The organism is Nitrosomonas oligotropha (assembly GCF_009833085.1).
Classification (GTDB): Bacteria; Pseudomonadota; Gammaproteobacteria; order Burkholderiales; family Nitrosomonadaceae; genus Nitrosomonas; species Nitrosomonas oligotropha.
Genome location: NZ_QRBZ01000024.1, coordinates 1 through 94934, shown reverse-complemented (window position 1 = coordinate 94934; position 94934 = coordinate 1). Strand labels below are relative to the sequence as shown.

The following is a 94934-nucleotide window of genomic DNA, read 5'->3' as shown; positions in this document are numbered from 1 at the left end:
CGTCAGCCGTCCAACGATTTATGACGTGCTGAAACGTGCCAGACTACAGGAATTTACTCCACGCGACAGCACTAACCAGCGGTTTAAAACATTGCAGTACGGCCTCAAGCGCCTGGCCAAGGTCGAACAAACCATCCAGGAACGGCTCAAGCGAGAAGCCACATAAGAGTTTGAATAATGCTACTCCTTATGAAATACTCAACGCTTATTTCTATCAACCTCTCTGTAAACAACACTGAGATTTCTTACAGAGGGAGTCACGCCTTGACGTGATTGCCCGGAAAATTCTAAGGAAACCGATAATGACCAGCCCCTATCGCCAGCATCGCCGAATACTAGTCGCAAGTCTGGTAGGAACGGCGGTGGAGTTTTACGATTTCTACATTTACGCGACGGCGGCGGCATTGGTGTTCGGGCCATTATTTTTTCCTGCCAGTTCTGCATCCGCGCAGTTGATGCTGTCATTTCTAAGTTTTGGTCTCGCGTTCATCGCGCGCCCTTTCGGGGCGATTGTATTCGGCCATTTCGGTGACCGGGTCGGGCGGAAATCGACGCTGGTTGCATCATTGATGCTGATGGGCGTGTCGACCTTGCTGATTGCGTTCCTGCCAACCTATGCGATGGTTGGATGGGTTGCGCCTCTGTTACTGTGTATTCTGCGCTTCGGGCAAGGGCTTGGTCTGGGCGGAGAATGGGGCGGCGCGGCGCTGCTGGCCGTTGAAAATGCTCCCGAGGGGTGGCGGGCGCGGTTCGGCATGATTCCGCAACTGGGCGCGCCGATTGGATTCATCGCCGCCAATGGGTTGTTCCTGTTGATCGGCATGGAGCTGAGCGAAGCGGAATTTGCCGAATGGGGATGGCGTATACCGTTTCTGGCCAGTGCAATTCTGGTCGGTCTCGGTCTGTGGGTGCGATTAAAAATCAACGAAACGCCCGAATTCGCGCAAGCGCTGGCAAAGGATCCCCCGGTTCCGGTGCCCATCGGCGAATTGATCCGCAATCATGCGCTTGTCACCTTCGCCGGGACTTTCGCGGTGGTCGCTTGTTTTGCGATTTTCTACCTTTCGACCGCTTTTGCGCTCGCGCACGGAACGGTTGCCTTGGGATACAGCCGTGAAGTTTTCCTGACTACCCAGCTTTCTGCCATTCTGTTCCTTGCGCTCGGCATCATCGTCTCGGGTATATGGGCCGATGCAACCAGCGCGGCACGGGTGTTGACATGGGGATGCGCCGCAACCATCGGTATGGGATTACTATTCGGGCCGTTGCTCGGTTCCGGGTCGCTATGGCTGGTATGGATAGCACTATCGCTCGCGCTATTCGTCATGGGCTTTGTCTACGGCCCGCTCGGCGCCTGGCTGCCATCGCTGTTTCCTCCACGGGTGCGTTATACAGGCGCTTCATTGGCTTTCAATGCGGGCGGCATTCTGGGCGGGGCAGTCGCTCCAATCGCCGCCCAGGCGCTCAGCGACTTTGGCGGTACGTCACTCGTCGGTCTTTACTTGACCATTGCAGGACTGTTCAGTTTGGCAGGTCTGAAACTGGCGCGACGGTTTTAAATAGAATAAATTCCCCTTTCCGGGAAGCCAATCAATACAAATCGGAGCATTCCGCGCACGTTTGCTTTTGCGTTTCCTTGGTCACAACGTACAGCAAACGGGAATCCCATATCTTGCGCCACCAGCATGCCCGCTGACACAGTTTGCATTCACAGTATGATATTCTTCCCGGTCATTTTTTAACAAAATTGGAGATCATGCAATGAGAAACACCTTGAAAAATTTTGCCATGGGCGCCTGTGCAATCCTTCTGTCCGGGAACTTCCATCTAGCGTCAGCCGATACAAGCAGCGATACCGAGATACTGCTGAATTGGGCTGAAAATACCTACCCTTCGTATTTTCCAACTCATCAAGTCACGCAGAATATCGATCCCTGGATATTCCGGCATTATCCGGATACCGGGATTTATGCCGGGATCAACAAAAACGACGGTAATGTGTATGTCATGGGCGGACCGTGGGGCGATAATCCGGCAATCATTTCGCCATTAACGGATTTAATCGCTCAGATCAATAATTCCGGCGGCAACGGCGGCATCTCTGCGTGTAATACCGCCAGCGCGCCAGCCGGCATGACCTATACCCAAAGCGGCAATGTCGTCAACGTGACCACCAACGGCCGCTGTATTCCACTGCCAACCAGCAATGGCTTTTGCCAAATACCGCAACAATCTTCCGCTTCAGGCATTTCCATTCTGACGACATCGAATATCACTTCTTCCGCGATTAACGGCATCACGATTACCATTCCCGGAATTCCCAATCCCTTTCAATCACTGGTCAATAATTTCGCCAGCGGCAAGCATTGCACCGTCAACGCACCTGCCGAATCGACCAACCTGATTGTTAACTCCGATATTTGCTTCGACATCACCAACGCACTGGGCAGCTTACCGGAAAGCATACCGGGCATATTAACCATCACTCCGCCGATAACCTTCGCGCTTAAAGATACCGTCACAAGCCAAACCGTCGCCGACTGTTTCGCAACCGATGCGGAAACGATCTACAACGCTTTCACCAATGAAGTATGGATCAAAAAAGACGGCAGTTTTGAAAAAGTGAACTAAAGGATTACACTGAAGCAATCTATCGCCCACCCGGCAAGCTCACCGGCTTCAGACGAACGATAATCCATCGATTAGGTTCGTGGTGAGCTCCGGGTTCTGCGGCTTCTATCTTTTAGAATAGCTAGCTCAATCAGTTGCCCGATTTGGTAAAGCAAATCTCGCTTAGAATATTGCCAACCTGAGTATCTCCGGATTTGTAACCCAGAAATGAATATCCCAGCCGAATATTGGCTGCATCACACCATCTTCTATGCACTGCTGTTTTTAATCCATTATGTGTGTGGATTACTCGTCATTCATCGAAATTTTAAAGTCAATTACACAAGAAAGATCAATCATTTCGCTTTTTTCTTCCTGCCGACTTTGCTGTCGTTAGTGATTGAATATCCCTATAGCGCAGCGACATTTTTCATCGATTTAGTCTGCGCCATTATTTTTCTGACATTTTTTATAGCGCCCTTGCGCAATCGGATCAAGCTGCTGTCCATGATGTTCCGCTCGTTTGACCGGCCGGAAGACAGGCCATTGACGCTGACTTGGCTTTATACCCAGTTTATCGCCAGCTACTTGGTACTCATTCCCTTGCTGGCCTACTTTGAGAGTCATGCGCTGCTGCCGGTGATTATGATCATCATTATTGCCAATGGCATCGGCGACGGTCTTGCCGAGCCGGTGGGAATAAAATTCGGAAAAAGAAAATATACGACTTATGCGCTGTTTACCCAGGAAAAATACGTTCGTAGTTATGCCGGTAGCGCATGCGTATTCATCACAACTTTTATTGCCATTCTGGCTTTCCACTCCTATTTCAGCACAATCCAATTCATCGCCGCTGTGCTCACGGTGCCGGTTTTGATTACCCTGGCTGAAGCTTTTTCTCCGCATACCTGGGATAGCCCGCTCATCTATGCGGTTGGCGGTGCATCGCTGATCGGTATTTTGCATTTTTTGTAATGCGCTGATATCGATTGTTAGCCGTGCATTGGCGGTAACTGCATCGATAAATTGTGGTCCATTCCAAAAAATTTCAAATATACTGTGACTCAGCTTCATGATGGGAGCGATCCGGGATACTCTATTACGCACCGCCCCGATTAGCCCACGCAACCTGTTAAGTATTGAACTATCATCGATCCACACGTTTAATCAACTTAAAACCAAGGAGTTATCCATGTCATTGCGCATTAATGATCAAGCACCCAATTTTCAGGTAGAAACCACGCACGGAAAAATCGATTTCCACGAATGGATTGGAGACAAATGGGCGGTACTCTTCTCGCACCCTAAGGATTTCACCCCTGTCTGCACAACGGAATTAGGTTATATGGCCAGTATCCAATCCGAGTTTGATAAACGGAATACTAAAATCATCGGGCTGAGCATCGATCCGCTTACTGATCATGAGAAATGGCTGAAAGACGTTGAAGAGGTCGGCGGATCGCCGATTCGCTATCCGGTGATCGCGGATACCAATTTGCACGTCGCCAAACTGTACAATATGTTTCCCGCGGATGAAACCGGTTCGGCGGAAGGACGGACTGCGCTGACGAATGCGACTGTGCGCTCGATATTCATCATCGGTCCCGATAAAAACATCAAACTGATGATGACCTACCCCATGACGACCGGCCGTAATTTCAATGAGATTCTGCGGGTGCTCGATTCCATGCAGTTAACCGCGAAACACAAGGTGGCGACACCGGTGAATTGGCAGCAAGGCGACGATGTGATCATCGTACCTTCGGTCAGTAACGAAGAAGCTCAGAAGATTTATCCCGATGGCTGGAAAACACTGAAACCCTACCTGCGTAAAGTAAAACAACCCTGATGCGCTGATCACCTTCACGCTACCCTGTTGAACAACATCGATTTATCTCAACCGAGTTAATCCGACGTATTATCAGGATAGCGTGATCAATCGAATGTACTCATTGCGTGGCAAATTGATGCATCTGCTCCAGCGCATCGGTAATATGCTCTCCGGCGATATCGGTATGCCCCTGTTTGGCGTGGCTGATCGCCTCGACCAAATGCCGGATGGATTCCGTGATGGGTCTCCTTCCCTTGTCGTTTCCGCCTGCTATCGCTTCCGCCTCAGCTTTCTTGGCGTACTCCAGGCTCTTCTCCGCATGCTCAATAATATGCTCGGCATGCGCTTTATGCGTTCTCGCTTTTTCCGCATGTTTGATGGCCTGGATCATCGAATCAACCCCTTCTCCCCCGGATTCCGTTTTGTTTGCATAGCCTGAGGCATTGATTCCACTACTGAATAAAAGCACCCCGATTGCCATTGCTAAGATCGATAAAATATTCTTCATGATATAAGTACCCCACGGATTGTTGATCAAGGTAAAACATACACTACCACTTCTTGCCGGTTAAATACGTTTTTCACCGGAATAAACACCGCGTTCGATATGTTCCGGAATAGCGGATGTGATTAAAATGAATCGGTTAGCGGTGAATTTCCGAATCCGCGATTGTATGAATGCGACAGATCTGTCATGCTGAAAATAATAAGAGTGCCAAGTTAGCTATCCGTTCTGACCACCTACTCGTGAAGGAGAATAAAACATGTGTTTCACATTTTCAAAGATCTCACGGTCACACAACTGGAATTGGGACGGAGAGCGGATCGTCCACGAATCCATCGTTCCTTCATCGCGCCCCCCGGTAGGACACAGCAAAGGCAATTACGATATCGATGTGCGGGAATTCCTGGTAAGCGAGCGCAATGTGGTGATGCGCCGCACCTTGGAAAATGAGATTAGAAAATTCATTGCCAAACTACCGCACGCCAGCTGGGAATTTTTCCGCTCCAGAGATCCAGGATCGTTCGATTTCCGCGCCAATATCATTGCCGAGTTTGTGGCCAAGGAAATCGAATACCTGCCCACCAACGGTCTCGATCCGTGGCAATTTCCGGAGGAAACGCTTGCGCTTAAATCGGGCGATTGCGAGGATCGCGCACTCCTGATCGCATCGTTATTGCTGGCGAGCGGCATCAGTTCATTCAATGTCAGGGTCGCGCTGGGAAAATTCAGAACATGGACTCAAGGAAAACGACACGACTTCGATCATGTCTGGGTCATGTACAAGGATGAAGCCGGTTACTGGCAAGCGATCGAACCGGCTCACGCGAAAAAAATACAAAAACGGACTGAAGTAAAAAAAGATCTGCCGGATAAAGCCGAGTATGTGCCTTATTATCTATTCAATGATGTGCATCTATGGCAAACGCAGCAACCCTCGGTCTATAAAAAGAAAATTTCGGAAGATTTGAAACGAGATTGGTCCAGCCTGCATCCGGAATTCGCCGGGTGGGTTCATAAAAGCGTACTGAATGAAGCGCTTTCAGCCGATGTTTGCCCGCCTTGGGTTTTAAATTCGCTCAACCGGCATTTCACCAGTGTTTTATGGCAGAAAAATCTGACCATCGATGATGTCGACTTACCCGGATCCTATGATCCCAGGGATCACTTCGATAACGGTTACATAGCGGATGGCTGGGATTTAGTCAAAGACCGGCTGGCACAGTTCGAGCAAGCGAGTTTGAAAAACCTTAACGCATTTCATCTCGCCGCGCATGCGATAGCCGATTTTTACGCGCATACCAGTTATGGCCATTTCGGCTTGGTGAGCAATGGAGATTTGCAATTATTCGATCCCGATCAACCGGATGCCGGCCTGCCGCAAAAACCGGAGTATAGTTCAGGAACATCCTTCGATTTTCAGAAATTCTCCCGGAATGCCCTTCTGAATAAAGGCACAGCTGCCGATGCCGCCCAGTATTGGCAAGGAAAAATCATTTCCGGCCGCTATGCGCAAAAAGGCGATACTCACGGCGTCGCCGAATCGATTACGTTCATTCCACCCGATCTGTTGAAAAAGAAAGACTTTCCCGGCCGGGGATTACTGCCGCATCATAATGAGATCGCCGTGGATGAAGACACGCGCGGCAAGGCGCATATTTTATATAGCGACAACAAAATCTATGCCGAACAGTACCGGTTGCGCTACGATGCCGCCGTGCGACATATCCGGGACGCTTTCGTGAAACACTGGAAACCGTAGATTGCCGTTACCCGCCCGTTCAGCGCCATGAAAGCCGATAGCAATTGCCGGGAATGGCGACAATATGCGAGAGTTGCGGCATGAGCCGCCGCCGCACGAACCGAAGCTATCCCGGAATGTCGAAAATTCATTCATTTTGCATTAGAGATAGACTATGAAAGCGATTATTGCGGCAACAATCAGTTTAATCATTGTAATGACAGCATTTGCGATGGAGAAAACCATGACATCCCGTTCCACAGAATCAAACCGGCAAATCAATTCAAATACAGATTACATCGTCTTGGGCATGGGGTGTTTCTGGGGCGCGGAGAAGCGCATGGGAGAAATTCCGGGGGTGCTTGATGTGGAAAGCGGTTACGCAGGCGGCGATCTTCCCGGTGTAGGGTATCAGCAGATTCTGGATCACGAGCGGATGTTACGCTCGGGCCGGGTAACGGCGCGTAACCATGCGGAAGTTATCAAGGTCACTTTCGATCCGGAGAAAGTCACGCTGGAAACCGTGCTGGCAAAATTCTGGGAAAACCATAACCCGACACAAGGCGACCGCCAAGGCAACGACATCGGCAGCAATTATCGCAGCGCCATTTATTATCACGACGAAACCCAGAAAGATCTGGCGCTGAATACCCAAAAAACTTACCAGCAAGCGCTGAACACCGCCGGATACGGAAAAATCACCACTGAAATCCTGCCCTTGAAAAATTACATCACCGCCGAGGAATATCATCAGAACTATTTGCAGAAGAATCCCGACGGTTACTGCGGTCTCGGCGGCACGGGGGTAAAGTATCCGCTCACGAGTCAGAAAAATGCGCAAAACGACGCAGCAATCGCCGATCGCATGAAGCCATTGGACGGTAAGGATTTAAACTTTGCGCAACAATTGGTTATCTTCGAAGCCGAGCATTGCGAGTTCTGCAAACAATTTGACCAGGATATTCTCAGCCGCTGGCAATCGGAAGTACCGGTCGTTGCGACCATGAACGCCAATCCACCAGTCGGCTGGACGCTGGAAAAACCGCTGTTCGCCGCCCCCACCATCGTGCTGTTCCGGAACGGCAAGGAAGTCACCCGCTACACGGGATATAACGGGGAGCAAGCCAATTTCTGGAAATGGCTGGGATTTCAGCTGCTGTCACCGGAACAGCAGAAGGTAGCGTTTGAGCAGGGCACAGAACCGCCGTTCACCGCTACTAACCTGGACGAAAAACGCCCCGGAAAATTTGTCGACCCGATCAGCGGCGCCACGCTTTTTCTCAGCCAGACAAAATTCAACAGCGGCACCGGCTGGCCCAGCTTTTTCGATCCCGTCGAAGGCTCGGTGACACTGCACGACGACAATTCGCACGGTATGCACCGCATCGAAGTCCGCAGCGCCAGCTCCGGCATCCACCTCGGTCATGTCTTCAACGACGGCCCGCCACCGAGCTATAAGCGCTACTGCATCAATGGTAATGTGCTGAAATTTATTCCGGATTGATTTGGTGACTCCGCTGAGTCAACAAATCTCTCGCCTCTGGAGGCGTTTGAAAGGAAAAAACTCAATATCCAGCAGTTTATGTAATCACCCGTATTACTTGAACGAGAAAAAACAAAATATCAGCAGAAGTCTGTATTTTGATAAATTAACTATTCTCATGTAGCCGGTTCTGTCAATAAACATACCCAAATAACCAAGCATACTTTCAAGATTATTTGTTTAGTGGCCGCCTCAGTGGCCACTTACATAACAGTCTTAATCAAATGGTGTTACTGTCGCCGATCTTTATTTAATTTTCTCGTCTCTTACTTCAGCTTGATAATCAGTAAGCATACCAACCACGATAATAATAATACCCATCGCAATATAAAAATTCCTTGCTGCTTCTTCAGTTGAAAAATTAAGGATAAAGGGTGTGGTTATCAATAAGGGGCCAACCATACGTTCAATCCAGCCATGAACGGTAAATGGAATTAGCTTTACTACCCCAAAAGGAAAATCGGAAGCCAAGGTAACAATCAAATGCACTGCAGCAAGGGCATAAGCAAGCATTGCTGATAGCTGGCCTAATCCTAAAAGTGTAGGAGCCAGTAAAAAAATAAAGACTGTCAAAAAATCAAAATAACCGTGCATGCGCGGCGAGATTACTTTCATGTGAATGCTCCTCTATTATTTTTTGGTCACTCCAATAGTGACCGCCATTAATAAATTAATACAGGGCAGTCATCGTGTCTGTTATCTAAACAACAAATCCACAAATTCCTCACTAAATTCTAAGTTGTTAGGGTTGCTGAAATCTGTAAGAATCGACAAGAGCAGCATCATTAATACAAATTTGATCGCGCGTATAATCAAGCATTCCGCGATTCCTGAAATCATTCAAAATTGTGCTCACAACTGAGCGGTTTGCCCCCACCAGATCCGCTACTTCCTGCTGGGTCAAATGGATTTCCAAGGTATACCCATGAGTACATCTGATTCCAAACATCTCAGCCAATTCCAATAATGTCGTTATAACCCGTATCTCAACAGGTTGAGTCAAAATAGTTCTTAACTTTCGTTCTACCCTCTGCTTCCGGACATACATTTCTTCAATGACATACCAAGCCAACCCTGCTTGATGAGACATCATTACTTTAAAATCGCTATAGGCTATTCGATAGTAATTAACTTCGCTCAATGCTTGCGCAGTCTCCTCTATTTCCTGACTGGCAAAATTATTTTGAAAACAACCAATGACATCCCCTTTTTTAACCAGGTCAATAGTAATTTCCCCCCCTTGCTCGGTTAAATGAGAGAGTTTAACAATGCCACTTTTTACCCAGAATAAATTGGAACAACGATCACCTTGACGATAAAGAAAAGTTTTCTTCGGAACATTAATTTCCAGAATGGAGGGGTAATCCTTCTGCAATTGATTCGTATCACATTCAAAAAATTCATTAATCAACCTAGATTTAGCATCGTACGTTATAGATTGCATTTTCAATTCCATTGACATCTAACTGTATTTAATTATGCAATAATTTAGCTGCTTAACGAGCTTAGAAATCGGCATAAAATATGATGTGACAAATCTGACGATTACCTCAAAATCCTTTGCTCACAACGGCATGATATCGAGCGCTACCAGAAGCAGCATTAAACAGGTTGACCGCACTGAGCCAGTCCTCGGACATTCCGGTGTTCGTCAGTTTACTGCTGCGGCAGAATGTTTTCTCACTGCACCGGTCTGCGCGTTTCTCTGAACCAAGTCTGGTATTGCGTCATTTTCGCGCGTTGTTCCGCCGGTGCATGGCGGCGGCAGGTGATGTATTCTTCCGTATCCGGTTGAGCGCCCCAGCGGATTTCGGCGCAGTCGTTGGGGTTGTAGGCCATTTCAAAAGCCGGTTTGCGTGCCAGCACATCCGCTACCGATAGCTCCCACGTGCTGCCGTCGCTGCGCGTGTAGCGGATACTGTCTTCCAGAATGCGTTGCGCGTGATGCTGTTCGATTTGGGCTTTGGCTTGCGCGGGACTTTGGCTGCCGAGGATAAACAATTCCGGGTGACGCAGGATTTTTTCCGGCAAGCCGGTTAACACACTGATCGCAATGATCAGGCGCATATCGCGCGAAGGTGTGGAGTAATCCTCCCACGGGCCGATGGTCTGAAAAATCGCCGCGCCGCTGGGCATCGGAATGACGCTGCGCGGATTCTTGCGGAAATACGCTTCGCCATTGTTGACCGATGTGACGCGCGTTTCGATCTGTTCCACCAGCGCGGCCAATGTCGCTTCGTAAGCTTGTATGGGATCGAAACCGGCCGGATTGATCAGTTTGGCGAGCTTGGCGTAGAAATCATCCGGGGTGAGTTGATCTTGTTCCAATGAGAAAGCCGTAAATTCAGGATGATCGGTCAATTCGTCATTGGCCAGCACCCGCCATTTGCCCGCAGCTGTTTGAATCAACGGACGGAATACCTTGAAACCCGGCCCGGCGTTAGCGGTATTGGCAAACAGCAGAGTGCCTTCCCACACGCGTTTACGTGTGACCGAATTGTCCGGTTGCGCATCGACCGCCAGCAGCATGCCGGGCCGATCTTCGGTTTGCGGCACCCATTCGGCCACGACCAGAATATGGCCGTAAGGATCGGCGTAGACCGTTCCCGGCCAGAGTGTTTCGCGATTCAGCGCCACGGGATATAAATCCGTCACTTCATCGTCGAGCCCGGTGCGCGCCGAACCGGAGTGGACGGCATTGACCAGCTGCCTGCTGAATTTCGTAAAACTGCTCTGCGAGCTGATACCACGGGTAAATTCCGTCATGATGGTGGGTACGCCACAGCGCGGCGGCGTCTTGGCCGAACCGCGCCCGCAGGCACGGAAAGCGACCGGCAAACCAACCTTCCAGGCGAAATAAGCGCGTAAAGTGTACGGTAAATCGGCGCAATCGGGTGTCAGCGGCAATTTATTGTCTTCGCTCAGACCAAGATAATTGTGCAAGAAATTACGCCCAGCGTTGCGCAACACCGGTTCCAGCGATGTGAAACTGAGATTTTCTTCGGGCGGCGCACCGAACAATGCTTCAATCCAGGCGGAATAGAAAGCTTCGGTGGCAAGATTCCATTCTTTGGCCCGTCCCTGCGGATTTGATTCGCTCGCAGTAAACTGATGACACGCGGAAAGCTTACCATCGCGGCTGGCTTCGATACGGTATTGCCCTTCACCGGCTTCCTCCAGCTCACTCAGGAGACTCCAAGGCGGTCCGCCACGGCGATGCGATTGCAGTGCAGTGCGCCGGCCTTGGTTATCGACCAGCGCCAATGCCGTAACCGGCCCATCCGTCGAAACGGCCATGATCTTGACCGGCTCGCCGGTTTTGGGATTCAGCGGCGAGATCCAGATATGCGTCGCGCCGGTTTGTTCACAGGCGGCATCCTCAGCCAGTGCGTACGCAATGCTCGCCCAAGCCAGACAGCAAGCAAGAAAACAATTCATGAAAAAGACCGGCAAGCTTCTCATCCGCATTCTCCAGTAATTCACAAGCGCGCTTCTAAACCCTCCGTTAGGGAAGCTCTGAAAAAGGTAGCGAGCAATGATCAGGCAAGGCGAAATCAGGTGAAAAAGCGCAATTTACATCGAGTAAATGAGCATTTTGAGCTTGATTTCAACACAGCTTGAACGAGCACAGTCATTTTTCAGAGCTTCCTTAGCTTAGCGGTAGACTATTCCTTCTTAATCAGCGCGATTTCATCCACAATGTCATTTTCGTCATAACGCACTTGAAATGCCATGTCATCGCCACTGAAGGTGATTTCCGCAGGTGTGCCAACCAGCTCCCACAATCCCAGCGTAACGACATCAGCCGCGCCATGCAGAAATGCCCTGCCCGCCTTCGCGCCGGTGCTATATCCTTGAGTAAACTTAAAGATTTCAAACCGTTTGCCATCCCGGTATTCACTGACCAGCGGAGCGCCAAACTCGGATATCAGCATGGCCCTGGATGTCCCTTCTTTCAATAAACTGACATCCTTTTTCTCGGGCTGCTTGGCCGCCATAAAAACAGAGCAGCCGGAAATGGACACTAGCAATATCAGCAGCACCGTAAAAAACATAAACCTTCTTAAATTATTCATATCTAGCCAATTTAATTCACGATAGCCCAATCGATCCGGGCGTAAATGAGAAAAATGCCGGTCATTGCCGATCCGGATTTTCCTCTTTTTAGTGCTGCATTTTACTGCAATCGTTTCATCGGTGTGACGCTACAACGATGAATCGCTCATTTCGTTGTTAATCCGGCTGATCCAGTGTACATCTACTCAGCAATCCTGCACCCAAAAATCAATTTTTAGTGCAATTGCTTTTACCGTCAGACAGTTAGCAGTGGCGTATTGTCTTGCTATAGTGCGCCATAATGATTTTTTCTTATATAGAAATTAGAAAATATTATTTCTATTTATATAAAAAAGTTGCTATCTTTCGCTTCCATCAATTTTTACTACTGTGCTGAGCAATATCAATGACCACCGATTCCAGTTTGGAACACAAAATTGTTGCAAACAACGATCCAATCAAGAAGATTCCCGTGGAGGTCGCGCAGGAAATTTTGCGCGCGGTTGCAAACATCGAATACGGTTCGATTGAAATCACCATCCACGGCAGCAGAGTAGTTCAAATTGAGTGCCGGGAGAAAATTCGTGTCAACCAGAGCGGGCCAAACCGGAAAACACTAAAATCGTAACTACTTAAACGATTTAAGCTTCAAGTTCAAGCAATGCAGCAAAACCAATCCATCCCTTAACAACGTCAGCCGGAAGTACTGGCGGCATTAAACGAATTGAGCAGCTCGACGGAATTTCCGGAAAGCTTACTCAGGAGAATATAGTGAAATTTCTTTGGTACATATCGCGAATTATGACATTGAGCGCACTGACTATCAGCGCTACTCAAGCATCTTCCGATCAAAAAACAACGCTTGATTTTCAAGCAACGCAACAAAAAATCCTGCAGGTTGTGCAGCAAATGCCGGATGAAACGGCTAAGCCATCAGCCGGTAAAGCATCGGCGCAGGGCAAACCGTCCGAAGCTGGAAAAGGCTTGCCCGCCATTGTGCCGGAGACAAAAACCGCCGAGGTAAAAAAGCCAGCCAGCTATCATCAGCGCTCCAACAGCTACGCCACCAATCCGGACTCCGATCCGCCGCGTTATGTGCGCCGCTTGAGCGATATCGGTGTCGAGGCATTCAAAGATATCACTTGGCTGGAAATCGGTCTGGAATCCCGCATGCGCTACGAACATCGCCATAACGATGTCCGCCGTATCGAAGGCGGCAACGACGATCCTTTTTTCTTGCGTCAACGCGCATGGATAGGGATCAAAGAAATTCTCGATCCATTCCGCTTTGCGGTCGAATTTCAGGACTCCCGGGTTTATAACAACCGGTTTGTATCGACCGATCAGGAAAGAAACGAGTACGACCTGCTGAATGCATACGGTGAGCTGTATTTCAAAAAAGCACTCGGCGCCGATGATCGCGGCAATGATCGCCCGATCCGTTTCCGGGTGGGCAGGTTCGCGTATGAAACAACCGACCGGCGTTTTATCGCTCGTAACGAATGGCGCAACACCACCAATACCTTTGAAGGTTTCCGCCTGAATTTTGGCCGCGAAGCCAACGATTGGGAACTGGATTTATTCGGTATGCAGCCGGTCCGCCGTTTGCAAACCAAATTCGACGAGGCTAACGATCATTTGTGGACTTTCGGCGCCATCGGCACTTGGCGCAAATGGTCCGACATCATCACCATACAACCGTATTACATGGGTCAGAAACAAACGGCCGACCCTAATGGTTTCACCGCCACCAACCGGCTGGACCGCGAAATCCATATGCCGGGATTCCGCGCTTACGGCAAGGTCAGCAATTTGTTCGATTTCGATGTCAGCTATAACCGTCAGCTTGGCTATACCGGACCCAATCGCATCGAAGCACAGGGTTACACTATCGAAGTTGGAAAAACCTTCGAGTATGCCTGGAAACCAAGGATTGGTCTGTTTTACGGTTATGCCAGCGGTGACAAGAATCCCACTGACAATGTCGACAACCGTTTTGACCGTTTCTTCGGATTTGCGCGCCCTTGGTCGGCGGATCACTATGTGATTTACGAAAACTTGAAAGCACCGAAAATCCGCTTTGAATTCAGCCCGACGCAGAAACTGGGATTTGAGCTGGGTTACGGCGGGTACTGGCTGGCCAGCAACACCGATCGCATGTTCGATATTCTCGATGGCAACATCAGCAATACCATCAAGGATCCCGGATTCAATCGCGACCGCACCGGCAAAAGCGGTGATTTCGGCGGCCATGCCTTTGAAGGACGCATCCGTTATCAACCGACACCGCGCATTAACACCATTCTCGGTTACACCCACTTCACTGCGGGCGAATTCGTCAAAAACCGTATCGCAGCAACCTCTTGCGCAACCTTGCACAAGCACCCCTGCACCGACCAACGTTCGGGAGATACGGATTTCTTATACTTTGAAGTGCTTATCAGTCTTTTATAAAACCTTTTAAATCTCTAGTGGAGCAAACCTCATGAACATTAAAACATGCCTAGCAGCAGGCCTCTTAACAGCCGGTTTGATTGCCGGTAGTAACGCATTGGCGGAAAAAACCTTGCTCAATGTATCCTACGATCCAACCCGCGAGCTTTATCAAGAATTTAACGCGGCTTTCGCCAAATACTGGCAAGCAAAAAACAACGAAAAAGTTACGATCCGGCAATCGCACGGTGGATCCGGCAAGCAGGCGCGTTCCGTCATCGATGGCCTCGAAGCCGATGTGGTGACACTGGCATTGGCCAACGATATCAACGCCATCTCCGAGAAAGCCAAATTGCTGCCGGAGAATTGGCAATCACGGCTGGCGCTGAACAGCACACCATACACCTCGACTATCATCTTTCTAGTGCGCAAAGGCAATCCCAAAGGCATCAAGGATTGGGATGATCTGGCCCGCCCTGGCGTAGCCGTGATTACGCCGAACCCAAAAACATCCGGCGGCGCGCAATGGAATTATCTGGCGGCATGGCAATACGGCAAACGCAAGTTCGGCGACGAAAGCAAAGTTAAGGAATTCGTCAGCAGCATCTATAAAAATGTACCCGTCTTGGATTCCGGCGCGCGTGGATCGACCACCACCTTTGTCGAGCGCGGTGTCGGGGATGTGTTCATTTCCTGGGAAAACGAAGCCTTTCTGGCGCTGAAGGAATATGGCGCGGAAAAATTCGAAATTGTCATTCCATCGCTGAGTATTCTGGCGGAACCCCCGGTCGCGGTAGTCGATAAAGTGGTCGACAAACGCGGCACACGCCAAGTTGCCGAAGCGTACCTGGAGTACCTCTATTCCGAAGCGGGCCAGGAAATTGCCGCCAAGCATTTTTACCGTCCTACGCACGCTGGAGTAGCTGAAAAGTATGCCGCCAAATTCCCCAAGATTGAATTATTCAAAATCGACGAGGCTTTCGGCGGGTGGAAGAATGCACACAAAATCCACTTCTCGGATGGCGGCACGTTCGATCAGATTTATCTGAAGTAATGACAACATAGCGCGCTGCGGCGCGCTAACAAAAAAAGAGGATTCAACATGACTGTTCTTATTGTTGGTGGAGATTACGTGGCATCGTTCAAGCATCTTATTGCCACGCAACACAATGCACGCATCGAACATTGGAGCGGCCGCGCAAAAGGCTTTAATAAGCGGCAGCTTCCACATGAAACACAGTTGATCATCGTTATTTGCGACTTCATTAATCACAACTTTGCCAACTCGATCAAAGAGCAAGCGAATCGTAATGGTATTCCGCTCGTTTATTGCCATCGTTCGGTAAACGAGCTGAAACGCAAATTAAAGGATATCTACCCAACCGATAAGGACAGTTGTTGTAAAGGTTTCAGTGAAAAAAACAATCAAGCACGTAGATATCACTAACAAGTTCAATTGCAGCCCATAGAAATATCAAGCCTGTACCAGAACCATCGTTTTTTCTGTCTATGCGTAGCAGCGTTCATTTCTATGGGGATAATTCCATGAATACATCAGCACAAAAAACTTTTACAGTCCTCGAAGAACTCGAGCGGATCAATTCCGCCACCGGCTACGCCTTAAAACGCGCTGACAACGGCTGGATCAGCGGACAATTTCATCAATACGAATTAACCAGCGTTTTTCAACCCATTTTCAGCCTCCGCAATTATGGTAGAACCATGGGACACGCCGCTTATATGCGTTCCAAATCGGCTGCGGGAAATGCGCTTTGGCCATGGCAAGTCTTTGCCATGTCATCGAAGGACGATCAATTGATTGCATTGGACCGCCTATGCCAGGCAATCCATGCGCTGAATTATCATTTCAATCACACGTCCCGGTCGGACAATTTGTTTGTCGAGGTTCATCCGCGTTTGCTGGAGAGCGTCAAGGACGATCACGGCCGCGCATTTGAGCATTTTCTCGATCTGATCGGTGTAAGAACCTCGCGCGTCGTCATCGAAATTCCGGCTATCGTCAACCGCAACTGGAAATTGCTGCAGCATGTCATCGGTAATTACCGTTCACGCGGTTACCGGATCGCCGCCAATTACTCCGGCGCCAGCAGCGATTGGATGGCGGAACTGGGCAGCTTGTATCCGGATGTGGTGCGAATCTCGGCCAGCGATCTGATGCGCCATGAAACCATTGCCGAACTGGCGGATACCGTCCATAGCTTCGGCGCAAGCTTGCTGGTGCGGGACATCGAAACAGCGGAACAGCTAGTGACCGCGAAACGCACCGAAGTCGATTATCTGCAAGGCAATCTGCCCGGCAAACCGGTTTCCGCAATCGAAACAACCGCGTTGCCGCCCGTTTCAGAATTACTATATACTTATCCTGCTGATAAAGATGGTTGTTGTAACCGCTTGCTTGAAAATAGAAATCATCCCCAACGATTTCACTAGTAATAAAAATATAAGCTCGACATAAAACAACCGGCTTTTCTCTGTCTGCGCATTGCAGCTAATTTCTATGGAGATAATTCCATGAATACATCAGCACAAAAAACATTTACCGCTCTCGAGGAATTTGAGCTTATCAATTCCGCCACCGACTACGCCTTAAAACGCGCTGACAACGGCTGGATCAGCGGATATTTTTATCAATGCGAATTAACCAGCGTTTTTCAACCCATTTTCAGCATCGATCAGGGTAAAACCATCGCACATGCCGCGTATGTGCGCTCCAAATCCAACGAAGAAATCGCACTCTGGCCATGGCAAGTATTCGCCATGGCGTCCAAAGACGATCAATTAATCGAATTGGATCGCTTATGCCGGGCGATTCATTCATTGAATTATTATTTCAACCACACGTCCCGGTCGGACCATTTATTTGTCGAAGTTCATCCGCGTTTGCTGGAAAGCGTCAAAGACGATCACGGCCGCGCATTTGAGAATTTTCTCGACCTGATCGGTGTAAAAACCTCGCGCGTCGTCATCGAAATCCCGGCTATCGTCAACCGCAACTGGAAATTGCTGCAGCATGTCATCGGTAATTACCGTTCGCGCGGCTACCGGATCGCTGCCAATTACTCCGGCACCAGCAGCGATTGGATGGCGGAACTGGGCAGTTTGTATCCGGATGTGGTGCGAATCTCGGCCAGCGATCTGATGCGTCATAAAACCATTTCTGAACTGGCGGATACCGTCCATAGCTTCGGCGCAGGCTTGCTGGTGCGGGACATCGAAACAGCGGAACAGTTAGCGGTCGCCAAACGCATCGAAGTCGATTATCTGCAAGGCAATCTACTCGGCAAACCGGTATCCGTGATCAAAACAACCGAGCTGACACCTGCTTCAAGATCGGTTAATTAAAACAAAAGGAGAACATCCATACGCCATCTTTTCAACTCGTTTCACAAGCCTGAAGCAGTACACGTTACACGTTGCAACTTTATTGACATAATCCAAGGAGAATTACAATGACCGATATTCATCAAGGCCATACCGCATTAGGTGATGTAGCCGCTCGCACGCTTGCCAATGCTACAAAAACTGTCCCGATGATGGGAACCATCACGCCACGCTGGCTCACCCACTTGCTGCACTGGGTGCCGGTCGAGGCGGGTATTTATCGCGTGAATAAAGTAAAGGATCCCGATCAGGTGGAAGTCGATTGCTCCGCCAAGGACGAACGTGAATTACCCGCGACATTCGTGGATTATGAAGAATGGGGACGGGAATATGTCCTGAGTGCGGTCAACACCGTGCTGGATGTGCATACCCGTGTTTCCGATCTGTATAGCAGCCCGCACAATCAAATCCGCGAACAGTTGCGCCTTACGATCGAAACAGCGAAAGAACGCCAGGAAAGCGAGCTGATCAATAATAAGGAATACGGCTTGCTCAATAACGCCGCAAAATCGATGAGGGTGAAAACACGTACAGGCGCACCCACCCCCGATGATCTGGATGAGCTGATTGCACGTGTCTGGAAAGAACCCGGCTTTTTCCTCGCGCACCCGCAAGCGATTGCAGCATTCGGCCGTGAATGTACCCGCCGTGGCGTTCCACCTCCGACTGTTTCATTGTTTGGCTCACAATTCCTGACTTGGCGCGGCATTCCATTGATTCCAAGTAACAAATTCAACATCACTGGCGGAAAAACCAGCATCATTCTGCTGCGCACCGGTGAAAGCCGCCAAGGTGTGGTCGGACTCTATCAACCGGATTTACCGGGCCAGCAAGGCATGGGATTATCGGTGCGTTTCATGGGTATCAATCACAAAGCGATTGCCTCTTATCTGGTTTCCCTCTATTGCTCGCTGGCGGTATTGACCGAGGATGCGCTCGGCGTGCTCGAAAATGTCGAAGTGGGTAAATATCATGAGTACAAGTAATCTCGATCATCCCTCAGGCGAAAGTTTGGACGCGGCATCCACCTATCTGCCGGATGTCGAGTTACTGACACGCATGGCCAACGAAATGTTTTCCGCTTTGCCCAATGCGACGCCTGCCGCAGGCGTACCCTCCTCCGCGGCAGCGGCGTCCACGGTCACATCGGCGCCTGCGCTGGAAGTTCCGTCATTCCCTGCGGATCATCCGCGCGCGGGAAGTTCTGTGTACGCTTCAGCCATTCCATTACCATTCGAGGATGAACTCAACACCTTGTTTTCATCGGCAAAAGAAAGTTATTCCGCTGTGTCCGGCATAGCGCAGACTGGCGCCCCCTCTGCGGGAGCACTAGCGGCTGCGCCGCTGCCAGCGCCGGAGATTTCCGCATTGAGCGCGGATCATTTCAATCTGGCCACTTCCCCTATTCCATCGGCCATCCCGCTACCGTTTGAGGAAGAATTGCGCGCGCTCTTCACACCGGCGCAAAAAGCCACGCTCGCACATGCCGCCATCCCAGCCAATTCAGGCCAGGCATCGTCATTCTATTTTCTCGACAGCATCGCATCGCCAACGGCGAGCACACCGCTACCGGCCTATGCGGCTGCGCATCCGCCGTTCGACGTTAATGCCATCCGGCGGGATTTCCCGATATTGAAAGAACTGGTGCACGGCCGTCCGCTGATTTGGCTGGACAACGCCGCGACGACACAGAAACCGCAATCAGTCATCGACCGCCTCAGCTACTTCTATCAACACGAGAACTCCAACATCCACCGTGCCGCACATGAGTTGGCGGCGCGTGCAACCGATGCCTACGAAGATGCGCGCAAAAAAGTCCGTCATTTCCTGAACGCGCCATCCGTCGATGAAATCGTCTTTGTCCGCGGCACCACCGAAGGTATCAATCTTGTCGCGCAAAGCTGGGGACGCCAACATATCAATGAAGGCGACGAAATCGTCATTTCCTGGCTGGAACATCACGCCAATATCGTGCCGTGGCAGCAGCTGTGCACCGAGAAAGGCGCCAAGTTGCGCATTGCGCCCGTGGACGATCACGGCCAGATAGTGCTGGATGAATATCAAAAACTGCTGAACTCACGCACCAAGCTGGTGGCATTTTCGCAAGTCTCGAATGCGCTGGGCACGATCACACCGGCGCAGCAAATGATCGCGATGGCACACCGCGTTGGCGCGCGCGTGCTGTTGGATGGCGCGCAATCGGTTTCGCACATGCGCGTCGACGTGCAACAACTCGATTGCGACTGGTTCGTTTTTTCCGGTCATAAAGTATTCGCTCCAACCGGGATCGGCGCACTGTTCGGCAAATTAGAATTGCTCAACTCCATGCCGCCTTGGCAGGGCGGAGGCAATATGATTCAGGATGTCACCTTTGAAAAAACCATTTATCATGCAGCACCCGCCCGTTTTGAAGCCGGTACCGGCAATATCGCCGATGCCGTCGGATTGGGCGCTGCGATTGATTACGTTCAGCGCATCGGTCTTGAAAACATCAGCCGCTATGAGCATCAGCTGCTGGTTTATGCGACACGCGGCCTCAGTACGATTCCGGGTTTACGTCTGATCGGCACGGCCGCGGAAAAAGCGGGTGTGCTGTCTTTTGTGCTGAAGGGATTCAGCTCCGAAGAAGTTGGCGCAGCGTTGAACCGTGAAGGTATCGCCGTGCGTTCCGGCCATCACTGCGCACAGCCGATTTTGCGCCGCTTTGGTCTGGAAACCACGGTTCGTCCTTCATTGGCGCTGTACAATACCTGTGCGGATGTCGATTTTCTGGTCGCCGCACTGCGCCGTATCCAAAGCGGGCGTACGAGCTTTTGATGATGGGTGAATCTAAATCAACACGAGGAATTCTTAATTGAGCAGTTTCAAACAATACAGTATTTTGCCAGGGTTCAATCTGGCATTGGGATTCACACTGTTGTATCTCAGTCTGATCGTTTTGATTCCGTTGTCGGCCGCGTTCATTCGCACCGCCGAATTGACGTGGCCGGAATTCTGGTCAATTGCCACCACCCCGCGCGTGCTGGCTTCTTACCGGCTGACATTCGGCGCGTCGTTCGCCGCCGCCACTGTCAATGCCTTTTTCGGTTTGTTAGTCGCGTGGGTGCTAGTGCGCTATCATTTTCCCGGCAAGAAAATAGTCGATGCCTTAGTGGATCTCCCCTTCGCCCTGCCGACCGCGGTGGCGGGCATCGCACTGACAGCGCTGTATGCCGGCAATGGCTGGATCGGTCAGTTTCTTGAGCCACTCGGCATCAAAGTGGCTTTTACGCCGCTGGGGATTTTCGTAGCGTTGACTTTTATCGGCCTGCCGTTTGTGGTGCGCACCGTGCAACCGGTGCTCGAAGATATCGAAACCGAGCTGGAGGAAGCGGCTGCGACACTCGGCGCCAACCGCTGGCAAACCTTCACGCGCGTGATTTTCCCGGCACTCTATCCCGCCTTGATGACCGGTTTTGCGCTGGCCTTCGCACGCGCGATCGGCGAGTACGGCTCGGTGATTTTTATCGCCGGTAATATGCCGATGATCTCCGAAATCACACCGCTGCTGATTATCACTAAACTGGAACAGTATGACTATGCCGGGGCCACGGCCTTGTCGGTCGTGATGCTGGTGATTTCTTTCACTCTGTTATTGATTATTAATTTGTTGCAATGGTGGAGCCGGCGCCGCAGCATGCAAGCTTGAGAACCATAATGACCACAACGATTACATTCCCCTTAGCCGGTAAAACCTTCCGGCAGCGCGCCACACAGGAACCTGTCTGGGTACGCCGGTCCTTGATCGGCTTGGCGCTGGTATTTTTAACACTCTTTCTGTTTGTACCTCTGATCTCGGTCTTCTACGAAGCTTTGAAAAAGGGCATGGAAGTTTACGTCGCGGCAATCACCGATCCCGATGCGGTTTCCGCCATCAAACTGACACTGCTCGTAGCGGCTATTGCGGTGCCTTTGAATCTGATATTCGGTATCGCGGCGGCCTGGGCCATCGCCAAATTTGAATTTCGCGGCAAGAATCTGCTGATCACATTGATCGACCTGCCTTTTTCAGTCTCGCCGGTGGTTTCCGGGTTGATTTACGTGCTCGTGTTTGGCTTGCAAGGGTGGCTGGGACCATGGCTGGCGGAGCACGATCTCAAAATTATCTTTGCCGTTCCCGGTATCGTGTTAGCGACCGTGTTTGTAACGGTACCGTTTATCGCACGTGAATTGATCCCACTGATGCAAGCGCAGGGCACAGAGGAAGAAGAAGCGGCTGTGGTGCTGGGCGCAAGCGGCTGGCAGACTTTTTATCATGTCACGCTGCCGAACATCAAATGGGGTTTGCTGTATGGCGCTATTTTGTGTAACGCCCGCGCGATGGGTGAATTCGGCGCGGTATCGGTGGTATCCGGTCATATCCGCGGCAGCACCAATACCATGCCATTGCACGTCGAAATTCTTTACAACGAATACAACTTCGCCGCCGCGTTTGCTGTGGCTTCACTGCTGGCCTTGCTGGCATTGGTGACGCTAGCGCTGAAAACACTGATCGAATTCCGGAACAAACAACATCAAAAACAACGAGGTCTCGAATGAGCATTGAAGTAATCAGTCTCTCCAAACAATTCGGCACGTTTACCGCACTGCATGATGTCAGTTTACAAGTGCACTCCGGTGAATTGCTGGCACTACTGGGGCCTTCGGGTTCCGGCAAAACCACGCTGCTGCGCGTGATCGCCGGACTGGAAACCGCCGATAGCGGGCAGGTGCTATTTCACGGTGAAGATGCAACCGATCAGCATGTGCGCGACCGTCAAGTCGGGTTTGTTTTTCAGCATTACGCCTTGTTTCGCAACATGACGATTTTCCAGAATGTCGCTTTCGGTTTGAATGTACGCCCGAAGAAATTCCGCCCTTCCAAAGAGGAAATCCATGACCGCGTGATGAAACTATTGCATTTGGTGCAGTTGGATTGGCTGGCGGACCGCTATCCGCACCAGCTTTCCGGCGGCCAGCGCCAGCGTATTGCCTTGGCGCGGGCACTGGCGGTGGAACCGAAAGTGTTATTGCTCGATGAGCCTTTCGGCGCATTGGACGCTAAGGTGCGCAAGGAGCTGCGCTCCTGGCTCCGCAGGTTGCACGACGACATGCACATTACCAGTGTATTTGTCACGCACGATCAGGAAGAAGCGCTGGAAGTCGCCGACCGGGTGGTCGTCATGAACGAAGGCCGGATCGAACAAGTCGGCACACCGGATGAAGTTTACGATCAACCCGCCAATCCGTTCGTGTACGAATTCCTCGGCAACGTGAATTTATTTCATAGCCGCTTACATCGCGGCCGTGCCTGGATCGGCGATCTGGAAGTCGATGTGCCGGAACATGCGGAAGCGGAAGAATTGGTTGCCATTGCTTATGTCCGCCCGCATGAAATCGAAGTCGAGCGTACCCAGAATGGTGAAGCGGCGCTGGCAGCGCAGATTGTTCATATTCTATCGGTAGGCCCGATTGTCAGGCTGGAGCTGGTACGCGAAAACGACAAAGAAAGACACCCGGTGCACGCTGAAATCAGTAAGGAGCGGTTTCGCGAATTGCAGCTCACCAAGGGAGAGAAAGTCTTTATCAAACCCAGGCGGCTTGATTTGTTCCCCAACTATCCGCAGAGCCAGTTGAAACATTGAGGCATGGCATTGAAAAGCAGATTGTACGAAATGGATTGAAGACATGACCACCGAACTCAAAACACAGGACACAGCTGAATCAGAAGTCAATCGCCTGGAAATCGATCATATAGTTTCCCAATTACGCGCATTACGCGTGGCCTCCCTGGAGCACCGGCAACGGCTTAACAAGCCCCCCAAGCTGCCTTCACGGAAAGTTCTGGCATCTATCATTGAGCGGTTAAGCGCGGCGTTGTTTCCGAATCGTCTGGGCACACCGAGCATTTCCGATGAAGGCATCGATTATTACGTAGGACATACCCTGGATGTTACATTACGCGACCTGATCGATCAGATTCACCACGAATTGTTCTTTGTCTCGGGGCAGGAAACTGCCGGTCCGTCGATTCGTGAGCATGCTGCGAGCATTGCCAATACGTTCGCCAAGCAGTTACCCAAAATCCGCAGCTTACTGGAAAACGACATCCGTGCCGCCTATGAAGGCGATCCGGCAGCGCGCAGCATTGACGATGTATTGGTATGCTACCCGGGGATTACTGCGATCATTCACCACCGCATCGCGCATGAACTGAATCAGCTGGGCGTGCCGCTGATCGCGCGCATGATGTCGGAAATCGCTCATTCGCTCACAGGCATCGAAATCCATCCGGGCGCGCAGATCGGCGATAGCTTCTTTATTGATCATGGAACCGGCGTCGTGATCGGTGAGACTACGGTCATTGGCCGCAATGTGCGGTTGTATCAGGCTGTCACCCTCGGCGCCAAGCGCTTTCCCGTCGATGAGCACGGCATTTTGGTGAAAGGCAATCTGCGCCATCCCATCGTTGAAGATGATGTGGTGATCTATGCCGGCGCTACTATTCTCGGGCGTATCACCATCGGTCACGGTTCAACGGTCGGAGGCAATGTCTGGCTGACACATAGTATTCCGCCGGGAAGCCACGTCTCACAAGCGCAAATTCGCACGGATGTAATCGCCGCAGGCACCGGAATTTAGTATTTTTGTATTTGAATCCCGCCGCAGGCGAAACGCATGATTTTTCAATGTACTCAATGGGATGTAAACAATAACTGATCAGAGAATTCACCTGCGGCTATTTTTTCCAGCAAGTGCCTCGCTTTCTCACTGACCCCCGCCCCATGTTGCAGATAAGATTGCGCCGCCAGCGCGGGTGAATAATCACTGACCGTATATCCCTGCGCGTTGATTTCTTGCAGCGATATCGTTGTCACTGTCAGTTTTCCTTTTCCCAGCTTAATCACAAGCAGCTTCTTTCCACTCGCCCCCGCGATGATTGCAGTATGTCGATGTTGATTGATAATCACGGTTGGTTGCATTGTTGTCGGTCTCAAACGGTCAATAGCGTATACGCATACGATACCACCGTTCATCACTCGGAATCTTCATCACGATTAAGTAAAAATGTTTTATTCATTCTCGGTCTGCATTTTCTTGACCAAAACGTACAGCATCTCTATAATCCACCCTTCGTTTCTGAAGTGATTCCGGTCACACAGCAACTTCTTATTGCGGGAATAGCTCAGTGGTAGAGCACAACCTTGCCAAGGTTGGGGTCGCGAGTTCGAGCCTCGTTTCCCGCTCCATTCTTTCTGTGGAATGGCTCTTTGAAATTTTAATTTGCTGGAAATCGAATAACTACTCCTTACCGGCTTTTTTCCGTAGGATTAGCAAGACTTAGAAGTTATGCAATAATGGCGGGGGGGCAGAGTGGTCATGCAGCGGCCTGCAAAGCCGTCTACGCCGGTTCGATTCCGACCCCCGCCTCCACCGATCTGATATTTCCATCGCCCGGGTGGTGAAATTGGTAGACACAAGGGACTTAAAATCCCTCGGGCCTAAAACGCCCGTGCCGGTTCGATTCCGGCTCCGGGCACCAATAAACAATAAGCTAGCCAATCCCTTTGGGGCTTAAAAGCACTCCGTACCATTCCGCAAAAAATATATTCCATTCTGCAATTTTGTTTTAACCCTACAACGACGGCAAACCCGCTGATTAATGGCCACATCGACAGAGATCGATCCAATCAATTCCATGCTTTTCAACACCCCCAAAGACAGGACAAATCAATAATAGAAACCGGTCGCTATTTGGGATAGCATTTTGAACTTAAAAATGAGTTACTTTATTTTTAAGCGTAAGCTCCCCCGTTAAATAGACAGTATCCGATAGAGATTCGGAACCCGGGTTAGCCGAGGCATAAACTGTACCGGCGGAATGTTACCCAACGCTTCATGCGGTCGGTATTCGTTGTAATCAACCAGCCACTGGTTAGTGATGGTTTGAACCTGTTCAAGATTGGTAAAAAGATACGCATCAAGTACCTCAGTCCGGTAAGTCCGATTAAAGCGCTCGATCAAGCCATTCTGGTTTAGCCTACCTAGCTGGATATATCGTATGATGATACTTCTGGCCGCTGCCCAGCCGGAGATACACTTTCACTTTCATTTGCCTTCACAAAAAGCGCCGGACAATCTTTTGGATCTTTGGATGGCATAAACGTCGATATCTCATTTACCAGCGCAGTTCCTGAGCCAGAGACTTACGCTATGCTATTAGCCGGTCTGGGATTACTTGGACTAGCGATACGCAGAAGAAATCAAACCGTCTAAAAAATAACTGCCCGATTTTATCGGGCAGTTTTCATCTAACTGCTTGTCCCCGCCATTACTCAAGCCGTAACAAGCAAGTCTACTGTAACATCTCATACTGAATAACTTCTCGCTGCACGTTTGCAACAAGCTCCCAAAGAACTGATTCACTCTCGCTGGGAAACCGGGTTTTGTCAGCTTCGTTTTATCAGAAAAAATAGTATGCTGGCTTGATTAATTTATAAAAAGAAAATGTGGAGTGAGAAACAGAAAACTTTAAGAAAAGATAAATTCTGTTTCGGTCACTCTATGATTGACCATATATCAAACCTATTGGCTAAATGATATTGATGTTTAATGCGACTGACAGCTGCCTCAATCTAGAAGCAAGCAGTTTTCATTTTCGTTGAATATGGTTACATGCCTGCGCTTCCAAGATTTTTAAATACTGCTCACTTATGCCATGTACACGGCATCCCGTATGGATAGTCATGCCTTAACTTGTTTAAGAATAGTCGTGATCTGACTATCACTGCATTTTGATTGTTTCATTGCATAACCTCTTGTGTAACAATTACTAGAAAATCCTGACTTTATCATCAAACTTTGAATCCTGGGATTACCTCAATAGCACCACATAATGAATCAGCAACCTAAGGAAAACTCGAGATAGATTAATGATTAGAAATCAACACCTAGAAATAGCGCTGAATTTGACTACACATCAGGTTTTATGTATATTTTCATAACAAGTATTTATTTTTTCTACACATCTTATCTCACCGTAAAAATCGCAAAATGACGTTATAAATATAATTAGTCACTCAGCGAATTATCAAAATACAGGATAAAGTTGATCTATGGTCAAGTATCTGGCAGCGGCAGTAATGTTAAAAATGTTTTCGTTGAACAAGTTTACACGTTCTAGTTACCGCTACTTGGGCAATAAATTTGGCCAAAAAAAGCGTCAACAGCAAAACATCGACATGTACGTTAATCGTGGCGACTTATTAGTCCAATTAATTAAAAAGTATAGTGTATTTAAAGATGGTGGAGCGGCTGTTGAGCTTGGTACCGGCTGGATACACTGGTTTGGTTTATATTTGGCGCTACATAATGATAAAAAAATCAGCCTAGATCTATTTGATGTTTGGGACAATCGTCAATTAGATGCATTGAAGGGAGCTTTTAACAAATTGTCATGCCAGTGGGAGCATGACACCAGTAAAAACACAACACAACGTAATCGACTATCTTCTATTCTGTCAGTCAATTCTTTTGACGAACTCTATCGGATATTTGATGCAAAATATACCATCGATAATGAAGGTTCACTTGCGGGTTACCCAAGCACAAACTATGACCTGATTTTCAGCTTCCACGTCATGGAACATATTAACAGAGACTCTATCGAAGAATCTATTGAGCATATGTTCCGCATGCTGAAACCGGGAGGTTTCTGCATCCACCAAATTGGTATTGATGATCATCTGGCGCACTATGACAGCAAAGCTTCACAAAAGAATTACCTTCAATTCTCATTGACCAAGCGTAAATATCTATTCGAGAATATAGTGCAATATCATAATGTCTTGCAAGGCGATGACTATCAAAATCTATTCCGCAAGAAGGGTTTTGAAATTATCGAAATTGATCGTGAGCGTTGCGATATTTCAAGGCTCACTATTCATGATGATTGGAGTAACTACTCTCGCGAAGATCTGGAAACGACTATTTTTACTATCGTCTGCCATAAACCAGCAAACGTAAATGGTTAGTATTTATGAATGCGATCCATCTATATCGTATTGCACATTATCTGCACTGCAAACATATACCAGTACTTCCTGGCCTGCTGCGCTTACTTATGTTCCTGCTCTATAATAGTGTAATCCCGCCAAAATGCAGAATTGGAAAAGGATCCTGGTTTGCACATGGAGGAATTGGGGTAGTTTTACATCCCGATTGCCTCATCGGTGAGCGAGTACTGATTGGTCAGGGCGTCACAATAGGAGGCAGCTTTGGGTGCGGAGTACCAAAAATAGGAAACGATGTTTGGATCGGCCCGGGTGCTAGAATACTAGGGGCCATTACAATTGGATGCAACACTATTATTGGCGCTAATGCCGTGGTCATTACGGATGTGGCAGAAAATAGCGTAATTGGTGGAGTGCCTGGCAAATTAATCAAATCAATCAGCCCAGGATCGCTTAATGTCACGGAGGGAAAACTAAACGATTAGATAAATCTGTGTTTCTAAGAATTAAAATATAGACCTCAGCTGCAGAATTTATCATAGCGACATTAGATCCAGTCTAACAGATGAATGTCCGGATCGAAGTGCGTAATTTAATCCCAGAAACAGAAGTGTATGTCCGCAAAACATCACTACATCACCTCTTCCTTTACTATGGCAACAAGTAATTTGTGATCCATAGCGCATCATAACAAAACCATGCTCATATCATGTGATCAGCTTTAGATTTATGCCATGTCGTTGCAAAAGAATCTCAGGCTCATTTGATTAGGCGTATCACCCGGCTGCTTACCTCCGATGGGCAAGCTTTCCGCGCAGAATTAAAGAATTAGCCAAATAAATCTCCCTATCTACCTGTAAATTCCCCTCCAAGCTAAGTGAGGCAAGCACTACCTCCCCTCCTCCACACTATAAACTTTTTGCATATGTTACCGATAATTACAAAAAGCTTACTTAAGATCAATCACCTGATCTCATTCAATAAAATTCTATAGTTATAACTACACATTAAAATATTACAAATCATCACTATGCCAAAATTACGACTCAAAATTATCAAACAGAAAGTGGAAAAACAGTCATCTCAGTCGCGTAATCTTCTCAAAAATATCAATTGTTTCGTGTCAGAAAAAATCAACAAGTTGCTCGACAATGATGTATTGCCTTTGATCATTGCGCCATCTATTTTCCTGATATTCGCAGGCCTGGAGTGGTGGCGCTGGTATCTGGAAATACCGACACCTATTCCGCTCCTTTTAACTATCATCGCACTGGGCTTAGGCGTATATTGCTCTTATAAACTATTGGGGCATAAAAGAAATGAGAGCAAACAAAAAGACTTGCGCGCAGGCATCAATCAGCATCCGGAATTACACTAAGGACGCAACAGACTGATTCTCAGTCGATTCTCAAATAGAAACAAACGCCGGAATGCCCGTTAAAGTGTATTACAACAGCGCTTGCCCTGTTTGCAATGCAGGCATAAAAGATCAACGCCAGCGCATGGAACAGTGCGGAATTAAAGACATAGACTGGGTAGATGTACATAACAGCCCGGGCACTGTGTCAGAAACGGGCAATCCGTTGGAACAGGTGCGCGAGCGATTACACGTCAAAGACGATAGCGGCCGGTTGCGTATCGGTATCGATGCATTTATCTATCTTTGGCAACGGACTCCGAATCAACGTTGGCTGGCAAGCTTGTTGCAATTGCCGGTCATCGGATCATTGGCACGACTCGCCTATAATGGCTTTGCCCGGTTGCTTTACCGCTGGAACCGGGCATTAAAACACTGGTAATTCCCCGGCCTCGTCATTTAAGTAAGCATTTCTCCGGCATTACACCAGTTTCCAATTCAAGGGGGTACCCGCATAGAGCGGTATCAATTGTTCGCCAGAATAATCAAACCGCTCCGGGATAATCCAGCTTTCTTTCTTCAGCGTAATCGAACTTGTATTGCGCGGTAATTGGTAAAAATCCGCGCCGTGAAAACTGGCAAACGCCTCGAGTTTATTCAGTGCCCCGGCCTGTTCAAAAGCTGCCGCATAGAACTCGATAGCGGCATGCGCTGTAAAAATTCCTGCGCAGCCGCAGGCGTTTTCTTTGCTCATTTGTGCATGCGGTGCGCTATCGGTGCCAAGAAAAAATTTGGAATTACCGCTGGTCGCCGCTTCCAGCAAAGCCTGCCGGTGCATTTCACGCTTCAACACCGGTAAGCAGTAATGATGCGGACGAATACCGCCTTGAAAAATCGCATTGCGATTCAGCAGCAAATGATGCGCCGTAATTGTCGCGGCAATCCGCTCGGATACTTCGGTTACAAACTGCACGGCATCGCGTGTGGTGACATGCTCAAATACGATGCGCAAACCGGGGAAATGCCGTATCAGTGGTATCAATATCCGGTCGATAAAAACTTTCTCACGGTCAAACACATCAACATCGGTGTCTGTCACTTCGCCATGCACCAGCAACGGCAAATTATTCCGTTCCATCGCCGCAAGTGTGTTATAGCATTTGGCAATATCGGTCACACCGGCATCGGAATTGGTCGTTGCGCCCGCCGGGTACAATTTCACGCCGTGTATCACAGCGCTTTCCTTAGCCCGGATGATCTCCGAGGACGGTGTATTGTCCGTTAAATACAACGTCATCAACGGTTCAAAATGATCCTGCAACGCCACCGGCAAAGCCGCCAGGATCCGAGCACGATACGCCAGCGCCATCTCGGTTGTCACCACCGGCGGTTTCAGGTTGGGCATGATGATGGCGCGTGCGAATTGCTTGGCGGTATGTGGCAACACGGCGCGCAACTGTTCGCCATCGCGCAAATGCAAATGCCAATCGTCAGGCCGGGTAATGGTAATGCTGGTCAAGATTTATCCGCAAATAGGTTAAATAGCCGCATTATAGCGCAAGCATCCCTGCTATCCGGAATCTCCCCCGGCCTTTAAATCCAGCGCCAATTGATACAGCGTGTTTTTGTTTGCGCCGGTAATCGCCGTGGCCAGTTTAACCGCTTGTTTCAACGGCAACTCAGCCAGCAAACAGGTTAAGGTATGCCGGGCTTCGCGGCTGATCTCGGACTTATCCATAATTTCCGCCCCGGATAACAGTAAAACAAACTCGCCTTTCTGCTGGTTCGTATCGGCCTGTAACCAAGGCAACATGTCGGCCAGTGTTCCGCTATGAATGGTCTCGAATAATTTGGTTAATTCGCGCGCCAGGGTAATTCCGCGTTGCGCTCCGAAAATATCGATCATGTCCGCGATGCATTCCAGAATCCGATGCGGCGCTTCATAAAATATCACTGTATAGGGATGCGATTTTAATGCCGTCAACTCGCGCTTACGCAACCCGCTTTTTGTGGGCAGGAAGCCATAGAACAAAAAATGCGGATTCACGATGCCGGCTGCCGATAAGGCGCAAATGGCCGCATTCGCACCGGGAACCGGAACAACCCGGGAACCGCCTTCGCGCACGCGTTGCACAACAATCGCACCGGGATCGGAAATGCCGGGCGTACCTGCATCGGTTATCAAGGCAACGCTTTTTCCGGAATCCAGCAAAGTGACTATTTTGCCCGCGACTGCGGCCTCGTTATGTTGATGCAACGCGATCAATTTCGCCGTAATGCCATGCGCCGCCAACAAATGCTTGGAATTCTGCACATGCTCGGCGGCGATCACATCGGCTTTTGCCAATACGTCCAGCGCGCGCAAGCTAATGTCGCTTAAATTTCCTATTGGGGTAGCAACCACATATAATGCACTTTTTTCCAGCATAATCCTCACTATGCCACGTTTATTGACAATTCTCGCGGTATTACTCCTGGCACTATACGGCAACCCGCCAGCCATGGCCACCGGCGTGGAAGAATCCTCACAGCCGGAAATTGTACCCGGGCCGCTGATCGTTGCACATATTGCACTGTTGCTCCCGCTTGAATCCACGGCGTTTGCGGAAGCGGCAAATGTGGTCAAAGAAGGATTTGAAGCTGCCGCGCAGCGCGGACAACCGTTGCCGCTGACCATCCGTCTGTACCCGACAAGCGACGATCCACTCGATATCGTGATGAACTATTATCATGCCGTGACCTCCGGCGCGGCCTTTGTGGTCGGGCCGTTAACGCGGGATGGGGTTGCCGCCATCGCGTCCAATCAAGCGCTAGCAGTCCCGACGCTGACGCTCAACACGGCCGATAGCCATCAGACCCTGCCCGCCAAACTATACCTATTCGGTTTGCAAACCGACACCGAGGCGGCACAAATCGCAAAACTGGCGCTCGCAAGCGGCAGAAGCTATGCTGTTGTTATCGGCGACGACAGCGCCCTATCGAAGCGCCTGCAGAATGCCTTTAAACAACGATGGCAGGATGAATATGGCAAGACCCTCGAATCGCTGCGCTATAGTGAAAATCCGTTGATATTGCAACAACTGCGCGAATTGACAACCGGCGCCGACCGGCTGGCTTTCCTGGCCCTGGATGCCGCCAAGTCGCGCATGGTACGCGCCTATCTCGACCCGGAAGCACCGGTGTACGCGACTTCACAGATTTTCACCGGAACCGATAACTTCCTGTTTAATAGCGACTTGAACGGCATTCAGTTTCTCGACATGCCTTGGCTGCTGCAACCGGATCATCCCGCCGTGATGGCTTACCGCCACGCCGGTAAAGCCCGGAATACCGAAATGGAACGTCTCTACGCGCTGGGTATCGATGCTTTCCGCCTGATGACCAATCTGCTGCAACGGCAATCCGCCAAAGAAATTACTTTCGATGGCGTCACCGGCACTATCCGTTTCGCGCCACCCAACTTATTTACGCGCGAACCCGTAGCGGCGCAATTCGACAACGGTAAAGTGCGGTTGATGGCAACACCGTCGAATACGCCGGAAACACCCCAGAATACGCCCGAAGATGAAGGGCAGTGACGCCGAACAGATAGCGTTAACCTACCTGCAACGGCAAAACCTGGTGCTCGTGGCGCAGAACTACCGCTGCCGTTTCGGTGAAATCGATTTGATCATGCGCGACGGCGCAACCTTAGTTTTTGTCGAAGTCCGCATGCGATCCAGTACGGCATTCGGCGGCGCTGCAACCAGCATCACACTGGCAAAACAAGCCAAACTACTGCACACCGCCCGGCATTATCTATCCCAACTCAATAGCGAACCGCCCTGCCGGTTTGATGCGCTGCTATTATCGGGTAGCCAGGGGCAGGAAATCGAGTGGATCAAAAATGCATTCGGCGAATAGCCAATCAACCTGAATGAACACCCTTCATAAATGAATACTACGCCCGCCGTCCACCGCGATGATCTGCCCGGTGATATAAGGCGCATCGGCAATCAAAAACTGTACGATTTTGGCGATATCATCGGGTTCACCGCAGCGTTTAAGTAAGGTGCTGGCTATAATTTGATTCCGTTCCGCCTCATCGGCCCATTCACCATCTTCCGGCCACAGAATGGGGCCTGGAGAAACGCCGTTGACGCGCACTTCGGGGGCCAGTTCCACCGCCAGCGATTTGGTCAGCGATAACAGTCCACCCTTGGCGGCGTTGTAGATTACGTAGTTCTTTAAGGGCCGCTCGGTATGGATGTCGACGATATTGACGATGCAGCCGTGCCGCTCCTTCAGATACGGTGCCGCCGCCTGCGCCAGAAAAAGCGGTGCCTGGAGATTACTGCCAACCAGATCGCGCCAATCGTCTAGCGTGCATTGCGGCAGCAAAGTCGGAAAGAAGCTTGAGGCGTTGTTAATCAGCACATCCAACTGGCCAAAACGATCGGCTGCTTTTTCCACCAATTCCGGCAATAGTTCCGTGTCCAGCAAGTCGGCTTGCACCAAGGCCACCGAATCGGCGCGCTGTTGATTTAACTCGTCGCGCAGCGCTTTGGCTTCATCGAATGAAGCACGGTAATGCACAACCAGCCGCGCACCTTGCGCATGCAACCGGCGGCAGATAGCCGCCCCTACCCGTTTTGCACCACCGGTCACCAAAATCACATTTCCTTGCACGTACACCTCCTTCAAAGAACTGGTACACTATGGCCCATTTTACGAATAAACTTTACAATCCACTATAACTTTACTTCCTATATCATTGATCATAAACATGCTACCTCTCAGTGAAATTGCTTTAGCGCATAGCCAATCGGTACAGGCGATGATCCGGGAAAAAATTCTTTCAGCCAATAACTGGATTTCTTTTGAGCATTATATGAATCTTGCATTGTATGCACCAGGAATGGGTTATTACAGCAGTGGCGCAACCAAACTGGGCATCGCCGGAGACTTCGTCACCGCCCCGGAAATCTCTCCGTTATTCGGCCGCACACTGGCGCAGCAGCTAAGGCAAATTTCGCAGCACCTCACCCAGTTTAATATTCTCGAATTTGGTGCTGGCTCAGGCAAACTAGCGCGGGATATTTTGCTTGAACTGGAAAAATCCGCTGCGTTGCCGGAGAAATATTATATTCTTGAAGTCAGTGCCGATCTGCGTGAGCGGCAACAATCATGTTTTAAGCAAGAAATACCTCACCTTGCAGATCGAATCGAATGGCTGGAACAGTTGCCCGATCATTTCACCGGCGTCGTGCTCGCCAATGAAGTGTTGGATGCAATGCCGGTTCACATCGTCAGATGGCATGCTGATACCGTGCTGGAACGCGGCGTCACTTGGCAAAACGATCAATTCGCATGGCAAGATCTTGCGATTCAAGATCAAGAACTGCTGACAACCGCTCAGCAGCTGACTCCCGAAATCAGTCCGGACAATCGACCCATCGATTACATCAGCGAAATCAATCTTGCCGCCGTTCATTTCATGCGCAGCCTGGCAAGCACGCTGCAACAAGGGGTCATATTGCTCATCGACTATGGTTTCGGCCGCAGCGAATATTATCACCCGCAACGCAACCAGGGCACGCTGATGTGCCATTACCGCCACCATGCGCATGACGACCCGTTTTATTTACCCGGCTTGCAAGATATCACCAGTCATGTCGATTTCAGCGCCATCACCCAGGCCGGGCAAAGTGGCGGACTGGCGCTTCTGGGCTACACAACGCAAGCCTATTTTCTGCTCAACTGCGGCATCACCGGGATTCTCGCTCAGACTTCCGCGGAAGATACCAGCCATTATTTACCGCAATCAAGCCAAGTGCAGAAATTGGTCAGTCCGGCTGAGATGGGTGAACTATTTAAGGTAATCGCTTTTGGAAAAAAATTTTTTGAGCCGCTGAGCGGATTTAATACTGGCGATATGAGCCGTCTATTATAAAAATGCATTTCCGGTAAAGAAGAAAGAAAACCTGCCGATTCACCTAGCGGGCAAATTTTCCTCAATGCCATGCAGTCATTGCCGCTCCATCAGTAACCCCTTGTTATATCAAGCGTGCGATAAGAATTGAGCAGCCACTGATAGCGCCAACTAAAATTTTGAGATCGAGTCAATGTTGATTATTAACAAATTGGAGTTCAGCCAGAACTTCCGCAGTATCCTGCAGCAAGCCGGGCAAATTCCCCCGCTACCGGAAACCGCGCGTGAACTATTCAAGTTACGCAACAATCCGGAAGCCAATCTGGAGCAACTGACGGGAGTCATTGAGAAGGATCCCGGTCTGGCGGCTTTTATGATGAAATACGCCCGGATGTCCATTTTCGGCTACGGCAACCGGATCAATTCGGTTCATCATGCCATATCACTGGTACTCGGCTTTAACACCGCGCTCAATTTAGCCATGGGCATCGTCTCATCCGGTTGCCTCAAACTGCCGAATCACGGCGCGCTGGGCCGCATCCGCATTTGGCATCAAACTTTGGAATGCGCCGCCTTGTGCCGCGAACTTTGTCACATCATGACGGATAAGCATCTCGTCAATTGCGAGCTGATTTATCTGAGCGGGTTATTCCACAATTTCGGATATTTATTGTTCGGACACCTTTATCCCAAAGAATTCGCTTATCTGAACGATTTGGTTACCCGCTACCCGGAACAGGAAGCACGCACATTGCAGCAACAAGTTTTTGGCATCACTCACGATACAATCGGCATGTATCTGATCAAAGCGTGGGATCTGCCGGAAGAAATAGCCGTTGCGGTTGCCGAGCAAAATTTCCCGGATTACTCGGGTAAACATGCATCCTATGTCAAACTGCTCGCAATTGCTAACCGCCTGCGGCAGGACCAAACGCAGGCTGACGGCTGCCCGTATATCGACACATCATCGCTGATGGAATGCCTGGGAATCGATGCCACACAAGCTAAAGCAGTACAAGAAAAAATACGTGGTAGCCAAAGCGAGTTTCATACTTTGGCGCAAGATTTGGCAGCATAACAAGACATCGTCACTCATTGCTGCCGAGCGCCGGTGAATAACTGCCCGGTGACAATTTGAACTATAAACCCTGTATTGAGTTAAAATAGGCGCCTATGCCTAATTTTTATAGCCCAGAAGACATTATCCGTCCGGAAATTCTCGCGTTATCCGCTTATCATGTGCCTCCGGCAACTGGCATGATCAAGCTGGATGCGATGGAAAATCCCTATCCGCTACCGTCGGCGATTCGTGATGAAATCGCTCAACTGACGCTGAATGCGCCGGTCAATCGTTATCCCGATGCCAGCGCCGCTACGCTTAAAGCAACGTTACGCCAGGCTCTGGGTATTGCCGATGACATGGATATCCTGCTAGGCAACGGATCGGATGAAATCATTCAGATCATCGCAATGGCGGTCGCCAAGCCTGGCGCTGTACTGATGAGTGTGGAACCGGCATTTGTGATGTTCCGGATGATCGCCACGTTTGCGAATATTCAGTATGCCGGAGTGCCGCTACGGAAAGATTTCTCGCTGGATCTGGATGCCATGTTAGCGGCGATCGCTCAACATCGGCCTGCGGTCATTTTCCTGGCCTACCCGAATAACCCGACAGGCAATTTATTCGATCCCGCAGCGATTGAACGCGTCCTGCAGACCACTTCGGGCATTGTCGTCGTCGATGAGGCTTATCATGCTTTTGCGGACGCGAGTTTTATCGATAAACTCAGTCAATATCCCAATTTGCTGTTGATGCGAACGTTATCCAAATCAGGACTGGCCGGTTTGCGGCTTGGGCTTCTGATTGGCCGGTCCGGATGGTTGAAACAGCTGGAAAAGGTGCGCCTGCCTTATAATATTGGCATAATGACGCAATTGATCGCCGAAAAGGTATTGCATCACACTGCGGTATTATCGCAGCAAGCCGAAGCCATCAAATCGGAACGCGCGAAAATGAACACATTTCTTGGTACAATGCGCGCTGTTGAAGTATATCCGTCCGATGCTAACTTTATTTTGTTTCGTGTCAATGCAGCCAGCCGGATTTTTCAGGCGCTCAAACAACATAATATATTGATCAAAAACCTCGATGGTACTCATCCTTTATTAGAAAATTGCTTGCGTGTGACCGTGGGTACCCCCGATGAAAATTCACAATTTTGCGCGGCATTACGTACCATTCTGAGTGAAACAGTTTAGAATCCTTTCAAATTTCCTTGCATTCATCCAAGATTAATCATCTATGCGCCGGGCACAAGTCATAAGAAATACGCTGGAAACCCAGATCAGTGTCAATCTGAATTTGGACGGAACCGGTAAATCCACACTCGAAACCGGTGTGCCGTTTCTCGACCATATGCTCGATCAGATCGCGCGTCATGGCATGATCGATCTTGAAATTGCCGCAAAAGGCGATTTGCATATCGACGCCCATCATACCGTTGAAGATATCGGCATCACTTTGGGCCAGGCATTTGCCAAAGCGGTGGGCGATAAAAAAGGATTGCGCCGCTATGGCCATGCGTATGTGCCATTGGATGAAGCACTATCGCGCGTGGTCATCGACTTATCCGGGCGTCCGGGCTTAGTCTTCAATGTCGCTTTCACACGTGCGCGCATCGGCGATTTTGATGTCGATCTGTTTCATGAGTTCTTCCAGGGCCTTACGAATCATGCTTTGATGACGCTGCATGTCGACAATTTATCCGGCAGAAATGCGCATCATCAGGCCGAAACCGTCTTTAAAGCATTCGGGCGCGCCTTGCGCATGGCGATCGAGCACGATCCCGCGGCAGCCGGGATTATTCCATCCACCAAAGGTACTTTGTAAGTCACTTTGCCTCTATACATCACGGTATGACTGATATCGCAATTGTTGATTATGGAATGGGAAACTTACGTTCCGTTCATAAAGCGCTTGAACATGTGGCACCAACGGTCTCAACAACGGTCACCAGCGACCCTGACATCGTTCGCAAAGCCAGCCGGGTCGTCGTGCCGGGACAAGGCGCCATGCGTAACTGCATCGATGAGCTGGAAACCCGCAGATTGCGCGAAGCCGTCATCGAGGCCGCTAAGCACAAACCTTTTCTCGGCATCTGCCTGGGTCTGCAAATGCTGTTCGAGGAAAGCGAGGAAGGAAATGTCAAAGGCTTGAACATTCTGCCCGGCAGAGTCGTGCGTTTTCCAGCATCCGCCATGACATCCGCGGATGGGCAGAAGCTGAAAGTGCCGCATATGGGGTGGAATCAAGTGTATCAGGCGATCAAACACCCCTTATGGGAAGGCATCGCGGCGGATGCGCGTTTTTATTTCGTGCACAGCTATTATGTTGCAACACCCGATGTGGCTTTGATCGCGGCGCAAAGCCATTATCCTTTCCCATTTACTTGCGCCGTTGCAAAAGATAACATTTTCGCGGTACAGTTCCATCCGGAAAAGAGTCAACTGGCGGGATTAACCCTGTTGAGTAACTTTGCCAAATGGACACCGCACTTCTAAAACCAAAAGTAGTAAACTGACTCTGTTAATCAACTATCAACTCTGATTAAGCTATGCTGATTATTCCTGCAATAGATCTTAAAGATGGACATTGTGTCCGGCTCAAACAAGGGGTTATGGAAGACGCCACGGTGTTTTCCGAGAATCCCGGTGAAATGGCGGCGCACTGGTTGAATCAAGGCGCGCGTAGACTTCATCTGGTCGACTTAAACGGTGCATTTGCCGGAAAACCGAGAAACGAAACTGCGATCCGTGAAATTGTAGACGCTCTGGGTGACCAGATTCCGATTCAATTGGGCGGCGGCATTCGCGATCTCGACACAATTGAACGTTATCTCGATGATGGCATCACCTACATCATTATCGGTACCGCAGCCATTAAAATTCCCGGATTCCTGCAGGATGCCTGCAATGCATTTCCAGGACAGATCATGGTCGGATTGGATGCCAAAGAAGGCAAGGTGGCGGTGGATGGCTGGTCCAAGATCACCGGGCATGATGTCATCGATCTGGCGAAAAAATTTGAAAGTTATGGCGTGGAGGCGGTTATCTACACAGATATCGGCAGAGATGGCATGCTGAACGGCATCAACATCCATGCAACCGTTGAACTGGCCAGACAGCTCACCATACCGGTAATCGCCAGCGGCGGCATCACCAACATCAACGATATCCACAAACTGTGCGAAATCGAATCGGAAGGCATCATGGGTGCCATTACCGGGCGCGCTATTTATGAAGGTTCGCTGGATTTCAAGGAAGCGCAGGTATTGGCTGACAAACTCAGCAAAGATAATGGCATCTCCTGACACTGATCCGCTGACAGTCACTACCGCACACATTACCTCCTTCTCATTTTCACAACCGGCTTTTAAATCTGATGAGCCTCGCTAAACGTATCATTCCATGCCTGGACGTAACCAACGGGCGTGTGGTTAAAGGTGTAAACTTCGTTGAACTGCGCGACGCGGGAGATCCGGTGGAAATCTCGCGCCGCTATGATGAACAAGGCGCGGACGAACTCACTTTTCTCGACATTACCGCCAGTTCGGATAACCGCGACCTGATTCTGCACATCATTGAAGCTGTAGCTACACAAGTATTCATTCCGTTGACGGTTGGCGGCGGTGTGCGCCAGGTAGCGGATGTCCGCCGCTTGCTCAATGCCGGCGCCGACAAAGTCAGCATCAATACCTCGGCCGTTCTGAATCCGCAGCTGGTCGCCGACGCATCCGATCATTACGGTTCGCAATGTATTGTGGTGGCAATCGATGCTAAACAAGTCAATCCGCCCGGTGGCGCACCGCGCTGGGAAGTTTTCACCCACGGCGGACGCAAAGCAACCGGTATCGATGCCATTGAATGGGCGATCAAAATGCAGTCGTTCGGCGCCGGTGAAATTTTACTCACCAGCATGGACAGGGATGGCACACGGAATGGTTTTGATCTCGCTTTGACACGCGCGATATCGGACGCCATCGATATCCCGGTAATCGCCAGCGGCGGCGTTGGCAATCTGGATCATCTGGTCGACGGTATCCTGCAAGGACATGCGGATGCGGTATTGGCCGCCAGTATCTTTCACTATGGCGAATTTACCGTGCAGCAGGCCAAGCAGAATATGGCGCAGCATGGCATTGAAGTCAGGTTATAATGCTAAAATTGCTGGTGAAATTTATAACTGAACGGAAGTACCGCCTACTGTATGCCTCCTGATACTTGGCTTAGCAAAATCAACTGGTCGGAAGACGGATTGATACCGGTCATCGCCCAAGAAGCGGATAGCGGAAAAATCCTCATGGTTGCCTGGATGAATCGCGAAGCACTCAAGCTGACCGTCGAAAAACGTGAAGCCGTATACTGGTCGCGTTCGCGCAAGAAACTGTGGCACAAGGGCGAAGAATCCGGGCACACGCAAAAAGTAAGAGAAATTTATTTGGATTGCGACCAAGACGTATTGCTGCTCATGGTCGAGCAAACCGGCGGAATCGCCTGTCATACCGGGCGGCACAGCTGTTTCTTCCAGAAATTGGAAGGTACTGAATGGGTTACCGTAGCCCCCATTATCAAAGATCCGGACGAAATTTACACCCAATGACCGATACCACCATTCTTCGCCGCCTCGCGGAAACCATCGAAGCACGTAAATCAGCCGACGCGAACAGCTCGTACGTCGCCAAACTGTTGCATGGCGGACAGGACAAGATACTCAAGAAAATCGCGGAAGAATCTGCCGAAACCTTGATGGCGTCGAAAGATGGCAATACCGATCAGGTGATTTATGAAACCGCCGATTTATGGTTTCATTGCTTGATATTGCTCGCGCACCACGGATTGTCGCCGGACGATGTGCTGCGAGAACTGGAAAGACGCGAAGGCGTTTCCGGCATCGTAGAAAAAGCTTCTCGAAAATCGGATTAGCCATGGATAACTGTATATTCTGCAAAATCGCACGCAAAGAAATCCCATCCAACAAAGTATACGAAGATGACGATATTCTCGCGTTTCACGATATCAATCCGGCCGCGCCGGTGCATTTCTTACTGATCCCCAAGCTGCACATCGATTCACTCGCTGACGTGCAAGATAATCATCAGGATTTACTGGGGAAAATGCTATTATTAGCGCCTAAACTGGCGAAAGCGCAAGGCTGCGACGATGGTTTCCGCACGATCATCAATACCGGACGGGCAGGCGGACAAGAGGTATTTCATATCCATTTCCACATCATCGGCGGCCGGGAACGTCTGCCTGGGATGATTCACCACGGCTAGGCCAGCACTGTTCCATCTCACAGGAGAAAGTCATGGGTACATTTAGCATCTGGCATTGGATTATCGTGCTGGTCATTGTTGTACTGGTATTCGGCACAAAAAAACTGCGCAACCTCGGTAGCGATCTGGGCGGCGCGTTGAAAGGATTCAAGGAAGGCATGAAGGAATCGGAAACCGATACTGCTTCAGCCCGCACAAATTCAGCCAATGATACTGTGATTGAAGTGACGGCAAGCAAGGAATCGGCCGCGAATACCTTCAAGGAAAATCACACGCAACCGTCTGCCAATACAGCCAACGCATCGCATAGCGTGGCAGCAGACGCCGAAATCAAGGAAAAAGCGCACCCCAGGACTTAGGAAGCTTTTTTTCGCAGGAGAATCCGGTCATGTTCACATCAATCGTCTCATCACCCTGAATCCGGTCTACGCAACAACATGTTTGATATCAGTTTTATGGAGTTGCTGGTTATCTCGATCGTGGCGCTGATCGTAATCGGGCCTGAACGCCTGCCTGCCGTGGCCCGTACGGTAGGTCATTTGTACGGACGCTGCCGCAACTTCGTTTATGCCATCCGAACCGATATCCATAACGAAATGCGCATGGAGGAGCTGAAAAAAATGCAGTCCTCGGTGGAAGAAACGGTGCAATCGATTGAAGACTCGGTACACGAAGGCGTTGATCGCTTGAAAACCACGATGACCGATGCAAAATCCGAAGACAATCCATCCCCCGATTCGTTGCCCGCACAATCCGGTCAAGAACCGCAAGCAACGCTCTCCGGCAACGGTGAAACCGCACAGCCTGATTCCGGTCAGGAAAGAAAGTAGCCATTTGGCGCGGACAACAAGGTGTTTATCGATGCCGATTCAATATTATAACCAGCGCTACCGCGATCACCATGCTTGAAGGCTCATTCCTGTCGCATCTCGTGGAATTGCGCGTCCGGATGATTCGCATCCTGGCTGTGCTCATGCTTGGATTTCTGCCTTGCGCCTTCTATGCGCGTGAACTGTATACCTTGCTGGCACAACCGCTGCTGGAAAAACTGCCGCAAGGCGGACAAATGATCGCCACCGATGTCGCGACACCATTCTTTGTACCGATGCAGGTTGCGATGATGATGGCTTTTGTCATTACACTGCCGCACACGCTGTATCAAATTTGGGCTTTTGTCGCACCCGGGCTTTATTCACATGAAAAACGCCTGGCCCTGCCGCTGGTCTTCGGCAGCAGCCTGCTGTTCTTTTGCGGCATGTCGTTCGCTTACTTCGCCGCATTGCCGTTGGTGTTTGAATTCATTACCTATTTCGCACCGGAAGGTGTCGCGGTAATGACCGATATCAGTAAGTACTTAAGCTTTGTTTTATCGATGTTTATCGCTTTCGGCGTCACTTTTGAAGTACCGGTGTTTGTCATCATATTGGTCAGAACAGGTGTCATCACCATCGAGAAACTGAAGGAAATCCGCCCGTATGTGATTGTCGGCGCATTCATCATCGCCGCCATTTTCACCCCGCCCGACGTGGTTTCGCAGTTTATGCTGGCAGTGCCGTTATGCCTTTTGTACGAACTCGGTATCTTCATCGCCGCATTGATGATAAAAAAACAGCAGCAAGAAGATGCAACGGATATCACACCTGCCAAGCAGGATGTTTCAGCACCAAAAGATGCGCCGGAAAAAACCGACTGACCGGATTTGCATAAGGAATCCATCAGAACCGGCGGAAATCGCTATAATGAAACCAACGCCATTCATCCCGATCTAAAAAATTCGTTACAGCAATTGACTGCAAGGAGATTCGCGATGTTGACTAGCCGTTCCGTCTTGAATACCGTAAAACGGCTGATAGGATCAGCTATTATTTTCAGTGTCTGTGTTCCGGCTATCGCATCTGCCCAATCAACCGCCGCGGAGCAAAATCATCCACTGTTGCAATCCCAGCGTCCAGCCACTCAGCCACCGGAAATTCCGCCTGAAGTCAACCGGCCGCCCAAAACCGTTCACCGCATTGGCACCGCTATTGGCGCACCCCGCAACAGCGTCAGCATCAAAAGCACCGATGCCGGGGCCATACCTCGGCAACCGGCGGCATCAGGCTGCATCAATTGCGGTGTCATCAATTTCGTCAATAGAATCGGACAAGGCCCTGGTTTGAATGCCATTGCAGGTGGCGTCGTCGCCGGAACGGTCGCACGGGAGATCATCCGCCAGAATCCGTATCCACATGACACGAACTATCCCGGCGCTGTGAATGGCGCTCATATGGGAAACACAGCGCAACCGCACGATCAATATCAAGTCGGCATCACCATGAACGATGGCCGTCAAGCCATCATTGCGCTTCCGGATGCGGCCAATTTTCATCAAGGCGACAGGATCCGATTGGTGGATGGTGTGCTGGTTCCTGATCGCCAGTAACGGTCCTGACCCGGCATCCATAGGAAAATACTGGTGAATTCCACGCCCCTCAAACACATTGAACTACCCATCGAAGGCATGACCTGTGCCGCCTGTGCCGCGCGCATCGAAAAGAACCTGAACAAATTGCCCGGTGTCGAAGCGGCCGTCAATTTCGCCAACGAAAAAGCTCAGGTGAACTATGACGAGAATCAGGCAAATGCGGAGGTGTTGATTAAGGCCATCGAGAAAGCCGGTTTTCACATTGCACCGCGCACGATACAACTGCAACTGCACAAAATGACCTGCGCCGCCTGTGCCGGGCACATCGAAAAAGCCTTGAATCAATTGCCCGGAGTCACCGCCACTGTCAATGTGGCCACTGAGACAGCCAGGGTCAGTTTTATACCGGGTATGATGACGACCGATCGCTTGATCGAAGCGGTCGTCAATGCCGGTTATGACGCCACAGAAATCAGCGAATCCAGCCACGCCGAGGAAAAAGCGCGGCGGCTTGCCGCTTACCAGGCCGAATTGCGGTTATTCTGGATTGCAGCGGCACTCACCTTGCCGCTGGTGCTGCAAATGGGCGCTATGTTTACCGGTCACGACATGGATATGCTGCCGCGCTGGCTGCAATGGTTATTGGCCACGCCGGTTCAATTCTGGATCGGCCGCCGTTTCTATACCGGCGCATGGCATTCCCTGCGAGGCGGTGGCGCCAATATGGATGTGCTGGTGGCATTAGGCACCAGCATGGCATATTTCTTCAGCGCCGCAGTCACCGCCTTCGCATTGGATCAGCATGTTTATTTTGAAGCCAGCGCCGCCATCATCACCCTTGTGTTGCTCGGCAAATTGATGGAAGCGCGCGCCAAAGGAAAAACTTCCGCGGCGATCGAAGCCTTGATCAGACTGCAACCCAAAACAGCTCGCATCGAACGTAATGGCGAGATTCTCGAAGTACCGGCCAGCAGCCTGCAAGTCAACGATATTTTTATCGTGCGCCCGGGTGAAAATTTACCGGTCGACGGCGTCGTCGTTGAAGGAACATCCAGCGTTAACGAATCCATGCTGACCGGTGAAAGCCTGCCCGTCAGCAAGCAAGCCGGTGCAAAAGTGTTTGCCGCCACGCTCAATCAGCAAGGTTTGCTCAAATGCCGGGCCACCAGTGTGGGCGCGCATACCCAGCTGGCTGCGATTATCCATCTGGTCGAGGAAGCGCAAGGCTCGAAAGCGCCCATTCAACGGATGGCGGATACGATTTCGGGAATTTTTGTGCCGGTCGTTGTGATTATCAGCATCCTGACGCTGGGAATCACCTGGTGGCTTACAAACGAATTTGTTACTGCGCTGATCAACGCTGTTGCCGTGCTGGTGATCGCTTGTCCTTGCGCATTGGGACTCGCCACACCGACTGCCATTATGGTCGGCACCGGACGCGGCGCGCAGTCCGGCGTGCTGGTGAAAAATGCCGCGGCGCTGGAGCATGCCGAGAAAATTCAAACGCTGATTGTCGACAAAACTGGAACATTAACCGAAGGTCAGCCGGAGGTCACCGATATTGTTCCGGCTGGATCATGGCATGCACAAGACTTGCTGCATATTGCCGCTTCCCTGGAACAAGGATCCGAACACCCGCTGGCGCGAGCGGTTCTGGATCGCGCGCAGAAACAGCAGCTATCGCTGCACGCCATTGAAGATTTTTCGGCTATTACCGGCAGCGGTATCACCGCCCGCATCAATGGCACTCAATACCTACTCGGCTCGCCCAAATTTTTGATGCAGCACGATGTCGCTGTGGATGAGCAACAAATCACGGCGTTGCAAGCGGAAGGAAAAACCGTTATCGGTGTTGCATCCACGGCTGGCGATGTGCCTCAGTTGCTTGGTTATCTGGCCATTGCAGATCGCCTGCGGGATACATCCATCAAAGCCATCAAACAACTGCAATCCATGGGTATTGAAGTGATCATGTTAACCGGCGATAACGCCGTAACCGCTGCGGCGATTGCCAAACGTACCGGCATTACGCAATACCGCGCCGAAGTTTTGCCGCAGGATAAAGCCGCTGAAGTGTTAAAAATGAAAAGCAGCGGTAAGTTTACCGCGATGGTGGGTGACGGTATCAACGATGCACCCGCCTTGGCTGCCGCGGATGTCAGTTTCGCCATCGGCGCCGGTTCCGATGTCGCGATTGAAGCGGCCGATATCACTTTGATACGCAATGACCTGATGAGCGTCGCCGATGCCATTTCCTTATCGCGCGCCACGCTCAAGAAAATCCGCCAGAATTTGTTCTTTGCTTTTGTCTACAATATCCTGGGTATCCCGTTGGCGGCAATGGGCATGCTCAATCCGGTCATCGCCGGCGCCGCCATGGCCATGAGCTCGGTATCGGTCGTCAGTAATTCATTGCTACTCAAACGCTGGCAAGCCAATCATTAAAAATAAAATCATCGTTAGGGAGTCGTCGTAATGCAAACCGCCACCATTAAAATAAAAGGCATGACCTGTATGGGCTGTGTCAATAGCATCAAGAATGTCTTCAAGAATGTTCCGGGGATCGCGCAACTGGAAGTTACGCTTGATCCCGCGCAAGCCATCGTTCAATTCGATCCCGCAGACACCAGTCTGAGTCAACTCAAAGAAGCTATCATTGATGCCGGATTTGACGTTGTGGATTAGAAATAATCAATCAGCATCCTGCTGTAAATTATCAGAGATCTTTCATAAGTATTAGAGTTATAGTAAAATTCTTACCATTGTTGTAGGATATTTCTTCTATTTCATATTCCAAATACTTATTGCTTTATCCCAATAACTATAACAAAACGGGATTTTATGAAAGTAGTTATCGAACCAATACGGTTTGGTGCAATGGCTCCCGCTCTAAGTAATGAATCGGGCATTAATGGCAAAGCCATCGTACCGGTGCGTTTATCAAGCCTATTGAATGCAAACGATACATGCAACTGCATTGAGCATTCTGCGCATATCCCTCAGGTAATGCCGGAACATTCCCGCTATCCCATTCAGTCACGGCAAATACGGCCATGACGCACAAACAAGTCATCAATGACGCAGCACAGAAGATTTTATCTTTTGTCGATCTGATTATTATTGTCACCGACGAAGCAGGCATCATTCTCGAAGCCAATCGCAGTGCTTGCGAATTATTCTGTTATAGCGCCGAAGAATTAACCGGCATGCCGGTACATCTCCTATTGCCGCCGCGTTACCGCGAGCGGCATGTCGATGCACTGAGACAGTTTGTCAGCGGCGGCGAAACACAGCGGCGCATGGGGCAACGCGATTCGGTCATCGGCTATCGCAAGGATGGCGCGCTGATCGAGCTCGATGCGGGAATCGCCAAATTCCATAGCGGCGACCAATGGATATTGGTGGTCAGCATGCTCGATATCACGCAGCGGAAGCACCAAGTGCAGGAGTTGATCCGTCAGTCGACACACGACGCACTGACCGGTTTACCCAATCGCAAATTGATTCATGAACGGCTAAATAACGCGCTGCAACGCTCCCTGCGCAACAAACTGAATGTCGCGTTACTGTTTATTGATCTGGACGGTTTCAAACTGATCAACGATAACTACGGTCACATCACCGGCGACGAGGTATTAAAAATCATCGCTGACCGTCTGTTGGCTCAAATCCGGCCTGACGACACTGTGGGCAGACTATCCGGCGATGAGTTCATCGTATTATGCGAACAAATTGAAAAACCGGAGTTGATTGCCAATTTGGCAACACGGATTAATGATGCTTTGAAGGAGAACATCACCTGCCTGGATCTGAATTTATCTGTCACTGCAAGTATCGGCATCATTATCGGCCATGGCCAGCAATACTCCGCGGACGAAATGATGCGTTTGGCGGATACGGCTATGTACGAAATGAAACAAAAAGGCCGGGGTGGATGGCAGTTTTTCAATGATCAGCTGCAGAAAAAAGCGCATCAGAAAAATTCAATCGGCCAGGGATTGCGGCGGGCACTCGAACACAACGAACTTTCGGCGGTTTACCAGCCGATCATTACACCGGATACCGAGCAAATCGTCGGCGCTGAATTGCTGCTGCGCTGGAACTTGAATGGAAAATCCATATCGCCGGAAATTTTCATCCCGGTTGCGGAAATGACCGGAATGGTTTTTTCCATCGGCGATTGGGTATTCCGCGAAGGCTGCAAAGTACAAGCGGATTGGCAACGGCGTTGGAACGATCAGGCGCCCTACGTATCGATCAATCTATCAGCCCGGCAGCTCAACCATAAGCAGTTACTCAATAATTTTGCGGCGATTCTGCAAGAAACGGGGGCCAATCCGGCCAAGATTGTGATTGAATTAACCGAAGCGGCGCTAATGCCCGATATTGAATCGAATTTAACCATCTTTCATCAGCTGTCAGATCTCGGTTTACAAATTGCCATCGATGATTTTGGCACCGGATACTCTTCGCTATCGCAACTGATTCAGTTACCCATCAGCTTATTAAAAATCAGCAAGTCGTTCGTTGACGATTTAGAAAGCCAGCAGGAAAAACAAGTGCTGATTCGCACCATTATAGGAATGGGACATTCTTTAGGACTGAAGCTGATTGTGGGGGGTATTGAAACCGAAGTTCAATTGGCGGAGCTGAAACAGTACGGCTGCGATTTTATACAGGGTTATTTCTTCTATCTACCCATGCCTGAGCAGGATTTCATTCGAGCAATGAACCATCAAGCTTCCCAATGGGATAAAAACCTGACCGTTTGAGTTGAAACTGAAGAAGTTTTACCATCGGCAATCACTTCACTGTCCCTGTCACAGCATAGCGATCTTGCATAGATCGCTACAACACATTACCCATCTCATTGTCCAAAGAATAATACCCATCTGCCGGATTCTCCGCCAGATGGGTATTATTTTGGGAATAATTGACTGACTCTGCCCTCTTTGTCACTTACTGTGACGGAATAAGTTTTTTAGAAAACTTAAACCTCAAAAGGACATGTGAGTATTTCAGTCTAGAATACGCCGTAAATGATTGCCCCGATAACGAGGAAAACAGCTGTTGAAATGAAGAATAATCTTAAAACTTGCGCGTCTGTTTCTCTTCTGTTGATTTCGGCCATAACAATCTCCTTTGATTAAGAATTAAAACCGATCAGTGACCGGTCCCTCCACATACGATTACAAAACTTTATAACCGTTTCACTTTATCTCTGTTCCTTAGATTCACTGAGACAGCAATCCTTTCTTTATAGAACCGAGTACATTATTCGCAATCATCTTGCACCATTAAGATCACTGCGTGCGCAAATTCTAACTCACATTTAACAACAATGAAAGTATTGAAATCGAGTATGCCTTATTTTTACTATAAAAATCCAAGCAATCCGGCAAAATATCCCGTGCGCTATCGGCTGATTCGCCTTGTGTTTTCAGGCTATTTCCATTCATCGAGCCAATATTTTCCGGGATAAAAATCATTTTCATAGTGCCAAAGGTTTTACGTAGCCGGTTAACTCAAGATAGCCCTTTCCGGCGGGCTGATTGTCCTTGGTCAGCGTTACCGCGCCTTCCCAGTAAACCGAACCGGTGGATTGACGTGAATCCAGTTCCTGATCGTCCAGTAAAGGCGTAAGCCGCCATTCAATTTCGCCGGTGCGGATGTGCATTGCAACTGGATAAGCCGCTTCCGTATGCGGCGATTGCCAAGTGCGAACCGGGGTGAATTCCACCTGTTCCGGTTCAAACAATCGCATATTACCGGAAGGATCGCGCAGTGCCGCGTACGCCCACACCTTACCCCCGCCTTTGCGGCGTATTTGAAAAGCCATCAACGCCGAGCCATCGTCCAGATTTGCGCCCGTCCAATCCCAGCCATCCGCTTCGGGATCCAGATAAGCGGTCGACCACTCGTGATCCAGCCAGGCACGGCCGCTCACCGTAACCGGCTTGTTATCCCGGAAAACCGTGCCGGTGACGCTCAAATGCGGTTCGCTGTAATAGTAACTCGCTTGTTCCGGTTTCGGACCCTTGCGCGAAAAACCGTTTTGATCTTGCAGCATCGCCATTTGCGCCGGAGTCAGCGCTAAGCTCAAACCGAAATCGCTGCCTTGCATCTCTACCTGATATCGCCCATTCTCCTCGCGTACCAGCGTCCAATCGTCCAGCCTCACATCGGTATTGCCTTCTTTGGCATAAGCCAGATTGAATCCTTCCCGCAACGATTTTTCTTCGTGCATCAGCTTACCCGCGGCAGGATCGGATAACGCCAGATGCGCGATGATCAGATATTTCGCCGCAAACTGGCTGGGATTATCCTGATTGTGGCCGGTCGCATAACGAAAAAAAGTGACCTGAAAACCCAATGGCTTCTTATCCTCGGTTTCCAGCCAGCCGGTGATGTACCACCATTCGATGCGAAAATCCTGGTGCGCGCCGTAATCCTGCGGAAAAATGAGTTTATAACCGGGCGTGACTGGTTTTAACCGGTCCGATTCGGCCAGCGCCCCTGTTCCCACTAAACCGAGAAACAACAGCACCAAGGCGATCACAACGCTTGCGCCGCTCCACTTGTTTTGCTTCATTACCAATCCTCCCGCACCGCACGTATGACTTCGCCGGAAACCGCCCGCCGCCCGGCCAGCAATGCCGTCAATGCCGCCGCAATCAGCATGATCAGCGCAATCATCCCGAGCCAATTCCACGGCAGGTGCAGCTGCATGGTCCAATGGAACGATTGCGGGTTGACGATAAAAACCAGAATCAGGCTGATGCTCCACCCCAATAGAAAACCCAGCACCATGCCGAGCGCGGTCAACAAGCCGCCTTCCGCCGCCAGCATCACCAGAATCTGCCGGCGCATCACACCGATATGCCGCAACATGCCGAATTCCTTGACGCGCGCCAATGTCTGCGCGGAAAAACTCGCCGCCACGCCGAGCAAGCCGATCACCACCGCGACCAGTTCCAGCAAATACGTCACCGCAAAACTGCGGTCAAAAATTTCCAGGCTTAACGCGCGCATATCGCTCGATCTCGATATCTCCAGCGCGGCACCGAACGGCAGCTGGCGCAATCCGGCAGTTACCGCATCCAGGTTTGCCCCCGGTTGCAGCCATAGGGCCACGGTATTGACACCCAAATCGCCGGTTAACGCCTGATAATCCGCCAATTGCATCTGAATCGCGCCAAATTGACGGCCATAGTCGCGCCATACCCCGGCAACCAAAAATTCGCTGGACTTTACACCAATCGGCAACGTGACTTTCTCCCCTACCCGGTAACCGTACAGGTCGACCATCGCTTCCGACACCCAGATGGGCATGACATTCTCCGGCAACGCTTCCGAAGCAATCATGTCGTCCGTCAATGGCAATGTATTACGCGCATCCGCTTTATCGACAGGACGGGCGAACAGCGTGATTTCCGGCCGGTTGACATCGAGCGTCAATTGCTGGGTGCGGAAAAAATCCACCCGGTCGAAACCGGGCAACCCGGCAATCGCCTTCTGCGCATCCGTTTGCAGATCGCCGCTGGCAGCGGCGCGCACATATAAATCGGCCGGTAGCACGCGCCCCAGCCAGTTATCGATCGAGATACGGAAACTCGTCACCATGATCGCCATCGCGACCATCAAGCTGAAACTGGCCAGGATACCGCCCAACGCAATCGCAGCCTGATTCGGCGCATTCGCCAGACGCGCCAATGCCAGCGTAGAGACAGCACCGCTGCGATGGCGCTGCCATTTGGCCAGCACTATTGAAAAGAACCCTGCGGTCAAACGCGGCATTAACGCAATGCCGCCGATCAGCAGCAATACAATGGCCAGATAACCGAAAATGGGCAGCTCGAAAACCGGTGGCAGTTGTGTAAACAATGCCGCAACCGACAAACAAATCAGCGCAAACCACGGCGGCGACAATTTCGCCATCGCCGTATCTTCACTGCCGGAGCGCAATGCCAATGCCGGTTTGGCCCGTGCCGCTTCCAATGCCGGAATGATGCTCCCCAGCATCGTCACGCTCAAACCCACTGCAAAAAATATCCCGGCGTCCCAGGGATCGAAATGAATACCCGGTTTGACACCCGGAAAGAAATTAGTCCCCAAATCGCCGCCCAGCAGCTGGATCGCCAGCAGCGCAACCGCATAACCCAGCGCCAATCCCAGCAACGAACCGCTCACCCCCAGAATCCCGCCTTCGGTCATGATCTGCCGCAACAATTGCTGCCGCGTAAAACCCAGCACGCGCAGCAACGCGAATTGCTGACGCCGCCGGATGACCGACAGCGCTTGTGTGGAAAAAACCAGAAAGGTACCAGTAAACAGCGCCACCAGCGCCAGCATATTCAAGTTAATACGATAGGCCCGCGACATATTGGCAATGCGCTTTTCCTGATCGACCGCCTCGGTCACCCAATACGCTTCGCCCAATTCCTCGGCCAGCTTGGCTTTAAATGCCGCGTGATTGACGCCATCGCGCAGTTTCAGTTCGATACGCGACAACACGCCAAGCTGCTGAAAACGCCACTGCGCCGAGCCGATATCCATCACCGCAATGCGCTGCCCCGCTCTTGCGCGCACCAAACCGCCCGCCACACGCAACGTAACGGCTTGCAACCCGGCGTTCAGTTGCAGCGAATCGCCTTGTTCAACCTGCAACCATTCCATCGCGGCGGGTGACAGAAAAATGGCATCGTCCGCCAACCGGTCCAACGTTTTCCCTTCTTCAACCAGTCCGAGCAAATCGGGCGAAATCCGCATCGCCCGGAACATATCGATACCGATGATTTTCAGTTTGTGATCGTTTCTGTTTTGCTGCTTACCGGGTATCGCCACATCGAATTCCAGCACCGGATTCGCCACTGCGACACCGTCATGCCGCGCCAGCACGGGATATAACGCTTCGTCAAAGAACGTCTTGCGCCCGCGCACCTGTAAATCCGATTGCCCGGACAAACTTTTGCTGGCCGCGGAAAATTCATTGAACGCCGCGGTATTGATCAGATGAATGGAAAACGCCATGGCCACGCCAATCGCAATGGCGATCAGCGCCACGGTCACTTGCACCAGATGCGCGCGCCACTCACCGAACAACAGCCAGCGCGATAACATCGCCGTGTTCATACGCGCTCGCCGGGTTTGGCCGGATGCAAGCCATCCTTGGTCAAATTCAGCACCCGGTCCGCTGTCGCGGCGGCGGCATGCGAGTGCGTCACGAGAATGCCGGTAGCGCCATTGGCTTTGATTTCGGTGCGCATCAACTGAAGAATCTCATGCGCCGTATCGGGATCGAGGTTACCCGTCGGTTCGTCCGCCAGCACCAATTTGGGCCAATGCACCAGCGCCCGTGCAATCGCCACGCGTTGCAGTTCGCCACCGGACAACTGGCGCGGAAAATGATGCCCGCGATCGTGCAATCCCACATCTCTCAGCATCTGCGCCACACGTTCCGTTGCCACACCGTTCAACAACAACGGCAAGGCAACATTCTGCGCCACGGTGAGGTGCGGCAGCACATGAAACGCCTGAAAAATAAAACCGAACTGCTCACGCCGCAATTGCGTCGCCGCATCGTCGTCCAACGATGAAATCGCCACGCCATTGATCATGATCTCCCCCGAATCCGGCGTATCCAATCCGGCGATCAGATTCAGCAAGGTCGACTTACCCACGCCCGATTCGCCCATGATCGCGACATACTCACCCGCCTCGAGCTTATAGCTTAAACCGGTCAGCACTTTCCGCCCCTCGGCGTACGCTTTGTTGACATTCATTAACTCAAGCATTCGCACCGCCACCGCACAAAATTTTCATCAAACCCTCGTCACATAAAAATGACACAATGCTTCAATCAGCACGCCAATTTGTGCTTAAATGTACCATGTACGGCAAATTATTTTTGATAAATACAAAAGGAGAATTTCATGGCCCGAGCCAGCGCACGTCATATTCTGGTAAAAACCGCAGAACAATGTAACAACCTGAAAGCCGAAATCGAAAATGGCGCCAGTTTCAGCGAAATAGCGCAGCAACATTCGCTCTGTCCTTCCGGCAAGCAAGGCGGTGATTTAGGCGAATTTGGCCGCGGGCAAATGGTGAAGGAATTCGATACTGTCGTGTTCAGCGCACCGGTCGGTGAAGTGCAAGGCCCGGTTAAAACCCAATTTGGCTATCATTTGGTGGAAGTGACGAAACGGAGCGAATAGAGTTATCGTTCTTACTCTAAGAAATAATTCCCAGAAGATTGCCGCAATTAAGCCGGTATGCGTTCAGGAAAAACAACATGAATGTACAAAACCGAGCAAGACAAATCCTGATCCACGGCTTGGCTTTAGTATTAGCGGGTATCATCTGGGGATTGGTAATACCGCACACGCCTTTCCCCCGGCTGGCATTGAGCGCGCACATTCAGGCGGTGCTGAACGGCATGCTGTTCATCTTGATGGCGGTGCTGCTGCTTACGCTGCCGCATAAGGTCAGCGCGCGTTCGGCTTTGATCATGCTGATTGCCGCTTGTTTGACGTGGCTCACGGTCGTTTCCGAAATCGCCAATGCCTGGTGGGGTACTGCGGAATCGCTGGCCATCGCGGCGCAGCAGGCCGGTGCAAGCGGCGCTGCTGTGTGGCAGGAGCAGTTTGTAAAACTGACGCATATCCCGGCCATTTTCGGGCTGATCGTTGCCTGGATACTGCTCATCGCCGGATTTGTGCAAAACCCCGATTCTCACGATTAATCCATCCCGCTTATCGCAATTACGGCAATCCCCGCTATCCGGCGGGATTCATTCATGACAGATTCCCCAAAAAACACACAAACCCGCTGGCAGAGCATCAAAAAAGCAGCGCAATTTATCGCGCCGTACCGGCGTCAGGTCGTCTATAGTTTGCTGGCGCTATTATTTACCGCCACGATTACGTTGTCGATCGGGCAAGGTATCCGGTTGATGATCGACCAGGGATTCGCCACGCAATCCAAGGAACTACTGAGCCAGTATGTGATGATCTTCTTGCTGCTCGTGATCGCCCTGGCCATTGGCACGTTTACGCGCTATTACTGGGTTACCTGGCTGGGCGAGCGGGTGATTGCCGATATCCGAAGCAAAGTATTCAACCATTTGATCCACCTGCATCCGGGCTTTTTCGAGGAAAACCGCAGCCTCGAAATCCAGTCGCGCCTGACTGCCGATATGACGTTGCTGCAAACCGTGATCGGCTCGTCGGTATCGTTCGCGTTGCGCAATTTGATCATGATGGTCGGCGGCATCATCTGGTTATTTATCACCAACGCCAAGTTGACCGCGCTGGTGACGATTTGCGTGCCGCTGGTGGTAGTGCCGATCTTGATTTATGGCCGCCGCGTGCGGCATTTGTCACGCCAAAGCCAGGACAAAATCGCCGCGGTCGGCGCCTATGTCGGCGAAGTGCTGGGGCAAATCAAAACCGTGCAGGCCTACAATCACCAATCCATCGATCAGCGCACCTTTCACACGCAGGTTGAGGAGGCTTTCGCCGTCGCCAAGCAACGCACGCTGCAACGTTCATTGTTGATCACTCTGGTCATTTTGCTGGTGATGGGCGCTGTCGGATTGATGCTGTGGGTTGGCGGCATCGATGTGATCGAAGGCCGGATCAGCGCGGGTGAATTGGCGGCGTTTGTTTTCTACAGCGTGATCGTCGGCTCGGCGGTTGCTTCCATTTCGGAAGTTATCGGCGAACTGCAACGCGCCGCCGGTGCCGCCGAGCGTACCATGGAATTGCTGCAAGCGCCGAATCTGATTCAGTCGCCGCAAAACCCCCACCCTCTGCCCAACGTATCGGGAAATATCGCCATCGATCAACTGTGTTTCGCTTACTCTTCCCGCCCCGATGTGCTGGCCATCGATAATCTGACCTTGACGGTCCGGGCAGGCGAAACCCTGGCGCTGGTCGGCCCTTCCGGCGCGGGCAAGTCGACCTTATTTGATTTGCTGCTGCGTTTCTTTGACAGTCAATCCGGCTCGATCAAACTGGAAGGTATCGATATCCGGCAGCTCGATCTTTTTGCCTTGCGCCGCTGTTTTGCGCTGGTATCGCAAAACCCGGCGCTGTTTTACGGCACCATCGGCGACAATCTGCGCTACGCCCGTCCCGACGCCAGCGATGCGGATGTGCAAGCGGCGGCTGAAGCTGCTTACGCGCATGAGTTTATCTGCCAGCTGCCGCAAGGCTATCAAACGCATTTGGGAGATGCCGGATTGGGTTTATCGGGCGGACAGAAACAGCGGCTGGCGATTGCCCGGGCGATTCTGGCGAATGCGCCGATTCTGCTGCTGGACGAAGCCACCAGTGCGCTGGACGCGCAAAGCGAACATTGGGTGCAACAGGCATTGTTACAGTTGATGCGCGATCGCACTACATTAGTCATCGCGCATCGTCTGGCCACGGTGCAATCCGCCGACCGGATTGCCGTGCTGGATCACGGGCGGCTGGATGCGATCGGCACCCATGCGCAATTGCTGCAATCCAGTCCGCTGTATGCACGGCTGGCGGCGTTGCAATTTCAATCACTCGTTATTGACTGATCCGCTCTCGCTTAATTCGGCTTCACGATAAGGCATGTAGTCACTCGCGAAAGTCAGCCCCGTTTTTTGCACGACTTCCGTCAAGGCGGAGCGCGCCACGTGCATCCCCAGTGCAAGATGGATCAACGTCACGATTGAAACCGACCGGTTTAGCACCAGTTTGATCAGTTGAATTGCATCCACGCTGCCATCGGGATATACCGCGCCCATCAATGCTTCCGGCGGGGAAAATTCGAGCGGATCGACAATCGCCCGGATAGCGAGAAACGAAATGCCGGCATCGGCCGCCACTTTCGCCACTGCCGCCGATTCCATATCCGCCGCACAAGCCCCGGTTGCCTCACCCAACGCCAGTTTTTGCGCGCGGGTAGTGAGCGGCGCTTCACAGGATGTCAGAATTCCGCTCGTAACCGTAGCGTGTTTTGACATTATGCCGTGCAGCCGGTCGCGCCATTCCATGTCCACCGGCAGGATCTCGCCGTCCAACATGATCGCTTCGGGCAACACCAAATCACCGGGAATTAATTTGTCATCCAATGCCGCAGACACACCAAAACTGACCAGGGCATTAATGTCTTGCCCGCACAATTTCAATGCCGCCCCGCGCGCCGCGCTGCCGCCTATGCTGCTGAGACACAGCGAGGTTCTATCCCCGATATCAACCACTTGATAAAGAGGAAAACGTTTATCCACCAAACAGTTTGCTTCTGACTTCAGTGCCGTAACAACGCCAATAATCTTCAATTGATAGCCCCCCTTATTACTACAGCATAATAGCGCGCCAGCATCGTATTGGAAAGAATTTTACGTGACCATAATAACGCAAATTAAGCGTACGCGATGAGCAGGCCCGCCAGCCAATGCCGACCGGCAATCCGTGCGACGCATCCTCGGTTATACGCATGTAAACATAAAAAACGCCACTGGCACTACAGCGGCGATCGGACTTCTGGGGGTATCGGTGGTTTGATTGATGCGCCAGCTTTTTGACAATAGCCGTCGCCTGCGTTATTGCGGCTTTTTATAACACGTACTCTCGCACAATTTGCCAGATGTTTGTCTGAGAAAGACACTTGCCGCGATCTCACTGCTTCTGAGTATCGCTTTATTGGCCTCATTGATTCAATGTTGACCGCAGAACGTTGATTCTTTAGAAGAGCTTTACCGGGAGTTGCGTAACCCCCTGGTAAAGTATCCAGTTACTCGTCAATAATGCTCTATTATTTTTGAGTTTCAATGCCTTGCTTTTGATTCAAAAAGAAACCTCTTCTGCTGATTTCCTGAACCCATCGCTTGGTCGGGATGATGGGGGAAAACATGATCAATCCCAGTATGACGGGAATAATCAATCCCAAACTAACGGCCAAGATTTTTAGCGCAATATGCCACGGGGATACCGCATCCGGATCGACACCGACATGCAATGGAATTCTGAGTATATTTTCTTCGGTTATGGTATTTCCTTCCCCGACTGAAAGATACAACGCGTAAAAACCTTCTTTGTCCAGTTCGATATGCGTCTCTACCATACCCTGCGGGTACAGCTTGGCCGGTACTTCAAAAATGGTACCGGTATCCTTGAAGTTTTCCGCTTTCTTTTCATCCTCTCCGATCAGTTCTTGCTTAACCAGGCGAACACTGATGGGTGTTTCCCTTACGTCTTCGTCCACCAGATCCGCGGTAAAGTAAAGCGAACCCGTTTTGGGGATTTTTTTACAATAAGACCGTAACAATTTATTTCTATCTTTCCCTTTTATATTCTCCAGATCACCCTCTGGCTTCAGATAAGCGCTGAAATAAATTGCGTATAAATCATTGGTGACAAGGCAACCTACCGTTTCGGTATAGTCAAATTGCACCGGGGCGGTTACATTTTTCTTGCTACAGGCAGATAGCAGCAGAATGGCGCCGCATAATAGAATCGTTAATAACTGTTTTGTGGTGAGTGATTTCATGATGTAGTGCGCTCCTATCGATAAGGAAAATGGGTATTGAAGCTAGTCGGATCCCGCAACAGTAAAGTCAAATTTGCCCGAGATCGCGTGTGTATCCGCCGATATCACGCGGTACCGGACGGTGTAAGTATCAGGAGGGAGTTGCGGAATAGTGATATAGATATGCGAGGGATCCAGCATTTCCTGTTCGATATCCTTGTTGTCAACACGTTTTCCTGCGCTATTCATCACGGCAAGCGATTTGAAAGCACTTCTGACATGTTCGTTAAACCAGACATCCACTTGCTTCGGTGATTGGGTGATGGTGCTATCTTTTTCAGGCACCGACTTCACCATGACAGCATGCGCGAAAGCGGTTCCGGATAAGGTCGAGAAAGTAATAAAAAACAAACACATCAATAGATTCATTGAAAAAAAGATACTGCAACGTGCCATAGCGTTTTCTCCTGTAAAAATATAGTCGTAACAATCCGTACTGTGCCACTGGCCTTGATCGGGTATTAAGTCCAGATTGTTCATTATTCAAAAACATACCAAGCCAATTCACTGAAATGCTGATTGTTTTTTTCCGTCCATAGGGCTAGAAATCCATGTTTTGTCGCCACTAATCTGGGTTGCGTTGCAGAATATCGTGCCTCGGTCAGACGTTTAGGCGTTGACCAGGTCGTACCGCCATCTTCTGATTTCGTGAAAAAAATACTCGCGCCATCCGGTTCCATTTCATTCCAGATGATCGCAACGTCATTGCGATTGCGCGCTGCGATATCGCCATTCATCGCCATGCTGCCGAGTTTCCTGGGAACCGACCAGGTTTGGCCGTTATCGTTTGAAGAGAGATGATATAAACCGGATTTGTCTTCAATGCCGGTCCAAACAACGCTATGCAGTTGAGCGCTATTGTCCGTGCCGGCATACTGTAAAGCGCCGCCGACATGCGGACAGCCCTCGAATTTCCATTGAAAATCACCCACTGTACTGGCATGCCGCCAGGTTAATCCCGCATCGAACGATTGCACCAGTGACATGTCGCGAGGCGCCGTATTGCGATAAAGCACGGCGAGCTTATCGTCAGGCGAAAGCGCCAATGTGTTCCAACAGCATGAACAAGTCGAGTCATCCAGAGTAACCGGCGGACTCCATTGTTTACCTTGATCGATCGACCGGGCATAGTGCAGGCCTTGGTAACCATTCTCCTTGGGATCCGCCAGCCAAACCGCGTGAAAATTACCTTTCCGGTCAGCAACCACATCGATGTGAGCCTGGCTGCCGTCATTGTCTATGGCTGGATTAGCGCCTCTTTTCCAGGTTTGGCCAGCATCCGGGGAATAAGCACTAACCATCGGTCCCATCGTCGGGAACTCTCCCTCAGTCTGCCACAGTGATACCAAATGTTTACCGTTGGCTGCCAGTTGCACATCGTTTCCACGGCTGGCCATTGCGGCAGGCAATGACTCATTGACAGTCACCGGGTTTTTCCATCGACGCCCGCCATCTTCAGAACGTGTATAGCGAATCGAGGCATGCTTATTTTGAGCGGAGCGTTTTTCACTCGCGATGAGGTGGATGATTTCTTGGTCTACATAAACGTCGAATGATGAAATATCGAACAATCCCAGCGTCGATTTCGCATAGACCGCATTGTTTGCCGGATTGAACGCGGTGTTGTCCGGCGCTTCCGTGCTCAGCACCGGTCCCGGCGAGCTGGCAAGGATCGTTAAGCTAATCTGGCAAACTAATTTCAGGAAAACAATCAATCCGCTATTTTTTCCGGATTGCATGTCATGGGTAATCATGTACACCCACCGTTTCAATTCAGGAGCACCTTGAAAATATTGTTATAGTCCTCCTTGGATAACGCGCCGCTAATGCCATGACGTTCATGTTTTTTATTGATGAAGTAGGTTCTGGGCAACTCGCCAAACCATTTGGGATCAATCTCATAGCGCAACTTTTGTGCATTTTCTTCGGCAAAAATCCAGTGTTCCAGATTGGTCAATTCGTTTTTTGCCAATACAGTTTGGACTAAGCCGGTTGCTGCGGCATCGTCAGCGGATAGCATCACGATATTGATTTCCGGTCTGCTTTTTGCCAGATCATGCAGCAGTGGCATTTTTTTCATGCAGGATGAACAAGTGGTCGACCAGATCACCAGCATGAAAGGTTTATCCGCATTACTATCAAGCAATTTCTGATAACTGCCGGGAATAAAAGGCTTAAGTTGCACTTGCTCAGCACCGGCCGGTAAAAGAAAAGCGGATGACAGAATGAGTGCACATAGTAAAAAGATTTTGCGTAAGGTCATGTTTTCCTCCTTTTGGTGATGAGTTCCGGGTATCCCGGATCAATTTAAATCTTCCATGTAAAGCTCAAGCGGAAACTCACCGGTTCCACCGGATGAAAGTGAAAATCCCTCACACCGTCAGTTGATTCACCCGGTAGCCGCGACGTATAAAAATAAGTGATCGCAGGATCGTTACGATCGAGCATATTGAACACCTCGGCTTGCAAGCTTAATTTTTTGTTGACTTCATAACCGAGCATGGCGGACAGCAGAATCGTGGAATCCGAACGTTTACTGTTGTCTTCGATTAAAGGACGCGGCCCTAAGAAACGTAACCGGGGGCCACCGAAAAAACCGCCAAAGACATGATGAAAAGTCGCGCCGGTTGCGATTACCGCCTCGACCGAATTCGGCACGTAATTACCTTCATCCGGTACTTTATTGCGGAAACGTGCATGGGAAAAACTAACATCGGCGTCAAAGGTCAACCAGTCCGTTGGCGAATAATAATTTGCAAACTCAAGCCCGTAGCGGCGGCTAGGCCGGCTGGCTTCGGTCGTGCCGGCATCCCCGACAAACAGCAGCTCCGAGTCAATGTCCAGCCACCACAATGCCAGCGTGCTTTGCAATCCTTTGATCCGCACTGTGCGTGCACCAACCTCCGCGCCGTAAGTACGGACCAGCGGATCGGCACGCTGAACCCGGTCACCGCTGAGCGGGTCGATGCGGGTGTTGATGCCGCGCGCATCGTTGCTATGAAACCCAAGACCGCCATTCAGATAAAACTCGGTATCGGCCCAAGGGCCCAGCACCATGCCAAATTTAGGGCTGACCAAGCCATCGTAGCGTTCGCCCATGTTTTGTCTGAGATTGCTGTGATTCACATCAAAGCGGAAACCGTCGAACCGCACGCCCAGGCTGGTGCGCAACCAATCAGTCCAGGTAAGTTTGTTTTCCGCGTACGGACTGATACTGGTTACCCAAATGGTATCTTGGCGCGTGATACCAATTTTTCTTTGCGCATGCGTTTTGGTCAGTGCGTTGTGAATATTATCGTTACGCACTTGCAAGCCGACTGTGGTTTCCGAATCCACAGAACCGATTGTGTGAAAAATCGTGTGGCTGCCCTTGAAGCCGGTTGTCCAACGATTGTCCGGCTGGCCGAATTGATCGCCGCAGGTATTAAAAAGAGCTGGATTGAATTGTCTCCCTGAATCCAATCCAGTTAAACCGGCACAGCCAACGGGGCTGGTGTTTTCATTGTCATCCAGAAAATAGGTGAAGTTTGAGAACAGACCCAGCTTGGAATTCACCCCGTAAACCATTAATTTGGTAATACTGTTCTCTCCCCGGTGGTGCCATTCACCGGTCAGGCTATAGCGTTGGCTGCTGCCGCCATCGGTAGGATCGAGTGCATCATAGCGGCCAATGACACCTTGCCGCAGCGCGCGCCTGGCGATCTGATCGGTCGCTTTCCAATCGGATTTTGTGGCCATGGCAGTCACACTCCAGCCATGATTGCCGTACTCCTGGCTGTAACGCAACAGCCCGTTAAACTTCAAATAATCGTTGCCAACCGTCCACGGGCCATTGTTGTGCACGATTTCTCCCGCATACAACAAATTACCCGTTCCTAATGCGCGGGAACCGGCGATCAATCCGCGGTAATAGTCAAAGCTGCCTCCCGTGAATCGGACCATGGTTTCCGGCAGCTTTTTAAAATAGCGGATATTGGCCGAACCGGTGCTGGAAAAATCTCCATTCTCGGCGTAGTGAATACCTTTTTTGTATTCCAGCGTTTCGATCAGTTCGGGAATGAGAAAATTGGTGTCCGTCCAGCCCTGTCCGTGGGAATGCGATAATTGATTGACCGGTACGCCTTCAATCTGGGTTAGAAAATCGGTGCCATGATCGAGGTTGAATCCGCGCAGGAAAAATTGATTGGCTTTGCCTTCGCCGCTGTGCTGCGTGGCGATCATGCCGGGAATGGTCTCCAGTACTTCCGCCGGACGCGTGATCGGCCGGAATTTGATCTGGGCTTGCCCCACATTACCTTGAGAAGCGCTATCGGCAATGCCTATCAGTGAATTGGCCCGCTCAGTCACGCGCATCTCATTGAATACCACCCATTTTGCTTTGCCGGTTTCAGGCTTGATTTCCGTCATCGCCTCGGGGGCTGCATTGTTCAATTTCGCGGTTTCTTGGGCGTGCACGTTGTTACCGACGGAAAATGCCAATGCCAATACCGCCAAACGTGCAATCAGTATGCCGGTACCGTGCAGCAGCAAGGTGGCCCATACAAATCCGGCGGTATAGGAAATCAGACTGGCGGAAGCGGATATTTCCTGGCCATGCGCGTAGCCATGAAAAAAAGCGAAAAGCGCAATGATCAGAATATTAAACGGCGCGCTAAATTGAATTTTCCGGATAACGAATACGTTGAGCAGCAGGACGGATAGCAGAATGATGTTTTCCGTATAGGGTAGCGCGATATCCACTGCACCGATAACTCCGCCAAGACTCATGACGCTGGCGAATACCAGCGGTAACACCCAGACAGCTTGCCCGCGCGATTGCGCAGCCCATATTCCCACCGCAATCATGGTCAGAATATGATCCCAGCCTTCCAATGGATGATGAAAACCCTCGTGCCAATCACTGTCAATGACCAGCATCATGGCCGGGTTTTGCGGCAGGAAAAAAGATAACGACATGAGTGATCCGAGCGCGAGGATCATGATCGATCGTTTCTCAAACTTTCGAGTAACTTGCAGCATCTGCTTGAGACTTGAGCTAAAGATAATTGCCATTATCTTCTTAACGCAAGAAGGTACGAAAGTGACAAATTGCCACAGCGGCAATTTGTCACACCTAATCTAGGACTGAATCGGAGTCCCTATTAGAGTAAGGAAAAATGCAAACTGCCGGAATTTCCCCAAAGAGGATCGAGGATGATCTGATTGGATAAATTCAAATCTGATCAATTACTTAATCTGTACAACAGTATGATTATCGGATGTGATCCTGAAAAACAGAGACGGCGGTAAGTAACAATGCCCGGCCGGGTCAAACAGAGTCAGGCCAGTTGCATCGGCTTAGATTCAGGCCAACCCTGTCCCGGCGGATTGAATAACCTTCGATAAGGTTTTGCGCGCCGCACGCATACCGGCGCCCATTTGCAGCAACGTGCCGATGCGTACCGCACGTTTCAGTAGCAATACCGTAAGGCGTAGCGGATTCACGCCGCCATCGGGATACACGGCGCTGAGTAATGCTTCCGGTGGCGAGAAATGAAGCGGATCGATGATAGCGCGCACGGCGATGAACGGAATGCCTGCCGCTGCCGCTACTTGCGCCACGGCAGCGCTTTCCATATCCACCGCACAGGCGCCGGTGGCTTGCGCCAGATTGCGCTTGGCTTTTTCGTCCGTCAGCGGCACGACGCTGTCCGCCAAGCCGCCGTTGACGACGGTAATATCCATAGGCAGTAGACTTTGCAACCGGTCACGCCATGCCAGATCAACCGGCAACGGCGCACCTGCATGTATGACATCCGGCAAAACCAGATCGCCCGGTTTCAGCGTGGAATCCAGCGCACCGGCAACACCAAAACTCACCAGCGCCGTCGCACCTTGCTGATGCAGTCCCTCGGCTGCCGCACCCGCAGCCTGCGCGCCCATGCCGCTTAACCACAAGCGCGCATGGTCATCCAGCTGCACCATTTGATTGAATGGAATCCGCGCCGGTACTATGCAACCGGCTTCAGCCCGTAAGGCCGTCACCAATCCGGTTACACGCACGCGGCGACTGTTCTGGTCAACGCACGGTAACGCGCCAGCGCCCATATCGGGAAGAATTTTGAATAACCGTGATAGCGCAAATAGAACACGCGCGGGAAACCCGGCGCGGTGAACCAGGGTTCTTCCCACAAGTGATCGCTGGATTGATTTTGCAACAGATAATTGATCCCTCTGCGTACCGATTCGCTATTGACTTCACCTGCCGCCATCAGCCCCAATACGGCCCAGGCGGTTTGAAATGCCGTGCTGGTTTCGGGAAACCGGCCCGCCAGCTTTGTATCCAGATAAGAATCGTTGGTTTCGCCCCAGCCGCCATCGGCTCTTTGCACCGATTCCAGCCACTTCACGGCGCGGCGCACCGAATGGTGCTGCATATCGAACTTGGCCAGTTGGAAAGCTTCCAGCACTGACCATGTGCCATAAACATAATTAGTACCCCAGCGCCCAAACCAGGAACCGTCCTTCTCCTGTTCGCGCAATAAAAAGCTAATGCCGCGCCACACTTCGAGCTGGTGTCTGCCGTATTTTCCCAGCAAACCGACGCAACGCGCCGTCACGTCGCTGGTTGGCGGATCGATCAGAGCGCCATGATCAGCAAAAGGAATTTCGTTCAAATAATGGTGGGTGTTATCGATATCGAAAGCGGCAAAGCCGCCGTTGCGCGATTGCATACCCGCCAGCCAATTGGCCGCGCGCTCCAGCGATTTATGATGCCGCTCCGCGCCACCTTGATCCAACGCCCACGCCACTGCGGCGGTATCGTCCAGATCCGGATAATGCGGATTGGCGTACTGAAAAGCCCAGCCGCCGCCCAATAAATCGGGGCGCTTGTCGCGCCAATCGCCCGGCTCGTCCAAAACTTGCTGCTCAACCAGCCAATCCAATGCTTTCAATACCGGCTCCTGACCGGTGGTTGGATCTTCCTGCAATGCCAAGCTGGTCAATACCGTATCCCAGACCGGCGATGTACAGGGTTGGCACCAAATGCGCTCACCTTCGTCGACCAGCAACCCGCGCAGCGCGTTACGGCATTGCACCCGATTGGGGTGGTCATAGGCATAGCCCAACAGCGTCAATGCTTCATGCGCATTGACCATGGCCGGGAAAATCGCGCCGATACCGCATTCGCCATTCAGACGCTCGAGCGTCCAGCGTTCCGCTTTACGGATCGAATATTGCCGGATCGATTGCGGCAGGCTGGGCTCCACCCGCGACAGAATACGTTCAACCAGCATAAACGCGCGCTTCAGCACGGTATCCGCTCTGGGAAAATAATTTTTTTCCTCTTCCGGCGGCACGATAAACAATTCGCGAATATTCACTTTACGCGGATTGATCGCACGCGCCTTCATGGTGCACAGAATGGACAGCGGTATCATCACGGTGCGTGACCAGTACGAAACTTTGCTGATATGAAAAGGAAACCAGCTGGGCAGCAGTACCAATTCCGAGGGCACCACCGGTACGCCATGCCAAGGGATCTGATCGTACATGGCCAGCAGCAAGCGCGTAAACACATTGGCTTTGGCTGCCCCGCCGCGTTCTAAAATAGCTTCCCGTGCACGCACCATGTGCGGTGCATCGGTCGAATCTCCCACCAGCTTCAACGCATAATACGACTTGATCGTGCAGCTGATATCAAACGCGCCGCCATAATAAAGCGGCCAGCCGCCGTGCGTCATGTCCTGCTTGTCACGGATAAACCGGGCGATCTTGTTTTCCAAAATCACGTCGATCTCATCCATGAAGTGCATCATCAAAATATACTCGGCCGGAATCGTGCAGTCCGCTTCCAGCGGAAAACACCAGTGTCCGTCCGGATTCTGTAACGCCAGCATGGCTGTGCGAGCCTGGTTAAATTTCGTTTCCAGCTCGGCGGTGTTGATGCCATCCTGATTCAGCATTGCCGCCGTGTCCGGCTCGGGAGTTTCACCGTTAACCGTAAAATCACTTTGTTGCTGCGATAAATTCGCTACTCTTTGAAATCCGTCCATATATTCCTAGCACTGTACGTTACAAATTCCCCAATGGATAAAACACTTGCTGCGATCCAAACTGATTTTATTGCTACATGATAGAAGAGCGGCTTCCTGCCGGCGCCTCGCTGCAAAAGCCATGCAACGATGATGATACCGGCTCATTACTTTTGTTTCTTTCCGTCTTTCTCAAAAGGATTATCCTGAAAATGCTCGTAGTCATAAAGATCTAATGGCAGTTTGCCATCATGCACGAGAAATTCGCGTTGCTGCAACGAGGCTTCCCGCACAAACAAATAGGGGTCGATTGCAGCCTCATCGCGAATCCGCATAGGACCGATCAAACGCGCGCGCTTATCGATCGCACCCAGAATGGTCAAAGGAGCCGCGAAGTAGGAGCCCACCACAAGACCGGCATAAAACAGCACATTGGTGAAAATACCGACGGGAATATTCGTAACATCACGCTCACTGCTGGGCCCCAGGAGCGGAATGAACAGATAAGATCCCGTATTTACTCCCCAGACACCCAGCGTTTGACCGAAATCCTCATCATGCTTTTGGAGCCCCATATGCGTCGCCATATCAAAAAGCCCGAACATACCGACCGTTGAATTCACAAAAAAACGTAAGGTATCCGAGGCGCCTTGTGTCACTTTTCCTTGCAAAAAAGAATTCAGCGCAACGTTAGGATAAGACAAATTATCGTAGAAATTTCCGATCGACCGCTGCGCAGCATTGGGAACATAGTCAATGTAGGCATTCACAATCGGCACAAACACCGTCCGGTCCACTTTGTCGGTAATATCATACGAAGCGCGATTAATTTTTTCGTGCGGATCGGCCGGATCCAAGTCCTGATTGCTATTCTTTGGAGCCGATGCACAACCTTGCAACACAAAAATAGCGATAAACAACAAGATAACCATCAGACAGCTATGATTAATTATCGAATTTGTATTTCTCAAGATGCGAATTTTCTCATTCATTTGCGTGTAAAACAATCATGCATTTCATATCAGAAAACTATTGATCAGCCCTGCGGGTAGTTTGAGCAAATGCACTTCTGGCTTCTGAATCAACTGATAACGGCGGATTCCCATTACTATCGCTACCCGCCTGTTCCGATGTCATTTTTCCAGTCAAAAATTAATCCAGCCGAAGTATACACTACTACTTTGCCAACATGTTTTGCTACCCCAGCCATTCCGGTTTATAACCGGATAATCGTTGTATAACCGCGGATTAATCTTGCTAGAAGATGCGCGCTTACGTTCATGGGAGCAAACTACTCAGTTTTCCCGTTCCCCGTGAACCATTTCAACCAGCTTCAAGGCCTGCAACTCCATTTCTATGACAATGTCGTCGACTTTGGCACGAAAATGACGATAGAAAATCATGCTGGGAATCGCCACCAGTATCCCGAAAGCCGCATTATACAAAGCGACTGAAATTCCGTACGCGAGTTGCGCCGGGTTGCTGCCCGTTGGAGAATTCGAGCCGAAAATCTCGATCATGCCCACTAACGTCCCAAACAAACCCATCAAAGGACTCAATGCGGCAATCGTTCCCAAAGTCGTCAAATAGCGATTCAGATCGTGCGCGATCACCCGGCCCGATTCTTCAATGGATTCTTTCATCACCTCACGGGTGCTTTTAACATTTTTAAGCCCGGCGGCAAGAATTTGCCCCAGCGGCGAGTGCTGCTGTAAGCGCGCCAGCATCTCTGCATTCACGCCATTGCGTTTATATTCGTTCAACACCCTGGGCAGCAATTCTTTCGGTGAAACAATACGTAACCGCAATGTCCACATGCGTTCCCCGATGATGGCCAAAGCCACGACAGAAGCAATGATGATCGGCCAGATCGGCCATCCGGCCGCTTGAATTAACGATAACACGTGATAATCTCCTCACTCTCTATATAGATCCGGGTATTATTCTGTGGCTTACTATATTACCCGATTAATTGATTTTATAACGATGCTCGATTCGGCATGCAATGTATCGTGATCGCCGCTTTGCTGCAAAAAAATACCGATTTTCTATCCACAATTTCTGTGGATAAGTTTGTGAGTATGTAACCAATACGAGAATTAAGTTGCCCAATTCAAACATTTTTTCTAGTTTGATTATTTTTTAATCTCAAATGATACTGATTAATAAACAATAATTTACTTTAAAATTATAACATTCTCCAGGACTTAAACGCTACACTGACCCGGTTTCGATCAGCAGGTGAAGATTGCCTATCTCCATGATAAATCTATTTCCAATATCCAATCTTACGCATAAAGTGCTGACCGTCAGCGAGCTGAACAGCAGCACCAAGCTATTTCTGGAGCAGAATATTCCGCTGCTGTGGATCAGGGGTGAAATCTCGAATCTGAAGTGCTATCAGTCCGGCCACTGGTATTTTTCCCTCAAGGACAGCAGCGCGCAAATCCGTTGTGTGCTGTTCAGTCACAGAAATCAATACATCGATTGGCAACCGAAAGACGGCATGCAAGTTGAAGTGCTTGCTCTTGTCACTCTCTATGAACCACGCGGCGATTTTCAGCTTAACGTTGAAACCATGCGGCGCGCCGGACTGGGAGAATTATTTGAGGCATTCGAGCAGCTAAAAGCGAAGCTGGAGAAAGCCGGGTTGTTCGATCCGGTCAAGAAAAAACCGTTACCCGCATTCCCAAAGCAAATCGGTATCGTCACCTCCCCGGATACGGCTGCACTGCGCGACGTGCTAACAACATTGCGTCGCCGCATGCCATTCTTACCGGTGATTATCTACCCGGTGCTGGTACAAGGTAAAACTGCCGCCAACACCATCGCAAACGCTATCGCAATTGCAAACCGGCGCGCCGAATGTGATGTGCTGATACTGTGCCGTGGCGGCGGCAGTATTGAGGATTTGTGGGCATTCAACGAAGAAACCGTTGCGCTCGCCATTGCCGCCAGTAACATTCCGGTTATCAGCGGCATTGGTCATGAAACTGATTTTACCATCGCGGATTTTGTTGCCGACATTCGCGCACCGACGCCAACGGCAGCTGCTGAACTGGCCAGCCGGGATCATAAGGAATTAAGCCAGCGCCTGAATGCATTGCACCAGCGCATGTACCGCATGACGCTGCACCGCATAGAAAATGCGATGCAGCGCGCCGATATGCTGGCGCATCGCTTAATTCATCCGGGCGATCGTATCAAACAGCAATCGATTCATTTGCAGCATCTGCAAGACCGCTTCGGCACGACTTGGGCGCATCAAGTGGAAAAGAAGCAATGGAAGTTATTCGAATTCAATCAGCGCTTGCTGGCAGCAAGCCCTGATATTACTGACATGGAAAAGCGGCAAAAAGAATTGATTGCACGTTTTCGTACTGCCTATACGCGCTATTTTCAAACCTTGGCGATCAAGCTGCATCATATGCACGCGCAATTATGTCATTTGAATCCGCAATCGGTTTTGGAACGTGGGTACAGCATCACGTATACCGCCAACAGCAGCATCGTTCGTGACAGCAAACAAGTTCATTACGGCGATCGAATTCAGGTAAAATTTGCGCACGGAACGTGCGAGGCGGATATCACAAAAACCGGTGATTCCTGACATAACGCACGTGTTTAACTCTCACTTCTCTTACTTAACAAGAACAACAAGGACAAAACAATCGATGCCAAAAACTTTTCTGATCCTGGGCACACTGAATACGGTTTTATGCATCGCATTAGGCGCTTTCGGCGCACATGGCTTAAAGCAGATTTTACCCGCCGATATGCTGTCGGTTTATCATACCGGCGTGCAGTACCATTTTTATCACGCCTTCGGCATTATTGTCATCGGTCTGCTCCTGCTGCATTTCCCGAAATCGCGGTTAATGCCGGTGTCAGGCTGGTTGATGATGATCGGCATTGTGCTGTTCAGTTTCAGCCTGTACGCGCTAAGCGTAACCGGAACAAGAGCACTTGGCATGATTACACCGTTCGGCGGTGTTTCATTCCTCACCGCCTGGATATTGCTGGCTTATGCGATCTGGAAAGAAAAATGAAGTGACCGTCTGCGCATATTTCTGTTTACTTGGCCATTTTCCGGTGTGAAGCTGCCATTTCCGTATTACGCTCCGCTGCTTTTGTATATTCCCGCAATAAAGCTTCATGGTGCGACTGGAAATCTTGACCGTCCCGGCCATAATATTCGCTATGACGCTGATATTCTTCCAGTAATTCTTTTTGTGCCTTTGCTTTTGCAGTCATTTCGCTAGCTTCTTTTTCATACATCTCAGCTAATCCGATATGATCGAATTTAGTCCTAGCTTGGGCTTCAGCTTTATCCATTTTTCCTAATTCTGCAATCGATATATTGGAGAAAAATACAGAAGAGGCAATCAACGTGATGATCAATATCTTTGTTCGCATGGCAAATTTCCTCGTTTAAATAAATGAAAAGTAAATTCCAGTGCTACTTTAAATATTCGATAAACTTAATATGTTCATCATAGCAAACTATCGGAAATCCACAAATACTTTGTGGACAAACTGAGCAACCCATTCGTTTGAGGGAAGAAAAAAATGAGACCACTATTCTTATTTGTTCTGCTTTGCTGTACCGGGGTTGTAGGCTACGCGCAATACTTGCAACATGTGGAAGGATTACTGCCTTGTCCATTATGTGTGGCACAACGCGTTGCTTACTGGATGTTAGGATTGACTGCGCTAATGGCGTTTCTGCATAAGCCGGGAGTGATCGGACGGCGTATTTATGGCTTTTTGTTGAGTGCATTCGCGCTAACGGGTGCAGTCATTGCCGCACGGCATGCGTGGTTAATACGATTTCCGGAGGCATTTGAGTGCGGCATCAGTCCGGAAGAGGCTTTTCTAAATTCCTTACCGATTGCCGCTTGGTGGCCGGGAATGTTTGAGGCCAATGGCGATTGCGCCAATATCGATTGGAAATTTTTAACGCTGACAATTCCGGATTGGTCGTTAGTTGCTTTTGCGGGACTTGCAACTCTGGCGCTTTATGCATTATTGGCCAAGAAATAACTGCGTTTTACAACCGGAAACTATCCCCGTGGGTGGTGCTTGGCATGCAACTGCTTCAGGCGCTCACGTGCAATATGCGTGTAAATTTGCGTCGTGGAAATATCGGCATGACCCAACAAAAGCTGCACAACACGCAGATCGGCGCCATGATTCAACAGATGTGTGGCAAAAGCGTGACGCAAAGTATGCGGAGATAACTGTTTATCAATCCCGATAATCAGCGCATAGCGTTTGATGAGGTACCAGAATGCTTGGCGCGTCATGGCTGCACCCCGCGCTGTGACAAATATGGTATCTGTAACAATGCCATTTAATAGCGCAGGTCTGGCTTCTTTGGTATAGCGGCTTAACCATTCGAGGGACTCTTCACCCAGCGGTGCAAGACGCTCTTTTCTGCCCTTGCCCATGACCCGCAGAACCCCCATATCCATGCTCACTTGCGAGTACCTTAAATTGATCAGCTCAGATACGCGCAATCCACTGGCATATAACACTTCCAGCATGGCACGATCACGCAAGCCGAGCGGGTGCTGCAAGTCGGGAGCGCTCAATAGCAGATCGACTTCTTTTTCTGTCAGACTTTCCGGCAAGCTGCGCTGCAATTTAGGTGTTTCAATATTGAGACTGGGATCCGTAGTAATTTTTCCCTGGCGCAATAAAAAACGATAGAAGCGCTTCAGACTGGATAATTCACGGCTGGTTGTGCTCGCCTTGATTTTGGCGGACACTCTGGATGCCAAAAAATCAAGCAAATCGGAGTGCGTCGCGTCGGTTAGCACACTGTTATCTTGATTGCGTTTTCTGAGCCACTCACCAAACAATTGTAAATCATTGCGATAGCTGTCCAGTGTGTTACGCGACAAACCATCTTCCAGCCATAAGGCATCGGAAAACTCGTCAAGCAAACCGGCGTTCAGTTCAGGTGCTCTCATGGCGCAACAACCAACGCTTGATTTCTAAAGGATTGCCTTCGCTCGCATTCATAAAGCCTCCTAATCCGCCATTTTTGGCAATAACCCGATGACAGGGTATTACAATCGGAATCCGGTTAGCACCGCATGCCCGGCCTACTGCTCTGGGTGCGGAATGGAGTTGCGTTGCAATTTCCGCATAACTGCTGGTTGCTCCACTCGGAATTGCCTGAATCGCCTGCCAGACACGCTGCTGATGGGTTGTACCGCTGATATGCAAACTTAAATCAAAGATAAAATCCGGTTCGTTGAGATAAGCTTGTAGTTGCCGGTATACTTCTTTTGCTAACAAAGTCTGTGGTGCTAATAGTGGCGTATCAACGGGTAAATAATCGATGGCCGTGAGCCAGTCTTCTTCTGTTCGGATACCGAGAACAGCAAATGGCGCGAGTAGTTTAGCCTGATATGATTTGATCGAATCGTCAACGACCTGATTTCTTGTTGATCTACCCACTGTGTGTTCGGCTATTAACTGAAAAATTGTTGAATACTATTTATCTTGTTTGAAGAATGGACAGTTGGAATGCATAGAAGTTTCAGAAGAAATTTGAATCTTCCGTCATCAACTCGATGATGCCGGAAGATTCTCAAGAGTAGAGAAGCAGAATTAAACTTAGGATTTCAGCAGCAACAATTCGTTAAGCCTTTTCACAAAAGCGGCTGGATCTTCAAGCTGACCGCCTTCCGCCAGCAAAGCCTGATCAAACAATAAATGACTCCAATCCTCGAAGTTTTCTACCTCGTTTTTCAATCGTTGCACCATCGGGTGATGCGGATTGATTTCCAGGATCGGTTTGGCATGGGGCACATTTTGCCCTGCCGATTTCAGCAATCTTTCCAAATTACCGCTCATATCATAGGTATCCGCAACGAGACAGGCGGGTGATTCAGTCAAGCGGAAAGTAACGCGCACATCTTTTACTTGTTCGCTGAGTGTTTGTTTCATTTTTTCTGTTAATTCCTGGAAAGCACTGGTTTCTTTCTCACGCTCTTCTTTTTCGGCTTCGTCTTCCAGATTTCCCAGATCCAAACCACCTTTGGCGACTGACTGCAAAGGTTTACCTTCAAATTCGGTTAAATTGCTGACCAGCCACTCATCCACCCGATCCGATAGTAGTAAAACTTCAATGCCTTTCTTACGGAACACTTCCAAGTGAGGGCTGTTTTTGGCAGCCTTCAGGCTATCTGCCGTTACGTAATAAATCTTTTCCTGGCCTTCTTTCATGCGCTGCACATAAACATCCAGCGAAACCGTTGGTTCATCAGCATCGCTTTGCGTAGTGATAAAACGCAACAATTTCGCGATGCGTTCACGGTTAGTAAAGTCTTCGCCGACACCTTCTTTTAGAACTTGGCCAAATTCCCGGTAGAATGTTTTGTATTTTTCTTTTCCTTCTTCATCCTCGCTCTTGGATAAATCCTCAATCAAACCCAATACTTTTTTAACCACGCCAGCCCGGATTGAGTCGATATCTTTGGATTCCTGCAAGATCTCACGAGACACATTCAGTGGTAAATTATTAGAATCGATCACACCACGAACAAAACGCAGGTAATTCGGCAGCAGTTTTTCTACATCATCCATAATAAATACCCGTTGCACGTACAATTTGATGCCGTGCCGGCGTTCGCGGTCGAATAAGTCGAATGGCGCACGCGCAGGAATATACAGAAGCTGTGTGTACTCTTGTTTACCCTCTACACGCACATGCAGATACGCAAGCGGCGGCTCAAAATCATGCGCCACGTGTTTATAAAATTCATTGTACTGCTCAACGGTAATATCATTCTTGGAGCGCGCCCACAGCGCATTGGCCTGGTTAATCGTTTCGTCTTCATCGGTAATTATATTTTTCTTCTCATCTTGCGACCATTCTTCCTTTTTCATCACGATCGGCAGTGTAATGTGATCGGAATATTTGCGAATGATGTTGCGAATGCGCATGCCATTGAGAAATTCATCTTCGTCCTTGCGTAAATGCAAGATGACGTCCGTACCTCGTGTAGACTTCTCGATAGTCTCCAGTGTGTAATCACCCTCACCGCTGGATTCCCAGCGCACACCGTGTTCCGCAGTCAATCCTGCACGCCGGGTGACTAGAGTTACTTTATCGGCAATGATAAATGCGGAATAAAAGCCGACACCGAATTGACCGATTAAATGCGCGTCTTTGGCTTGATCACCGGTTAAAGAATTAAAAAATTCGCGAGTACCCGACTTCGCGATGGTTCCAATATGATCAATCACTTCTTGCCGTGACATGCCAATCCCGTTATCGGAAATGGTGATTGTTCGCTCGCCGGCATCATAACTCACACGGATTTTAAGATCGGAATCTGTTTCATACAGCGCCGCATCCGTGAGTCCCTCGAAACGCAATTTATCAGCCGCATCGGAAGCGTTTGAAATCAATTCACGCAAGAAAATTTCCTTATTGCTGTATAAGGAATGAATCATCAGTTTCAGCAATTGCTTCGCTTCCGTTTGGAAGCTTAATTGTTCTTTGGTTGTTTCAGCTTGCACGTTTGTCTCCTCAAATATTTTGCGTAGTTATGGGGATTACATCGAGAAATTCAAGATGACTTGATAACAAATTAATGTTTTTATTTAATCTGGCGAGTTTTCCAAAAATTATTTTTTGGAAAACAGTAAATGCTGAGAAAAGCTGGAATGGAATATTAGAGAGAAATGACTACTCAATTAACCATGATCGTTACTTCGAGTAGTCACTGCGCGCAATCATCACAAGGGCATCTACACACCTGCTACACCCTTTATCGATTCGATTGCTACATGGAGTTCTGAATTGCGTAAAGACTCAGTCCCATTAAGGATTGAGGAAATATACCCAGTGCTAACACAGCAAAACCATTGGCGCTCAGCAGAATCTTCACATCACTATTAGATACAAGCGGCTCTGTTGTTTCCGGCTCATCAAAGTACATCAGCTTGATTATGCGCAGATAATAAAATGCACCAATCAGTGAGAACAATACCGCTGCAACTGCTAACCAAATATATCCTGCATTGACAACCGCTTGCAACACAGCAAATTTCGCATAAAACCCGATCATTGGCGGTATGCCTGCCAGCGAAAGCATCAGTAGTAACGAAATGAAAGCATACCAAGGGCTTCTTCTACTGAGTCCTTTAAAATCATCAATATTTTCAGCTTCAAATCCGCTCCGGCACAACAGCATAATCATAGCGAAAGTGCCTAATGTCATCAGCACATAGGCAATGACATAGAATAATGCTGAGCTATACCCGTTTGAATCTGCACTGATAAATCCAAGTAACAAGAAACCCATATGAGAAATGGTTGAATACGCAAGCATACGTTTGATGTTAGTTTGCGCGATTGCCGCAATATTACCCACAGCCATCGACAGAACAGCCAGAATCACCAGCATACCTTGCCAATCTGAGACCATTTCGCCCATGCCTTCAACCAGCAGACGCATTACAAAACCAAACGCCGCCAACTTAGGTGCGGAACCTATAAATAACGTCACCGCCGTAGGAGAACCTTGGTAGACATCGGGAGCCCACATGTGAAAAGGTGCGGCGCTAAGTTTGAAACTGATTCCAGCTACAATGAATACCAAGCCAACAACCAGCACTTCCTTGCTGCTTGCTTCACTTTGAATAATTTGGGTAAGTTGAGAAACATGCAAGGTTCCGGTCGCTCCGTAAACCATTGACATGCCGTACAGCAAAAACCCGGATGCTAAAGCGCCCAGCACAAAGAACTTCATGGCAGCTTCTGTAGCTACGATAGAATCACGTCTTAATGCCACCAATGCGTAAAGCGATAACGACAGCAATTCCAAGCCTATATATAACGTTAGAAAATGACTGGCGGAAATCATCACCATCATTCCTAAGGTTGCAAACAGGATCAAACTAAAAAATTCACCCCGCAGCATACCGCGATCACTAATATACGCATGGGAATACACGAGTACCGCCGACACAGTGCCGTACACCATCAGTTTCAAGATATCGGCCATCGTATCGTCAACATACATTCCGTAGAAAGTGTGTTTAATTTCTGTCGAAAATGATACAAAGGTCAATATTGCACAACCTAATAGCGTTATCTGTGTCAACAGATAAGCGACATAGCGTCTATTATCGCCTGCGGTAAGATCAGCCAGCATAACGACACACACCATGATGAGCATAAATATCTCAGAAGAAGCTGGTGCAAAATCAGGCGGTATAAAATTCATTAATTCTTAATCCTTATACGAGGAAATGCTTATATCAGGAATTATTATTGTCTCGGATTGTTTAATTTACAGTTTGCTGTTGTTAACATGTGCTAACAATTGATCAACTGTTGTATGCATGATTTCAGTTAACGGGTAAGGATACACACCAAACCACAACACGGTGATAGCTAAAATAGCTAATAATGTAAATTCACGTTTGGAGATATCCTGCAAGCTTTCGATTGCAGGGCTTGCAACGGCGCCGAATATCACCCGTTTATACATCCACAATGTATAAGCAGCGCCAAATATCAGCGTTGTTGCAGCCAGGAATGCATACCAAAAATTAACTTTGACGGCACTCATAATGACCATGAATTCCCCCACAAAACCACTTGTTCCAGGCAATCCGGCATTCGCCATTGCAAACAACATAAAAAATGCTGCAAATGCAGGCATTTTATTCACTACCCCACCATAATCTGCAATTTGCCGAGAATGCAACCGGTCATACAACACACCGACACAAAGGAACATGGCACCGGAAATAAAACCATGAGAAATCATTTGCACCATGGCGCCTTCTATTCCATAGGTATTCAATAGAAAGAAGCCCAAGGTCACAAATCCCATATGCGCCACTGATGAATAAGCAATCAGCTTTTTCATATCGGCTTGCACCAATGCGATCAAACCGATATACACAACGGCTATTAAAGATAGCGCTATCATCATATCGGCCAGATAAAGACTGGCATCGGGCGCAATCGGTAACGAGAAACGTAGAAACCCATATCCACCCAGCTTCAACAGAATTGCCGCCAAAACTACGGATCCTCCAGTTGGCGCTTCCACGTGCGCATCCGGCAACCAAGTATGCACCGGCCACATCGGTACCTTTACTGCAAAGGCCAACAAGAATGCAATAAATATAAAAATTTGCGGTGTCAGCGGAATAGCCAGTTTGTGATAATCCTCAATCGAGAAGCTGCCTTCCGATGCTTGATACAAATAAATAAGCGCGATCAGCATGAGCAGCGAACCAAGCAATGTATACAGAAAAAACTTGATCGCGGCATAAACCCGGTTAGGGCCACCCCAGATACCAATGATCAAAAACATAGGAATCAAGGAAGCTTCCCAAAATACATAAAACAGAATGGCATCCAGCGAAGCAAAAACACCATTCACAATACCGGACATGATGAGAAACGCACCCATATATTGAGATACACGTTCTTTAATGACTTCCCAGCCGGCCACAACAACCAGTGGCGTGATGAAACAGTTCAACAAAATGAGTGGCATTGATATGCCATCCACGCCCAGGTGATAATTCACATTGAAGCGTTCAAACCAAACATGATTTTCCACAAACTGCATTGCACCCGTGGCGACATCAAAATTGATGTACAGCGGGATTGCAACCAGAAAACCGAGTATCGATCCCGTCAGCGCTAACCAGCGTGCTAGCTGCGCATTACTATCATTTCCAGTTGTAAATACGGCAATGCCAAAAATAATAGGCAGCCAAATAATTAAGCTCAATAGTGGGAATTCAAACGACATGCTTATTCCGTTTTATTTGTTAGTACTTATTTACGTATTCAAATCATTACTATCTAGGATTCACTACTATCTTGAAAGTTAGTAAAGCCATAGCGTCAAGATAACAAATATACCGACAATCATAGTGAACGCATAATGATAGATATAACCGGTCTGATACTGCCGCACTACAGTTGCTGACAGTGCAACTACTCGAGCTGCGCCGTTCACAAAGAAACCATCGATCACTTTAATGTCGCCATACTTCCATAAAAATGTACCCAAAGCGCGTGAACCACCAGCAAATAGCCATGAATACAATTCGTCAATGTAGTATTTACGATCCAGCAAGTTATACAAGAAGCCGCAGCGGGCTTTAATTTTTGCAGGAATATCAGTTCTTACGTTATATAAAAACCAGGCGGTGAATATACCAGCAACTGACAACCAGAAAGGTATCGTCGATAAAGCATGCATCATCATGCCACCGATTCCGGTAAATTCGGCGCCTAGTTTCACGATCGCATCGTGCTGCGGTAAGACATCAATTACATTATTAAAATAATCACCGAAAACCATCGGACCGATAAACCATCCCGCCGCAATTGTCGGTACAGCAAGGACTATCAACGGTAAAGTTACCACCCAGGGTGATTCATGCAGATGATCTTTGGTATGCTTATCCATGCGAGGTTTGCCATGAAACGTCATGAATATCAAACGGAATGTATACAATGCAGTGACAAAAACCGTTGCCAATACACAGAAATACGCGAAACCGGCACCTGGAATATTGGCAAAATGGACAGCCTCAATGATTGCATCCTTAGAGAAGAAGCCGGAGAAACCAGGCACACCGGCACTCGCTAATGCAGCGATAAACATTGTCAAATAAGTGATAGGCATATAACTTTTGAGTCCGCCCATTTTCTGCATATTTTGCTCATGATGCATGGCTATGATGACGGAGCCAGCACCTAGGAATAAAACAGCTTTAAAGAACGCATGAGTCATTAAGTGGAAAATTGCAGCAGAATAAGCGGAAGCGCCTAATGCAACCGTCATATAACCTAACTGGGATAGTGTGGAATAGGCGACAACCCGTTTTATATCGTTTTGAACCACCGCAACCAGTGCCATAAATAAGGTGGTAATACCGCCAATAATCAAAATTGCTGTTAATGCTGTATCCGACAATTCAAATAGAGGAGACATGCGCGCCACCATGAAAATGCCTGCCGTCACCATGGTCGCCGCATGGATCAGTGCTGAAATCGGAGTGGGGCCTTCCATGGAATCAGGTAACCACACATGCAATGGAAATTGTGCAGATTTACCCATTGCACCAACAAACAGCAGGATACAGATTAGCGTTATCACCAGCCATGGCATGCCAGGAATTAATTCAACCTTCTCGTCCACTATTCCCGGCGCTTGTGCAAAAACCGATGCATAATCCAAAGTGCCAAAATGCATTAACACCAACGCAATTCCCAGAAGAAAACCAAAGTCACCAACCCGGTTAACTAAAAAAGCCTTTAAATTGGCATAAATTGCAGTGGGGCGAGTATACCAAAAGCCAATTAATAAATAAGAAACCAAGCCAACCGCTTCCCAGCCGAAGAACAACTGTAAGAAATTATTCGACATCACCAGCATCATCATTGAAAAGGTAAACAATGAGATATAACTGAAGAAACGTTGATAACCTGGATCGTCATGCATATAACCAATGGTATAAATATGCACCATAAGAGAAACCAAACTGACAACAACCATCATAGTTGCGGTTAATTGATCGATTAAAAAACCTACTTCAAATCGCGTTTCACCCGAAATTAACCAAGTATAGACACTACCGTTATAACTGTTACCTTCCAATACATCCAAGAAAATAATGATCGATGCGACTAAGGAAGCAAAAACCAATCCGATAGTTGCGCGATGACTCCATGTCGGCCCTATAAAACGCCCGAATAATCCAGCTATAATTGCACCAATCAACGGGGCTAGCGGCACCAGTAAGTAAAGTTTTTGCATCTCGATCAATTATTTTCTATTAATGATAGGTACTTCAATTGTTCTGTGAGGCCAGTTAACCTTTAAGTTTATCCAGGTCATCCACATTAATCGTCCGCATATTACGAAACAACACCACAAGAATCGCCAATCCAATTGCTGATTCTGCTGCTGCAACGGTCAGAATGAAGAACACAAAGATTTGCCCCGATATATCCTGCAGGTAGTGCGAAAATGCAACAAAATTCATATTGACCGCCAATAGCATCAATTCAATCGACATTAGTAAAATAATGACATTCTTTCTGTTAAGAAAAATGCCAACTAAGCCAATAGCAAACAAAATTGCTCCGAGGACTAAATAATGAGATAACGATATCAAACCAACAACCTCTTTTTTATATTTTATAAATCGTCACAAATTCTTTGGAATGATTCCGTCATTCCTTTTTTTCAGCTGGCATTGTCACTATACGTAACCGGTCTTCTTTTCTGACTTTGACTTGTTTGGATGGATTCGGTGATCTTTTATCTTCGCGATGCCGCAATGTCAGTGCAATGGCCGTAACCATCGCAACCAATAACAGCACTGCCGCTAATTCAAAAGCATAGACATATTCCGTATAAATCAAGCGTCCCAGTTCTCTGGTGTTACTATAGTCAGCGTCGTGCGGTCTGGGAATCGGCATTTCTTCGAGTCCAAAATATTTCCCCATCATCACCATTGATATTTCCGCAACTATTATTAAGGCAATCGTCGCGCCAAACGGAAACCACTTCCAGAATCCTTCCCGCAGTCGGTCAAGGTTGATATCGAGCATCATCACTACGAATAAAAACAACACCATGACTGCACCGACATATACCAACACCAAGGCAATTGCTAAAAACTCCGCCTCCAGCAACAACCATAAGCCTGCGCAAGTAACAAAAGCCAGCACCAGTAATAACGCCGAATTAACTGGGTTCCGCACTGTAATAACACCCAGTGCTGACGCAACCAAAATGGCTGAAAAAATATAAAATAAAATATCTTGAAAATTCATTTTTATCTACCAGCAAGATTCAGCGATAACGTGCATCAGCTTCTCGGTCTTTGGCAATCTGTTCTTCGTAACGATCTCCAATAGCTAACAACATTTCTTTGGTATAGATCAGATCACCTCTTTTTTCGCCGTGATATTCCAATATGCGTGTTTCTACAATTGAATCTACCGGACAAGATTCTTCACAAAAACCACAAAAAATACATTTGCTTAAATCAATGTCATAACGTGTAGTCCGTCTCGTGCCGTCTGCACGTTGCTCTGAATCAATGGTTATTGCCATCGCTGGACAAACAGCCTCGCACAATTTACAAGCAATACAACGCTCTTCCCCGTTTGGGTAGCGGCGTAGGGCATGCAGGCCACGAAATCGTGGCGATTGTGGTGTTTTTTCCTCAGGAAAATGTACAGTTATCTTTGGTTTGAATAAATACCGGCCTGTAACCGCCATACCTTTTAATAACTCAAACAATAAAAAGGTACTAAAAAATTTTTTGATACGATCCATTGTATTTTTCTCTATTTTAAAACCAAATATTCAACGGAAATGTGTTCCGTATCGATTCCGGTAATTGCATGATCGAGCCCAACAAAACAATCCAAACAAGCGTAATGGGAATAAATATTTTCCAACCCAATCGCATAATTTGATCATATCGATAGCGCGGGAAGGTTGCACGAAACCATAGAAAAAAGAAAAGAATAAATGCAATTTTTAATAATAACCAAATAATGCCCGGTATTAGTGTAAACGGTGCTATATCGACAGGAGGTAACCACCCACCTAGAAACATGATGGATGTCAATGTGGCTACCAATATCATGTTGGAATATTCAGCCAGGAAAAATACTGTAAAGGCCATGCCTGAGTAATCAACATGGAATCCAGCCACAATTTCTGATTCTCCTTCAGCCACATCGAAAGGAGCCCTGTTGGTTTCAGCCACACCCGAAATTAAATAAACCAGAAACATCGGGAATAGCGGAATCAAATACCAGTTCAAAAAACTATTACCCTGTTGCCCATTCACGATATCGCCCAGATTCAAGCTTTGTGACATCATCAACACACACACCAAGGCAAAGCCCATCGCCAATTCATATGAAACCACTTGAGCCGCCGAACGCATAGCGCCTAAAAAAGCATACTTAGAGTTCGATGCCCAGCCAGCAATGATAATGCCGTAAATACCCATTGATGTCATTGCAAGAATATAAAGCAGCCCTGCATTAATATCAGCCAAGATTAATTCAGGAGAAAAAGGAATTACCGCCCAAGCCGCCAACGCTGGCATAATCGTTAACACTGGAGCCAAAATAAAAAGGAACTTGTTTGCACCCGTTGGAATGACTATTTCTTTCATGATTGCTTTTACAGCGTCAGCAATCGGCTGACCCCATCCACGCAACCAGGGTATGCCAAAAAAGGTCACTCGATTTGGACCAACGCGAATTTGCATATAAGCGATGATCTTACGTTCTGCAAATGTCAAATAGGCAACACCCAATAGCAAGGGCACCACAATGGCAAGAATAAATGTCATGTTTGTCGCTAACGAAAACAGCATGGAACCCCATTCCGTTCCGAATATTTCCACAAACTGTTGTTGAATGTTCTCCATTAATAAACTCCAACCATCGCCATCACAGTTTTTCCAGCACAATTTCACCGAACAAGGCACCCAATGCAACCGTCTTAGGATGTGCGCCTGCTATGCGTACACAATTCACCGGCAATTTCTCATCTTGAGCGGCTTCAAGCTGCACAAATCCTTCTCCTTGTTTAATTCTTACCTGATCGCCCGCAGCAATACCTAATTTTTCCAGCAATGCGGTTGGCATCCAAGCTTTCGGTGGAGCCGCATCATTCGTAGCTTGCAAGGATTCTGCCCGGCGAACAATGGGGTCAGCTTGATAAATTGGGACTTCGCCAATACGCTGTATATGATGACTTTCATTTATCGCAATCGCAGTATCGTAACGCTTGGATTTATTATTCAGATACTGATTGATTTCTACACCGGCAGGGAAAATTTCTTCACGAACTTGTTCTGCCGTTTCATAATCAAATTTTTCCAACCCTAGCAAATTCCCCAATACACGCAAAACTTTCCAAGCCGGCCGCGCTTCTCCTTGTGGAGAAACAACACCGTTAAAGCTTTGCACTTTACCTTCTGTGTTGACATAAGTGCCAGAAGTTTCGGTAAATGGGGTTATCGGCAGCAATACATCCGCATAATCCTTACCGTTACCTTGATATGCAGCAAGCGATACCACAAATTCACTTGATTTGATGGCTTTAAGGGCTTGATGAGAATTGTAAGTATCAAACTCCGGTTCCACATTCATTAATATGAATGCCTTACATTTCTCTTTCGCCGGATCATCATCGGACTCCAGCATTTGTGCTGCGGTTAATCCTGATTCAATGTGATTCAGTTTTGCAGCGATCGATATAGCACTAACTTCCGGAATGGCACCAGCCAAATAAGCACCAACACTATTTGCAGACTCACCCAATACGCCATAACTCGCGCCGGTTATTCGGGCAATTGAATCTGCAAGCAGGCCAATTATTGAATAATCCGGATGGTGTTGCGAAATATTTCCCAAATAAATCGCTGCCGACGCATTTTCTATCAAGCTAGAAGCAATCGCGAAAGCATTGGCAGTGCTCGGGATGTTGATTGAATTGACAAATTGCTTTAATTCATCAGTTAGTTCGGTCCCTTTAATTTCAGCAGCAGCCTTTAGAATTTCCGCTAAAACTCTGGTTATTGAAGCCGGAGAAACTATTGCTTTATGCGCAACCTTGACCAACAAATCATCATCAACCGGATTCACAATATTCAGCTTCATGCCATTTTTAACAGCTTGACGCAATCGTTGCGCAATAAGCGGATGATCTTTGCGTAGCGTACTACCGATAATTAACGCGGATTTCAATTGTGAGATATCCGCGATACTGGTACCCAACCACGGAACACCCAGCATATTATTATCCGCACGAAAATCAGACTGCCGCAAGCGATGATCAATGTTGCCACTACCCATAGCGCGTATCAGCTTCTGCAGCAAATACAGCTCTTCCGATGTGCTGTGCGCGGAACCGAGTGCTGCTAAACTTTTTGCACCATGTCTTTGTTTGACTGCTTGTAACGAATGTGCGGTAAATTCCAAAGCTTCTTGCCAGTCACATTCAAACCATCGCCCGTCACGCTTGATCATGGGGCGCGTCAATCTATCTTCCGAATTTAAACCTTCATAGGAGAACCGGTCTTTATCGGATAACCAACACTCATTAATCGCCTCATTATCCCGAGGAAGCACCCGCATGACACGGTTTTGTTTGACTTGTACAACAAGATTAGAACCCAAGCCGCAATGCGGACTAATTGATTTTCTACGTGATAATTCCCAGGTTCGCGCTGAATATCGGAACGGCTTACTGACCAAAGCACCAACTGGACAGAGATCAATCACATTACCCGACAACTCGGAGTCAACCGTCTTGCCAACAAAGGCTAGAATTTCAGAATGCTCTCCACGCCCGACCATTCCAAGCTCCATAATTCCAGCAATTTCCTGACCAAAGCGCACACACCGCGTGCAATGAATACAGCGCGTCATATCGGTTGAAATCAATGGACCCAGATTCTTGTTAACAACAACTCGCTTTGCTTCGGTATATCGCGAACCGCTTGCACCGTACCCTACAGCAAGATCTTGCAGCTGACACTCACCACCTTGATCGCAGATCGGACAGTCAAGCGGATGATTGATCAGCAGAAACTCCATCACGCCTTTTTGCGCAGTAACAGCTTGCTGAGAATGCGTATATACCTTCATGCCATCCATAACGGGTGTTGCGCATGCAGGCAGTGGTTTTGGCGCTTTCTCTACCTGAACCAAGCACATACGGCAGTTGGCTGCTATGGATAATTTTTTATGGTAGCAAAAATGCGGAATATACACGCCAATCTGTTTCGCACCATCCATGATGGTGCTTCCTTTAGGCACAGATACTTGCTTACCGTCGATTTCTATATTGACCATCGGCTAAAATTCTTGGGTTAATCACGAATTATAATGTTGATATGCTCTGATTATTTAACAGCTAAAATCAGACCATACATTTCTTATGTTCTATATGGTAAACAAACTCGCTTCGAAAATGTTGAATCATCGCACGAACAGGCATTGCAGCCGCATCGCCTAGCGCACAAATCGTCCGCCCTTGTATATTGTCTGCGATGTTGTCCAGCAATTCCAAATCTTCCAATCGGCCTTTACCATGTTCAATACGATTGACAATCCGATAAAGCCATCCTGTTCCTTCACGGCATGGCGTGCATTGCCCGCAGGATTCTTCAAAATAAAAATAAGACAAACGTTCCAATGCTCTGACCATACAGGTCGTATCATCCATAATGATGACAGCACCGGAGCCTAACATAGAACCAGCTTTGGCAATCGAATCGTAATCCATATCTGTCTGCATCATGATGTCGCCAGGCAATACCGGCATGGATGATCCGCCGGGAATACAAGCTTTTAACTTCCGTCCACCACGCATCCCGCCAGCTAATTCCAGTAAATCTGTAAATGGAGTTCCGAGCGGTATCTCATAATTACCGGGTTTATTCACATGTCCCGATACTGAAAAAATTTTTGTCCCACCGTTATTGGGCTTTCCAAGCTGAAGATATTTTTCTCCACCATTCCGGATAATCCAAGGGACCGAAGCAAAAGTTTCAGTATTATTAATCGTAGTCGGCTTGCCATACAGACCAAAATTCGCTGGGAACGGTGGCTTAAAACGCGGCTGGCCTTTTTTACCTTCTATGGATTCCAATAACGCGGTTTCCTCACCACAAATATAAGCTCCGTAACCGTGGTGATTATGCAATTGAAAACTGAACGAAGAACCTAATATATTATTTCCCAGGTAGCCTGCTGCTCGCGCTTCTTCAACAGCTTCTTCCATACGCTCATAGGTTTCCCATATCTCGCCATGAATATAGTTATACCCTACTTTTACACCCATCGCGTACGCCGCTATTATCATTCCTTCAATCAGCAGATGGGGATTAAATCGCATTATATCGCGATCCTTAAAGGTGCCCGGCTCTCCTTCATCCGAATTACATACGATATATTTATCACCTTCATACCCTTTGGGCATGAAACTCCACTTTAACCCAGTCGGAAAACCAGCTCCACCTCGTCCACGAAGCGCGGATTTCTTAACTTCTTCAATTACTTCTTCAGGAGAAATTTTTTTCGCCAGTATTTTTCTGAGTGCTGCATAACCTTCACGCTTTTCATAGCTTTTGAGCCGCCAATTCTCAGGATCGGAAGGATTCACTCCATTCATCAATGTCTGCGGAAACTGATTCATTTGCTCAGCTCCTTCAGCAAGTTATCGATCATCTCATTGGACATAAAGCTGCACATGCGTCTGTTATTAACCAGTAATACTGGCGCATCGCCACAGGCGCCAAAGCACTCGCCTTCTTTAAGGGTGAATTTGCCATCCGGTGTTGTTTGATTAAAACCAATACCTAATTTCTGCTTCAAATATGCTGCCGTATCATTGCTACCTGACAATGCACAAGGCAAATTGGTACACACCGTAATTTTATATTCGCCAACGGGCTCCAAGTTATACATATTGTAAAACGTGGCCACTTCATAAACCGCAATGGGTGGCATACCTAAATATTCTGCGACGAAATTCATGGTTTCGTTTGCAAGCCAGCCCTTTTCTTCTTGTGCAATGGCAAGTGCTGACATGACGGCGGATTGTTTTTGATCAAGCGGATATTTCGCGATTTCTCGATCAATTCTTTTAAGGGATTCAGTGCTTAACATCGTTATCTATCTATCTCACCAAATACTATGTCTTGCGTACCAATGATAGCGACCACGTCAGAAATCATATGACCTCTCGACATCTCATCCAAAGCAGCCAGATGCGCAAATCCAGGTGCGCGTATTTTCAAACGGTAGGGTTTATTTGCACCATTCGATACTAAATAAATACCAAATTCACCTTTAGGGTGTTCAACCGCTACGTAGGCTTCACCCGGAGGGACATGAAATCCTTCCGTGAATAATTTGAAATGATGAATCATTTCTTCCATATTCTGTTTCATATCGACACGCGAAGGTGGCGCAACTTTATGATTATCAGTAATCACCGGCCCAGGATTTTTACGCAGCCAATCGACACATTGTTTAATGATGCGATTGGATTGGCGGAACTCTTCCATGCGTACCAAATAACGATCATAACAATCGCCATTAACCCCGACAGGTATATCGAAATCTAGGCGATCATAAACCTCATAAGGTTGTTTCTTCCTTAGATCCCATTCGACCCCTGAGCCGCGCAACATAGGACCGGTAAAACCCAATGCTTTGGCACGCTCTGGAGAAACAACACCGATATCAACCAAACGCTGCTTCCAGATTCTATTATCTGTCAACAATGTTTCGTATTCATCAACGTATGTTGGAAAACGATTGGTAAAATCTTCGATAAAATCTAAAAGCGTACCTTCTCTATTCGCATTTCGTATGCGTGTTTCTTTTTCACTATGAATTTTAGAGGATTGATACTTCGGCATTGTATCCGGCAAATCACGATAGACACCACCGGGCCGGTAATAGGCAGCATGCAATCTGGCGCCCGATACTGCTTCGTAACAATCCATCAGATCTTCTCTCTCACGGAATGCATACAAAAACATGGTCATCGCACCCACATCCAATGCATGTGCGCCGATCCATAACAGATGATTCAGTATACGGGTGATTTCATCGAACATAACCCGGATATACTGTGCCCTTATGGGTACTTCAATTTGCAGCAGCTTTTCGATCGCCATGACATAGGCATGCTCATTGACCATCATCGAAACATAATCAAGCCGATCCATATACGGTACGGATTGAAGGTATGTTTTATTTTCCGCTAATTTTTCAGTAGCACGATGCAATAATCCAATATGCGGATCAGCACGCTTTACAACTTCTCCATCTAATTCCAGTACCAACCTCAACACACCGTGAGCTGCCGGGTGTTGCGGTCCAAAATTCATGGTGTAATTACGTATTTCGGCCATAAGCTACTTCATAAAATTCTTATAAAATACAATGCAAGAAACTCAATAATCGTTACGATTCACAGTCGCCATAGTGTTCTTCACGAATTACAAGTGGTGTGATTTCTCGCGGTTCGATAGTAACAGGTTGGTAAATGACGCGCTTCTGCTCTGCATCATAGCGCATTTCAACATGACCAGTGATTGGAAAATCTTTGCGGAACGGATTACCTATAAAACCATAATCGGTCAATAGGCGACGTAAATCCGGATGACCGGTAAAAATTACTCCATAGAGATCAAATGCTTCACGTTCAAACCAATTAGCTGTCGGCCAAATTTCAGTTACCGAATCCACAACCGGAAATTCATTATTCTCCGTGAGTACCCTAACGCGTAATCGATAGTTCTTTTCTACCGAGAGTAGATGATAGATCACAGCAAATCGCTTATTACGTAGGCCATGCTTTGCAGACAACTCGTCACCGTAAGTTGAGTAATCAATGCCACACAGATCAATCAACGTATCAAATCTTAACTGAGAGTTGTCTCGTAAATTTGTACACGCAGTGATGATATCCTCCGCACGTACTATGATGGTTATCTCACCGAAATGCGTTTGCAAACCGACCAGCTTATCACCCAGTACACCCTTCAATGCCGCCGCAAGATTCTCCAATTGAGTAGTAGACATAGCGTTAGCGTGCAATAGTATTGGTACGGTTTATTTTATTTTGTAGCTGAATAATGCCATACAACAGAGCTTCAGCTGTCGGCGGGCAACCAGGCACATAAATATCGACAGGCACGATACGATCACATCCACGAACTACCGAATAAGAATAATGATAATACCCGCCGCCGTTTGCACAGGATCCCATAGATATCACCCAGCGTGGCTCTGCCATTTGATCGTAAACCTTGCGTAAAGCCGGCGCCATCTTGTTGCAGAGCGTACCCGCGACAATCATCACATCCGATTGACGAGGACTTGGTCTAAATACAATACCAAAACGATCAAGATCGTAGCGTGACGCACCGGTCTCCATCATCTCAACCGCACAACAAGCCAAGCCGAATGTCATTGGCCACATCGAACCTGTCCGGCCCCAGTTTATGATTGAATCCAAACTGGCTGTGACAAATCCTTTTTCAAGTGTTCCTTCAATACTCATAACATCAATCCCACTCTAATGCACCCTTCATCCATTCGTAGATGAAACCTACGACCAGGATACCCAGGAATGTCATCATTGCAATAAATCCAAATAAACCAATCTCGTCCAGCACAATCGCCCAAGGAAACAAGAAAGCAATTTCCAAATCAAATAAAATGAATAAAATTGCAACCAAGTAGTAGCGTACGTCAAATCTCATGCGTGCATCTTCAAAAGCTTCAAATCCGCACTCATAGGGAGAAAGTTTCTCACTATCCGGGCGATTTGGCGCCAATAACCACCCGCACAACATCGGCACGACACCAACAAGGAATCCAACAATTAAAAACAGTAAGATCGGGAAATAATTTTCAAGCATTTTTAAATAATTCAATCATTCCAGTTAATAGAATTTAAATCATGAAAAAGAATAAAGTTCTTAAGAATATCATCTTAGTGTGGTGCCGACGGCGAGACTCGAACTCGCACAGCTTACGCCACCGCCCCCTCAAGACGGCGTGTCTACCAATTCCACCACGTCGGCAGCAAAGCAATTTTCATATTATGATCAAACAGGCTGCCTTACAAAAAATTCCGTAGAAACTATTCTGGTATCTGATTTACTTTTGAGCCATTCTCTACTTCAGACGCATTTTGATTACGATCTGGAATTGATTTTTTCTCTGTTCCTACTTCAGAAGCATTTTCAGACTCTTCGACTTGATCCATTACACTCATCCCACTTTTCGAGCTCTCAGTTTGATTTACTGATAGATAAGTTAAACTCATGCTCGTAGCAAAAAACATTGCTGCGACAAAACCAGTAGCGCGGCTCAGAAATGAAGCAGACCCGCTTGCGCCAAACAAACTGCCTGCAGAGCCGCTACCGAATGCCGCCCCCATATCTGCACCTTTGCCATGTTGTAATAATACCAAAACCACTAATACAACCGCCAGCAAAACATGCGCTGCCCAAACTATAATTTCCACTGTGTACTACTCCTAAAATTAGTGATGCAAAGCGCGGCAGATCGCTATAAATTCACTTGCAATAAGTGAAGCTCCACCTATCAAACCACCGTCGATATCCGCCATAGCGAATAATTCTGCTGCATTATTAGCTTTCACGCTACCGCCATAAAGAATGACTAATTTCCGTGCAATGCTCGCATTTTCTTTTGCAATGCCGGTTCTAATAAACGAATGAACATCTTGCGCTTGTTGAGGAGATGCTGTTTTACCTGTGCCTATAGCCCATACTGGCTCATATGCAACGACCGCTTGGCTCAGTGATTCTATACCAGCCAATCGGATAACTGCCGTGAGCTGATCTTCAATTACTCGCTCAGTAGTTCCAGCTTCGCGCTGTTCTAGTGTTTCACCAACACATAAAATTGGTGTTATGCCCGCACGTTGTGCCGCTAAATACTTTTCTGCAACGATAGTATTATTTTCGCCAAACAATGTTCTTCTTTCCGAGTGTCCGACTATGACATACCGGCATCCAAAATCCTTTAGCATTGATGTTGAAATCTCTCCGGTGTATGCACCCTTTTCGTATTGGCTTACATTCTGAGCACCCCAAGCTATATTGGTACTCCGCAAAGCATCTTGTACTGATGAAAGATAGGGATAAGGAACACAAACCGCCAGATGAGCTTCTTTTAATCCATTCACTCCAGCCACAACTTCATCCAGCAGCTGCTTGTTATCAACCAAGCTACCGTGCATTTTCCAGTTACCTGCAACCATCTTTTCGCGCATTTTTACCACTTACCTCTACTTCCTAAAAGGGGGGAATCCTACATTTGATTCTTTACTAAGTCAATTATGATTCCATAATCGTCGTCCGCTGATACAGACGGTAAAGAATCGCTTTCAGATCCTGATTATTTACTTTAGATACTATCTATCTAACCGAGATTGCATCAACTTCTTATATGCACATGCTTTCTTGATGCATATCGATTTTCAAGCTTATCGACAAAATTTAACCGAATCGTCCGGTAATATAATCCTCGGTCTGTTTATTCTTCGGTTTGATAAAAATGGTATCTGTCACATTAAATTCGATTAATTCCCCCAAGTACATATAGGCGGTGTAATCGGAAACTCTTGCCGCTTGTTGCATATTATGCGTAACGATCAGGATCGTTACCTTATTTTTTAAATCGGTTATTAATTCTTCGATACTAGCTGTTGCAATAGGATCAAGCGCGGAAGTCGGCTCATCAAACAATAATATCTCCGGATCCGTTGCCAAAGCCCTAGCGATACAAAGCCTTTGCTGTTGCCCTCCGGAAAGATTGAAAGCTAAGTGGTGTAATCGGTCTTTCACTTCATCCCATAGCGCGGAATTGCGTAATGCCGCTTCCACTTTTTCATCCAAAATAGCGCGCTGCTTAATCCCGCGCACACGAAGACCGTATGCAACGTTTTCATAGATAGATTTTGGAAATGGATTCGGTTTTTGAAAAACCATGCTTATTCTCATCCGCACTTCAATTGGGTCTACGTTTGAAGCCAGAATATTGACATCGTCCGGATGAAGAATAATTTCGCCTTCATAGCGATTACCAGGATAAAGATCATGCATGCGATTAAAACAGCGCAGAAATGTCGATTTGCCGCAACCGGAGGGTCCTATTAAGGCGGTGATCCTCTTATCGCGCAAGACCATATCGATATTCTTCAGTGCATTGAATCCACCATAGTAAAAACTGAGGTTCTTAACTTCTGATTTATATTGAATCGTTTCTATTGGTTTTTCAGAATTGATTTGCATTGCTCTTACCACTTAATATTTTTTCGCATGCGATAACGCAAATAAATCGCCAGGCCATTCATTGCCAGCGTCATAACTACCAATACCAATCCAGCAGCAGCTGCATTTAGCTGGAATGCCTCTTCCGGCCGTGACACCCAATTAAACATCTGTATCGGCATCACCGTGAAAGGCGCTGTCAGCCACTCAAAGGATACATAGGGAAATTCATTTTTCACCGGTGAAGGCGGTAAAAAAGCAATAAATGTTAACGCACCGATTGTAATGATCGGCGCAGTCTCACCAATTGCTCGAGCTAAACCAATAATAATGCCCGTCAGAATTCCCGCAGACGAATATGGTAACAAATGATCGGAAACGGTTTGCCACTTAGTCGCGCCAAGCGCATATGCACCTTCCCTTATTGATACTGGAATTGAACGTATAGCCTCGCGAGTTGCGACAATCACAACCGGCAAAATCAGTAACGCCAAAGCAAGTCCCGCAGCTAAAATACTTTGCCCGAAACCCAATTGATAAACAAACAATCCTAGCGCGAGCAAACCATATATGATAGAAGGAACACCCGCCAGGTTAGTTACATTGATCTCAATGATTTCAGTTAATAAATTCTTCGGTGCATATTCTTCCAAATACACACCCGATCCAATTCCTAATGGTACTGCGGCAAATGCAGTTACAAGCATCACCAGGGTTGTTCCAACCCAAGCCGATAGAATTCCTGCTGACTCAGGCCGTCGTGAAGGAAAAGATGTAAAGAATTCCCACGACAACCGTGGCATCCCATCTATCAGCATATGCGCAAACAAAGCCATAAAAGTTAATACCGCAATCATGAGTGCAATAATTCCGGTAATCATAAAAATCAGATCCCATTTCTTATGCAATCCAATAATTTTTCTGATTTCTTCTAGATTATTAACACTCTTCATTACAAAAAACCACCCGAAATATTTTCACTTTTTTTGACCGTGTTAATGGTTAGTAAATTTCTCTATATCGTTTACGCAATACATGACCAATAATATTAAACAGCAGTGTTATCAGCAATAGAGTTAAACCAGCCGCAAAAATCGTTTGATAGCCAATACTACCGTGAGGCAAGTCGCCCAAGCTAACTTGCACTATATATGCTGTAATGGTTGCGGCAGGTTCCATGGGATTCCAGGTTAAATTTGGCTGCATCCCAGCTGCAATTGCTACCACCATTGTTTCTCCCACCGCACGCGATATACCCAAAATATATGCAGCAGCTATCCCAGAAAAAGCAGCCGGCATGACAACTCGGATAGCCGTTTGAAATCGCGTAGCACCCATCGCGTAAGAACCTTCTCGGAGATTCATCGGAACCGCACGCATGGCATCCTCAGTCATTGAACTCACATAAGGGATAATCATTATTCCCATTACCAATCCAGCAGACAGCAAATTAAAGCCAGGCAATTCAGGAAAAATAATTTGCAACAATGGTGTAACAAATAGTAATGCAAAATAACCATACACCACTGTTGGCACACCACCCAGTAATTCCAGGAAGGGTTTCGCCATTTCACGCACTGTAAATGGCGCAAATTCAGAAAGGTAAATGGCGATAATTGTTCCGAGTGGAAGCGCAACCAGCAAAGCAATTAATGAGCTGACTATGGTGCCGGAAACCAGTGGCATTATTCCGTAGTGAGCATCATCGAATAGCGGTGTCCATTGCGTATCGGTTACAAATTGCCAGATCGATACATGTTGAAAAAAAATCAGTGATTCTTTTACCAGCATCACTATGATTGCGAGCATGATCGCTATCGAAAGTAGCGCCGACAAGAATAAGAAAGTCTCTATAAATCTTTCGCGCATATGACGACGAAAGCTATATCCTAATTTGCCAGCGTGAGTTATTTTAGTACGTGACTCTTCTGCCAAAATGCAAGCCCTTCATATGTTGAAGCATTATCGTGAAAGAAGCGCTAATCTGTATAAAACCAATTTCACTTTGGCAGAATGATCTGGATTAGCGTTGATTTATTGATGTACAGATATTCCATTACTGAAAGCATTTTTTTATCTCGTATGCTTTCAAAAAGACAATCATCAATAAATTTTTCTTCTCGCTATGCTTTTCTTTTTTATTTCTTCTGTTGACACAAAAAAATTCTGGAGATGCTCCTATCTCCAGAATTTCATTTACACTAGTTTGAAGAGACGAAACTCACAGAAGATTACTCTTCATCCTCATCTTCATCATCAGTCTGGGCTTCCGTGCTGCCAGCTGAACCGCCAGCAGATCCTTCACCCTCGTCTTCTTCCTCGTCTT

At 48.7% G+C, this 94934-nt stretch carries 93 protein-coding genes, 4 tRNA genes and 1 pseudogene; 51 read left to right on the top strand and 47 right to left on the bottom strand.

From position 1 onward, the window contains the following. The first annotated feature begins 302 nt into the window (after positions 1-302). The 4 genes from ABD07_RS08120 to ABD07_RS08105 all read left to right on the top strand — a co-directional run bounded on the left by ABD07_RS08120 (position 303) and on the right by ABD07_RS08105 (position 4459). On the top strand, positions 303-1559 hold the full coding sequence (locus ABD07_RS08120; protein WP_160817870.1) for an MFS transporter: 1257 nt from the start codon (positions 303-305) through the stop codon (positions 1557-1559). A gap of 202 nt (positions 1560-1761) precedes the next feature. Further along, the gene (locus ABD07_RS08115; RefSeq protein ID WP_160817869.1) at positions 1762-2631 is read left to right on the top strand and encodes a hypothetical protein; all 870 of its coding nucleotides are present in this window, start codon (positions 1762-1764) and stop codon (positions 2629-2631) included. Positions 2632-2838: 207 nt separating this feature from the next. Then, on the top strand, positions 2839-3585 hold the full coding sequence (locus ABD07_RS08110; RefSeq protein ID WP_160817868.1) for a hypothetical protein: 747 nt from the start codon (positions 2839-2841) through the stop codon (positions 3583-3585). Positions 3586-3802: 217 nt separating this feature from the next. Beyond that, positions 3803-4459: a peroxiredoxin gene (locus ABD07_RS08105; protein ID WP_160817867.1), complete on the top strand. Its 657-nt coding sequence runs from the start codon at positions 3803-3805 to the stop codon at positions 4457-4459. A gap of 100 nt (positions 4460-4559) precedes the next feature. Here the strand turns inward: ABD07_RS08105 and smbP are convergent, their stop codons facing one another. Further along, positions 4560-4949 (bottom strand): small metal-binding protein SmbP, encoded by a 390-nt coding sequence (gene smbP / locus ABD07_RS08100; RefSeq protein ID WP_160817866.1) that lies wholly within the window; start codon positions 4947-4949, stop codon positions 4560-4562. 256 nt (positions 4950-5205) lie between these two features. On the opposite strand from smbP, the gene ABD07_RS08095 reads away from it, so the two are divergent. Together ABD07_RS08095 and msrA are read left to right on the top strand one after the other, a co-directional pair. Further along, complete coding sequence (locus tag ABD07_RS08095; RefSeq protein WP_160817865.1) at positions 5206-6705, top strand: transglutaminase domain-containing protein; 1500 nt, start codon at positions 5206-5208, stop codon at positions 6703-6705. A gap of 154 nt (positions 6706-6859) precedes the next feature. Continuing rightward, positions 6860-8188 carry a peptide-methionine (S)-S-oxide reductase MsrA gene (gene msrA / locus ABD07_RS08090; RefSeq protein WP_160817864.1) on the top strand — a complete coding sequence of 443 codons (1329 nt, stop codon included), beginning with the start codon at positions 6860-6862 and terminating at the stop codon, positions 8186-8188. Between the two features lie 285 nt (positions 8189-8473). Here the strand turns inward: msrA and ABD07_RS08085 are convergent, their stop codons facing one another. From ABD07_RS08085 to ABD07_RS08070, 4 genes are all read right to left on the bottom strand, one after another. Next, positions 8474-8842: a hypothetical protein gene (locus ABD07_RS08085; RefSeq protein ID WP_160817863.1), complete on the bottom strand. Its 369-nt coding sequence runs from the start codon at positions 8840-8842 to the stop codon at positions 8474-8476. Between the two features lie 127 nt (positions 8843-8969). Further along, complete coding sequence (locus ABD07_RS08080; RefSeq protein WP_160817862.1) at positions 8970-9671, bottom strand: Crp/Fnr family transcriptional regulator; 702 nt, start codon at positions 9669-9671, stop codon at positions 8970-8972. 236 nt (positions 9672-9907) lie between these two features. Continuing rightward, a complete protein-coding gene (locus tag ABD07_RS08075; RefSeq protein ID WP_240142477.1) occupies positions 9908-11689 on the bottom strand; it encodes a hypothetical protein in 1782 nt (593 codons plus the stop codon). A gap of 203 nt (positions 11690-11892) precedes the next feature. Continuing rightward, positions 11893-12282 (bottom strand): hypothetical protein, encoded by a 390-nt coding sequence (locus tag ABD07_RS08070; protein ID WP_160817861.1) that lies wholly within the window; start codon positions 12280-12282, stop codon positions 11893-11895. Between the two features lie 407 nt (positions 12283-12689). On the opposite strand from ABD07_RS08070, the gene ABD07_RS08065 reads away from it, so the two are divergent. The 12 genes from ABD07_RS08065 to epsC all read left to right on the top strand — a co-directional run bounded on the left by ABD07_RS08065 (position 12690) and on the right by epsC (position 24778). Continuing rightward, on the top strand, positions 12690-12911 hold the full coding sequence (locus ABD07_RS08065) for a YezD family protein (protein WP_108698484.1): 222 nt from the start codon (positions 12690-12692) through the stop codon (positions 12909-12911). Positions 12912-13084: 173 nt separating this feature from the next. After that, positions 13085-14737, top strand: a complete 1653-nt coding sequence (locus ABD07_RS08060; protein WP_164502795.1) for an alginate export family protein — start codon at positions 13085-13087, stop codon at positions 14735-14737. A 31-nt stretch (positions 14738-14768) separates the two neighbouring features. Continuing rightward, entirely contained in the window at positions 14769-15770 is a 1002-nt protein-coding gene (locus tag ABD07_RS08055; protein WP_108698486.1) for a sulfate ABC transporter substrate-binding protein, read from the top strand. Between the two features lie 48 nt (positions 15771-15818). Next, the gene (locus tag ABD07_RS08050; RefSeq protein ID WP_108698487.1) at positions 15819-16163 is read left to right on the top strand and encodes a DUF2325 domain-containing protein; all 345 of its coding nucleotides are present in this window, start codon (positions 15819-15821) and stop codon (positions 16161-16163) included. A gap of 98 nt (positions 16164-16261) precedes the next feature. Continuing rightward, complete coding sequence (locus tag ABD07_RS08045; RefSeq protein ID WP_160817860.1) at positions 16262-17167, top strand: EAL domain-containing protein; 906 nt, start codon at positions 16262-16264, stop codon at positions 17165-17167. Between the two features lie 81 nt (positions 17168-17248). Then, complete coding sequence (locus ABD07_RS08040) at positions 17249-18079, top strand: EAL domain-containing protein (protein WP_160817859.1); 831 nt, start codon at positions 17249-17251, stop codon at positions 18077-18079. A 107-nt stretch (positions 18080-18186) separates the two neighbouring features. Next, on the top strand, positions 18187-19104 hold the full coding sequence (locus ABD07_RS08035) for a family 2A encapsulin nanocompartment shell protein (RefSeq protein WP_160817858.1): 918 nt from the start codon (positions 18187-18189) through the stop codon (positions 19102-19104). Continuing rightward, the gene (locus tag ABD07_RS08030; RefSeq protein WP_160817857.1) at positions 19091-20935 is read left to right on the top strand and encodes a family 2A encapsulin nanocompartment cargo protein cysteine desulfurase; all 1845 of its coding nucleotides are present in this window, start codon (positions 19091-19093) and stop codon (positions 20933-20935) included. Before ABD07_RS08035 ends, ABD07_RS08030 begins: the two co-directional genes overlap by 14 nt. 37 nt (positions 20936-20972) lie before the next feature. Continuing rightward, positions 20973-21806: a sulfate ABC transporter permease subunit CysT gene (gene cysT, locus ABD07_RS08025; protein ID WP_108698492.1), complete on the top strand. Its 834-nt coding sequence runs from the start codon at positions 20973-20975 to the stop codon at positions 21804-21806. Positions 21807-21814: 8 nt separating this feature from the next. Next, positions 21815-22696: a sulfate ABC transporter permease subunit CysW gene (cysW, locus tag ABD07_RS08020; protein ID WP_160817856.1), complete on the top strand. Its 882-nt coding sequence runs from the start codon at positions 21815-21817 to the stop codon at positions 22694-22696. Then, the gene (locus ABD07_RS08015; protein WP_108698494.1) at positions 22693-23781 is read left to right on the top strand and encodes a sulfate/molybdate ABC transporter ATP-binding protein; all 1089 of its coding nucleotides are present in this window, start codon (positions 22693-22695) and stop codon (positions 23779-23781) included. Before cysW ends, ABD07_RS08015 begins: the two co-directional genes overlap by 4 nt. A gap of 43 nt (positions 23782-23824) precedes the next feature. After that, complete coding sequence (gene epsC / locus ABD07_RS08010; protein ID WP_160817855.1) at positions 23825-24778, top strand: serine O-acetyltransferase EpsC; 954 nt, start codon at positions 23825-23827, stop codon at positions 24776-24778. 53 nt (positions 24779-24831) lie between these two features. Here the strand turns inward: epsC and ABD07_RS08005 are convergent, their stop codons facing one another. Beyond that, positions 24832-25119 (bottom strand): hypothetical protein, encoded by a 288-nt coding sequence (locus ABD07_RS08005; protein ID WP_160817854.1) that lies wholly within the window; start codon positions 25117-25119, stop codon positions 24832-24834. A gap of 192 nt (positions 25120-25311) precedes the next feature. Here ABD07_RS08005 and ABD07_RS08000 point away from each other — a divergent pair. The 3 genes from ABD07_RS08000 (at position 25312) to ABD07_RS07990 (ending at position 25679) form a co-directional block, all read left to right on the top strand. Further along, a tRNA-Gly gene (locus ABD07_RS08000) sits at positions 25312-25386 on the top strand. A gap of 110 nt (positions 25387-25496) precedes the next feature. Then, positions 25497-25570 (top strand) — tRNA-Cys (locus tag ABD07_RS07995). Between the two features lie 19 nt (positions 25571-25589). After that, positions 25590-25679 (top strand) — tRNA-Leu (locus ABD07_RS07990). Positions 25680-25951: 272 nt separating this feature from the next. Here the strand turns inward: ABD07_RS07990 and ABD07_RS07985 are convergent. Beyond that, positions 25952-26233 (bottom strand): integrase core domain-containing protein, encoded by a 282-nt coding sequence (locus tag ABD07_RS07985; RefSeq protein ID WP_420813514.1) that lies wholly within the window; start codon positions 26231-26233, stop codon positions 25952-25954. A 54-nt stretch (positions 26234-26287) separates the two neighbouring features. Here ABD07_RS07985 and ABD07_RS14785 point away from each other — a divergent pair, with 54 nt between their 5' ends. From ABD07_RS14785 to ABD07_RS07960, 5 genes are all read left to right on the top strand, one after another. Continuing rightward, entirely contained in the window at positions 26288-26413 is a 126-nt protein-coding gene (locus tag ABD07_RS14785; protein WP_420813510.1) for a PEP-CTERM sorting domain-containing protein, read from the top strand. An 839-nt stretch (positions 26414-27252) separates the two neighbouring features. After that, positions 27253-28170, top strand: a complete 918-nt coding sequence (locus ABD07_RS07975) for a class I SAM-dependent methyltransferase (RefSeq protein WP_160817853.1) — start codon at positions 27253-27255, stop codon at positions 28168-28170. A 5-nt stretch (positions 28171-28175) separates the two neighbouring features. After that, complete coding sequence (locus tag ABD07_RS15195) at positions 28176-28634, top strand: serine O-acetyltransferase (protein WP_160817852.1); 459 nt, start codon at positions 28176-28178, stop codon at positions 28632-28634. Between the two features lie 635 nt (positions 28635-29269). After that, on the top strand, positions 29270-29527 hold the full coding sequence (locus tag ABD07_RS07965; RefSeq protein WP_146158816.1) for a hypothetical protein: 258 nt from the start codon (positions 29270-29272) through the stop codon (positions 29525-29527). Positions 29528-29579: 52 nt separating this feature from the next. Further along, positions 29580-29948: a thiol-disulfide oxidoreductase DCC family protein gene (locus ABD07_RS07960; protein ID WP_160817851.1), complete on the top strand. Its 369-nt coding sequence runs from the start codon at positions 29580-29582 to the stop codon at positions 29946-29948. Between the two features lie 39 nt (positions 29949-29987). Here ABD07_RS07960 and pyrC read toward each other — a convergent pair whose 3' ends face one another. Together pyrC and rsmI are read right to left on the bottom strand one after the other, a co-directional pair. Further along, positions 29988-31028, bottom strand: a complete 1041-nt coding sequence (gene pyrC / locus ABD07_RS07955; protein ID WP_160817874.1) for a dihydroorotase — start codon at positions 31026-31028, stop codon at positions 29988-29990. Between the two features lie 48 nt (positions 31029-31076). Further along, positions 31077-31934 (bottom strand): 16S rRNA (cytidine(1402)-2'-O)-methyltransferase, encoded by an 858-nt coding sequence (rsmI, locus tag ABD07_RS07950; RefSeq protein WP_160817850.1) that lies wholly within the window; start codon positions 31932-31934, stop codon positions 31077-31079. Between the two features lie 10 nt (positions 31935-31944). On the opposite strand from rsmI, the gene ABD07_RS07945 reads away from it, so the two are divergent. Both ABD07_RS07945 and ABD07_RS07940 read left to right on the top strand, forming a co-directional pair. After that, on the top strand, positions 31945-33084 hold the full coding sequence (locus ABD07_RS07945; protein ID WP_160817849.1) for a penicillin-binding protein activator: 1140 nt from the start codon (positions 31945-31947) through the stop codon (positions 33082-33084). Continuing rightward, positions 33071-33409, top strand: a complete 339-nt coding sequence (locus ABD07_RS07940; RefSeq protein WP_108698505.1) for a YraN family protein — start codon at positions 33071-33073, stop codon at positions 33407-33409. The genes ABD07_RS07945 and ABD07_RS07940 overlap by 14 nt, the downstream gene beginning before the upstream one ends. A 24-nt stretch (positions 33410-33433) precedes the next feature. On the opposite strand, the gene ABD07_RS07935 is transcribed toward ABD07_RS07940, so the two are convergent. Beyond that, the gene (locus ABD07_RS07935; RefSeq protein WP_160817848.1) at positions 33434-34174 is read right to left on the bottom strand and encodes a pteridine reductase; all 741 of its coding nucleotides are present in this window, start codon (positions 34172-34174) and stop codon (positions 33434-33436) included. Between the two features lie 97 nt (positions 34175-34271). On the opposite strand from ABD07_RS07935, the gene ABD07_RS07930 reads away from it, so the two are divergent. From ABD07_RS07930 to ABD07_RS07850, 17 genes and pseudogenes are all read left to right on the top strand, one after another. After that, positions 34272-35438, top strand: a complete 1167-nt coding sequence (locus tag ABD07_RS07930) for a class I SAM-dependent methyltransferase (protein WP_160817847.1) — start codon at positions 34272-34274, stop codon at positions 35436-35438. Between the two features lie 172 nt (positions 35439-35610). After that, positions 35611-36495, top strand: a complete 885-nt coding sequence (locus ABD07_RS07925; protein ID WP_160817846.1) for an HDOD domain-containing protein — start codon at positions 35611-35613, stop codon at positions 36493-36495. Between the two features lie 95 nt (positions 36496-36590). Next, positions 36591-37676, top strand: a complete 1086-nt coding sequence (gene hisC / locus ABD07_RS07920; RefSeq protein WP_160817845.1) for a histidinol-phosphate transaminase — start codon at positions 36591-36593, stop codon at positions 37674-37676. Positions 37677-37719: 43 nt separating this feature from the next. Beyond that, on the top strand, positions 37720-38307 hold the full coding sequence (gene hisB / locus ABD07_RS07915) for an imidazoleglycerol-phosphate dehydratase HisB (RefSeq protein WP_108698510.1): 588 nt from the start codon (positions 37720-37722) through the stop codon (positions 38305-38307). A gap of 26 nt (positions 38308-38333) precedes the next feature. After that, positions 38334-38978, top strand: coding sequence for an imidazole glycerol phosphate synthase subunit HisH (gene hisH / locus ABD07_RS07910; protein WP_160817844.1), 645 nt, complete (start codon positions 38334-38336; stop codon positions 38976-38978). Positions 38979-39031: 53 nt separating this feature from the next. Further along, positions 39032-39787, top strand: a complete 756-nt coding sequence (gene hisA / locus ABD07_RS07905) for a 1-(5-phosphoribosyl)-5-[(5-phosphoribosylamino)methylideneamino]imidazole-4-carboxamide isomerase (RefSeq protein ID WP_108698512.1) — start codon at positions 39032-39034, stop codon at positions 39785-39787. A gap of 71 nt (positions 39788-39858) precedes the next feature. Continuing rightward, positions 39859-40632, top strand: a complete 774-nt coding sequence (hisF, locus tag ABD07_RS07900; protein ID WP_160817843.1) for an imidazole glycerol phosphate synthase subunit HisF — start codon at positions 39859-39861, stop codon at positions 40630-40632. Between the two features lie 51 nt (positions 40633-40683). Then, positions 40684-41076 (top strand): phosphoribosyl-AMP cyclohydrolase, encoded by a 393-nt coding sequence (gene hisI, locus ABD07_RS07895; RefSeq protein WP_108698513.1) that lies wholly within the window; start codon positions 40684-40686, stop codon positions 41074-41076. After that, on the top strand, positions 41073-41399 hold the full coding sequence (locus tag ABD07_RS07890; RefSeq protein ID WP_108698514.1) for a phosphoribosyl-ATP diphosphatase: 327 nt from the start codon (positions 41073-41075) through the stop codon (positions 41397-41399). Before hisI ends, ABD07_RS07890 begins: the two co-directional genes overlap by 4 nt. Positions 41400-41401: 2 nt before the next feature. After that, complete coding sequence (locus ABD07_RS07885) at positions 41402-41752, top strand: histidine triad nucleotide-binding protein (RefSeq protein WP_108698515.1); 351 nt, start codon at positions 41402-41404, stop codon at positions 41750-41752. A gap of 32 nt (positions 41753-41784) precedes the next feature. After that, a pseudogene (gene tatA / locus ABD07_RS15340) lies at positions 41785-41955 on the top strand (Sec-independent protein translocase subunit TatA); the annotation flags it as partial. A 234-nt stretch (positions 41956-42189) separates the two neighbouring features. Continuing rightward, positions 42190-42582 (top strand): Sec-independent protein translocase protein TatB, encoded by a 393-nt coding sequence (gene tatB / locus ABD07_RS07875; RefSeq protein ID WP_108698517.1) that lies wholly within the window; start codon positions 42190-42192, stop codon positions 42580-42582. A gap of 71 nt (positions 42583-42653) precedes the next feature. Next, positions 42654-43445 carry a twin-arginine translocase subunit TatC gene (gene tatC / locus ABD07_RS07870; protein WP_108698518.1) on the top strand — a complete coding sequence of 264 codons (792 nt, stop codon included), beginning with the start codon at positions 42654-42656 and terminating at the stop codon, positions 43443-43445. A gap of 114 nt (positions 43446-43559) precedes the next feature. Continuing rightward, on the top strand, positions 43560-44174 hold the full coding sequence (locus tag ABD07_RS07865) for a hypothetical protein (RefSeq protein WP_181258002.1): 615 nt from the start codon (positions 43560-43562) through the stop codon (positions 44172-44174). Positions 44175-44207: 33 nt separating this feature from the next. Further along, positions 44208-46601, top strand: a complete 2394-nt coding sequence (locus ABD07_RS07860; protein ID WP_160817842.1) for a heavy metal translocating P-type ATPase — start codon at positions 44208-44210, stop codon at positions 46599-46601. Positions 46602-46631: 30 nt separating this feature from the next. Then, complete coding sequence (locus ABD07_RS07855) at positions 46632-46841, top strand: heavy-metal-associated domain-containing protein (RefSeq protein ID WP_108698520.1); 210 nt, start codon at positions 46632-46634, stop codon at positions 46839-46841. A 368-nt stretch (positions 46842-47209) separates the two neighbouring features. After that, complete coding sequence (locus ABD07_RS07850; RefSeq protein ID WP_160817841.1) at positions 47210-48928, top strand: putative bifunctional diguanylate cyclase/phosphodiesterase; 1719 nt, start codon at positions 47210-47212, stop codon at positions 48926-48928. 719 nt (positions 48929-49647) lie between these two features. On the opposite strand, the gene ABD07_RS07845 is transcribed toward ABD07_RS07850, so the two are convergent. The 3 genes from ABD07_RS07845 to ABD07_RS07835 are packed head-to-tail and all read right to left on the bottom strand — an operon-like array spanning position 49648 to position 53950. Next, entirely contained in the window at positions 49648-50748 is a 1101-nt protein-coding gene (locus ABD07_RS07845) for a lipocalin-like domain-containing protein (protein ID WP_160817840.1), read from the bottom strand. After that, a complete protein-coding gene (locus tag ABD07_RS07840; protein WP_160817839.1) occupies positions 50748-53288 on the bottom strand; it encodes an FtsX-like permease family protein in 2541 nt (846 codons plus the stop codon). Before ABD07_RS07840 ends, ABD07_RS07845 begins: the two co-directional genes overlap by 1 nt. After that, complete coding sequence (locus tag ABD07_RS07835) at positions 53285-53950, bottom strand: ABC transporter ATP-binding protein (RefSeq protein WP_160817838.1); 666 nt, start codon at positions 53948-53950, stop codon at positions 53285-53287. The genes ABD07_RS07840 and ABD07_RS07835 overlap by 4 nt, the downstream gene beginning before the upstream one ends. A gap of 138 nt (positions 53951-54088) precedes the next feature. Between ABD07_RS07835 and ABD07_RS07830 the strand changes: the two genes are divergently transcribed. The 3 genes from ABD07_RS07830 (at position 54089) to ABD07_RS07820 (ending at position 56724) form a co-directional block, all read left to right on the top strand. Continuing rightward, positions 54089-54370 carry a peptidylprolyl isomerase gene (locus ABD07_RS07830; protein ID WP_160817837.1) on the top strand — a complete coding sequence of 94 codons (282 nt, stop codon included), beginning with the start codon at positions 54089-54091 and terminating at the stop codon, positions 54368-54370. Between the two features lie 77 nt (positions 54371-54447). Then, positions 54448-54897: a hypothetical protein gene (locus tag ABD07_RS07825; RefSeq protein WP_160817836.1), complete on the top strand. Its 450-nt coding sequence runs from the start codon at positions 54448-54450 to the stop codon at positions 54895-54897. A gap of 54 nt (positions 54898-54951) precedes the next feature. Then, positions 54952-56724 (top strand): ABC transporter transmembrane domain-containing protein, encoded by a 1773-nt coding sequence (locus ABD07_RS07820; protein WP_160817835.1) that lies wholly within the window; start codon positions 54952-54954, stop codon positions 56722-56724. On the opposite strand, the gene ABD07_RS07815 is transcribed toward ABD07_RS07820, so the two are convergent. The 10 genes from ABD07_RS07815 to ABD07_RS07770 all read right to left on the bottom strand — a co-directional run bounded on the left by ABD07_RS07815 (position 56707) and on the right by ABD07_RS07770 (position 68637). Continuing rightward, complete coding sequence (locus ABD07_RS07815; protein ID WP_338040574.1) at positions 56707-57417, bottom strand: phosphorylase family protein; 711 nt, start codon at positions 57415-57417, stop codon at positions 56707-56709. The two genes, ABD07_RS07820 and ABD07_RS07815, sit on opposite strands and share 18 nt — an antisense overlap. Before the next feature lie 527 nt (positions 57418-57944). After that, on the bottom strand, positions 57945-58679 hold the full coding sequence (locus ABD07_RS07810; protein ID WP_160817833.1) for a hypothetical protein: 735 nt from the start codon (positions 58677-58679) through the stop codon (positions 57945-57947). Positions 58680-58721: 42 nt separating this feature from the next. After that, positions 58722-59114, bottom strand: coding sequence for a copper resistance CopC family protein (locus ABD07_RS07805; protein ID WP_205010672.1), 393 nt, complete (start codon positions 59112-59114; stop codon positions 58722-58724). Between the two features lie 83 nt (positions 59115-59197). Beyond that, positions 59198-60472: a sialidase family protein gene (locus tag ABD07_RS07800; RefSeq protein ID WP_160817832.1), complete on the bottom strand. Its 1275-nt coding sequence runs from the start codon at positions 60470-60472 to the stop codon at positions 59198-59200. A gap of 14 nt (positions 60473-60486) precedes the next feature. Next, positions 60487-60981 (bottom strand): TlpA family protein disulfide reductase, encoded by a 495-nt coding sequence (locus tag ABD07_RS07795; protein ID WP_160817831.1) that lies wholly within the window; start codon positions 60979-60981, stop codon positions 60487-60489. A gap of 44 nt (positions 60982-61025) precedes the next feature. Next, complete coding sequence (locus tag ABD07_RS07790) at positions 61026-63770, bottom strand: TonB-dependent receptor domain-containing protein (RefSeq protein ID WP_205010671.1); 2745 nt, start codon at positions 63768-63770, stop codon at positions 61026-61028. 291 nt (positions 63771-64061) lie between these two features. Continuing rightward, positions 64062-64760: a phosphorylase family protein gene (locus ABD07_RS07785; RefSeq protein WP_338040572.1), complete on the bottom strand. Its 699-nt coding sequence runs from the start codon at positions 64758-64760 to the stop codon at positions 64062-64064. Beyond that, a complete protein-coding gene (shc, locus tag ABD07_RS07780; protein ID WP_160817829.1) occupies positions 64751-66754 on the bottom strand; it encodes a squalene--hopene cyclase in 2004 nt (667 codons plus the stop codon). Before shc ends, ABD07_RS07785 begins: the two co-directional genes overlap by 10 nt. Positions 66755-66900: 146 nt before the next feature. Beyond that, complete coding sequence (locus ABD07_RS07775; protein ID WP_240142475.1) at positions 66901-67665, bottom strand: MlaA family lipoprotein; 765 nt, start codon at positions 67663-67665, stop codon at positions 66901-66903. Positions 67666-68028: 363 nt separating this feature from the next. Then, positions 68029-68637: a MotA/TolQ/ExbB proton channel family protein gene (locus ABD07_RS07770; protein WP_160817828.1), complete on the bottom strand. Its 609-nt coding sequence runs from the start codon at positions 68635-68637 to the stop codon at positions 68029-68031. A gap of 359 nt (positions 68638-68996) precedes the next feature. On the opposite strand from ABD07_RS07770, the gene xseA reads away from it, so the two are divergent. Then, positions 68997-70343, top strand: a complete 1347-nt coding sequence (gene xseA / locus ABD07_RS07765) for an exodeoxyribonuclease VII large subunit (RefSeq protein WP_108698564.1) — start codon at positions 68997-68999, stop codon at positions 70341-70343. Positions 70344-70407: 64 nt separating this feature from the next. Continuing rightward, a complete protein-coding gene (locus ABD07_RS07760) occupies positions 70408-70782 on the top strand; it encodes a DUF423 domain-containing protein (protein WP_108698539.1) in 375 nt (124 codons plus the stop codon). Positions 70783-70807: 25 nt separating this feature from the next. On the opposite strand, the gene ABD07_RS07755 is transcribed toward ABD07_RS07760, so the two are convergent. Continuing rightward, a complete protein-coding gene (locus tag ABD07_RS07755; protein WP_160817827.1) occupies positions 70808-71149 on the bottom strand; it encodes a hypothetical protein in 342 nt (113 codons plus the stop codon). A gap of 153 nt (positions 71150-71302) precedes the next feature. Here ABD07_RS07755 and ABD07_RS07750 point away from each other — a divergent pair, with 153 nt between their 5' ends. Next, positions 71303-71776 (top strand): disulfide bond formation protein B, encoded by a 474-nt coding sequence (locus tag ABD07_RS07750; protein WP_160817826.1) that lies wholly within the window; start codon positions 71303-71305, stop codon positions 71774-71776. 20 nt (positions 71777-71796) lie between these two features. Here the strand turns inward: ABD07_RS07750 and xerD are convergent, their stop codons facing one another. The 23 genes from xerD to pstC all read right to left on the bottom strand — a co-directional run bounded on the left by xerD (position 71797) and on the right by pstC (position 94543). After that, the gene (xerD, locus tag ABD07_RS07745) at positions 71797-72708 is read right to left on the bottom strand and encodes a site-specific tyrosine recombinase XerD (RefSeq protein ID WP_160817825.1); all 912 of its coding nucleotides are present in this window, start codon (positions 72706-72708) and stop codon (positions 71797-71799) included. Then, the gene (locus ABD07_RS07740) at positions 72695-73201 is read right to left on the bottom strand and encodes a methylated-DNA--[protein]-cysteine S-methyltransferase (RefSeq protein WP_160817824.1); all 507 of its coding nucleotides are present in this window, start codon (positions 73199-73201) and stop codon (positions 72695-72697) included. The genes xerD and ABD07_RS07740 overlap by 14 nt, the downstream gene beginning before the upstream one ends. Before the next feature lie 159 nt (positions 73202-73360). After that, positions 73361-75271 carry a molecular chaperone HtpG gene (gene htpG / locus ABD07_RS07735; protein ID WP_160817823.1) on the bottom strand — a complete coding sequence of 637 codons (1911 nt, stop codon included), beginning with the start codon at positions 75269-75271 and terminating at the stop codon, positions 73361-73363. Between the two features lie 266 nt (positions 75272-75537). Next, positions 75538-76983 (bottom strand): NADH-quinone oxidoreductase subunit NuoN, encoded by a 1446-nt coding sequence (gene nuoN / locus ABD07_RS07730; protein ID WP_160817822.1) that lies wholly within the window; start codon positions 76981-76983, stop codon positions 75538-75540. A gap of 66 nt (positions 76984-77049) precedes the next feature. Continuing rightward, positions 77050-78534, bottom strand: coding sequence for an NADH-quinone oxidoreductase subunit M (locus ABD07_RS07725; RefSeq protein WP_160817821.1), 1485 nt, complete (start codon positions 78532-78534; stop codon positions 77050-77052). 78 nt (positions 78535-78612) lie between these two features. Further along, positions 78613-80553 carry an NADH-quinone oxidoreductase subunit L gene (gene nuoL / locus ABD07_RS07720; RefSeq protein ID WP_160817871.1) on the bottom strand — a complete coding sequence of 647 codons (1941 nt, stop codon included), beginning with the start codon at positions 80551-80553 and terminating at the stop codon, positions 78613-78615. A gap of 55 nt (positions 80554-80608) precedes the next feature. Then, complete coding sequence (nuoK, locus tag ABD07_RS07715) at positions 80609-80914, bottom strand: NADH-quinone oxidoreductase subunit NuoK (RefSeq protein ID WP_108698548.1); 306 nt, start codon at positions 80912-80914, stop codon at positions 80609-80611. A gap of 58 nt (positions 80915-80972) precedes the next feature. Further along, complete coding sequence (locus ABD07_RS07710; RefSeq protein ID WP_160817820.1) at positions 80973-81578, bottom strand: NADH-quinone oxidoreductase subunit J; 606 nt, start codon at positions 81576-81578, stop codon at positions 80973-80975. 19 nt (positions 81579-81597) lie between these two features. Then, a complete protein-coding gene (nuoI, locus tag ABD07_RS07705) occupies positions 81598-82086 on the bottom strand; it encodes an NADH-quinone oxidoreductase subunit NuoI (RefSeq protein WP_132429016.1) in 489 nt (162 codons plus the stop codon). A 16-nt stretch (positions 82087-82102) separates the two neighbouring features. Further along, positions 82103-83200, bottom strand: a complete 1098-nt coding sequence (gene nuoH, locus ABD07_RS07700) for an NADH-quinone oxidoreductase subunit NuoH (RefSeq protein ID WP_160817819.1) — start codon at positions 83198-83200, stop codon at positions 82103-82105. Positions 83201-83222: 22 nt separating this feature from the next. Then, positions 83223-85634 carry an NADH-quinone oxidoreductase subunit NuoG gene (nuoG, locus tag ABD07_RS07695; protein ID WP_160817818.1) on the bottom strand — a complete coding sequence of 804 codons (2412 nt, stop codon included), beginning with the start codon at positions 85632-85634 and terminating at the stop codon, positions 83223-83225. Positions 85635-85701: 67 nt separating this feature from the next. Beyond that, positions 85702-86955, bottom strand: a complete 1254-nt coding sequence (gene nuoF, locus ABD07_RS07690) for an NADH-quinone oxidoreductase subunit NuoF (protein ID WP_420813513.1) — start codon at positions 86953-86955, stop codon at positions 85702-85704. Positions 86956-86975: 20 nt separating this feature from the next. After that, on the bottom strand, positions 86976-87452 hold the full coding sequence (gene nuoE / locus ABD07_RS07685; RefSeq protein ID WP_160817816.1) for an NADH-quinone oxidoreductase subunit NuoE: 477 nt from the start codon (positions 87450-87452) through the stop codon (positions 86976-86978). Positions 87453-87454: 2 nt separating this feature from the next. Further along, a complete protein-coding gene (locus tag ABD07_RS07680) occupies positions 87455-88708 on the bottom strand; it encodes an NADH-quinone oxidoreductase subunit D (RefSeq protein ID WP_160817815.1) in 1254 nt (417 codons plus the stop codon). A 52-nt stretch (positions 88709-88760) separates the two neighbouring features. Beyond that, on the bottom strand, positions 88761-89381 hold the full coding sequence (locus tag ABD07_RS07675; RefSeq protein ID WP_160817814.1) for an NADH-quinone oxidoreductase subunit C: 621 nt from the start codon (positions 89379-89381) through the stop codon (positions 88761-88763). 4 nt (positions 89382-89385) lie between these two features. Continuing rightward, complete coding sequence (locus tag ABD07_RS07670) at positions 89386-89862, bottom strand: NuoB/complex I 20 kDa subunit family protein (RefSeq protein WP_108698557.1); 477 nt, start codon at positions 89860-89862, stop codon at positions 89386-89388. 4 nt (positions 89863-89866) lie between these two features. Next, complete coding sequence (locus tag ABD07_RS07665) at positions 89867-90223, bottom strand: NADH-quinone oxidoreductase subunit A (protein ID WP_108698558.1); 357 nt, start codon at positions 90221-90223, stop codon at positions 89867-89869. 80 nt (positions 90224-90303) lie between these two features. Next, a tRNA-Leu gene (locus tag ABD07_RS07660) sits at positions 90304-90388 on the bottom strand. Between the two features lie 59 nt (positions 90389-90447). Further along, complete coding sequence (gene secG / locus ABD07_RS07655) at positions 90448-90834, bottom strand: preprotein translocase subunit SecG (RefSeq protein ID WP_160817813.1); 387 nt, start codon at positions 90832-90834, stop codon at positions 90448-90450. 18 nt (positions 90835-90852) lie between these two features. Further along, positions 90853-91608, bottom strand: coding sequence for a triose-phosphate isomerase (gene tpiA / locus ABD07_RS07650; RefSeq protein ID WP_160817812.1), 756 nt, complete (start codon positions 91606-91608; stop codon positions 90853-90855). 226 nt (positions 91609-91834) lie between these two features. Further along, positions 91835-92629 (bottom strand): phosphate ABC transporter ATP-binding protein PstB, encoded by a 795-nt coding sequence (pstB, locus tag ABD07_RS07645; protein ID WP_160817811.1) that lies wholly within the window; start codon positions 92627-92629, stop codon positions 91835-91837. 5 nt (positions 92630-92634) lie between these two features. Continuing rightward, positions 92635-93561 carry a phosphate ABC transporter permease PstA gene (gene pstA, locus ABD07_RS07640; RefSeq protein ID WP_160817810.1) on the bottom strand — a complete coding sequence of 309 codons (927 nt, stop codon included), beginning with the start codon at positions 93559-93561 and terminating at the stop codon, positions 92635-92637. A 49-nt stretch (positions 93562-93610) separates the two neighbouring features. Next, positions 93611-94543, bottom strand: a complete 933-nt coding sequence (gene pstC, locus ABD07_RS07635; protein WP_108698562.1) for a phosphate ABC transporter permease subunit PstC — start codon at positions 94541-94543, stop codon at positions 93611-93613. Positions 94544-94934 lie beyond the last annotated feature (391 nt).

Coding starts and splice junctions, on each gene's coding strand:
- ABD07_RS07725 (WP_160817821.1), bottom strand. CDS start 78,534: ATGTCGTTTGAATTCCCACTATTGAGCTTAATTATTTGGCTGCCTATT.
- ABD07_RS08105 (WP_160817867.1), top strand. CDS start 3,803: ATGTCATTGCGCATTAATGATCAAGCACCCAATTTTCAGGTAGAAACC.
- ABD07_RS08050 (WP_108698487.1), top strand. CDS start 15,819: ATGACTGTTCTTATTGTTGGTGGAGATTACGTGGCATCGTTCAAGCAT.
- ABD07_RS07845 (WP_160817840.1), bottom strand. CDS start 50,748: ATGAAGCAAAACAAGTGGAGCGGCGCAAGCGTTGTGATCGCCTTGGTG.
- ABD07_RS07800 (WP_160817832.1), bottom strand. CDS start 60,472: ATGATTACCCATGACATGCAATCCGGAAAAAATAGCGGATTGATTGTT.
- ABD07_RS07665 (WP_108698558.1), bottom strand. CDS start 90,223: ATGCTTGAAAATTATTTCCCGATCTTACTGTTTTTAATTGTTGGATTC.
- ABD07_RS07790 (WP_205010671.1), bottom strand. CDS start 63,770: ATGGCAATTATCTTTAGCTCAAGTCTCAAGCAGATGCTGCAAGTTACT.
- ABD07_RS08030 (WP_160817857.1), top strand. CDS start 19,091: ATGAGTACAAGTAATCTCGATCATCCCTCAGGCGAAAGTTTGGACGCG.
- hisF (WP_160817843.1), top strand. CDS start 39,859: ATGAGCCTCGCTAAACGTATCATTCCATGCCTGGACGTAACCAACGGG.
- ABD07_RS07830 (WP_160817837.1), top strand. CDS start 54,089: ATGGCCCGAGCCAGCGCACGTCATATTCTGGTAAAAACCGCAGAACAA.
- shc (WP_160817829.1), bottom strand. CDS start 66,754: ATGGACGGATTTCAAAGAGTAGCGAATTTATCGCAGCAACAAAGTGAT.
- ABD07_RS08040 (WP_160817859.1), top strand. CDS start 17,249: ATGAATACATCAGCACAAAAAACATTTACCGCTCTCGAGGAATTTGAG.
- ABD07_RS08110 (WP_160817868.1), top strand. CDS start 2,839: ATGAATATCCCAGCCGAATATTGGCTGCATCACACCATCTTCTATGCA.
- ABD07_RS07960 (WP_160817851.1), top strand. CDS start 29,580: ATGCCCGTTAAAGTGTATTACAACAGCGCTTGCCCTGTTTGCAATGCA.
- hisH (WP_160817844.1), top strand. CDS start 38,334: ATGACTGATATCGCAATTGTTGATTATGGAATGGGAAACTTACGTTCC.
- ABD07_RS08045 (WP_160817860.1), top strand. CDS start 16,262: ATGAATACATCAGCACAAAAAACTTTTACAGTCCTCGAAGAACTCGAG.
- ABD07_RS07670 (WP_108698557.1), bottom strand. CDS start 89,862: ATGAGTATTGAAGGAACACTTGAAAAAGGATTTGTCACAGCCAGTTTG.
- nuoH (WP_160817819.1), bottom strand. CDS start 83,200: ATGGAGAACATTCAACAACAGTTTGTGGAAATATTCGGAACGGAATGG.
- ABD07_RS08080 (WP_160817862.1), bottom strand. CDS start 9,671: ATGCAATCTATAACGTACGATGCTAAATCTAGGTTGATTAATGAATTT.
- ABD07_RS08095 (WP_160817865.1), top strand. CDS start 5,206: ATGTGTTTCACATTTTCAAAGATCTCACGGTCACACAACTGGAATTGG.
- nuoL (WP_160817871.1), bottom strand. CDS start 80,553: ATGCAAAAACTTTACTTACTGGTGCCGCTAGCCCCGTTGATTGGTGCA.
- ABD07_RS07825 (WP_160817836.1), top strand. CDS start 54,448: ATGAATGTACAAAACCGAGCAAGACAAATCCTGATCCACGGCTTGGCT.
- ABD07_RS07865 (WP_181258002.1), top strand. CDS start 43,560: ATGTTGACTAGCCGTTCCGTCTTGAATACCGTAAAACGGCTGATAGGA.
- hisB (WP_108698510.1), top strand. CDS start 37,720: ATGCGCCGGGCACAAGTCATAAGAAATACGCTGGAAACCCAGATCAGT.
- ABD07_RS07820 (WP_160817835.1), top strand. CDS start 54,952: ATGACAGATTCCCCAAAAAACACACAAACCCGCTGGCAGAGCATCAAA.
- xerD (WP_160817825.1), bottom strand. CDS start 72,708: ATGAGAGCACCTGAACTGAACGCCGGTTTGCTTGACGAGTTTTCCGAT.
- nuoF (WP_420813513.1), bottom strand. CDS start 86,955: ATGAATGGAGTGAATCCTTCCGATCCTGAGAATTGGCGGCTCAAAAGC.
- tatB (WP_108698517.1), top strand. CDS start 42,190: ATGTTTGATATCAGTTTTATGGAGTTGCTGGTTATCTCGATCGTGGCG.
- ABD07_RS08060 (WP_164502795.1), top strand. CDS start 13,085: ATGACATTGAGCGCACTGACTATCAGCGCTACTCAAGCATCTTCCGAT.
- ABD07_RS08115 (WP_160817869.1), top strand. CDS start 1,762: ATGAGAAACACCTTGAAAAATTTTGCCATGGGCGCCTGTGCAATCCTT.
- hisA (WP_108698512.1), top strand. CDS start 39,032: ATGCTGATTATTCCTGCAATAGATCTTAAAGATGGACATTGTGTCCGG.
- ABD07_RS07930 (WP_160817847.1), top strand. CDS start 34,272: ATGCTACCTCTCAGTGAAATTGCTTTAGCGCATAGCCAATCGGTACAG.
- ABD07_RS08035 (WP_160817858.1), top strand. CDS start 18,187: ATGACCGATATTCATCAAGGCCATACCGCATTAGGTGATGTAGCCGCT.
- ABD07_RS08015 (WP_108698494.1), top strand. CDS start 22,693: ATGAGCATTGAAGTAATCAGTCTCTCCAAACAATTCGGCACGTTTACC.
- ABD07_RS07840 (WP_160817839.1), bottom strand. CDS start 53,288: ATGAACACGGCGATGTTATCGCGCTGGCTGTTGTTCGGTGAGTGGCGC.
- nuoN (WP_160817822.1), bottom strand. CDS start 76,983: ATGAATTTTATACCGCCTGATTTTGCACCAGCTTCTTCTGAGATATTT.
- ABD07_RS07750 (WP_160817826.1), top strand. CDS start 71,303: ATGAGACCACTATTCTTATTTGTTCTGCTTTGCTGTACCGGGGTTGTA.
- tatC (WP_108698518.1), top strand. CDS start 42,654: ATGCTTGAAGGCTCATTCCTGTCGCATCTCGTGGAATTGCGCGTCCGG.
- ABD07_RS07885 (WP_108698515.1), top strand. CDS start 41,402: ATGGATAACTGTATATTCTGCAAAATCGCACGCAAAGAAATCCCATCC.
- tpiA (WP_160817812.1), bottom strand. CDS start 91,608: ATGCGCGAAAAGATGGTTGCAGGTAACTGGAAAATGCACGGTAGCTTG.
- nuoI (WP_132429016.1), bottom strand. CDS start 82,086: ATGGATCGTATCAAAAAATTTTTTAGTACCTTTTTATTGTTTGAGTTA.
- ABD07_RS07760 (WP_108698539.1), top strand. CDS start 70,408: ATGCCAAAAACTTTTCTGATCCTGGGCACACTGAATACGGTTTTATGC.
- ABD07_RS07850 (WP_160817841.1), top strand. CDS start 47,210: ATGACGCACAAACAAGTCATCAATGACGCAGCACAGAAGATTTTATCT.
- ABD07_RS08070 (WP_160817861.1), bottom strand. CDS start 12,282: ATGTTTTTTACGGTGCTGCTGATATTGCTAGTGTCCATTTCCGGCTGC.
- ABD07_RS08075 (WP_240142477.1), bottom strand. CDS start 11,689: ATGAGAAGCTTGCCGGTCTTTTTCATGAATTGTTTTCTTGCTTGCTGT.
- rsmI (WP_160817850.1), bottom strand. CDS start 31,934: ATGCTGGAAAAAAGTGCATTATATGTGGTTGCTACCCCAATAGGAAAT.
- ABD07_RS07855 (WP_108698520.1), top strand. CDS start 46,632: ATGCAAACCGCCACCATTAAAATAAAAGGCATGACCTGTATGGGCTGT.
- smbP (WP_160817866.1), bottom strand. CDS start 4,949: ATGAAGAATATTTTATCGATCTTAGCAATGGCAATCGGGGTGCTTTTA.
- ABD07_RS07675 (WP_160817814.1), bottom strand. CDS start 89,381: ATGTCTACTACTCAATTGGAGAATCTTGCGGCGGCATTGAAGGGTGTA.
- ABD07_RS08055 (WP_108698486.1), top strand. CDS start 14,769: ATGAACATTAAAACATGCCTAGCAGCAGGCCTCTTAACAGCCGGTTTG.
- ABD07_RS07925 (WP_160817846.1), top strand. CDS start 35,611: ATGTTGATTATTAACAAATTGGAGTTCAGCCAGAACTTCCGCAGTATC.
- pstB (WP_160817811.1), bottom strand. CDS start 92,629: ATGCAAATCAATTCTGAAAAACCAATAGAAACGATTCAATATAAATCA.
- ABD07_RS07755 (WP_160817827.1), bottom strand. CDS start 71,149: ATGCGAACAAAGATATTGATCATCACGTTGATTGCCTCTTCTGTATTT.
- hisI (WP_108698513.1), top strand. CDS start 40,684: ATGCCTCCTGATACTTGGCTTAGCAAAATCAACTGGTCGGAAGACGGA.
- nuoE (WP_160817816.1), bottom strand. CDS start 87,452: ATGTTAAGCACTGAATCCCTTAAAAGAATTGATCGAGAAATCGCGAAA.
- ABD07_RS07890 (WP_108698514.1), top strand. CDS start 41,073: ATGACCGATACCACCATTCTTCGCCGCCTCGCGGAAACCATCGAAGCA.
- ABD07_RS07775 (WP_240142475.1), bottom strand. CDS start 67,665: ATGGTTATCTTGTTGTTTATCGCTATTTTTGTGTTGCAAGGTTGTGCA.
- ABD07_RS08065 (WP_108698484.1), top strand. CDS start 12,690: ATGACCACCGATTCCAGTTTGGAACACAAAATTGTTGCAAACAACGAT.
- epsC (WP_160817855.1), top strand. CDS start 23,825: ATGACCACCGAACTCAAAACACAGGACACAGCTGAATCAGAAGTCAAT.
- ABD07_RS15195 (WP_160817852.1), top strand. CDS start 28,176: ATGAATGCGATCCATCTATATCGTATTGCACATTATCTGCACTGCAAA.
- hisC (WP_160817845.1), top strand. CDS start 36,591: ATGCCTAATTTTTATAGCCCAGAAGACATTATCCGTCCGGAAATTCTC.
- ABD07_RS07710 (WP_160817820.1), bottom strand. CDS start 81,578: ATGAATTTTCAAGATATTTTATTTTATATTTTTTCAGCCATTTTGGTT.
- ABD07_RS07940 (WP_108698505.1), top strand. CDS start 33,071: ATGAAGGGCAGTGACGCCGAACAGATAGCGTTAACCTACCTGCAACGG.
- ABD07_RS07945 (WP_160817849.1), top strand. CDS start 31,945: ATGCCACGTTTATTGACAATTCTCGCGGTATTACTCCTGGCACTATAC.
- pstA (WP_160817810.1), bottom strand. CDS start 93,561: ATGAAGAGTGTTAATAATCTAGAAGAAATCAGAAAAATTATTGGATTG.
- ABD07_RS07680 (WP_160817815.1), bottom strand. CDS start 88,708: ATGGCCGAAATACGTAATTACACCATGAATTTTGGACCGCAACACCCG.
- ABD07_RS08085 (WP_160817863.1), bottom strand. CDS start 8,842: ATGAAAGTAATCTCGCCGCGCATGCACGGTTATTTTGATTTTTTGACA.
- ABD07_RS08120 (WP_160817870.1), top strand. CDS start 303: ATGACCAGCCCCTATCGCCAGCATCGCCGAATACTAGTCGCAAGTCTG.
- msrA (WP_160817864.1), top strand. CDS start 6,860: ATGAAAGCGATTATTGCGGCAACAATCAGTTTAATCATTGTAATGACA.
- ABD07_RS07795 (WP_160817831.1), bottom strand. CDS start 60,981: ATGACCTTACGCAAAATCTTTTTACTATGTGCACTCATTCTGTCATCC.
- ABD07_RS07835 (WP_160817838.1), bottom strand. CDS start 53,950: ATGCTTGAGTTAATGAATGTCAACAAAGCGTACGCCGAGGGGCGGAAA.
- ABD07_RS07975 (WP_160817853.1), top strand. CDS start 27,253: ATGGTCAAGTATCTGGCAGCGGCAGTAATGTTAAAAATGTTTTCGTTG.
- ABD07_RS07810 (WP_160817833.1), bottom strand. CDS start 58,679: ATGAAATCACTCACCACAAAACAGTTATTAACGATTCTATTATGCGGC.
- ABD07_RS07805 (WP_205010672.1), bottom strand. CDS start 59,114: ATGGCACGTTGCAGTATCTTTTTTTCAATGAATCTATTGATGTGTTTG.
- ABD07_RS08005 (WP_160817854.1), bottom strand. CDS start 25,119: ATGCAACCAACCGTGATTATCAATCAACATCGACATACTGCAATCATC.
- nuoG (WP_160817818.1), bottom strand. CDS start 85,634: ATGGTCAATATAGAAATCGACGGTAAGCAAGTATCTGTGCCTAAAGGA.
- cysW (WP_160817856.1), top strand. CDS start 21,815: ATGACCACAACGATTACATTCCCCTTAGCCGGTAAAACCTTCCGGCAG.